Source organism: Ancylobacter oerskovii, from assembly GCF_018390555.1.
Lineage (GTDB): Bacteria > Pseudomonadota > Alphaproteobacteria > Rhizobiales > Xanthobacteraceae > Ancylobacter > Ancylobacter oerskovii.
Map to the genome: position 1 here is coordinate 226,310 of NZ_JAHBGB010000019.1, position 112,367 is coordinate 338,676.

Genomic DNA, 112,367 nt, shown 5'->3' on the forward strand with positions numbered 1-112,367 from the left:
CGGCCTCGGCACTCTCGCCGCGCATGCGCGCCATAACTCTGCCTGCATCTGGGGGCGTGGGTGGGCGGTAACAGGCGGAATTAACCATTCTGCCGTGATATTGCCCTAAGTTTCAGGCCTCTGTATCACGCTTGGTAAGCGACGTCCCTTCAGCGGAAGACGGAATGACACGTCAGTTTTTGCACGGCCATCGGGCCAGCTCCCGCGCGACGCGCGGCACCCACGCCGCCTTCGTCGGTCTCGCGGCCATGGCCGGCGTGGCGCTGGCGGCGGTCCCGGCGGGCGCCCAATGGATCGGCACGCCCGGCGGCAGCGGCGACAGCACGCCCCCGGCGATGAGCACGACGCCCGCCCCGGCCGCCACTGCGCCGGCGGCCACCGCGCCGGCTCCCTCGCTGTCGCCCGACGGCATGGCGTCGGATCTGGGCAGCGCCGGCCTGGCGGCTCCCTCGCTGTCGTCCCCTTCCGCGATGCCCGGCGGCGGCGCCCAGCCTTCGGGCGACATGGCCGATTGCCAGACCAATGTGAACAAGCTGCGCGGCGATCTCGAATCCCGCGGCAACGCCCTGCAGGCGGCCACCAAGAAGAAGCGGCCTCCGTCGGAGCTGTGCCCGCTGTTCCGCAATTTCGCCTCGTCGCAGCAGAAGTTCCTCAGCTATCTGCGCACCAACAAGACCAAGTGCGGCGTGCCGGACGAGGTGCTCTCCAAGCTGCGCGAGAATACCAACGGTGTGGTCGGGGTGCGCGACAAGGTGTGCAAGGTCGCCGCCGACATGCAGTCCGGCGGCGGTGCTGCCGGCGGCGGTGCGCCGCCGCAGAGCTCGGTGGCCTCCGGCCTCGGCCTGTCGAGCGGCCTGCCCGGCGTGTCCGCCAACAAGCCCGGCGGCGTGTTCGACACGCTCGGCGGCAGCGCGCTGCGCTGATCCCGCCGGCCGCGCCTCCGATGACCGTGACCGCTCCCGCCGCCGCTCCCGCCGATGCCGCGGGCAATTGGGTGGAGCGGCACGCGCCGTCCTTCGCGCATCCCTATCTGCGGCTGGCGCGCCTCGACCGGCCGATCGGCTCCTGGCTGCTGCTGATCCCGTGCTGGTGGTCGGTGGCGCTGGCGGCCCGGCATCTGCGCGCCGACGGCCTCGCTGCCGATTTCGCGGCGGCGCTCGGCTATCTCCTGCTGTTCGCGCTCGGCGCGGTGGCGATGCGCGGCGCCGGCTGCACCTGGAACGACATTCTCGACCGCGACATCGACGGCAAGGTCGAGCGCACCCGCTCGCGGCCGCTGCCCTCGGGGCAGGTGAGCCTCGCCGCCGCCTTCGCCTTCCTGGTCGCGCAGGCGCTGGTCGGTCTTGCCGTCCTGCTCTGCCTGCCGCGCTTCGCGCAGGTCACCGCGCTGGCCTCGCTCGGCATCGTCGCCGTCTATCCGTTGATGAAGCGGGTGATCTGGATACCGCAGGCGGTGCTCGGCCTGTGCTTCTCCTGGGGCGCGCTGATGGGGTTCGCGGCGCTGATGCAGGCGCTGCCGCCGGCGGCGCTGCTGCTCTATGCCGGCTCGATCCTGTGGGTGATCGGCTACGACACCATCTACGCGCATATGGACCGCGCCGACGACGCGGTGGTCGGGGTCAAGTCCTCCGCCCGGCTGTTCGAGCGCGCGACGCGGCCCTGGCTGGTCGGCTTCTATGCCGGGGCGGCGCTGCTGATCGCGGCGGCGGCGGCCGCGGCGGGCGGCGGCCTGTTCGCCTATGCCGGCGTGGCGCTGTTCGCCCTGCATCTCGCCTGGCAGATCGCGCGGCTCGACATCGACGACCCGGCGTTGTGCCTGAAGCTGTTCCGTTCCAACCGCGACGCCGGGCTCGTGCTGTTCGCCGGCTTCGTCCTCCAGGCGCTGGCCGGCTGAGCGGCGAGGTTGTCCACGCGGGTGGCGGGTGATAATCAGCCGCCATCGCATAAAGGGCCGAGCCTCATGACCATCCGCCTGCATCGCGGCGACCTCGTCGACCTGTCGCGCTATTCGCCGGAAAAGTCGCCTTTCGTGGCGATCGACACCGAGACGCTCGGCCTCAACCCGCACCGCGACCGGCTGTGCGTGGTGCAGCTGTCGCCGGGCGACGGCTCGGCCGACGTGGTGCAGATCCCGGCCGGCGCCGGCCCCGGCAGCGCGCCGAACCTCGAGGCGCTGCTCGCCGACCCCGGCATCGTCAAGCTGTTCCACTTCGCCCGTTTCGACGTCGCGGTGCTCGGCAAGGCGTTCGGCGTGCCGGTCGAGCCGATCTGGTGCACCAAGATCGCCTCCAAGCTCACCCGCACCTATACCGATCGCCACGGGCTGAAGGAGCTGGCGCGCGAGCTTATCGGCGTCGACCTGTCGAAGCAGCAGCAGAGCTCCGACTGGGCGGCCGAGGACCTCACCGAGGCGCAGCTGCAATATGCCGCCTCCGACGTGCTCTATCTGCACGCCATCCGCGAGAAGCTGGTCGCCATGCTGGCGCGCGAGGGCCGCACCGCCCTCGCCGAATCCTGCTTCCGCTTCCTGCCGACCCGCGCCGCGCTCGACCTCGCCGGCTGGCCGGAAGAGGACATCTTCGCGCATAGCTGAGCTCTATCAAGGGTTTGCGGCGTTTTACCCTGCGGCGGGCCGGCGTGGCTTGCGCGCGGGGGGTGGAGTCGCCATTTTAAGTGCCGCTGGAGGGGCCGGCGACCGGGGACGTGCCTCAACTCATGAATCGACAGATCACATCCGCCGAGCAGAGCGCGTCGGGGCCGGGGAGCGCGGCGTCGGCACGCCGCGTGGCCGCTGCGAGCCAGCGCTTCCGCGATGCCGCGCGCCATAGCCGCTGGGTCCGCCTGTTCAAGCGCGGCACGCCGGTGGCGGTGGTGCTCGGCCTCGCGACCATTGGCGGCTTCGTCTGGCTGGATCCGTTCCGCATTCCCGTCGACCTGCCGGTGGAGCTCGGCCGCGCCTCGCTGTCCGGCAGCCGCATCAAGATGGAGCTGCCCAAGCTCAGCGGCTTCACCGAGGACAATCGCGGCTACAACCTCACCGCCGAAGCGGCGTCGCAGGACCTGACCCAGCCCAACCGCATCGATCTCGAAGTGATCCATGCGCGCATCGAGCTGGCCGAGCAGGGCTGGGCCAAGCTGACCGCCAAGGTCGGCAGCTACGACACCAAGACGCAGGACATCACGCTGGGGGAGGGCGTCGAGTTCTCCACCAATGCGGGCTATGCCGGCAAGCTGCAGGAGGCGTCGGTCAGCATGCGCGACGGGCGGCTGGTCAGCGAGCACCCGGTCGAGCTCACCTATACCGATGCGCGGCTGACCGCCGACCGCATGGAGGTGACGCAGAAGGACGCGCGGGCCCTGTTCACCGGCAATGTCTCGCTGGTGTTCAAGCTGCCGCCGGAGAACAAGGCGGAGCTGAAGACCGGCACCACCGCGGTGGCGCTGGACCCGGCTTCCGCCGCGCCGTCGACCCGGGCTATACCGTGATGCCGGGAGGGGCGGGCGTCCCGGCGGCGGGGGCCTCGCGGGCCGGGATCTTCCGGCTTCCCATTGAATGCCTGCGCGCAGCCGGATAGACATAGATCATGTACGCATTGTCCCGTTCCGCCGCTCTCCTGCTCGCCCTTGCCCCCGCCTTGGCGGTCGCGCTCGTCGCGCGTCCCGCGGCGGCCCAGGGGCAGAACGTGCCCAACGCCCTGCAGGGCTTCGCGGCCAATCGCGACCAGCCGATCAAGATCGACGCCAACACCCTCGAGGTGCGCGACCAGGAGAAGAAGGCCATCTTCTCCGGCAATGTCGTGGTGCAGCAGGGCGACACCAACATGCGCTCGCGCGAGCTGGTGGTGTTCTACGACGGCAAGAGCATCACCGACACCAAGCCCGCGGGCGACGCCAAATCTGACGCCAAACCCGCCGGGGAGGCGAAGCCGGCCGGCGATGCCAAGCCGGCGGCGGATGCCGCGACGGCCGCGGCGGCGGGCAACCCGATCAACTCGTCCTCCATCCGACGGCTGGAGATCAATGGCGGGGTGATCGTCACCACCAAGGAACAGCAGGCGACCGGCGACCAGGGCGTGTTCGAGGCCAAGAGCAACACCATCACCCTCACCGGCAATCCGGTGGTGCTCACCTCCGGCCAGAACGTGGTGCGCGGCAAGCGGCTGGTGGTGGACCTCACGACCGGCACCTCGCGCATCGAGGGCGGCCGCGTCGAGAGCCTGATCGTGCCGGGCAGCGTCAAGCAGCAGCCCGGCGCGCCGGCCAAGCCCAAGCCGTGACGACGTCGTGACGATGCCGTGACGATGCCTTGGCGCCGCCCCTCGATGGCGGCGCCGTGCGGACGTCGCCCTGACGCGGCGGTTCCCGGTTCGGCCTGAGGGTCGTCCGGCGCTTCCTCCCGGCACGGAGGCCCGAAGGCGGCACGCGGGCCCCGGCCTCGCCCCGTCGGGTGCCGGATTCCGGTCTCCCCGGCTCCTCGCCGTCTCCTGCGTCTCCCCACATGATTTCGGCCCGATTTTTGCTTGGCGTATTTGCCAGCGGGTCCGGGATTGGCTATCACCCTTATCGTGGTGCTTTTCGCCACGGAGGGTGCGCGTGAGATTGTTTCCGGTCGGGAGCCGCGAACGCCAGATGGTTCCGCCGTCCGCGGCGGACTTCGGTTCCGGGAATGGTGGTCATCCGCAGAACGGCACCGGCGCCCGGCGCCGCGCCGGCGAGGCGGCGCAGAATGTCGGGCTGCTGCGCGCCACGGGGCTCGTCAAGCAGTATGGCGGCCGCAAGGTGGTGCGCGAGGCCAGCCTCGGCGTGCGGCGCGGCGAGGCGGTCGGGCTGCTCGGCCCCAACGGCGCCGGCAAGACCACCATCTTCTACATGATCACCGGCCTCGTTAAGGCCGATGCCGGCCGCATCGAGCTCGACGGCCACGACGTCACCCATCTGCCGATGTACCGCCGCGCCCGTCTCGGGGTCGGCTACCTGCCGCAGGAGGCCTCGATCTTCCGCGGCCTGTCGGTGGAGGACAATCTGCGCGCCGTGCTGGAGATGGTGGAGCCGGACCGCAAGCGCCGCGAGATGGAGCTCGACGCGCTGCTGGAGGAGTTCCGCGTCACCCATGTGCGCAAGTCGCCCTCCATCGCCCTGTCGGGCGGCGAGCGGCGGCGCGTCGAGATCGCCCGCGCGCTGGCGACGCGGCCGACCTTCATGCTGCTCGACGAGCCCTTCGCCGGCATCGATCCCATCGCGGTGGGCGACATCCAGGCGCTGGTGCGCCATCTCACCCATCGCGGCATCGGCGTGCTGATCACCGACCACAATGTGCGCGAGACGCTCGGCCTCATCGACCGGGCCTACATCATCCATTCCGGCACCGTGCTGATGGAAGGCTCGCCCGAGGAGATCGTGGCCAGCCCCGAGGTACGCCGGCTGTATCTCGGCGAGGAGTTCCGGCTGTAAGATGGCGCACCTGTCGCGCTCACGCCGTTCCCGCACCCGGCATGGAGGTTTGCTCCCATGTCGCTAGGCCCGCGCCTCGAATTCCGCCAGACGCAGTCGCTGGTGATGACGCCGCAGCTGATGCAGGCCATCAAGCTGCTGCAGCTCTCCAATCTCGATCTCGTCGCCTATGTCGAGGCGGAGCTCGAGCGCAACCCGCTGCTGGAGCGCCAGTCGGAGCCGGAAGGCGAGGGCGCGGCGGGCGAGCGGGCCGGCGAGGGCGTGCTGGAGGTGGCGGTCCACGAGGCGCATGACGCGTCGCCCGAACCGCACGGCGCCGAGCACGACGCCCGCGCCGCCGACTGGCTGGAAGACCGGCTCGATTCCTCGCGCAGCGCCATCGAGGACCGGCTCGATACCGGCCTCGAGAACGTGTTCCCGGACGATGTCGGCCGCGAGCCCACGGGCGCGGCGGCGGGGATGGAGACGCCCGGCTATTCCGAATGGGCCGGCGTCGGCGGCGGCGGGCGCGACGAGGAAGGCTACAACCTCGAATCCTTCGTCCCGGCCGAGACCTCGCTCGCCGATCACCTCGGCGGCCAGCTTTCCCTGGCGCTCACCGATCCGGTGGACCGGCTGATCGGCCACCATCTCATCGACCTCATCGACGAGGCGGGCTACCTCACCGCCGATCTCGCCGGCGTCGCCGAGAAGCTCGGCGCCCCGCTCGCCCGGGTGGAGAGCGTGCTCGCCACCATCCACGGCTTCGATCCCGCCGGCATCGGTGCCCGCTCGCTGTCCGAGTGCCTCGCCTTGCAGCTCAAGGAGCGCAACCGCTTCGATCCGGCGATGGCGGCGCTGCTGTCGCATCTCGACCAGCTGGCGCGGCGCGAGTTCAACGCGCTGCGCCGCCTGTGCGGGGTGGACGAGGAGGACCTCGCCGAGATGGTCGCCGAGGTGCGCCGGCTCAATCCCAAGCCAGGCCTCGCCTTCGGCTCCGGCGTCATCCAGCCGGTGGTGCCGGACGTGTTCGTGCGCCCCGCCACCGACGGCTCGTGGCATGTCGAGCTCAATTCCGACACGCTGCCGCGCGTGCTGGTGAACCAGGCCTATTATTCCAAGGTGTCGAAGACCACCCGCAACGACCGCGAGAAGGCCTTCCTCACCGACTGCATGCAGACGGCGACCTGGCTCACCCGCTCGCTCGACCAGCGCGCCCGCACCATATTGAAGGTCGCCATCGAGATCGTGCGCCAGCAGGACGCCTTCCTCACCCTCGGCGTGCAGCATCTGCGCCCGCTGAACCTGCGTATGGTGGCGGACGCCATCGGCATGCACGAATCCACGGTTTCTCGCGTGACCTCGAACAAATACATGGCGACGCCGCGCGGAATCTTCGAGATGAAGTATTTCTTCTCGTCCTCCATTTCGTCGTCGGATGGCGGGGAAGCACATTCGGCCGAATCGGTGCGTTTCCGCATCAAGCAGATGATCGATGCCGAGAGCCCGGACGACGTGCTCTCCGACGACACGCTGGTGCAACGCCTGCGCGAATCCGGCATCGACATCGCCCGTCGCACGGTGGCTAAATACCGCGAAGCGATGCGCATTCCCTCCTCGGTGCAGCGGCGCCGGGAGAAGCAGGCGGCCGCCGCCGGCAGTTGACGCGGCACCGGCCGCGGCGCTGTCCACAGGGGCGGAAAACCGCGAAATTGTGCGCCACGCGGCGGTACCGCTCGGTTTACGTTGACACTTTCCTTCACGGCTCCTACCTCTTAAAGGCACCGGCCGGGCAAGTAAGGGGTTCGGGCAATCGGCGGGAGGAGCGTGTGCACGTAGTTCTCCCCGCTCATGCCCCAGCAGAGGGACGAGTCACGATGCCGCTGCGGGTTTCTGGCAAAAATCTCGACGTTGGAGAGGCACTGCGCCAGCGGGTTGCCGACCGGCTGTCCGACGTCATGGACAAGTATTTCGACGGCGGCTGGTCCGGCCACGTCACCGTCGCGCGGGAGGGGTCCGGCTATCGCTCGGACTGTGCGCTGCATCTCGACAGCGGCGCCATCCTGCAGGCGCATGGCGGCGCCCAGGACCCCTATTCCAGCGCCGACGCGGCGGTGGAGCGCATCGAGACGCGGCTGCGCCGCTACAAGAGCCGGGTGAAGCGCCGCGCCGGCAACGGCGAGGCGGAGACCGGTCTTCCCGAGACCGTGCCGCTCACCGTGTTCGAGACCCCCGACCATGAGGACGGCGAGGCGCTCGACGGCTGGAGCCCGACCGTGGTGGCCGAGGCGACCGCCAACATGCCGCGCCTCGCCGTGAGCGACGCGGTGCTGGAGCTTGATTTCACCGGCGCGGCGGTGCTGGTGTTCCGCCATGCCAGCCATGGCCGGGTCAACGTGGTCTATCGGCGGGCGGACGGCCATGTCGGCTGGATCGACCCGCCGCTCGCCGCCGTGGAAGACGTGCATTGATCTTTCCGTTTCACTCCCGGAGCGCGGGCCGGCCCGTCCGGTCCCGCGACTCCCGCCAGCCCATGCCCTCCACCCGGATCGCGCTATGGCCCTGAACGATATCCTTTCGCCGTCTGCCGTGTTCCCCGCGCTGCGGGTCGGCAGCAAGAAGCAGGCGTTGCAGGAACTTTCGGCCAAGGCCGCGGCCCTCTTGAACCGCGACGAGCGCGAGATCTTCGACACGCTCAATTCGCGCGAGCGGCTCGGCTCCACCGGCGTCGGCAACGGCATCGCCATCCCGCACGGCAAGCTCGCCAGGATGGACAAGCTGTTCGGCCTATTCGCGCGGCTCGACAAGCCGATCGACTTCGAGGCGCTGGACGGCGAGCCGGTGGATCTCGTCTTCCTGCTGCTGGCGCCGGAGGCGGCGGGGGCGGATCACCTGAAGGCGCTCGCCCGGGTGGCGCGGCTGCTGCGCGATCCCGAGGCGGCCAAGAAGCTGCGCGCCTCGCACGACGCCGCCACCATCTACGCCATCCTCAACGGCACGGCGGCCTCCAACGCCGCCTGAGCGGCGCCGGAGGGCGCCGGCCGGCCATCCTCACAGGTCCTCGTCCGTCCTTCGCGTCAGGAGTGCTCCATGGCCGATCCGCTCGATTCCGGGGTTCCCGCGCTCGGTGCCGAACAGTGCCGCGCCGCCCGCGCCATGCTCGGCTGGTCGGTCGGGGAGCTGGCCGGCCATGCCGGGGTGACGGGCGCCTATGTCGAGGCCTTCGAGCAGGGCCGCGAGCCGGGCGACGGCGAGGATCCCAATGAGAGCGTGCGCATGCGCCGGGCGCTGGAGCATGCGGGCGTCGAGTTCATCGATGCCGGCCTGCCGAGCGCCGGCGGCGGGCCGGGCCTCCGGCTGCGCTCGACGCCGTCCTATATCCAGCCGGAGAACCTCTCCTCCGCCAACGATGTCTAGGCACGCCGGCTAGCTCACCCGGCCGCGCTCGGCGAGGAAATCGATCAGCGCCCGTACCCGCGCCGGCAGCGGACCGCCGCTGCCGGGATGCACGGCGTGGAAGCTTTCGCGGTCGCCGGGATTGAGCGCCTCCAGCACCGGCACCAGCCGCCCGGCGGCAATGTCCTCGCGCACGGTGAAGGCGGCGAGCCGCGCGAGACCCACCCCGGCAAGCGCCAGCCGGCGGAGCGCCTCGCCGTCGCTCGCCTGCACGCGGCCGGCGGCCGGCAGCAGGATCTCGCGCCCGTCCTCCCGCAGCGGCCAGCCTTCCACCGCCCGTTCATAGGAAAAGCCGAGCCGCAGATGCGCCTCCAGCTCGGCGGCGCGCTGCGGCGTGCCGGCGCGGGCCAGATAGGCCGGCGCCGCGACGATGAGCTTCGCGGTGTCGCCGAGCCGGCGGGCGAGCAGGCTGGAGCTCTTCAGCTCGCCGGCGCGGATGGCGACGTCGGTGCGCTCGGCAAGCAGGTCGACCACGGTGTCGGTCTGGACGATATCGAGGCTGACGCCGGGATGCTCCGACAGGAAATCCGGCAGGATCGGCGCCAGCACATGCACGCCGTAGGAGGCGCTGGTGCTGATCCGCACCCGGCCGACCGGCCGCTCCCCGGCGCCGGCGCTGCGTTCGGCCTCCTCCATGTCGGCGAGGATGCGGGCGGCGCGCTCATAGAAGGCACAGCCCTCCGGCGTCAGCTCCAGCCGCCGCGTCGAGCGGGTGACCAGCCGCGAGCCGAGCCGCGCTTCCAGCCGGGCCACCAGCTTGCTCACCGCCGAGGGCGTCATCCGGCTCGCCCGGGCGGCGGCGGAGAAGCCGCCGTGCTCGACCACCCGCACGAACACTTCCATCTCGCCGGAGCGATTGATCTCGTGGCGCGCCATTCGGTCTTTCATCTCACAGATGCTGTGCGGTTCGGCACTCTATCTCACAGATGCCGGCGGTTCCATCTTCACCGGCAGCGATGAATCCGCATGGAGAGCCTGCCATGGACTACCGCCCGCTCGGCCGCTCGGGGCTGAAAGTGCCCGCCCTTTCCTTCGGCGCCGGCACGTTCGGCGGCACCGGCCCGCTGTTCGGCCATTGGGGCACCGCCGATGCGGCCGAGGCGCGCCGTCTGGTCGATATCTGCCTCGATGCCGGGGTGAACCTGTTCGACACCGCCGACGTCTATTCCGACGGCGCCTCGGAACGGGTGCTCGGCGAGGCGATCCGCGGCCGGCGCGACAAGGTGCTGATCTCCACCAAGACCGGCCTGCCGATGGGCGAGGGGCCGAACGAGGCCGGCACGTCGCGCCCGCGCCTGCTGGGCGCGGTGGACGCGGCGCTCGCCCGGCTCGGCACCGACTATATCGACCTGCTTCAGCTGCACGCCTTCGATGCGGCGACGCCGGTGGAGGAGGTTCTGACGGCGCTCGATACGCTGATCCGGGCCGGCAAGCTGCGCTATGTCGGGGTGTCGAATTTCGCCGGCTGGCAGATCATGAAGTCGCTGGCGGCCGCCGAGCGGCACGGCTGGCCGCGCTATGTCGCCAACCAGGTCTATTACTCGCTGGTCGGCCGCGATTATGAATGGGAGCTGATGCCGCTCGGCGCCGATCAGGGGCTGGGGGCGCTGGTGTGGAGCCCGCTCGGCTGGGGACGGCTCACCGGCAAGCTGCGCCGTGGCGCGCCGCTGCCGGCCGGCAGCCGCCTGCACGAGACCGCCGCCTTCGGGCCGCCGGTGGAGGAGGAGCGGCTCTACCGCATCGTCGACGTGCTGGACGAGGTGGCGCAGGAGGTCGGCAAGACGGTGCCACAGGTGGCGATCAACTGGCTCTTGCGGCGCCCGACGGTGTCCTCGGTCATCCTCGGCGCCCGCAACGAAGCGCAGCTTCTCGACAATCTCGGCGCGGTGGGCTGGGCGCTGGAGGCCGGGCAGATCGCCCGGCTCGACGCGGCGAGCGCGGTGACGGCGCCCTATCCCTATTTCCCCTATCGCCGGCAGGCCGGCTTCGCCCGCCTCGATCCGCCGATGGCGGGGTAGGGTGGCCGGTCAGCCGAAGCCGCGCTCGCGCATCAGCGTCACCACCGCGGCGCGCAGCTCCGGCATGCCGGTGCCCTCGCGGCTCGATGTCGGGAACACCACCGGGAAGGCCGCCGGCCGGCGGGTGAGCGCCGCCTGCGTCTCCTCGATCCGCTTGGCGAGCTCCGCCTTCTTCAGCTGGTCGGCCTTGGTCAGCACGATGGCGTAGGACACCGCCGCCTTGTCCAGCCCGTCGAGCACGCCGAGGTCGATCGGCTTCAGCCCGTGGCGGGAATCGATCAGCACGAAGACGCGGGCGAGATTGGCGCGCCCGCGCAGATAGGCGTGGATGGTCGCCGTCCAGGCGTCGACCTTCTCCTTCGGCGCCTGGGCGAAGCCGTAGCCGGGCATGTCGACCAAAGTGAGCTCTGGGCCGAGCCCGAAGAAGATCAGTTCCTGGGTGCGGCCGGGCGTCACCGAGGTGCGCGCCAGCGCCTTGCGGCCGGTCAGCGCGTTGACCAGGCTCGACTTGCCGACGTTTGAGCGCCCGGCGAAGGCGATCTCGATGCCGCGCATCGCCGGCAGGGTCTCGATGGTCGGGGCGGCGGTGAGGAAGTTCCACTCGCCGGCGAACAGCTTGCGGCCGGCCTCGATCAGCGCGGCATGCTCGGCCGCGCGGGCGGCGGCCTCGGGCGAGGTGTCGGCGTTGGTATTGTCGGCGTTGGTGTTGCCGGTGCTGGCGTTGTCGGTGCTCATGTCCCGCTTATCCGCCGCCCGGCGCCGTTGCGCAAGCCATGCCGGTGCCGGCGCCGTCGATCAGAGCGTGATCCGCCGCAGGATGCCGTCGCGGTCGAGGAACTGGTGCTTCAGCGTCGCCAGCACATGCAGGACCAGCAGCGCCAGCAGGGCATAGGCGAGCACCTCGTGGAGGAATTGCAGCCGCTCGAACAGCGCCTCGTCGGGGCCGACCGGCGCCGGCAGGGTGAACAGCTCGAAAGGCCGGGTCGGCAGGGCGAGCGGCGAGGCGGCCGCCATCAGCCAGCCGGAGAGCGGCACCGCCAGCATCAGCGCATAGAAACCGAGATGCGCCGCCCGCGCGGCCCGGCGTTCGAGGCGGGAATGCTCGAGCGGGGCGGGCGTCGGGGCGAGCCGCGCGGCGAGCCGCAGCGCCAGCAGCGGCAGCACCAGCAGGCCGTAGGATTTGTGCCATTGATAGAGCGCGAAGGTGGTGCCGAGGTCGCGCTGGACATGCGTCATCGTCCAGCCCACCGCCAGCAGCGCCAGCAGCAGCGCCGCCATCAGCCAGTGGAGAAGGCGAAGCGGGCGGCTCCAATGCGCGGGCGCGGGCGTCATGTGCCGTCCGCATGCGCGGCGACGATGATGCGCACATCGTCGGACACCAGCGGCAGGCCGGCGGTCATGCCGTAGAGCGAGCGCCGCACGCCGAATGTGGCGTGGAAGCTGAAGCCATGGGCGCCGTTGTGCCGGACCTCGACGACGACGCTCTCGGGCCGGGTGGTGCCCAGCAGCGTCATGTTGCCGGTGACGCGGACCGAGCGGTCGTCGAGCTTCTCCACCGAGGTGGAGGTGAAGCGTATGTCGGGATGCCGGTCGGAATCGAGGAAGGCCGGGCCGCGCACATAGGTGTCGAGCGCGGGCGAGCGGGTATCGAGCGAGGCGGCGGCGACGGAGAACCGCACCGAGGAGCGCTGCGGCCGGTCGAGGTCGATGGTCAGCTGCGAGTTGAAGCGATGGAACACGCCGTGGGTCAGCGGATAGCCCTTGGCGCCGATCTCGAAGGCGATCTCGGTCTGTGCCGGGTCGATCCGGTAGGAATCGGCGCGCAGGGGAAGACCCGCCAGAAGAAGCAGGGCGGCGACGGCGAAGCCTCTCGGAGCGACCTGCCGCATGGATCACCTCATGGGATCACCTTCTGGCCGATGCCGGCACTCTATACCCGGACGAGGGTGGCGGCGGCGCACATCTGCGTGTAGCGGCCGCCCGCGGCGCGGCAGGGCACAGGCGGCCCCGCGCAAATGAAAACAGCGGGAACCGCCGCCTGGCCGTTCCCGCTGTCCTGTCGTTCGCCTTGCCGGCGGGGAGCGCTATCCGGCTCCCGCCTTCTTCTTCTTGCCGAGGCCGAAGGTGCTCTTGAGGTTGTCCCAGAGCTCCACCTTCACGCCGTTCTTGCGCATGATCACCGATTGCTGCAGCACCGAGAGGGTGTTGTTCCAGGCCCAGTAGATGACGAGGCCGGAGGCGAAGCTCGCCAGCATGAAGGTGAAGATCAGCGGCATCCAGTCGAAGATCATCTTCTGGGTCGGATCCGGCGGCGCCGGGTTGAGCTTCATCTGCGCCCACATGGTGCAGCCCATGATGATCGGCCAGATGCCGAGCATCAGGAAGTGGCCGATCACCGGCACCTGCGAGGGATCCCAGGGGATCAGGCCGAACAGGTTGAACAGGGTGGTCGGGTCGGGCGCCGACAGGTCCTTGATCCAGCCGAAGAACGGCGCGTGCCGCATTTCGATGGTGACGAACAGCACCTTGTAGAGGGCGAAGAAGACGGGGATCTGGATCAGGATCGGAAGACACCCGGCGATCGGGTTGATCTTCTCCTTCTTGTAGATCTCCATCATCTCCTGCTGGAGCTTCACCCGATCGTCGCCATAGCGCTCGCGCAGCGACTGGATCTCCGGCTGCACCGCCTTCATCTTCGCCATCGAGGCGTAGCTCTTGTTGGCGAGCGGGAAGAAGATGCCCTTGATCAGCACCGTGACCGCCAGGATGGCGATGCCGAAATTGCCGACCAGGTGGTAGATCCAGTCGATGACGACGAACAGCGGCTTGGTGATGAAGTAGAACCAGCCCCAGTCGATCAGCCGGTCGAAGCGGTCGATATTGTACTGCGCCTGGTAGCCGTCGACGAGGCGCACCACCTTGGCGCCGGCGAACAGCCGGCCGTCGCGGGTGGCCTTGGCGCCCGGCTCGACGGTGACGGCGTCGCCGAGGAAGTCGGTCTGGAAGGTGAGATCGTTGCCGGACGGCACGGCGGAGAAGCGCGCCTGCACCTTCTCGGCGGAATCCGGGATGACGGTCGCCGCCCAGTACTTGTCGGTGATGCCGAGCCAGCCGCCGGTGGAGGTGAAGCTCTCGGTCTTCCGCTCGGCGATGTCCTTGTACTTGATCTCGTGCAGGCCGCCCTCGGAGGTCACGCCGATCAGGCCTTCATGCAGGATGTAGTAGCCCAGCGTGTGCGGGGTGCCGTGGCGCGAGACCAGGGCGAAGGGGTGCAGCGCGACCGCGGCGGCGCCATTGTTCTCCACCTCGTCGACCACATGGAACATGTAGTTGGCGTCGACGGAGAGGGTGCGGCGGAACACCTGACCCTCGCCATTGTCGTAGGTGAGGGTGAGCGGCGTCTCGGTGGTGAGCTTGGCGCCGTCGGGGGCGGTCCACAGCGCGTCCGGGGCCGGCAGCTTCACATTGGAGCCGGAGGCGGCGACCCAGCCGAATTCGGCATAGAACGGGTTCGGCCCGCCGGAGGGCGAGAGCAGGGTGATGATCGGCGAGCTGGGCTGGACGGTCTCGCGGTAGTTCTTCAGCGACAGGTCGTCGATGCGGCCGCCGCGCAGCGACACCGAGCCGGTGACGCTGGGCGTGTCGATGGCGACGCGCGGGGTGCGGGCGAGGGCTTCCTCGCGGGTCAGCGCCTTGGGCGCCGCCGCGGCGGGGGCCGGGGCCGAGGCGTCGGAGGACGCGCCCGGCGCCGTCGGCGCGGTCGACTGGCCCTGCTGCGTCGTCTGCTGCGCCTGGCGCTGGGCCTCCATCTGCGGGATGCCGGAGAAATATTGCCAGGCCAGCAGCACCACCATCGACAACACGATGGCGACGATCATGTTGCGGTTTTCACTCGTCATGCGCAGTCTCTCCGTCGGCGTGCGCGGTCGCCTGCGCGGCAGCGTGGGCTGCGGCAGGTTGGGGCCGCGCGGGCGGGTGCCGGCGCCGGTTCCCAGAATGGAGGCGGGTTATCCCCCGCTCGATATCGTTTACGAGGTCGGTGAAGCGCGTGGTGAGGGCGGCGCGCCGGGCGACGATCACATAGTCGAAGCCGGGCCGGGCCACGCGGGGCAGGGCGTCGCGCACGGCTTCACGCAGGCGGCGCCGGATCCGGTTCCGCTCAACGGCATTGCCGTGCTTCTTGGTGACGGTGAGGCCGATGCGCACGGCGCCGTCATCGGCGCGGTCGCGAGCCTGCAGCAGCAGCGGCCCGGAATTGGCCCGGAGCCCGCCGGCGGCGGCGAGGAAGTCCTTGCGCTTGACGAGCCGGTCCATAGGGGCGCCGTTCCTCAGGCGAGGGCGAGGCTGGCCCCAGCCCGTTCGACCCCAGCCCTCTCGACCAGAGACAGGATGACCGCGGCGTGATGCGTCGCGGTCATGTCAGGGATCGGATCAGGCCGACAGGCGCTTGCGACCATGCGCGCGACGGGCGGCAATGATCTTGCGGCCGTTACGGGTCGCCATGCGCGCACGAAAGCCGTGCCGGCGGGCGCGCACGAGCTTGCTCGGTTGATAGGTGCGCTTCACGGGTGTCTCTCCGCATTCAGGTTGGGCCGCCCGGACCGGATTGCCGCCCTTGACCGCCGGCCGCCACCGAAGGGGCGGCACTCATGCGTCAATATGGGAGGCAGCCCGGCCGCCAGGGCAGCCGAGGTTCGGAGGCGGCTTATAGGGGGATGGGGCAGACAAGTCAACGCGGGAACGCGGCCTTTGGAAAGAGCGGCGCGGGCATTTGTTTCGCCGGCGGCATCGGCAGCGGCCGCCGCGAACATGGGCGGGAACCCTGGCGCGCGATCCCCGCCGGGTCGTGCCCCGATCTCGTGCCGAAGGGCGCGTCCCGGCCCGGCCCCGGCACGATCCGGCGGCGGGACGGTCTCGTCACGGCCGCATTCGCACCTATATGTGTTTCACGATTCCGTGCGACGCGCGATTCCGTAACGGCGCGTTCCGGCCGAGCGATCGGCCGCCACTGGACAAGGCTGCGATGACGACGCCCCTCGATGCCGCCTCGCCTCAGGCTGCGCTCGCCGAGCGCACGCCGCCGCTCGCCGCGGCGGCGCCGGGAGCGGCCGCGCAGGGGCGGGCCGCGTCGGGCTGGGCGCGCCATCTCGGCCTGTCCGGCAAGCTGCTGGCCTTCACCGTCGCCTTCGTGGTGCTGGCGGAACTGCTGATCATCGTGCCGTCGATCGCCGCCTACCGCGTCAATTGGCTGTCCGACCGGCTCGCCGCCGCCCGCACCGCGGCGCTGGTGCTGGATGTGGCGCCGCAGGAGATGGTGGCGCCCGAGCTCACCCGCGAGCTGCTGGGCAGCGTCGGCGCCATCACCGTGGCCCTGAAGCGCAACGATACCCGCCGGCTGCTGGCCTCCACCGACATGCCGCCCGAGGTGGACCTGCATGTCGACCTGCGCGACGTCACGCCGTGGCAGGCGGTGAGCGAGGCGGTGGACACGCTGTTCGCGCCCGATGGGCGCATCATCCGCGTGGTCGGCACCCCGCCGCGGCTCGGCGGCTTCGTCGAGATCGTCATCGACGAGACGCCGCTGCGCAAGGCGATGCTGCGCTTCACCCGCAATCTGGTGCTGGTGTCGCTGATCATCGCCGCGCTGACCGGGGGGCTCATCTATCTCGGCCTCGCCTGGATGTTCGTGCGGCCGATGCGCCGCCTCACCCAGCGCATGGTCGCCTTCCGCGAGGCGCCCGGCGCGGTGCCGGCCGCGCTCGATCCCACCGCCCGCATGGACGAGATCGGCCAGGCCGAGCGCGAATTCATGGAGATGCAGCGCCAGATCCGCGAGACGCTGCAGCAGAAGAGCCGGCTGGCGGCGCTGGGCCTCGCGGTCTCCAAGATCAATCACGACCTGCGCAACCTGCTCGCCTCGGTGCAGCTGCTCTCCGACCGCCTCGCCATGATCCGCGACCCGGCGGTGCAGCGCTTCGCGCCCAAGCTCGAGGCCGCCCTCGACCGCGCCATCGCCTATTGCGAGCACACGCTCGCCTATGGCAAGGCGCAGGAGCCGCCGCCGGAGCGGCGCATGGTGGCGCTGGCGCCGCTGATCGGCGACGTGCACGGCACGCTGGGGCTCGATGCCGGGGATGGCCCGGCCATCGGCTGGGTGGAGGCGGTGGAGCGCGGCCTGAAGGTCGATGCCGATCCCGACCAGCTGTTCCGGGTGCTGCTCAATCTCTGCCGCAACGCCCTGGAGGCGCTGGCCGCCCGCGCGCCCAACGATCCCGAGCGCGACCAGATCCGCGTCACCGGGCGCCGCGAGGGATCGAGCGTGGTGATCGAGGTGGCCGATACCGGGCCGGGCGTGCCGGAGGCGGCGCGGGCGCATCTCTTCGAGGCCTTCCAGGGCTCGGCGCGGCGCGGCGGCACCGGCCTCGGCCTCGCCATCGCCGCCGAGCTGATGCAGGCGCATGGCGGCGAAATCCGGCTGGTGCCGGGTACCATCGGCGCCACCTTCCAGCTGCGAATCCCCGACCGGCCGGTCGACCTCGACGCCCATCGGGCCCTGCGGTCGCATGGCTGATCCCGGGCGCCGCCCGGCGCGCATCCGCTTCCTGCGCCCGATCGCCGGCCTCATCGGCCAGATCGGCCTGATCGTACACCTCACTTTACTGGCCGGAGCCGCCATGGCCGCCACCGTCAGCGTGTCGGGAACCGGTCTCCTCGTCGACGGCAAGGCCTTCCATGTCCGCGGCGCGGCCGGCGAGGACAGGCTGTCCGAGCTGGCGGGGCTGGGCGCCACCACCGTGCGCACCTATGGCGGTGATCCCGGCGCGGTTCTCGACGCGGCGGAGAAGGCGGGGCTGAAGGTGATCGTGGGGCTCTGGCTCGAGCACCCGCGCCGCGGCGTCGATTATGCCGACCGCGCCTTCGCGGAGAAGCAGCTTGCCGAATTCCGCCAAACGGTTGAGAAATATAAGGAACATCCGGCCCTGCTGATGTGGGGCATCGGCAACGAGGTCGAATCCGAGCTCGCCGACGACCGCGCCGTCTGGCCGGCCATCGAGGAGGTGGCGGCGATGGTGAAGGCCGTCGACCCGTCGCATCCGCGCATCGCCGTGCTGGCCGAGACCGGCACCGACAAGGTCCGCAAGCTGCGCGACGCGGCGCCGAGCATCGATGTGCTCGGCGTAAACGCGTATGGCGACGCGCTTTATTCCGTCGTCGCCCGTGCCCGCGACCAGGGCTGGACCGGGCCGGTCGTCATCACCGAGCTCGGCGCCCGCGGCCAGTGGCAGGCCGCGACCGCTCCGTGGGGAGCCCCCTTCGAGCTCACCTCGACCCAGAAGGCGATCGAGCTGAGGCGCTACATCGCGGCGCTGGAGAAGCAAGACGTTGGGATTATTCTGTTTTTGTGGGGCTGGAAGCAGGAGGTCACGCCGAGCTGGCACAGCCTGCACCTGCCCTCCGGCGAATGGACCGAAGCCTCCGAATCGATGGCGGACGCCTGGGGCGGGCATACGCCCGGCGGCAACCGCGCGCCGCGGATCGCCCAGCTGCGTCTCGTCGGCGATCCCTCCCAGCCCTATGCCAGTGTCGGGGCTTCCGAGAGCTGGGAGGTCGAGCTGGAGGCGGTGGATCCCGATGGCGATGCGCTGGACGTTCGCTGGATCGTGCGGGAGGAATCGCGCATCCGCACCGTCGCCGGCGATTTCGAGCCGGATGCCAATGTGGTGGCGGACGCCGCCGTCACGACCGCGAAGGGCGCGCGCGTGCGGGCTCTACCTGTTGGAAAATATAGACTTTTCGTCGAGCTACGCGACGGGCGCGGCGCGGCGGCGACGGCGAATCTCCCGTTCGAAGTGCGCTAGGCGGCGGGATCGCGCCACGGCCGGCCGGGGTGGCTGTCCACAAGATCGACGGCTTTCGGTAGCGGTGGGTGTGACAGGGATGTTGCATTGTCCATCGAAACAGGGTAGCTGACGGGCCTCTCGCGAGGGGCACCGCCTCCGCGACCAAGGCCGACGGGTTTCACGACCCAGGCCGGGCGCCCGTAGCTCAGCTGGATAGAGCACCAGACTACGAATCTGGGGGTCAGAGGTTCGAATCCTTTCGGGCGCGCCATTCCATCCTTCCGAAAACGCATGGCGTCTCCCGGGCTAATTCCGCCGGTTCGCGGCCCTCTGCGGCTGCATCACGCCGGTGAATGGGCGAGGTCGAGGCGCCGCGTCATGCCGATGTTCTCGAGAAACCTCTCATCGTGGCTGACGACGAGCAGGGCGCCGTCATAGGCACGAAGTGCCGCCTCGATCGCCTCGATGGAGTCGAGGTCGAGATGGTTCGTCGGCTCGTCGAGGATCAGCAGCGAGGGTGGCCGGGTCCCGCCGAAGACGCAGGCCAGTCCGGCCCGCAGAATCTCGCCGCCGCTGAGCCCGCCAACCGGCTGCAGCGCCGCCTCGGCGCGGAACAGGAAGCCGGCAAGCGCGGCCCGGCAGGCATTGTGGCTCGATGCCGGATTGAGGCGCATGAAATTGTCGAGGATGGTGGCGCCCGGGTCGAGCAGGCCGACATGCTGGTCCAGCATCGCATGGTCGGGCACGGTGGAGACGCGGCCGGCAAAGGGGCGCAGCGTGCCGGCGACAAGCTGTAGCAGCGTCGTCTTGCCCGAGCCGTTCGGTCCGACGAGCGCCACGCGCTCGGGTCCGATCATCTCGAAGGACAGGTCGCGAATGACCGGATCGTCCCGATCATGGCCCGCGGTGACATTCTCGCATCCCAGCACTCTTCGCCCGGCCGCCAGGCCGGTCGAGGGCAGCGTGATGGAAAGAGGCTGCAATATCTCGATATTCGCCCGCGCTTCGGCGGCGGCGTCCTGCGCCTCGCTCCGACGACGTTCGGCGAGGCGGATGCCGTCGCCACGGCTGTTCTCGGCACTGCTCTTTCGTCCGCCGACAAGGATTTTCGGAAGGTCCCCGCGCGCGCCCTTGCGGGCTCCCGCCGCGGCGCGCCGGTCCTGGCGTTCGGCGGTGGCTTGCGCCTTGCGGCCGATCTCGGCCACCGTCCTCTCGGCATGGGCAAGCTCGTGCCTCGCCGCCGCCAGTTCGACCGCCTTGCGCGCGCGATAGGCCGTCCAGTTGCCGCCATAGCGTGTAGCGCCCAGCGAGGTCAGCTCCACGATGGCGTCGACCTGCTTGAGCAGTTCGCGGTCGTGGCTGACCACGACGAGGCCCGAGCGCCAGCCGGCGACGAGGTCGATTACCGCCCGTCGGCCGGCGCGATCGAGATTGTTCGTCGGCTCATCCAGCAGCAGGAAGTCGGGCTCGCGGAAAATCGCGGCCGCAAGGCCGGCGCGGGTCGCCTGGCCACCGGAAAGCTGTGAGAGCGGTGTCCCGGCATCGGCCTGAAGCGCGAGCCGGGCAAGGGCCGCGCCGATGCGCTCCTCGAGCGACCAGTCCACATCGACCAGCTCCTCGGCGTCGGCCCGTCCCGCCGCCGCGCGGCGCAGGACGGCAAGTTGGTGCGCCACGCCGAACAGATCGGCGATCGTCTCGCCCGGCGGAAAGCGCACCGATTGCTTCTGCAGGGCGAGGCTTCCCTCCCGCTGGATGCTTCCGGCCAATGGCGCCAGCTCCCCGGCGATGGCGCGGAGCAGGCTCGACTTGCCGATGCCGTTGCGCCCCACGAGCCCGGTGCGTTCCTTGCCGAAATTCAGATCGAGGCCGTCGAGAAGCGTTCGCCCGTCGGATGTGGCGAGGACAAGCCCGGCGATGCGGATCGAGGCCATGCAACCTTACCTCTGGAAAACGGCACTATATCGTGCTTTTATTGATTGGCATCGGGAAACGCAACGGGTGCGTGCCGTTGCGGGTTGGGGCGAGAGCGCATGGCGAAGTCATCTGGCCGTCCCAGCAAGGCCGAGGCTGCCCTGCTGGGCGAGCGCATCCTCGATGGCGCCCGCGCCGTGTTCTGCGAGAGGGGTGTCACGAACGGATCGCTGGACGAGATCGCCGCCCGGCTGGGCATTTCGAAGCACACCCTCTATCGGCGCCACGCGAACAAGGAGGCGTTGCTGCAAGCGGTTGTCGAGCGCGACATCGGCCGGTTCCGGCAGGCTCTATGCGCTGCGTCCGAGGCAGCGGCCCCGGCGGGACCCGTCGAGGTGATCCGGCAGGTTGCCCTGCATTATGTGGAGATCGGTGCGTCCCGGGCCTATGCCGGCTTCTATCTCTCGCTCTGTGCCGAGGCGGTGCGCTCGTCCCCGCTGCGCGCCCGGCTCGCGCAATGGTCCCTCGCCACTCTGGAGCCGCTGGTCGCGGCCGTGGAGGCGGCGATGGCGGCCGGACGGTTGCGGCCGGGCGACCCGAAACGCACGGCGGGGATTCTGGTGGACCTGCTCGAAGGGGTGAACAACCGGATCCGCTTGGGAGACGATGCGGCAGCGGCCGAACTGCCGGCATTGTTCGAGGAGCGATGGGCGGCGTTCGTCTCGGCGATGCGGGCGCCGCCGTGAGGGGGCACGCGCGTTAGCCCCGCGGGGCCTGTGCGGCGGGCTATCTCGATCCGCGCTTCCCCGGTTACGATGATGTGCCCGGGCAGGCCGGTGCGAGCGGGCGAGGATCACCCCTCATCCGGGCTGCCCAGCCACCCGCGCGCGGCCACCGTTTGTGGTGTGAAGCACAGGACGAGGCGATGAGCGAGCATTCCCACGACCATCCGCATGACCACGATCACGCGGAGGACCACTGGAAACATAATGGCGTGCGCGTCATCAAGGGCGACCGGCTCGACGCCAACACCGCGCAGACGCCGGGCATGTTCCGCCAGGCGGCGATCAACCATGCCCGTGTCGGCGCCCAGAAGATCTGGGCCGGCACCGTCACCATCCAGCCCGATGCCAAGACCGGCGTGCACCATCACGGCGAGCTGGAAAGCGTGATCTATGTGGTGCGTGGGCGTGCCCGCATGCGCTGGGGCGAGCGGCTGGAATATGTCGCCGAGGCCGAGCCGGGCGACTTCATCTTCGTGCCGCCCTTCGTGCCGCACCAGGAGATCAACGCCGATCCGAACCAGCCGCTGGAATGCGTGCTGGTGCGTTCCGACAATGAGGCGGTGGTGGTGAACATCACCGATGTCGACCCGGTGGAGAAGCCGGAAGCGGTCTATTGGGTCGATCCGATCCACAAGGCGCCGGAGTGAGCGCGGCGATCAACACCGATCGGCGGCACGCCTGCCGTCGCTGCGGCGCTGCCCCGCCGGCCGGTCGCCGGCGAGGCTTTTCCGCTCATGCTCAGATCATCTTGGCGCGCGCCTTGGCGGGCAGCGCCTTCTTGGCCCGATTTTTCTGAATGATCATCTGGGGCCCCTTGTAGCGAACCCTGTACTCGCCCTTGTGCAGGGCGAGGAAGGCATCGATGCCGTCATGCGGGCGTCGCTCGGGCGGAGCCGCCGTTCCCCAGTGATAATCGTCCCAGATCAAGACGCCGTTGGGCCCCAGCATCGGCCAGGCCAGCAGGCTGGCGCCGAGCGTGTGGTCGCGGTTCTTGCCGCCGTCGAGATAGATCAGCTGGAATTTCCGTCGCTGTTCCTTCAGCCGGTCGAGCGCCGTCACGCCGCTTCCCTTGATCTTCTCCACGCGGTCGCCGAACTCCGCGATGTTCTGATCGAACAGGCGTTCGTAGGGTCCCCAGAAGGTATCGATGCAGGTGACTTTGGCGGAAGGAAAAAAGCGGGCGAAGAAAACCGCCGAGCTTCCCTCATACGATCCCAATTCCAGTACATTGATCGGCAGTTCAGCCCATCGTCCGAGAATTGGTGTCCAGATATCCACTCTCTTCGACGCGAAGTTACTCGTGAACTCTTTGCCGGCGAACCAATCTACCGTCATCTGTCGTCTCCCCGTTCGACGCGGTCGATATTGTTCGAAGGGAGCAAGATAGTTTATCGCGGACAGATTGAAAACTATGGATTCCCTTAGGGCGTGTGGCGCCGTGTGCTTGCGCCCGCCGATGGCATGTCGCGCGGCGGGGGGCGGATGACGCACGACCGGCCCGCCCATGCCGCAGGCTCCCGGCGCCCGCCAGGAGGCGCCCGGTCCGTGGCGCGGGCCTTGCCGGCCCGGGTGCCGCCTCCTACCGGTCGCCGCGAACGACCGGCGGGGTTCCATGGGTATGGAAGCTCTCGATGGTCTTGAGGCCCCAGGCCTGCCCCTTCTTCCGTTCGGTCTCGGTCCAGGTGACGGTCTGCCAGTCGGGATCGAGGATCAGGCGGGCGCCGGCATTGGCGACCTCCACCCGGTTGCCGGCCGGCTCGTAGACATAGAGGAAGAAGGTCTGCTGCACCGCGTGCTTGTGCGGCCCGGTCTCGATGAACACGCCGTTCTCGAGGAAGAAGTCGGCGGCCTCCAGCACATGCTCGCGCTGGTCGACCGCATAGGTGACGTGGTGAAACCGTCCCTCGCTGCCGGTGAAGTCGCGCGTATAGGCGATGTCGTAGCTCTTGTTGTTGATGGTGAACCAGCAGCCGGCTACCTCGCCGGAATCCAGCACGATCTGCTCGGTCACCCGGCTGCCGAGCGCCGCCGGCAGGAAGTCGCGGATCACCCCGACATCGCGCGCGAGCAGGTTCAGGTGATCGATGCGCCGCACCGCGCATCCGCGGCCGTGATTGCGCTGCGCCTGGTTCTTCAGGGCCGGGCGCTCGTCCGGCGGCGGGGCATATTTGCGGGTATCGAAATAGATCTCGAACACATGCTTGTCGGGGTCGTGGAAGCGATAGGCGCGCCCGTGGCCGAGATCGCCGTCCACCCAGCCTATGCCGGCGCCGAGCTTCTCGATCGCCGCCACGCGGCGCAGCAGAGCCTGCTCGCTGGTCGCCCGGTAGGCGATATGGCCGACCCCGGTGCGGGAGGCGGCCGTAAGTTTCAGCGTGTGGAACTCATAGTCGTCCCAGGCCCGCAGATAGACGCTGTCGCCCTCGCGCCCGCTCTCGGTGAGGCCGAGGATGTTGACGAAGAAGTCGAGGCTTTCGGCGGGCTTGTCGGTCAGGAGCTCGACATGCGCGAGATGGGCGATGTCGTGGATGGGTTCGGGCGTCATTTCCTGCCTGCTTTCTTTCCGTTCTCAGTGCGCCGCGCCTGGCGGCCGGGCGCTGCCGGCGCGCTCCGCCGCCGGCGCGGGGGAGCGTGCCACGCCGAGGAAGCCCTGCAGCGTCGCGGCGTCGTCGCGCAGGGCCGCGCTGGTCGCTTGGTGCACGATGCGGCCGCGTTCCAGTATCATGGCGTCGTCGGTGATCTTGAGGATCTTGTGGGCGTGCTGCTCGACGATGATGGCGGCGAGGCCCTCGGCGCGGAAGATGTCGCGCAACGCCTTCAGAAGCTCCTCGACGATGATGGGGGCGAGGCCTTCGGTCGGCTCGTCGAGCAGCAGCAGCTTCGGGTTGAGCACCAGGGCGCGGCCGATGGCAAGCATCTGCTGCTCGCCGCCGGAGAGCTGGTCGCCCATATTGGCCCGCCGCTCGCCGAGCCGCGGGAACATGCCGAACACCCGTTCGGGCGTCCATGGGCCGGGACGCGCGACGGCGGTGAGGTTCTCCATCACGGTGAGCGAACGGAAGATGTTGCGCTCCTGCGGCACCCAGCCGATGCCGGCGCGCGCCCGCCTCTCCGGCGCGAAGGCGGTGACGTCGGCGTCGCCCAGCCGGATGGCGCCGGCCGTGCGGCGCGTCACCCCGATGAGGCTGTTGAGGAGCGTCGTCTTGCCCACGCCGTTGCGCCCGAGCAGGGCGAGGCTGCGCCCCTCGCCGAGGCGGAAGCCGATATCGTGCAGCACCGCGGCCTGGCCGTAGCCGGCGAACAGTCCTTCGACGGTCAACAGGTCACGCATCGCCGCTCTCTCCGCCCAGATAGGCCGCCCGCACCGTCGGATCGGCGGCGATGGCGGCGGGCTCGCCTTCGGCGATCACCGTGCCGTTCACCAGCACGGTGATGCGGGTGGCGAAGCGGAAGACCAGATCCATGTCGTGCTCGATCAGCAGCACGCTGACCTCCGCCGGCAGCTCGGACACGATGTTGAGCAGGTCCTGCCGCTCGGCTTCCGGCACGCCGGCGGCGGGCTCGTCGAGCAGCAGCACCTTGGGACGGGCGGCGAAGGCGGCGGCGATCTCCAATTGGCGCTGCTTGCCGTAGGACAGCGTGGCGATCGTTTCCCCGATCACGTCGTCGAGCCGGAAGCGCTCGGCGATCGCCGCCGCCTCCCGCACCAGATCCGCGCGCGCGTCGAGCCGGCTCCACAGGTGCAGCCCGCGTCCCTCGCGCTCGCCGAGCACGAGCAGCAGCATCTCCAGCGGCGTCATGGTGCGGAAAAGCTGGTTGATCTGGAAGGTGCGGCTCATGCCGAGCCTTACCCTCGCTTCCGGCCGGCTATGGGTGACGTCCCGCCCTTCGAGACGGATCGCGCCCCCGGAAGGCTTCAGCACGCCGGTCAACTGGTTGACGAAGGTGGTCTTGCCGGCGCCGTTCGGGCCGATCAGCGCGTGGCGCGCCCCGCGCTCCAGCGTAAAGGAGACGCTGTTGGTGGCGAGAAGGCCGCCGAAGCGCTTGACGAGGTCGAGGGTCTCGAGAACCGGGGCGCTCATGGGCGGCGGCCTCCGAACAGGCCGGCAATCTTCAGGCCGGCAATCTTGCGGCGCAGCGCCGCGCCGGCCTTGTGTACCGCCTCGCGGCCGCCGGAGACGAAGACCACCAGCAGCAGCCCGACCCAGAACTGCCAGTATTGCGGCGTGGCGGCGGCGACGGCGTCCTGGAACAGCTCGAACAGCACCGCGCCGATCAGCCCGCCATAGAGCCAGCCGGTGCCGCCGATGATCAGCACCAGCATCAGGTCGGCCGAGCGGTGGAACTCCAGCACGTCGAGCGAGACGAACTGGGTGGTCTGGGCGAGCAGCGCCCCGGCGGCGCCGGCATAGGCGGCGGCGAGCGTGTAGACGACGACAAGCCGGCCATTGACCCCGACCCCCGAGGCGGAGGCGCGCAGCCGGTTGTCGCGTATGGCGCGCAGCGACAGGCCGAAGGGCGAGCCCATCATCCGCCGGGCCGCCAGGAACAACAGGAACAGCACGGCGAGCGAATAGAGATAGGCGGTGCGTCCCTTGAGGTCGAAATCGAACAGGCCGAGCACCGGATCCATGGCGATGCCCTGCAGCCCGTCGGCGCCGCCGGTGAGCGAGCGCCAGCTATTGGCCGCCTCGAACACCAGCAGCGCCACCCCGAGCGTCACCATCAGCCGGGTGAGATCGGTGCCGCGCAGCACCAGGAAGCTGGAAAGAAAGCCCAACGCCGACGCCGTGAGCATCGCCACCAGCAGGCCGGCCAGCGGGTCGGCGTTCACGTTCAGCGCGAACAGGCCGGCGGCATAGGCGCCGACGCCGAGAAAGGCGGCATGGCCGAGGGAGACGATGCCGGCATAGCCGAGGATGAGGTCGAGCGACAGCGCGAACAGCGCGAGGATCGCGATCTCGTTCATCAGCAGCATGGAGCGCGGCAGCACCAGCGGCGCGACGAGCGCGACGGTCCAGAACAGGAATTCGGCGGGCTTCCAGCGCCGTGCGCGCCGTACCGCCTGCTCGGCCGGCGCGACATCCCGGGCAAGCGGTGCCGGCGGGGGCGCGGCGGGCACGATCTCGGGCGGCAGGGGGGAGGCGGGCAGGGGAGCGGAGGGAGTGCCGGCCGTCATCGCGCCACCGCGAACAGGCCCTGCGGGCGAAACAGCAGCACCACGATCATCAGGGCGTAGATGAGGAAGGCGCCGGCTTCGGGGACGTAATATTTTCCGGCGACGTCGACGATGCCGATGAGCAGGGCCGCGATGAAGGGGCCGATGAGCCCGGCGCGGCCGCCGACGGTCACCACGATGAGGAAGTAGATCATGAATTTCAGCGGAAAGGTGGGATCGAGCCCGAGCATCTCGGCGCCGAGCGCGCCGCCGAGGCCGGCCAGCCCGGAACCGACGGCGAAGGTGAGGGTGAACAGCAGGCCGACCTCGATGCCGAGGCCGCGGGCGACGCGCTGGTCGTCCACCGCCGCGCGCAGCTGGCTGCCGAAGCGGGTGCGCGCCAGCACGAACTGCAGCAGCACCGCGACGACGATGCAGACGCCGATGACGAAGCTGCGGTAGCGGCCGATGCCGGTGCCGGCGATGTCGAAGCGGCCCTGCAGCCAGGACGGCACATGCACCAGCTGCTGCTGCGAGCCCATGAAGTAGTCGACCGCCGCCACCGACATGAACACCAGCCCGATGGAGAACAGCACCTGGTCGAGATGCGACTTGTCGTAGAGCGGCCGGTAGAGCGTGCGCTCCAGCACGGCGCCGATCAGCGCCGGCATCAGGAAGGCGACCGGCAGCGTCGCCAGGAAGCCCATGCCGTAGCGCTGCATCAGCACCACGGTGACGTATCCTCCCGCCATGGCGAAGGACCCGTGAGCGAGGTTCACGAAGTTCATCAGGCCCAGCGTGACGGCGAGGCCGGACGCCAGGATGAAGAGCAGCATCCCGTAGGCCACGCCGTCGAAGAGGATGGTCAGCATCGCGCTCAGCCTTCCGGGTCGTCGATATAGACGAGGCCGGCCTTGGCGAGCGGCTCGCGCATCGCATACATGTCGAGGCCGAGCACGCCGGAGGCGAGGCGCCGGCGCTTCTCCTCCTCATTGGCCTCGCGCTGGCGGGCGGCGGCGGCCACCGCCGCGGCTTCGAGGCGCGGTACCACCACGACGCCGTCATCGTCGGCCACCACCACGTCGCCGGGATTGACCAGCACGCCGCCGCACACCACCGGCACGTTGACGCTGCCGGGCGTCGCCTTCACCGTGCCCTTGGCGGAGATCGCCTTGGCCCAGACGGGGAAGCCCATCTCCTTCAGCACCTTGACGTCGCGCACCCCGGCATCGGTGACGAGGCCGATGCCGCCGCGCGCCTTCAGCGAGGTGGCGAGCAGGTCGCCGAACATGCCGTCGGTATTGTCGGCGGTGCAGCCGACCACCACGATGTCGCCCGGCTTCACCTGCTCGATGGCGACATGCAGCATCCAGTTGTCGCCGGGCTGGGCGAGCACCGTCACCGCCGTGCCGGCGATCTGCGCACCGGGATAGATCGGCCGCATATAGGGCTTCATCAGCCCGAGCCGGCCGAACGCCTCATGGGTGGTGGAGACGCCGAGCTCGCCGAGGGTGGCGATGTCGGCGGCGTCGGCCCGCTTGCTGGTACGAATGACGACGGGCTTCATGCCAGGATCTCCACGGCTTCGGGGAACAGTCGCTGATAGGCCTCGCCATAGGTCATGGAGCGGCCGGAATTGCGCCCGCCCTGCATGCCGCGATTGAGCGCGACGCGGGTGTAGTATTCCCAGAGGTGCTGCTGGGCGGCGAGCACCTCGAAGGCGCGGCGCTTCACCTCCCACACCTCGTCGATGTTGAGGATCAGCGTCGGCTTGTAATTGCACTGCTCCGGCTGGTGCGGCTCGAACAGGAACACCGGCGGCGCCGAATAGGGGCGGTTCGGATCCGGCTTGTGGCCGGCGGCCTGGGCGATGATGCGCGCCTCCTGGGCGAAGCGGGTCGCCTCGGGATGATCGACGTTGTAGGGGTCCTGCAGCGAATGGGTGAGCACGAAGCTCGGGTTCAGGTCGTGGAAGATGTCGACGGCGCGGTCGAGCATCGCCTCGGTGGTGCGCAGCGGGTAGTCGCCGGCATCCATGAACTCGATCTCGGCGCCGAGGATGGCGGCGGCGCGCTCGGCCTCGTCGCGGCGCTGCGCCTTGACGTCCTCCATCTTCACCCCGGCCTTCTTCCAGGCGAACTGGCTCTCGCCGCGTTCGCCATAGGAGAGGCACAGGATCTTCACCCGGTAGCCGCGCTTGACGTGCAGCGCGACCGCGCCGCCCGTCCGCCACACGAAGTCGCCGGGATGCGCGGTGACGACCAGACCTGTCTTCTGCAGGCTCGACATGCGAACTGGATCCTCTCGGTTTTGATCATTCGGCGGCACGGAGCGCCCCGGCCGGTGCCGAGGCGGCGCGCGCCGGTACATAGGCGTAGCCGTCCATCAGGAGGCGAGCGGTGCGCAGCAGGCCGCCGCGCTCGATCACCGGGCGATCCGGCGTGCCGCCGACCGTCAGGTGCACGGTGAACTCGCCGGTGGGATGCTCCACCGACACCGATTTCTCGCGCCCCGGCGGCAGCCGGGCCACCGAGGCCGCCGGCGAGCCGGGCAGGGCGGCGGCGGTGGCGACGGTGAGCGCCGCGAACACGCCGATCGAGGCGTGGCATTCGTGCGGGATGAAGCTGCGCGTCGCGATGGCGCCGCCGGCCTGTGGCGCCGCCACCAGCGTGATCTTCGGCACCACCTTGCCGGCGACGTCGCCGAGATGCATCAGCGGCCCGGCGGCGAGGCGGATGCGCTCGATGCGCGCCTTCAGCTCGGTGTCCTTGTCGAGCGCCTCGCGGCTTTCATAGCCGGTGCGCCCGACATCGGCGGCGCGCAGCACGATCACCGGCATGCCGTTGTCGATCAGCGTCACCTCGACGCCGTCGACCACGTCCACGGCGTTGCCGGTCGGCAGCAGGGCGCCGCAGACCGAGCCCTCGGTGTCCCGGAAGCCAATATTGATCGGCGCCGACGTGCCGGGCACGCCGTCGATCCGGGCCTCGCCCTCGCTGCGCGCCTCGCCGCCCTCGATCTCGATCCGCAGGTCGGCGATGGTGCCGGTGTTGAGCGTGCGCACGCGCACCGTCGTCACCGGCTCCTCGGTCCTCACCAGCCCGCGGGCGATGGCGAAGGGACCGACGCCGGCGAGGATGTTGCCGCAATTGGGCGTGGTGTCGACGCTCGCCGTCTCGACGCCTACCTGCGCGAACAGGAAGTCGACGTCGCAGGCGGGATCGGCGGAGGGCGAGACGATCGCCACCTTGCTGGTGAGGGGGTGTGCCCCGCCCAGCCCGTCGATCTGGCGCTTGTCCGGCGATCCCATCACTGCGAGCAGCAGGGCGTCGCGGGCCGGGCGCTCCTGCGGCAGCTCGCTCGCCAGGAAATAGGCCCCCTTGGACGTGCCGCCCCTGACGAGCATGCACCTGACCCGCTGTTGCATCGCTTAGCCTCCGCCGGTGATCTGCGCCTGGGTGATGACCTCGCGCCAGACCGGGAGTTCCGCGGCGATCAGCTCGCCGAAGCCTTCGGGCGTGCGGGGCATCGCGACCGCGCCGTCCCTCTCCAGCACCGCCGCGAATTCGGGGGTGGAGAGCTGGGCGTTGATCTCTCGGTTGAGCCGGTCGACGATCTCGCGCGGCGTGCCGGCCGGCGCGACGATGCCGTACCACTGCACCGCTTCGAAGCCCGGCAGCCCGCTCTCGGCGAGGGTCGGCAGCTGCGGCGCGAAGGAGGCGCGCGCGGCGCTGGCGATGCCGAGCGCCTTCAGCTGCCCCTTGGCGGCGAAGGGCAGCACGGCCGGCCCGCCGGTCAGCGTGAACTGCACGACGCCGGCGACGAGGTCGACCACCGATGGCGCCGTACCCTTGTAGGGAATGTGGACGGCCTGGAAGCCGGCCTTGTAGGCGAGGTAGGCGCCGGCGATGTGCGCCGCGCTGCCCTGGCCGCCGGAGCTGTAGTTCAGCTTGCCGGGATTGGCCTTGGCGTAGGCGACGAATTCCTGGAAGTCCTTCACCGGGAGTTCCGGATTGACGACCAGGATGTTCGGCACCGACGCCACCAGCGCCACCGGCTGGAAGTCGCGGATCGGGTCGTAGGGCAGGTTGGGATAGAGGGCGGGATTGAAGGCGAGCGTGCCGATATGGCCCATCATCAGCGTGTGGCCGTCGGGCGCGGCCTTGGCCACCGCCGAAGCGGCGATGGTGCCGCCGGCGCCGGGCTTGTTGTCGACGATGAAGCCGGGGCCGCCGAGCGCCGGGGCGATCTTGGCGGCGATCAGCCGGGCCAGCACGTCGGTGCTGCCGCCGGGCGTGAAGGGCACGACGATCTTGACCACCTGCGAGGGCCAGGCCTGTGCCGGTCCGCCCGCCTGGGCGCGCAGCAGGGTGGGGGCGCACGCGCCGGCGAGGCCGAGCCCCGCGATGAGGGAGCGTCGATTGAGCATGGTTCGTTCCTCCGCGGTTCGGGTCAGAGCCCGGCCTTCGACGGGTCCTTGACGTTGGGCACGGTGGCGAACTCGACATTGTAGAGTTCGCCGTCCACGCGCTCGACGCGGCGGATGTAGATGTTCTGGATCGGCTCGCGGGTATTGGGGTCGATGGTGACCGGCCCGCGCGGGCTCTCCCAGGACAGGCCCTTCATCGCCGCCACCAGCGCCGCGCCGTCGGTCGCGCCGCCGGTCTTCTTCAGCGCCTCGTAGATCAGGTGCATGCCGTCATAGGCTTGCACGGCGATGTGGTTGGGCCGGTGGCCATAGGCCTTGCGGAAGGCCGCGACGAAGGCGGCGTTCTCCGCGCTCCTGTGGGCCGCGGAATAGTGGTGCGCGGTGATCATGCCGAGGACGGAATCGTCCATCTGGGTGAGGATGTCGTCCTCGGTGACGCTGCCTTCGCCGAGCACCTTGATGCCGGACTTGTCGAGGCCGCGCTCGACGAACTGCTTCATCAGCGCCGCGCCGAGGCCGGTCGGCACGAACACGAACAGCGCCTCCGGCTTGGCGTCGACCGCCCGCTGGAGGAAGGGCGCGAAGTCGCGGGTGCTGAGCGGGACGCGGATGGCTTCGAGGACCTCGCCGCCCTTGGCCTTGAAGCGGGTGTTGAAGCCGGCTTCGGAATCGAGGCCCGGTGCGTAGTCGGCGACGATGCTCACCACCTTGCGGATGCCGTTGTCATAGGCCCAGTCGGCGAGCGGCACGGTGGTCTGCGCCTGGGTGAAGGCGGGGCGGACGATGAAGGGCGAGCGTTCCGTGACCACCGAGGTCGCCGCCATCATCACGATCTCCGGCACCTTGGCCTGGGTGGCGAGCGGCGCCACCGCCAGCGCCAGCGGCGTCAGGCCGAAGCCGGTGAGGATCTTCACCCCGTCATTGGCCACCATTTCCTGCGCGATGCGCTTGGTGACGTCGGCGACGCCGGTGTCGTCGCGCAGGACGAGCTCGATCTTCTTGCCGGCGACGGTGTCGCCGGCCTGCTTGATGTAGAGCCGGGCGCCTTCCTCCAGCATGCGGCCGGTGGAGGTGAACGGGCCCGTCATCGGAGCGATGAGGCCGATCTTGACGACATTGTCGTCCGCCCTGGCCGGGAGGGCCATGGCGGAGCCTGCGAGCGCCAGGCCGGTGCTCGCCAGAAAGCTGCGGCGATTGAGGGACATGAGGCGTTTCCCCGAATGTTCTGTGGCGTTTTGTTGTTGGCGCGGCCTTCAGGCCGCGCTCCGCCGGGCGCCTGCATGCAGCCCCGCCGGTCGTCAGCGCCGGCGGTGTCGTCAGCGTGCGTGCAGGCATGCCCCGGTTGCGTCGTCACCAAGGTTGCGGGCAAAGCATTGCTGAATCAAATGAGAGTTTTGCAGCGATTGATGCAGGTCTTGCATCTATCAGTCGGCGGCGATGCTCGCATGCAGCGAGGCCACCACCAGGTCCAGCAGGTCCTGCGCCGCCGGGCTCAGCGGCAGGCCCTTGCGGGTGATGATGCCAAGCGTGCGGGTCACCGTCGGCGCGCGCAGCGGGATGGCGACGATGTCGTCCCTCGACACCACGTCGAGGGCCAGCTTCGGGACCACGGCATAGCCGATGCGCGCCCGCACGAGGCTCACGGCGGTGACCACGCGCTGCACCTCGTAGTTCCAGAGCAGGCTCTCGCTGCGCGAGCCGAGCGCATCGTCGATGAGGATGCGGTTGCCGGTTTCCGAGCTGATGCGGACCAGCGGCACGCCGTCGAGCTCGGCCCAGGCCAGCGACCCGGCGCCGGCCAGCGGCATGCTGCGATGGCAGACGAGGACGAACGGTTCCTTCACGATCGGCTGGAGCTCAAGGTCCCAGCGATTGGCCGAGACGATGGTCACCCCGAACTCGGCCCGCCCGGATTGCACCTTGTCGGCGATCTCCGAGGCGGAATTGTCGTGGACGATCACCTGTATGTCGCCATAGCGGGCGATGAAGGCGGCGATGACGTCCGGCATGCAGCGCATCGCCACGGTGGGCAGGCAGCCCATGACCACGCGCTCCTGCGCCTCGCGGGCGGTGCTGCGCAGGTCCTCCAGCGTGGTGCCCAGCTCCTCGAACACCTTGCGGGCGCGCGGCAGCAAGGCGAGGCCGGCCGGGGTCAGCGTGACCTGCCGGGTGGTGCGGACCAGCAGCTGCAGCGAGAGCGATTCCTCCAGCTTGCGGATGCGGTGGCTGAGCGCGGTCTGCGACAGGTTGAGGTGCGAGGCGGCGGCGCGGAAGCTGCCGCGCTCGGCGATGCTGACGAAGGCCTGCAGTCCCAGCACGTCGATACGCATGGCGGCCTCCGGTTGCGGGCGCGTGGCTGCGACTGGCTTAGCCGATGCCGGCCCCGGCGAACAGCGCCGGCCGCCGGCAAGGCTGGACAAGCCGGGGCGGATATCGACAAGCTTGGCGGCGGGCACGCATCGCCCGTCGCGATCACCGGCGGCAGGGCAGGACGGACACCGCATCATGCGTCAGAAGCTGAGCAGCCGGCTGAGGCTGCGGCAGGTGGAAATCGTCATCGCCGTCGCCGAGCAGGGCAGCTTCCTCGCCGCTTCGCACCAGCTGGGGCTGAGCCAGCCGGCGGTATCGAAGGCGGTGCGGGAGATCGAGGCGGTGCTCGGCCAGCCGGTCTTCGACCGGATGCCCCGCGGCGTGATGATCAATCCCTTCGGCCGGGCGGTCGTCGAGCGCGGGCGCGCCATGCTGTCGCTGGTCGACCGGCTGGGCGACGATATCGGCCTCATCGAGCAGGGCCTCGCCGGCACGCTGGTGATCGGCGCCCTGCCAACCGCGGCGTCGAGCGTGCTCCCCGCGACGCTCGGCCGCCTGCGCGTGTCCAATCCCGATCTCGACATCCGCCTGGTGCAGGGACGCACGGTGGAACTCATGCCGCAGCTGGAAAGCGGCAAGCTGGACCTCATCGTCGGCCGCCTCTACGAGGCCGATACCTCGAAGGACGTGCAGCGCGAGACCATCTATCACGAGCCGATCTCGATGCTGGCGCGGGCCGGCCATCCGCTGTTCGAGGAGGGGGAGCCCGATGTCGCCGCGCTGCGCCGCTATGGGCTGGTGCTGCCGTCGCTGGAGCAGCGGCTCGGGCAGGAGGTGGATTCGGTGCTGGCCTTTTCCAACCTGCTGCCGGACCGGCCGACTTTGCGCTCGACCTCGATCTCGTTCATCCGCGAGCTCATCCTCGCCAGCGATGTCGTGACCGTGCTTCCCCGCCTGATGCTGGCGGGCGATCTCATCCGCGGCGCGGTGCGGATGGTGCCGGTCCCGCTGATGTCGGTCAGCCGGCCGGCCGGCATCGTGTCCCTGCGCCACCGCCGGCGGGCGGCCAGCGTGCTGGCGCTGATCGCGGCGCTGCGCGAGCATTTGCACGAGCTTCGCCAGACGGGGCTGCTCGACTGACCCCCGTCTTGGCGGGGGCCGTCGGGTGTGGTCCGTCCATGCGGCGCTGTCCGTCGCCGGATCAGGCGCGCGAGCTTCCGCTCCCGGCCGCCCCGGCCGGTTCATGGCGCCCCGAACCGCGCGCGAGGTCGATCAGCTTGCCGATCAGCGGCCAGAACAGCATGACCAGCGCCAGGGTGGTGATGGTGCCGACCAGCTTGTTCGACCAGAAGATGCCGAGCCCGCCATCGAGGCCGATCATCGATTGGCGGAAGGCATCCTCCGCCTTGTCGCCGAGCACGAGCGCCAGCGTCATCGGCGCCAGCGGGATGCCGGTCTTCTTGAACAGGTAGCCGACCACGCCGAAGCCGAGCATCAGCCAGATGTCGAACATAGCGTTCTGCACCGCGAAGGCACCGATGGCGCAGGACACGATGATCATCGGCGCGATGGTGGCGAAGGGCACGCGCAGCACCGAGGCGAACAGCGGCACGGTGGCGAGCACGATGATCAGCCCGGCGATGTTGCCGAGATACATCGAGGCGATCAGGCCCCAGACGAAGTCCTTCTGCTCGACGAACAGCAGCGGGCCGGGCTGCAGGCCCCACACCATCAGGCCGCCGAGCAGCACCGCCGCGGTGCCGGAGCCGGGAATGCCCAGCGCCAGCATCGGCAACAGCGCCGAGGTGCCGGCGGCATGGGCGGCGGTCTCCGGTGCCAGCACGCCCTCGATCTTGCCCTTGCCGAAATTGGCCCCGTCACGCGAGAAGCGCTTGGCGAGGTTGTAGCCCATGAAGGAGGCGGCGATGGCGCCGCCCGGCGTCACCCCCAGCCAGCAGCCGATGGCGGAGGAGCGCAGCAGGGTCACCCAGTAGCGCGGCAGCGTCAGCCAGGTGCGCCACACCACCGACAGGCGGATCTTCGCCTCCTGCCCCTTGAAGGCGAGATGCTCCTCCATGGCGAGCAGGATCTCGGAGATGCCGAACAGGCCGATCACCGCGACCAGGAAGTCGAAGCCGCGCAGCATTTCGACCGAGCCGAAGGTCATGCGCAGTTCGCCCGACACCGTGTCCATGCCGACCGCCGCCAGCAGGAAGCCGAGCGCCAGCGAGATGACGATCTTGTGGCGGGCTTCCTTGCCGAGGCCGACAAAGGAACAGAAGGTCAGGAGGTAGACGGCAAAGAATTCCGGCGGCCCGAAGCGCAGCGCGAAGGTGGCGATCCACGGCGCCAGGAAGGTGATCAGCATCACCGCGGCGATGGAGCCGAAGAAGGAGGCGGTGAAGGCGGCGGTGAGCGCTTCGGCCGCCTGGCCCTTCTGCGCCATCGGGTAGCCGTCGAAGGTGGTGGCCACCGACCACGCCTCGCCGGGAATGTTGAACAGGATCGAGGTGATCGCCCCGCCGAACAGCGCCCCCCAATAGATGCAGGACAGCAGCACGATGGCCGAGGTGGGGTCCATGGTGAAGGTGAGCGGCAGCAGGATGGCGACGCCGTTCGGTCCGCCGAGGCCGGGCAGCACGCCCACCAGGATGCCGAGGCAGATGCCGACCAGCATCAGCAGCATGTTGTGGAAGGTCAGCAGGACGCCGAAGCCGTGGAGAAGGGAATCGAGAGCTTCCATCACGTCCTCCCGTCAGAAGCCGAAGGCCGCTTCGAGCGGACCCTTGGGCATGAGCACGTTGAACTGGACGTCGAAGACGTAGAACATCAGCGCCGAGAACACGAAGCCGGTGAGCAGCGATTTCCAGACCGCCAGCCTGCCGACGAACACCATGAAGGCGGCGATGAAGACGAAGCTCGCCACATAGAGCCCGATAAGCTGCACCAGCAGCACGAAGCCGATCGTGGGCAGGAACACCCGCAGCACCCGTCCGAAGGCGGAGCGGCCGACGAAGATCTCCTCGCGCAGTTCCTCGCTGCGCAGCGCCGCCGCGATGCCCCACAGGCTGGCGCCGCCGAGCAGCACCGCCAGATAGAAGGGGAAGTAGCCGGGCTGCGGCCCGTCCGGCGCCCAGCCGGCGCCGAGGCGCCAATTGTCCCAGCCGAGGAAGATCGCCAGGCACAGGAGCAGCGCCATCACCGCCAGCTCGACGCTGCGCGTCGATACCAGGGCGGGATCGAGGTCCGCGTGCGGTCCATCCGACATCGGTAGTCTCCAGAAGAGGTCGTGAGCGGACGTGCCGGCGCCGAGCGCGCCGGCACGCGGAGGATCGCGTCAGTTGGTGGCGACGAAGCCCGACTGGGTCATCAGGTCCTTGTAGAGGGCCTCGTCCTTCTCCAGGAACTTTACCATCTCCGCTCCCTTGAGATCGGAGGGCTTCAGCGCCTGCTTCTCGAGATAGTCCTTGAACTCCGTCGTCTGCACGAGCTTGCCCAGCAGGTCCTGGTAGAAGGCGACCTGATCGGGCGTCACGCCCGAGGGCAGGAACACGCCGCGCAGCATGATCCACTGGAAGTCGATGCCCTGCGACTTGCAGGTGGGGATGTCCTTCCAGGACTGGTCGGCGGTCACCTTGGCCGGGTAGTTCATCGGCTCGGTGTCGAACACGCACAGTGCCCGCACCTGCCCGGCGCGCCACACCGCGACGTTCTCCGAGGGGTTGTTGACGTTGACCTTGATGTGGTCGCCGACCAGCTGGGTCGCCGCCTCGCCGCCGGACTTGTAGGGGATGTAGCTGAACTTCACCCCGGCGATGCGCTCCACCGCGGCGGCGAGGATATGGTCCTCGCGCTTGGAGCCGGTGCCGCCGAGCTTGAAGGCGCCGGCCGGCTCCTTCTTCACCGCCTCGACGAAATCCTGCGTGGTCTTGTAGGGCGAGCCGGCATTCACCCACAGCACGAAATTGTCGAAGGCGAGGATGCTGACCGGGGTGAGCTTGCGCCAGTCGAAGGGCAGCTTGTTGGCCAGCGGCAGCGTGTAGATGGCCGAGTTGGAGATGACCATCTTGTAGGGGTCGCCGGCGCTGGCCAGCATGTCCATCAGCCCCTCGCCGCCATTGGCGCCGCCCTTCAGCGTCACCACGATCGGGGTGGGCGAGAGTTTGTTGTTCTGGATGGCGGCCTGCATCATGCGCGCCATCTGGTCGGAGGCGCCGCCGGCGCCGGCCGGCACGATGATCTCGATCGGCTTGGTCGGCTGCCAGGCCGCCATGGCCGGGGCGCCGATGCCGAGGCAGGCGGTGACGCAGGCGGTCAGCAGGGCGGCGCGTTTGGCAACGAAGCTCTTGAGCATGCGACGTTTCCTCTCTTGTTCGGGGGCCCGATGGCGTCGGGGCGGCCCAGGCGTTTCCTCAGTTTTTTTGAGTTTTGCATTCATAATGCAAATGCATGACAGGAGGCGCAAGCACGTTTTGACCGGTTCGAAACTTTCCTATTCCGCGGCCTCCAGTCGCTGTTCCCGCCGGGCCCGGGCTGCCGTCACGCTCGCCGCCAGCACCCGGACGACGTGGACGGCCTCGCGTGCGGCGCCGTCATGGATCTGGTGGCGACAGGAGGTGCCGTCAGCGACGACGAGCGCGTCGGCGGGCGCCTTGCGCACCGCCGGCAGCAGCGACAGCTCGGCCATGGCGAGCGAGGTGTCGATGGTTTCAGTGTGATAGCCGAAGGCGCCGGCCATGCCGCAGCAACTCGATTCCACCACCTCGACGGCGAGACCCGGCACCAGCCGCAGCGCCTTCTCCACCGCGCCCATGGCGCCGAAGGACTTCTGGTGGCAGTGGCCGTGCAGCAGCGCGGTGTCGGCCACCGACGCCAGAGGCAGCTGGAAGCGGCCGGCATCGATCTCGCGGGCGATGAATTCCTCGATCAGCAGCGCATGGGCGGCGAGGCGCTGCGCCGGCTCGCCCGGCAGCATCGCCGGCAATTCGTCGCGGAAGGCCAGCAGGCAGCTCGGCTCCAACCCGATGACAGGGACGCCGCGTTCCACGAAGGGCGCGTAGGTGTCGATCACCCGCGCCGCCTCGGCCCGCGCCTCGTCGACGAGGCCGGCGGAGAGGAAGGTCCGCCCACAGCAGAGCGGTTGCGACCGGCCGTCCACCGGCCGCGGCAGATGCACGCGATAGCCGGCGGCGGTGAGCACGGTGAGCGCGGCGTCGAGGTTCTCGCTTTCGAACCAGCGGTTGAAGGTGTCGGCGAACAGCACCACCTCGCGTCCATCCACCGGACCGACGGCGAGCGCGTCCTCGCGGAAGCCGTCCGAGCGCCAGCGCGGCAGGCTGCGCCGGGCGCTGAACTGCGCCAGCTTTTCCGACAGTTTCGCGGCGCCCGGCAGCCGGTCGCGCAGGTTCATCAGCCACGGCACGCGGGCGGCGAGCCCGGCATAGCGCGGCAGATAGGCGACGAGGCGCTGATGCAGGTCGATGCCCCTGGACTTCGCCCGCGCGGCCAGCGCCTCGATCTTCATCCTGGCCATGTCGACGCCGGTCGGGCATTCGCGCCGGCAGCCCTTGCAGGAGACGCACAGCTTCAGCGTCTCCATCATCTCGTCGGAGGCGAGCGCATCGGGGCCGAGCCGGCCGGAAATGGCGAGGCGCAGCGTGTTGGCGCGTCCGCGCGTCACGTCCCGCTCGTTGCGGGTGACGCGGTAGCTCGGGCACATCACGCCGCCCGCCGCCTTGCGGCAGGCGCCGTTGTTGTTGCACATCTCGATGGCGCCCTGCAGGCCGCCGCCCTCGCCGGAATAGCCGGTCCAGTCGAGCACGGCGCGGATCGGCTCCACCTTGTAGTCGGGCGCGTAGCGGAACAGCGAGCGGTCGTCGAATTTCGGCGCCCGGACGATCTTGCCGGGATTGTAGAAGCCGGCCGGATCGAAGCGGTCCTTCACCGCCTCGAAGGCCCGCACCAGCCGCGAGCCGAACATCGCCTCGTGGAACTCCGAGCGGACGATGCCGTCGCCATGCTCGCCGGAATGCGAGCCTTTGTAGTCGCGCACCATGGCGAAGGCGTCCTCGGCGATGGCCCGCATCGCCTTCACGTCCTTCTCCTGCCGCAGGTTCAGCACCGGGCGGACATGCAGGCAGCCCTCGGAGGCGTGGGCGTACCAGGTGCCGCGGGTGCCGTGCTTCTCGAACACCTGCGTCAGCCGCGCCGTGTAGTCGGCGAGATGCTCCAGCGGCACCGCGCAGTCCTCGACGAAGGAGACCGGCTTTCCCGCCTGCTTCATCGACATCATGATGTTGAGGCCGGAGGTGCGCACATCGGCGATGGCGGCCTGCAGCCCGGCCTCGCGCACCGGCACCACGCCGCCCCAGCGGGCGCCGTCGCGGTCCCAGCCGAAGCCGAGATCGCCCATGGTGTCGGCGAGCAGCTTCAGCCGCCGCTCGTTCTCCGCCTCGTCCTCGGCGAATTCGACCAGCAGGATCGCTTCCGGCCGGCCCTGAACGAACTGCTTCAACGTTGCCTGGAACATCGGGATCTCGCTGGCCAGCGCCAGCAGGGTGGAATCCACCAGCTCCACCGCGATGGGCTTGAGCTTGACGAGATGCTGCGCCGCGTCCATCGCCGCGTAGAAGCTGCCGAAATGGCAGGCGCCGATCACCTTCTTGCCGATCAGCGGCCAGAGCTTGAGCTCGACCCGGGTGGAATAGGCGAGCGTGCCCTCCGAGCCGACGAGGATATGGGCGAGGTTGGTGCCGCGCTCGTCCGGCACCAGCGCGTCGAGATTGTAGCCGCCGACCCGGCGCTGCACCTGCGGGAAGCGGGCCGCCACCTCGCCGGCCTCGCGCCGGCCGATGTCGAGGAGGTCGCGCGCCAGCGGTGCCAGCGGCGAATCCACCGGCAGGCCGGCAAGGTTGTGGTCCACCGGCCCGAAATGCCCCGGCGTGCCGTCCGCCAGGACCGCGTCGATGGACAGCACATTGTCGCGCATGGTGCCGTAGCGCAGCGAGCGGCCGCCGCAGCTGTTGTTGCCGGCCATGCCGCCAATGGTGGCGCGCGAGGCGGTCGACACGTCCACCGGGAACCACAGGCCGTGCGGCTTCAGCGCCCGGTTGAGATCGTCGAGCACGACGCCCGGCTCGACGACGCAGCGCCGGCCCTCGACATCGAGCTCGACGATGCGGTTGAGATGCTTCGAGCCGTCGACGATCAGCGATTGGTTGATGGTCTGGCCGCATTGCGAGGTGCCGCCGCCGCGCGCGGTGACGGGGATGCCCTCGGCGCGGGCCAGCGCGATGGCGCGCTCGGCCTCTTCCACCGTGCGCGGCACCACCACGCCCACGGGCATGATCTGGTAGAAGGAGGCATCCGTGGCGTAGCGCCCGCGATTGAAGCGGTCGAACCACACATCTCCCGATAGTTCCGCCTTCAGGCGCCGTTCCAGTCCCGGCGCCAGCCGTGCCGTCATGGTGCTCGCTCCCAGCTACCGCGCTCTTCATGTCGCGAACGACATCGGCGGGCTTGACTGCATTCTGCATTCATAATTCATTTGCGCAAGAGGTCACGGATCGGGAAGCTCGGTTCCCGCCGGTTGGGAAGGACGGCCGAAGGCGCGGGGACCGCCGCGCGGCCAAGGGAGAACACGCCGATGTCCAGCAATGCCGCCCGTGTCGCGGGTCGCCATTTCCTGCAGATTCCCGGCCCGACGCCGGTGCCGGACCGCATCCTGCGGGCCATGGACATGCCGACCATCGATCACCGCGGGCCGGAGTTCCAGAAGCTCGGCAAGCGGGTGCTGGAGGGCATGAAGACGGTCTTCAAGACCGAGAATCCGGTGATCATCTACCCCGCCTCGGGCACCGGGGCGTGGGAGGCGGCGCTCGCCAACGTGCTGTCGCCGGGCGACAAGGTGCTGATGTTCGAGACCGGCCACTTCGCCACGCTGTGGAAGAACATGGCGCTGAAGCTCGGGCTCAAGCCGGAGTTCATCGCCTCCGACTGGCGCATCGGCGCCGATGCCGACGCCATCGAGGCGCGGCTGCGCGAGGACAGGAACCACGAGTTCAAGGCGGTCTGCGTCGTCCATAACGAGACCTCGACCGGCTGCATCTCGCGCATCGACGAGGTGCGCCGGGCCATCGACGCCGCCGGCCACCCGGCGCTGCTGATGGTGGACACCATCTCCTCGCTGGCCTCGATCGACTTCCGCCACGACGAATGGGGCGTCGACGTCACCGTCTCCGGCTCGCAGAAGGGGCTGATGCTGCCGCCGGGCCTCTCCTTCAACGCGGTTTCCGACAAGGCGCTCAAGGCGGCCAAGGCCTCGACCGCGCCGAAGCTGTTCTGGTCGTGGGAGGAGATGCTGCCGCACAACGCCAAGGGCTTCTTCCCCTACACGCCCGGCACCAACCTGCTCTACGGCCTCGCCGAAGCCATCGACATGCTGCACGAGGAGGGGCTCGGCAACGTCTTCGCCCGCCACGATCGCCATGCCGAGGCGACGCGCCGCGCCGTGCGCGCCTGGGGCCTCGAGGTGCTGTGCCGCGACCCGAAATACTATTCCTCCTCGCTCACCGCGGTGCTGATGCCGGAGGGCCACGACGCCGACGCCTTCCGCGAGAAGACGCTCGACCATTTCGACATGTCGCTGGGCACCGGCCTCACCAAGCTCGCCGGGCGGGTGTTCCGCATCGGCCATCTCGGCGATACCAACGATCTCACCATCCTCGGTGCGCTGTCGGGGGTGGAGATGGGGCTGTCGGTGGCCGGGGTGCCGCACAAGAAGGGCGGCGTCCAGGCCGCCATGGACTATCTCACCGAATGTGCGGTAAAGCCGCTGCAGGCGGCCGCGTAGGCCGCAGGGGCCCGGCCGGCATCCTTTCGCGCAACTTGCGAAATTCGCCGGCCGGGGCAATTTAGAAGCGAACCGCCTCATCCGCTTTGCGGGACATCGAGAGTAGATCGTCGCATGGCGCTGTCCGAAACCGCCATCATTCCGCGCCGCAGCCTGCATCACGAGCTGGCCTCCCAGTTGCGCGACATGATGGTGCGCGGCGATCTCAAGGCCGGCGACAAGATCAACGAGCAGGCGCTGTGCCAGCGCTTCGGCGTGTCGCGCACGCCCTTGCGCGAGGCGCTCAAGGTGCTGGCCAATGACGGGCTGGTGATCCTTCTGCCCAATCGCGGCGCCAGCGTCGCCCGCATCAATCCCGGCGAGATCGACGAGCTCTTCCCGATCATGGGCGCGATGGAAGCGCTCGCCGGCGAGGCCGCCTGCGCCCGCGTCACCGATGCCGAGATCGCCGGCGTGCAGGCGCTGCATGACGAGATGCTGGCCTTCTACCGGGCGGGCGACCCGGCCGGCTATCTCCGGCTCAACCGCCGGATCCACGAAAGCTTCTTCGAGATCGCCGGCAACACCTCGCTCACCCAGCTCTATCAGACGCTGATGGTGCGCATCCACGCCGTCCGCTTCACCGCCCAGAAGTCCATGGAGCGCTGGCGCGAGGCGGTCGAGGACCACGAGGCGATGATGGCCGCCCTCAAGGCCCGCGACGGCGTGCGCCTCGGCACCATCCTGAAGGAGCACCTGCGCCACAAGGCGGCGATGGTGCACGAGGCCCTCGACCAGCTGGATTCCCGGGCCGCCGAATAGCGATCCGGCCCGCCATCCGGCACTCACAGCGGCATCGTCATCCCGAATGGAAAAAGGCTCCCGGCGAGGTCCGCCGGGAGCCTTTGTTCATGAGGGATGGGCCCGTGGACCGGCGCGTTCCCGCCGGCACCGGGGCTCAGTCGCCGGAGGTCGCCATCTCGATGCGCTTGTTGAAGCGCAGGGCGAGCAGCGTGCACACCGCGCCGGAAAGCAGGTAGGCGCCAGCGGCCAGCAGGCCGAAATTCGAGGCCAGCAGCAGCGCCGCCAGCGGCGCGAAGCCGGCACCGAACAGCCAGGCGAAGTCGTTGGTCAGCGCCGAGGCGGTGTAGCGGTATTTCGGCGCGAAGTTCGAGGCGACGACGCCCGAGGACTGGCCGAAGGAGATGCCGAGCAGGATGAAGGCGAGGATCATGAAGATCGATTCGCCGACGAAGCCGCCGCTCAGCAATTGCGGGGCGAAGCCGGAGAACACGGCGATCGCCGCCGCCGAGCCGCCGAGCAGGTTACGCCGGCCGATCCGGTCGGCGATCACGCCCGAGACGAACACCGATACCAGGCCGCAAAGAGCGGCGATGGCCTCGATGATCAGGAAGTGGGTCGGCCCCTCGGTGGTGAACAGGAACACCCAGGACAGCGGGAACACCGTCACCATGTGGAACAGCGCGAAGGTGGCGAGCGGCGCGAAGGCGCCGACAAGGATGCCCTTGCCCTCAGCGCGCAGCGTGTCGGAGACGCGGGCCGGCTGCAGGTCGCCGCGCTTGAACAGCTCGACATAGTCGGGCGTCACCGCCATGCGCAGGCGGGCGAACAGCGCCACCACGTTGATGGCGAAGGCGACGAAGAACGGGTAGCGCCAGCCCCAGCTGAAGAAGTCCTCGGCCGAGAGGTTGCCGAGGAAATAGGCGAACAGCGCGCTCGCCACGATGAGGCCGATGGGCGCGCCGAGCTGCGGCAGCGCGGCATAGAAGCCGCGGCGCTGCGCCGGCGCGTTGATGGCGAGCAGCGGAGCGAGGCCGTCCCAGGTGCCGCCCCAGGCGAGGCCCTGGCCGACACGGAAGGCGGCGAGCAGCCAGATCACCAGCGTGCCGAGCGTGTCGTAGCCGGGCAGGAAGGCGATGGCGACGGTGGAGGTACCGAGCAGGAACAGCGCCACGGTCAGCTTGGCGCTGCGCCCGTAGCGGCGGTCGATCGCCATGAACAGCGCGGTGCCGAAGGGGCGGGCGATGAAGGCGAGCGCGAAGATGGCGAAGGAGTAGAGCGTGCCGGTCAGCGGATCGACGAAGGGGAAGATCAGCTTGGGGAACACCACCACCGAGGCGATGGCGTAGACGAAGAAGTCGAAGAATTCCGAGGCGCGGCCGATCACCACGCCGACCGCGATTTCGCCCGGGTCGACCTCGCCGTCCCGGTGGCCGTCGGCATGGATTTGCCGCGCGTCGCGTTCAAGGGTCGACGTGGGAAGCGCCATCGTTCTCACTCAGATTCAGAACTGGACAAGGACTATAGTATCATAGGTTGGTGGCGACGGGCCGCGAGGCTTGCCGGACCACACGGTGTCGTTATTGCGTGCGATGCAGCAAGTCGGCATTGGACAAATTGTCCAATAGCCCCTTTGCTGCACCGCAGCTACCCGTTCGCCGTTTGGCAACGCCATTTTGGCAAGAACCATAGCAGGTTTCCCATTGCGCCGCCTCCGTCTCCTCGCCCTGCTCCCGCTGCTGGCCGCCCTTGGCGGCTGCAAATTCGAGGTGCTGGCCCCCACCGGTGATATCGCAGCGCAGCAGCGCGATCTCCTGGTGATCTCGGTCCTCCTGATGCTCATCATCATCATCCCGGTGATGGCGCTGACCGCCTTCTTCGCCTGGAAGTACCGGCAGTCGAACAGCGAGGCGCGCTACGAGCCCGACTGGCACCATTCCACCCAGCTGGAGCTGGTGATCTGGGCGGCGCCGCTGCTCATCATCATCTGCTTGGGCGCCATGACCTGGATGGGCACGCATCTGCTCGATCCCTACCGGCCGCTGGACCGCATCGGCTCGCGCACCGTGGTCGCCGCCGCCGACAAGCCGCTGGTGGTGAACGTCGTCGCGCTCGACTGGAAGTGGCTGTTCATCTATCCCGAGCAGGGGGTGGCGACGGTCAACGAGCTGGCGGTGCCGGTCGACCGGCCGATCCACTTCCAGATCACCGCCTCTTCGGTGATGAACGCCTTCTACGTGCCGACGCTGGCGGGGATGATCTACGCCATGCCGGCGATGAAGACCCAGCTGCACGCGGTGGCCAACCAGCGCGTCGAATCGCGCGGCTTCTCGGCCAATTACAGCGGCGCCGGCTTCTCCAAGATGTTCTTCGCCTTCCGGGCGATGTCGGATTCGGAATTCGATTCCTGGGTCCGCGAGGCCAAGGGCAGCACGGAATCGCTGACCCGCCAGGCCTATCTCGAACTCGAGAAGCCCAGCGAGGCGGTGCCGGCGACCTTCTTCAACGATGTCGATCCGACCCTGTTCGACGCCATCCTCAACCTGTGCGTCGAGCCCGGCAAGATGTGCATGAAGGAGATGATGGCGATCGACGCCAAGGGCGGCGCCGGCCTCGAGAGCGCCTCCGCCAACCTGCTGCCGCTGATGCACGACAAGCACGCCCGACGCGGCACCGTTTTCGGCGGCGCCCCGTCCTATGTGGTCGGCATCTGCACGCCGGAGGAGCTCGCCACCGCGCTCACCCTCTCGGCGGCGGACACCTCCGCGGCGGCGTCCCATCGCGCCGACAGCGCGCCGGTCTCCGGCGCTGGCCTGCCGATCCCCGGCTTCTCCCCGGCGCTGCTGCCCGCCTTCACGTCGCCCCTTCTGCCGACGAGCGAGGCCGATATCGGTCCGCGCCGGCCTTCCAACAGCTGACGGCCCGCCATGACAGAATCTCCCATCGTCCAATCGACCTTCCTGCTGGGCCGCTTCAACCTGCAGGCCATCCCCTATCACGAGCCGATCCTGGTCTTCACCTTCATCGGCGTCGCCATCGGCGGCGCCGCGGTGCTGGGCGCGCTCACCTATTTCCGCCTCTGGGGCTATCTGTGGCGCGAGTGGTTCACCTCGGTGGACCACAAGAAGATCGGCATCATGTACATGGTGCTCGGCCTCATCATGTTCATCCGCGGCTTCGCCGACGCCATCATGATGCGCCTGCAGCAGGCCTGGGCCTTCGGCGGCTCCGAGGGCTACCTGCCCGCCCATCACTATGATCAGGTCTTCTCCGCCCACGGCGTGATCATGATCTTCTTCGCGGCCATGCCGTTCGTGACCGGGCTGATGAACTATGTCGTGCCGCTGCAGATCGGCGCCCGCGACGTGTCCTTCCCCTTCCTGAACAATTTCTCGTTCTGGATGACGGTGTCGGGCGCGGCGCTGGTCATGACCTCGCTGTTCGTCGGCGAGTTCGCGCAGACCGGCTGGCTCGCCTATCCGCCGCTGTCGGGCATCGCCTACAGCCCCTATGTCGGCGTCGACTATTACATATGGGCATTGCAGATCGCCGGCGTGGGAACCACGCTGTCGGGCATCAACCTCATCTGTACCATCGTGAAGATGCGGGCCCCCGGCATGGACATGATGAAGATGCCGGTCTTCACCTGGACCTCGCTCTGCACCAACGTGCTGATCGTCGCCTCCTTCCCGATCCTCACCGCCACGCTGGCGCTGCTGACCGCCGACCGCTACCTCGGCACCAACTTCTTCACGAACGATCTCGGCGGCAACCCGATGATGTACGTGAACCTGATCTGGATCTGGGGCCACCCGGAGGTCTACATCCTCATCCTGCCGGCCTTCGGCATCTTCTCCGAGGTCACCTCGACCTTCTCCGGCAAGAAGCTGTTCGGCTACACCTCGATGGTCTACGCCACGGTGGTCATCACCATCCTGTCGTATCTCGTCTGGCTGCACCACTTCTTCACCATGGGCTCCGGCGCCAGCGTGAACTCGTTCTTCGGGATCACGACCATGATCATCTCGATCCCGACGGGCGCGAAGATGTTCAACTGGCTGTTCACCATGTATCGCGGCCGCATCCGCTTCGAGCTGCCGATGATGTACACGGTGGCGTTCATGCTGATCTTCGTGATCGGCGGCATGACCGGCGTCATGCTCGCGGTGCCGCCCGCCGACTTCGTGCTGCACAACTCGCTGTTCCTGATCGCCCACTTCCACAACGTGATCATCGGCGGCGTGGTGTTCGGCGTGTTCGCCGGCATCGCCTTCTGGTGGCCCAAGGCGTTCGGCTTTAAGCTGGATCCGTTCTGGGGCAAGATGTCGTTCTGGTTCTGGGTGGTCGGCTTCTTCTTCGCCTTCATGCCGCTCTACGTGCTCGGGCTGATGGGCGTCACCCGCCGCCTGCGCGTGTTCGACGATCCCTCGCTGCACATCTGGTTCATCATCGCGGCCTTCGGCGCGGCGCTCATCGCCTGCGGCATCGCCTCCTTCATGATCCAGATCGGCGTGAGCATCCTGAAGCGCGACAAGCTGCGCGACACCACCGGCGATCCGTGGAACGCCCGCACGCTGGAATGGGCGACCTCCTCGCCGCCGCCGGACTACAACTTCGCCTTCACCCCCGTCGTGCACGACTCCGATGCCTGGTGGGACATGAAGCAGCGCGGCTATGTCCGTCCGCTGTCGGGCTTCAAGCCGATCCACATGCCCAGGAACTCCGGTACCGGCCCGGTTCTCGCGGGGATCAGCTTCGTGCTCGGTTTCGCGCTGATCTGGTACATCTGGTGGCTGGCGGCGGTGAGCTTCGTGGCGCTGCTGGCGGTCGCGATCCACCACACCTTCAACTACGACCGCGACTTCGACATTCCCGCCGAGGACGTCGTCCGTACCGAGGAGGAGCGCACCCGCCTCCTCGCCGCGCAGGTGAACGCATGAGCACGACCGTGACCGCCACGAGCGAGGCGCCCGTCTTCTACGAGGTCGACGAGCACCCGCATCCCGAAGGCCACAGCACCGCGCTGGGCTTCTGGATCTACCTGATGAGCGACTGCCTCATCTTCGCGATCCTGTTCGCCACCTTCGGCGTGCTCGGCGGCAACTACGCCGCCGGGCCGGGGCCGCGCGACCTGTTCGACCTGAATCTGGTGGCGCTCAACACCACCATGCTGCTCCTGTCCTCCATCACCTATGGCTTCGCCATGCTGGCGATGGACAAGGAGCGGGTGAAGGCGACGCAGGTCTGGCTGGTGATCACCGGCCTGTTCGGCCTCGCCTTCCTGTCGATCGAGCTCTACGAGTTCCACCACATGATCGCCGAGGGGGCGGGGCCGCAGCGCAGCGCTTTCCTCTCCGCCTTCTTCACGCTCGTGGGCACCCACGGCCTGCACGTCACCTTCGGCATCATCTGGCTGGTGACGCTGTTGGTGCAGGTGCAGAAGCGCGGCCTGATCCTCGCCAACAAGCGTCGGCTGATGTGCCTCTCCATGTTCTGGCACTTCCTCGACGTGGTGTGGATCGGCGTGTTCACCTTCGTCTATCTTCTGGGGATGCTGCGATGAGCGCGAACGCCCACAACGACGCCCACGGGCACGACGTCCATCACGAGCTCGGCGTCGCCCACGGCTCCATGCGCAGCTACATGACCGGCTTCATCCTGTCGGTCATCCTCACCGCCGTGCCGTTCTGGCTGGTGATGAGCGGCAAGATCGGCAACCCGACCTGGACCGCCGCCATCGTCATGGCCTTCGCGGTGGTGCAGATCGTGGTGCACATGATCTACTTCCTGCACATGAACTTTAAGTCGGAAGGCGGCTGGAACATGCTGGCGCTGGTGTTCACCCTCATCGTGGTGGGCATCGCCATGGCCGGCTCGCTCTGGGTCATGTACCACCTCAACACCAACATGATGCCCGGCGCCCACGACATGAGGCAGATGCTATGAGCCTTCCGCCCCTGCGGGCGGACGAGCATGCGAGGCCGCAGGCGGGAAAGAGGGTCGCCCTCCTTCTCGCCTGCTGCGTTATGGCCACCCTGTTCGCCGGCCTCGGCGCCTGGCAGGTGCAGCGCCTCTTCTGGAAGCTCGACCTCATCGAGCGGGTGGAGGCGCGCATCCACGCCGATCCGGCGGAGGCGCCGGCCACCGCTTCCGCCGCCGACGAATACCGGCGGGTGCGGCTCGCCGGGCATTTCCTCAACGACCGCGAGACGCTGGTGCAGGCCGTCACCGAGCTCGGCGGCGGCTTCTGGGTGCTCACGCCGCTGGTGAGGGATGACGGCACCACCGTGCTGGTCAATCGCGGCTTCGTACCGCCGGACCGGCGCGATCCGGCGAGCCGCGCCGCCGGCCAGGTCGAGGCGCCGGTGGCGGTGGTCGGCCTGCTCCGCCTCACCGAGCCGGGCGGCGGCTTCCTGCGCCACAACGATCCGGCCGGGGAGCGCTGGTATTCCCGCGATGTCGCGGCCATCGCCGCCGCCCGCGGGCTCGCCGGGCCGGTGGCGCCCTATTTCGTCGATGCCGACGCGACCCCGGTGCCCGGCGGGATGCCGGTCGGCGGGCTCACCGTGGTGCGGTTCGCCAACAACCACTTCGTCTATGCGCTCACCTGGTTCGCGCTCGCCGGCATGTGCGTGGCGGCGGCGGTGTTCCTCCGGCGTCGCCCGGCCGGGGCGGGCGGGGTGCCGGCACCGTGAGCACGCCCGAGCGCGACACCGCCAACCGCGAGAACCTGTTCCTGCTGACGCAGCTGCGCTGGCTGGCGGTGGCGGGGCAGGTCGTCACCATCCTCATCGTCGACTTCGTCCTCGGCATCGACCTGCCGCTGCAGGAAATGGGGATGGTGCTGGCCTGCCTGGTGGCGCTCAATCTGGCGACGCTGGTCTATCACGAGCGGCGGATGGCGATCTCCGACACCGAGCTGCTGCTGGAGCTGCTGCTGGACGCGGCGGCGCTCACCATCCAGCTCTATCTCAGCGGCGGTGCCTCCAACCCCTTCGTCTCGCTCTATCTGCTGCAGGTGGCGCTCGGCGCCGTGCTGCTGCCGAGCTGGTCGGCCTGGGTGCTGGCGGGGGTGGTGTCCAGCGGCTTCGTCCTGCTGATGCGGACGTTCCGGCCGCTGCCGCTGTCGGAGGAGCTGCATGGCGACCTGTTCACCCTGCATATCGGCGGCACCTTCATCTGCTTCGTGCTGGCGGCGCTGCTGCTGGTGGCGTTCATCACCCGCATCGGCCGCAACCTGCGCGAGAGCGACGCCCGCCTCGCCAGCCTGCACCGCCAGCAGGCGGAGGAGGACCACATCGTGCGGATGGGCCTGCTGGCCTCCGGCGCGGCGCACGAGTTGGGCACGCCGCTCGCCACCGTCTCGGTGATCCTCAGCGACTGGCGGCGCATGCAGCTGCTGCGCGACCGGCCGGACCTCGCCGAGGACATCGCGGAGATGCAGCGCCAGCTCGACCGCTGCAAGGCGATCGTCTCCGGCATCCTGATGTCGTCGGGCGCGGCGCGCGGCGAGGGCACGCTGCGCACCACTGCGGCGGCCTATTTCGACGGCATGATGAGCGAGTGGCGGGCGCGGCGCTCGCCGTCCGCCTTCGACTACCGGCGCGAGCTCGCCGACGAGGAGGAGATCATCTCCGACGTCGCGCTCGAGCAGATCGTCTTCAACCTGCTCGACAATGCGGTGGAGGCGTCGCCGGAATGGGTCGGCGTGTCGGTGCGGCGACACGCCGATGTGATCGTGCTGGAGGTGCGGGACCGCGGTCCGGGCTTTACCAAGGACATGCTGGCCGCCTTCGGAACGCCCTACAATTCCACCAAGGGGAGGCCGGGCGGCGGCCTCGGCCTGTTCCTGGTGGTGAATGTCGTGCGCAAGCTGGGTGGACATGTGGAGGCGGTGAACGAGGCGGACGGCGCCCGCGTCACGCTGACCCTGCCGCTCGAAGCCCTCTCGGCGGAGGCCTGACAGATGACCGACCTTTCCCCGCAGCCGGACATGCCGGATACCGATGCGCCCCATCCCGACAAGCGCCTGCTGATCGTCGAGGACGACGCCTCCTTCGCCCGCGCGCTCACCCGCTCCTTCGAGCGGCGGGGCTACGAGGTGCGCGTCAGCCACAGCCTCGACGGCGTGGAGGCGGCGCTCGACGGCGCGTCCCCCGGCTATGCCGTGGTGGACCTGAAGCTCGCCGGCGGCTCCGGCCTCGAATGCGTGAAGATGCTGCATGCCCGCGATCCGGCGATGAAGATCGTGGTGCTCACCGGCTTCGCCAGCATCGCCACCGCGGTGGAGGCGATCAAGCTCGGCGCCTGCCACTATCTCGCCAAGCCGGCCAATACCGATGATATCGAGGGGGCCTTCGCGCGCGCCGACGGCGACACGTCCATCGCGGTGGCGGCGCGGCCCACCTCGCTGAAGACGCTGGAATGGGAAACCATCCACGAGACGCTGGTCGATACCGACTTCAACATCTCCGAGACGGCGCGGCGGCTCGGCCTGCACCGGCGCACGCTGGCCCGCAAGCTGGAAAAGAAGCAGCTGCCGTGACCTTGCGTCGCGAGGGAGCGGGCGACGGTTTCAACCCCGTGGAAACAAATCGTCGCTAGGATACCCCGATGCCCGGCCGCCGCGATGCGCGAGGCCGCCGGGACAGGGGGAACCGGACGATGAAGAACCTGACCATCCGCCAACGGGTTCTCGCGAGCTTTCTCGCCATTCTCGTGGTGCTTTCCGCCGTGGCCGGAGCATCCTTCTACTGGTTCACCCTGGCCGAGCGCGAGGCGGTGAAGGTGGAAACCAGCACCGTGCCCGCGCTGTCCTCCAGCCTCCGGCTGATGACCGCCTGGACGCGGGCGCAGAGCCTGCTGCGCGCGCTGGCGCTGGAAGACACCCCGGCCGGCCGCACCCAGGTGCTGGAGCGCATCAAGACCAATCGCGATACCGCGAACAAGCTGATGTCGGACTACGAGCAGACGCTCGACACCGAGCAGGACCGCCGCAATTTCGCGGCGTTCCGCGAGGCGATCGCCCGCTATGACCGGCTGCAGGAAGCGGCGCTCGGCCAGTCCGAGAGCGAGCTGCGCGCCACCATCGTCCACGACCTCGCGCCGGCGCTCTCCCAGGTCCAGCAGGCGCTCGAGGAGACGGTGGCGTTCAACCAGCAGGAAGCCAACGATTCCACCGCCACCATCGTCAGTGTCGTGCGTCGCGCCGAGCTCGGGCTGGCCATCGGCTTCGTGGTCGCGCTGGGCCTGTCGGTGCTGTGCGGCTACCTGCTCTATCGCGCCGTGGTCGGGCCGCTCGGCCGGCTGCTGGCGATGGTCGGGCTGATGCGCACCGGCGACTTCTCCGAGCGGCTCCAGCTCGAGAACCGCGACGAATTTGCCACCCTGTCCGACGGCTTCAACGCCATGGCCGACGAACTCACGACGCTGATCGGGCAGGTGCAGCGCTCGGGCATCCAGGTCAACACCTCGATCACCGAGATCGCCGCCACCTCGCGGGAGCAGCAGGCGACGGCCGGCGAGATCGCCGCCACCACCACCGAGATCGGCGCCACCGCCAAGGAAATCTCCGCCACCTCGCGCGAGCTCGTCCACACCATGGGCGAGGTGTCCGGCGTCGCCGAGCAGACCGCGACGCTGGCGGGCGGCGGCCAAGCCGGCCTCGCCCGCATGGAGGCGACCATGCGCCACGTCATGGAGGCGGCCGGCGCCATCAACGCCAAGCTGGCGGTGCTGTCCGAGAAGGCCGGCAACATCAACCAGATGGTCACCACCATCACCAAGGTGGCGGATCAGACCAACCTCCTGTCGCTGAACGCCGCCATCGAGGCGGAGAAGGCCGGCCAGTACGGGCGCGGCTTCGCGGTGGTCGCCACCGAGATCCGCCGCCTCGCCGACCAGACCGCCACCTCCACCTACGACATCGAGCAGATGGTCAAGGACATCCAGTCGGCGGTCGCCGCCGGCGTGATGGGCATGGACAAGTTTTCCGAGGAGGTCCGCCGCGGCATGACCGAGGTGCAGGAGGTCGGCGGCCAGCTGTCGCAGATCATCGCCCAGGTGCAGGGGCTGGTGCCGCGCTTCGAGGACGTCAACGAGGGCATGCAGGCGCAGGCCACCGGCGCCGAGCAGATCAGCGAGGCGCTGGCCCAGCTCAGCGAGGCGGCGCAGCAGACGGTGGAATCGCTGCAGCAGTCGACGCTGGCGATCGACGAGCTCAACCAGGTTTCCTCGGGATTGCGCAACTCGATCTCGCGGTTCAAGCTCCGGGCATGACGGCGAGGAAGGCTCGATGCTGTTCCTGATGTTCCGCATCGGCAGGGATCGCTACGTCCTCGACGTCGAGCAGGTCGAGCAGGTGCTGCCGCTCATGGCGGCCAAGTCGCTGCCCGGCGCGCCGCCCGGCATGGCCGGGCTGATCAATTATCGCGGCGAGCCCGTGCCGCTGATCGACCTCAGCCAGCTCGCGACCGGCCGCCCCGCCGCGCCGGTGATGAGCACGCGCATCATTCTGGTGCGCTATCCCGCGCCCGGGGAGGGCGCCCATCGCCTCGCGCTCTGCGCCGAGCAGGTGATCGACACCGTCCAGCGCGATCCCGACGCCTTCGTTGCCACCGGCGTCGAGGCCGGCATGCCGGACTGGCTCGGCCCCGTCGCCGCCGATGCCGGCGGCTTCGTCCAGTGGGTGCGGGCGCCGGCGCTGCTGACCGACGAGATCCGCGCCATCCTGTTCCACCCGGCGGGGGTGGAGGCATGATCCTCGACGATGTCGAGCAATTGCTGCACGAGCGCATCGGCCTCGATGCCGGCACCGTCGGCGCCTCGGGGCTCAACTATGCGCTGAAGCAGCGCATGGCGGCCTGCGGCGTCGCCGATCCGTCGGCCTATTGGCAGCGGCTCCTCGCGGCGCCGCCGGAGCTGCAGGAGCTCATCAACGCCGTCATCGTCCCGGAAACCTGGTTCTTCCGCGATCCCGGCGCCTTCGCGGCGATGACGCGGCAGGCGCTGGCGATGCGCGGTCCGGCCGGCGCGGCGCGGGGGCGCCCGCTGCGCCTCGTCAGCCTGCCCTGCTCGACCGGCGAAGAGCCCTATTCCATCGCCATGGCGCTGTTCGATGCCGGCCTCGCCGCGCCGGACTTCGTCATCGATGCCGTCGACGTCTCCACCCGCAACCTCGCCGCCGCCGCGCACGCCGTCTATGGCCGCAATTCGTTCCGCGGCCGCGATCTCGATTTTCGCGACCGGCATTTCAAGCCGGTCGAGGGCGGCTACCGCCCGCAGGCGGAAATCCGCCGCCAGGTGCGGTTCCGTTACGGCAATCTGCTGGATCCGGTGCCGGCCGACGCCGAGCCCTATGACGTGGTGTTCTGCCGCAACCTGTTGATCTATTTCGACCGCGAGACCCAGCAGCGCGCGCTCGCCACGCTGCACCGGATGCTGGCGCCGCACGGCGTGCTGCTGGTGGGGGCCGGCGAGGCGGGGTTGCCGCTGGCGCGGGGCTTCGCCTCGCTGCGGCTGCCGATGGCCTTCGCCTTCGTGAAGCAGGCCGCCGGCGAGCGCCACAACGAGCCGGCCCGGCTTCCTGCCGGCGTGCCGGCCCTGCACCTGCCGCCGTCCCGTCCCGCGCCCGCCCCGCCGCTGCGCACGCGCATGCCGGCCCGCCCGGCACCCGCACGCCCGACAGTGACCTCCCCGGCGGCGGCACCGCTACGCGCGGTCCCGCCGCGCGAGGCGGCGGGCGACAGTCTCGGCGCCATCGAGCGGGCGGCGAATGAAGGGCGCCTCGGGGAAGCGCGGCAGGCGGTGCGCCGGCATCTCGATGCCTTCGGCCCCTCGGCGGCGGCGTTCTATCTGCTCGGCCTCGCCTGCGATGCCGAAGGCGCGGGCGAGGAGGCCGTCGAGGCCTATCGCAAGGCGCTCTATCTGGCGCCGGACCACCGCGAGGCGATGGCGCATCTGGCGCTGCTGCTGCGCCAGCGCGGCGACGCCGCCGGGGCGAAGGCGCTCGGCGAGCGGCTGCGGCGGCTCGAAAAGAGGAGTGAGCACCGATGAGCGCCGGAGCCGGAGACGGATCGTCCGATCGTCCGGGACCTGCCGCGGCGCCGCGGCAGGAGGCGGTCGGCCGCCTGCTCGACCGTGCCTTGCCGCCGGGCTACCGGGAGGAGTGGGCCCGCTATTTCGCGCAGGCCGCCGATGCGTTGGGCGGGGAAGCCGCCGCCCGCGAAGGGAGCGGGGAGCGCCGGCTTCTCGTCTTCCGCCTCGCCGACGAGTGGCTGGCGCTTCCCGCCACCCTGGTGCAGGAGATCACCGAGCCGCGTCCCCGCCGCAGCCTGCCGCACCGGCGCGGCGAACTGGTGCTGGGGATCGTCAACATCCGCGGGGAATTGCTGGTCGAGGTCTCGCTCGCCGCGCTCATCGGCGTCGGCGAGCCGGCGGGCGCCGCGACGCAGGCCCGCCTCGCCGCCTTCGCGCGGCTGGTGGTGATCGGCCGCGACGGCCGCCGGGTGGCCTTCCGCGTCGACGAGGTGCATGGCCTCCACCAGCACGCGGCGCGCGATCTGGTCGAGCTGCCGGCGACGATCGGCAAGTCGGCGTCGAGCTTCGCGACCTCGATGGTCGCCTGGCAGGGCCGCATGCTCGGACGCCTCGACGGCGGGCTCCTTCTCGACGCCATCGACCGGGGCATCGCATGAGCACGCCGGATTATGGCAGCTTCTCCATGCTCGACCTGTTCCGGGCCGAGCTCGACATGCAGTCGCAGGCGCTGACCGCCAGCCTGCTGGCGCTGGAGCGCAACCCGGTCGCCGCCGGCGAGCTCGAGGCGGCGATGCGGGCGGCGCATTCGCTGAAGGGCGCGGCGCGGATCGTCGAGCTGATGCCGGCGGTGCAGGTGGCCCACGCCATGGAGGAATGCCTCGTCGCGGCGCAGAACGGGCGGCTGCGGTTGCGGCAGGAACATATCGACGCCTTGCTCCGGGGCGTGGACCTGCTCGGCGCCGTCGCCACGGACGAGGCGGCGGCGGGGGCCGCCGGACCGCAGGTCGCCGCTTTCCTGGAAGGTTTGGAGGCGGCCTCCCGCGCCGCGCCGCCCGAGGCGGAGCCGGCCGCGGCGGTGGAGCCGGCCGCCGATGTATCCGTTGCGGCCGAGCCGCCTGCCGCAGCGGCGGCGGGGCTGCCGGCGGCTACGGGTGCGGGGGAAGCGCCGGCCGCCGGCGCCGAGCGCATGATCCGCATCACCGCCCAGAGCATGACGCGGCTATTGGGCCTCGCCGGCGAATCCCTGATCGAGGCCCGGCGCCTGCGGCCCTTCGCCGACAGCCTGCAGCGGCTGCGGCGTCACCATGCCGAGCTCGCCCGCGCGCTCGACGGTGCCCGCGCCGGCCTGCCGCCGGAGGCGGAGGACGGGCCCGCCGCCCAGGCGCTCGCCACCGCCCGGGCGGTGCTGGGCGAGAGCCGCGACTTTCTCGCCGCGCGGCTCGCCGAACTCGATTCCATCGACCGGCGCGGCACCGATCTCGCCAATCGCCTCTATGCCGAGACGCTGGAGAGCCGCATGCGTCCCTTCGAGGACGGCGTGCGTGGCTATTCGCGCACCGTGCGCGACCTCAGCCGCGCGCTGGGCAAGCAGGCGCGCCTCGCCATCGTCGGCGGTTCCAGCGGCATCGACCGCGACATTCTCGACCAGCTCGACGCCCCGCTCGGCCATCTGCTGCGCAACGCCATCGATCACGGGCTGGAGACGCCGGAGGAGCGCCGCGCCGCCGGCAAGCCGGAGGAAGGGCTGGTCCGCCTCGAAGCCCGCCATGCCGCCGGTCTGCTGCAGATCATCGTCGCCGATGACGGGCGCGGCATCGATCTCGACGGGCTGCGCCGCGCGGTGGTGGCGCGCCAGCTGATCGCCGCCGAGGCCGCCGACCGCCTCAGCGAGGAGGAATTGCTGGAATTCCTGTTCCTGCCGGGCTTCTCGATGAAGGCGGCGGTGAGCGACGTCTCCGGGCGCGGCGTCGGGCTCGACGCGGTGCAGAACACGGTCAAGGAGGTGCGCGGGCGGGTCAGCGTCGCCACGCGGCCGGGCGAGGGCACCCGCTTCCTGCTCGAGCTGCCCTTGACGCTCTCGGTGATCCGCACCCTGCTGGTCGAGGTGGATGGCGAGCCTTACGCCCTGCCGCTGGCCGGCATCGCCCGCACGCTCAAGCTGCCGCGCGAGGCGGTCGAGACGCTGGAAGGGCGGCCGCATTTCCGCTTCGGCGACCGCTCGGTCGGGTTGATCACCGCCCATGAGATCCTGGAGCGCGGCACGGCGCAGCCGGATGCGCCCGAGCTGTCCGTGGTGGTCATCGGCCAGGGGGAGGGCACCTACGGGCTGGTCGTCGACCGTTTCCTCGGCGGGCGCGAGCTGGTGGTGCGCCCGCTCGATCCGCGGCTCGGCAAAATCCGGGACATCAGTGCCGCGGCGCTGATGGAGGACGGCTCGCCGGTGCTGATCGTCGACATGGACGACCTGCTGCAGTCGGCCGACAAGCTCGCCATGGCCGGCGCCTTCCGCAGCCTGAAGCGCCATGCCGCCGCCGCGGTGCAGAGCCGGCGCAAGCGGGTGCTGGTGGTCGACGATTCGCTCACCGTGCGCGAACTGGAGCGCAAGCTGCTCGACCAGCACGGCTATGCCGTGGAGATCGCCGTCGACGGCATGGATGGCTGGAACGCCGTGCGCTCCGAGGCGTTCGACCTCGTCGTCACCGATGTCGACATGCCGCGCATGGACGGCATCGAGCTGGTGACGCTGATCCGGCGCGACCCGCGTCTCAACCGGCTGCCGGTGATGATCGTGTCCTACAAGGACCGCGAGGAGGATCGGCGCCGCGGCCTCGATGCCGGCGCGGATTATTATCTGACCAAGAGCAGCTTCCACGACGAGACCCTCATCCATGCCGTCGGGGATCTGATCGGCGCGGCGGTGGAGTGAGGCGGATGGCGGGCATCGGGCGGGCGGGGACATGAGGATCGGCATCGTCAACGACCTGCCGCTGGCGGCCGAGGTGCTGCGGCGGGCGGTCGCCTCGGCCCCGGAGCACGAGGTGGCGTGGATCGCGTCCAACGGGCGCGAGGCGGTGGAAGCCTGCCGGCGCGACCTGCCCGATCTGGTGCTGATGGATCTCGTCATGCCGGAGATGGACGGCGTCGAGGCCACGCGCCGCATCATGGGCGAGACGCCGTGCCCGATCCTTCTGGTCATCGCCAGCGTCGACGGCAACATTCCCGGCGTCTACGAGGCGATGGGCCATGGCGCGCTCGACGCCGTCGACATTCCCTCGGTGAACATCGCCGACGACATGTCGATCCAGGCCGATGTGCTTTTGAGCAAGATCGCCACCATCGGCAAGCTGGTCGGCGACGGCCGCCCGTCCCGCCCGCCCGGCGCATCGAGCCCGTCCGCGATGCCGCCGCTGGTGGCCATCGGCGCCTCGGCCGGCGGGCCGGCGGCGGTGGCGGCGCTGCTCGGCGGGCTGCCGGGCGATTTCCCGGCCGCGCTGGTCCTCGTCCAGCATGTGGACGCCAAGTTCGTCCCGGGCCTGGCCTCCTGGCTCGGCCAGCACACGACGCTGACGGTGCGCCCGGCGCTGGAGGGCGACCGGCCGGAAGTCGGCACGGTGCTGATCGCCGCCTCCGCCGACCACCTCGCCCTCACCGCCTCCGGCACCCTCGCCTATACGCCGGAGCCGCTCGCCTATCCCTATCGCCCCTCGGTGGACGTCTTCTTCAAGAGCGTCGCGCGGTTCTGGCGGGGGGAGGTGGCCGGTGTGCTGCTCACCGGCATGGGACGCGACGGGGCCGTCGGGCTGAAGATGCTGCGCGACGCGCATCACCTGACGATTGCCCAGGACAAGGCGAGCAGCGCGGTCTACGGCATGCCCAAGGCCGCCGCGGCGATCGGGGCGGCCGCCGAGATTCTCCCCCTCGACCAGATCCCCGGCCGCCTGATAGGTACGTTCGGGCGTTCAATGACGGGCATGCCATCATGAGCAACACCGACACCTTCCCGGCCAGCGTGCCGCCGCTGGCGGAGACCTATCGCTCGCTGGTGCTGCTGGTCGACGACCAGGTGCTCATCTGCGAGGCGGTCCGGCGCGCGCTGCTGGGGGAAGGCGACATCGACCTCCATTACTGCACCAACGCCCATGAGGCGATCCGGGTGGCCGAGGAACTGAAGCCGACGGTCATCCTGCAGGACCTCGTCATGCCCGGCATCGACGGCCTCGCCCTGGTGCGCCACTATCGCGAGAATCCGGGCACCCACGCGGTGCCGGTCATCGTGCTGTCGGCCAAGGACGAGGCGGCGATCAAGAGCGCGGCGTTCCAGGCCGGCGCCAACGACTATCTCGTCAAGCTGCCGGACCGCGTCGAGCTGATCGCCCGCATCCGCTACCACACCCGCGCCTATCTCGATCATCTCCAGCGCGACGCCGCCTATGCGGCGCTGCGCGAGAGCCAGCGCCAGCTGATGCAGGCCAATCTCGAGCTGGAGCGGCTCACCCGCATCGACGGGCTGACCGGTCTCGGCAACCGGCGCTATTTCGACGAATACATGCTGGCGGAATGGCGGCGCGCCGTGCGCGGCGAGCTGTCGCTGTCGGTGCTGATGATCGATGTCGACCGCTTCAAGGACTACAACGACACCTATGGCCATCTGGCGGGCGACGAGGTGCTGCGGCGGGTCGCCCATGCCATTCGCGGCGGCGCCAGCCGGCCCGGCGACCTTGCGGCGCGCTTCGGCGGCGAGGAGTTCGTCGTCGTCCTGCTGAACAGCGGCGCCGAGGAGGCGCGGGTCGCGGCCGAGCGGCTGGTGCAGAGCGTGCGCGACCTCGGCATCCCGCATGGCGAGGGGCGGGTCACGGTCAGCGTCGGCGCCGCCTCGATGCGGCCGCGGGGCGACACGCCGGATGCGATCATCACCGAGGCCGATCTTGCGCTGTTCCGCGCCAAGGCGACCGGCAAGGACCGCTACGAGCTGAGCGGACCGTCCGGCGGCTAGCTGTCCTTCCGGCTTCTCACCGGCAGACGTCGACCCAGGAGGCGCCAGTGATCTCGGCCATGCGGGCGGGCGCGATCCTCAGCGCCGTATAGGGCGAGCCGGCGGCCGGCACCACTTCCTCGAAAGCGTTGAGCGACACGTCGCAATAGACCGGCAGCGGCGTCGCGAGCCCGAACGGGCAGACGCCGCCGACCGGATGGCCGGTGAGCGCCGCCACCTCCTCGGCGCCGAGCAGGCTCGCCTTGCCGCCGAAGACCGCCTTGGCCTTGGCATTGTCGAGCCGCGCCTCGCCGCCCGCCACCAGCAGGAAGGCGCGCGCGCCCACCCGCAGCGACAGCGTCTTGGCGATCTGCGCCGGCGCGACGCCGTGCCCGGCCACCGCCTCGGCCACCGTGGCGGTGCGCGCCGCCAATTCGACAATGGCGATGTCGGGCGCCCGCTCCGACAGGAAGGCCCGCACGGACTCCACGCTCATCTTCCGCCTCGCTCTCCCGGGGATTGGGAGCGCCCGACCATGCCCGATTCGGTCGTTGCGGCGCAGCATCGAATGGCCCTTGCGTTGTTGAGCGAATTGGACATAACTAAACACAAAACTAAACGCGGCCGGCAGCCACCGGCACGCGAACGCCAATCGAGGGGGCAGAAGACCCGCCTCGTTCCCTGGGAGGAGAACATGCTGAAGACGTGGAGGCCCCTTCTGGGGGCGGCGGTTGCGTTTGGAGCGTTCGCCGGCACGCTCGCCGTGCCGCAGGCCGCCAAGGCCGAGCAGCTGACGCTGTGCTGGGCGGCCTGGGACCCGGCCAATGCGCTGGTCGAGCTGTCCAAGGATTTCACCGCCAAGACCAAGATCGACATGAAGTTCGAGTTCGTCCCGTGGACGAGCTATGCCGACCGCTTCCTCAACGAGCTCAACTCGCACGGCAAGCTCTGCGACCTGATCATCGGCGACAGCCAGTGGGTCGGCGGCGCGGCGGAGAACGGCCACTATGTGAAGCTGAACGACTTCTTCGCCAAGGAAGGCATCAAGATGGATGACTTCGTGCCGGCGACGGTCGTGGGCTATTCGGAATGGCCGAAGAACACGCCGAACTACTGGGCGCTGCCGGCGATGGGCGACGTGGTGGGCTGGACCTACCGCAAGGACTGGTTCCAGAAGCCGGAGTTGCAGAAGGAGTTCAAGGCCAAGTATGGCTGGGACCTTGCCGCACCCAAGACCTACGACCAGCTGAAGCAGATCGCCGAGTTCTTCCAGGGCCGGGAGATCGACGGCAAGAAGATCTACGGTGCCTCGATCTATACCGAGCGCGGCTCGGAAGGCATCACCATGGGCGTGACCAACGTCCTCTATGACTGGGGCTTCATGTATGACAACCCCAAGAAGCCCTACGACATGCAGGGCTACGTCAATTCGCCGGACGCGGTGAAGGGGCTCGAATTCTACAAGTCGCTCTATGATTGCTGCACCCCGCCGGGCGCGTCCAACGTCTACATGGTGGAATCCGCCGACGCCTTCAAATCCGGGCAGGTGGCGATGCAGATGAACTTCGCCTTCACCTGGCCCGGCCTCTACAAGGACGAGAAGGTCGGCGGCGACCGCATCGGCTTCTTCCCCAACCCGGCGGAGAAATACCATTTCGCCCAGCTCGGCGGGCAGGGCATCTCGGTGGTGTCCTATTCCGACAAGAAGGACGCGGCGCTGCAATACATCAAGTGGTTCGCCCAGCCGGACGTGCAGCAGAAATGGTGGCAGCTCGGCGGCTATTCCTGCCTGAAGGCGGTGGTCGACGCGCCCGGCTTCAAGTCGAGCCAGCCCTATGCCCCGGCCTTCCTGGAATCCATGGCCATCGTCAAGGATTTCTGGGCTGAGCCGAGCTATGCCGAGCTTCTCCAGGCCATGCAGAAGCGGGTGCATGACTATGTCATCGCCGGCAAGGGCACGGCGAAGGAAGCGCTCGACAGCCTCGTCAAGGACTGGACCGAGATCTTCAAGGACGACGGCAAGATCTGAGGCGACGGGAGGGCGGAGGGGCCGCCAAACCCTCTTCCCCCGGTTCGTGGTCCCTGAGGTATCCACTGGGCCTGCTTGGATCGCCCCCTTGATCTTCCCTCTCCCCGTTGGGGAGAGGTGGCCCGCGAAGCGGGTCGGTGAGGGGCTCTAGCGATCGGGAAGCCAGGAAGACCCCTCACCCCATCCCTCTCCCCCACGGGGAGAGGGAGCTGCCGGAGCTTCCTGCGTCTGTTTTTCCGAAAGGATCGGGCCATGTAGCCCGCCTCGGATCGCCCCGACCCGGCCCATCCGCTCATCCATCAGGTGAGAGACCGTGACCGCTTCACACGACACCTTCTCCGACAAGATGGCCGACGCGGCGGTGCGCGCGACGCCGGAGCCGCTCGCCACCCGGGTGCGCGGCCTGTCCGACCGTGCCATCGCCTGGCTGTTCATCGCCCCGACCATCGCGCTCCTGCTGGCGATCAACATCTTCCCGCTGTTCTGGGCGATCTGGCTGTCCTTCACCAATTTCCGCGCCAACCGGCCCAATGCGGCGGTGCGCAATGTCGGGCTCGACAATTACTCGCGCATCCTCAACGACCCCGACATCTGGGCGTCGATGCAGACCACGGCGCATTTCGTGTTCTGGACCATCCTCCTGCAGACGGTGATCGGCTTTGCGCTGGCCTGGCTCATCGACCGCAAGTTCCGCGGCCACGCCTTCTGGACCACGCTGATCCTCATCCCGATGATGCTGTCGCCGGCGGTGGTGGGCAATTTCTGGCGCTTCCTCTACGAGCCGCAGATCGGCCTGTTCGCCTATGCCGTCTCCTTCGTGTCGGGCATCCCCACCTCCGACATCCAGATGCTCGGCAACGTCCATCTGGCGCCCTGGGCGATCATCATCGTCGATACCTGGATGTGGACGCCCTATGTGATGCTGATCTGCCTCGCCGGGCTGCGCTCCATTCCCGACTACATCTACGAGGCGGCCGAGGTCGACCGCGCCTCGCCCTGGCGGCAGTTCTGGTCGATCACCGTGCCGATGGCGCTGCCCTTCATCATGCTGGCGGTGCTGTTCCGCGGCATCGAGAACTTCAAGATGTTCGACATGGTGAACCTGCTCACCGGCGGCGGGCCCGGCTCCACCACCGAAGTGGCCTCCATCGCGCTCAAGCGCGACGCCTTCGAGGCGTGGGCGACCGGGCGCTCCTCCGCCTTCGCCATCGTGCTGTTCGTCGCGGTGTTCGGCCTCGCCAACATCTATGTGAAGGCGCTCAACAAGGTGAAGCAGAGATGAGCTCCGCCAAGACATCTTCCGTCACCGCCGCCCACTCGGTCGTCGAGCCGAGCCCGGCCTCGCGGCGCATCGCCGGCGCCCTCGTCATCCTCTACGCGCTGGTCACGCTGGTGCCGCTGGCGTGGATCTTCCTCACCTCCATCAAGTCGCCGCCGGATTCGATCTCCTACCCGCCGAAGATCCTGTTCACGCCGTCGCTGGAGGGCTACTGCAACCTCTTCACCACCCGCACGCGGCAGACGCCGGATTATATCGCCGCGCTGCCGCCGCCCTCGGGCGTGTGCGACGCGGTCACCCGCGAGCGCAACATGGTGATCGCCGGCCCGTCCAACTTCCTGCCGCGCTTCACCAATTCGCTGATCATCGCCTTCGGTTCGACCTTCCTCGCGGTATCGCTCGGCACGCTGGCCGCCTATGGCTTCTCGCGCTTCAAGGTGCCGCTGGCCGACGACCTTTTGTTCTTCATCCTGTCGACGCGGATGATGCCGCCCATCGCCGTCGCCATCCCGATCTACCTCATGTACCGGCAGCTCGGCCTGTCCGACACCGCGCTCGGCATGATGCTGCTCTACACGGCGGTGAACGTCTCGCTGGCGGTCTGGCTGCTCAAGGGCTTCATCGACGAGATCCCGCGCGAATATGAGGAGGCGGCGATGATCGACGGCTACACGCGGCTGCAGGCCTTCTTCAAGGTGGTGCTGCCGCAGGCCACCACCGGCATCGCCGCCACCGCCATCTTCTGCCTGATCTTCGCCTGGAACGAATACGCCTTCGCCTCGCTGCTCACCTCCGGCAGCGCCCAGACGGCGCCGCCCTTCATCCCCACCATCATCGGCGAGGGCGGGCAGGACTGGCCGGCGGTGGCGGCGGGCACCACCATCTTCCTGGTGCCGATCCTGGTCTTCACCATCCTGCTGCGCAAACAGCTCCTGCGCGGCATCACCTTCGGGGCGGTGCGCAAATGACCGACCATACCCTCGCCCCGAAGAAACCCCGCCGCCCGTTCTTCCTGCGCCGCGGCCCGATGGAGGCGCTCGCCGTCGCGCTCATCGCGCTGGGCTTCCTCATGCTGTTCCAGCCCTTCGCGCTGGTGCTTTACACCTATTCCTTCATCACCCTCCTCGCCGGCACGCTGATGTTCACCATCGTGTCGAAATTCCCGGAGTAGGCCGATGGCCGAGATCAGGGTCGACCATTTGCGCAAGGCCTTCGGCGAGTTCGTCGCGGTGCAGGATTCCTCCTTCACCGTCGAGGACGGCGAATTCCTGGCGCTGCTGGGCCCGTCGGGCTGCGGCAAGACCACCACGCTGCGGATGATCGCCGGGCTGGAGCTTCCCACCGGCGGCGCCATTCGGCTTGGCGGCGAGGACGTGACCTACAAGCGCGCCAGCGAGCGCGACATCGCCTTCGTGTTCCAGCTCTTCGCGCTCTACCCGCACATGAATGTGCGGCGGAACATCGGCTTCCCGATGCTGTCGCAGGGCGTGCCGAAGGCGGAGATCAGAAAGCGGGTGGAGGAAACCGCCCGCCTTCTGCAGATCGACCATATCCTCGATCGCCCGGTCTCCGGCCTCGCCGGCGGCGACCGCCAGCGCGTGGCGCTCGGCCGCGCCATCGTGCGGCGGCCGAAATGCTTCCTGATGGACGAGCCGCTCGGCACGCTCGACGCCGAGTTCCGCGATGTGATGGTCCGCGAGCTGCGCGAACTGCACAACCGCATCCACGCCACCACCGTCTATGTCACCCACGACCAGATCGAGGCGATGGCGATGGCCGACAAGATCGCGGTGATGAATCACGGCGTCATCGAGCAGTTCGCCACCCCGCGCGAGATCTATAACCGCCCGGCCTCGATGTATGTCGCCGACTTCATCGGCTCGCCGCCGATGAACTTCCTGCGCTTCACCGCCGGCCTTCAGAAGGGCGCCCGCATCGCCCGCATCGACGGCGCGGACGTGCAGATGCCGGAGCTGCGTGCCGACGTCGCCGAGGGCGAGCTCGCTTTGGGCGTACGCCCCGAGCACATCCGCTTCTCGGATGCCTCGCCGTTGCGCGGGGCGATCTATGGCGCGGAATATCTCGGCACCAACCAGATCGTCACGGTGGAGACGGCCGGCGGCCTCGTCCGCGCCCGGCTGCCGGCCGAGCGCAGCTATCGCATCGGCGACCGGGTCGGGCTCACCTTCCTCGCCGACCGGCTGTCGCTGTTCGACGTCCGCACCGGCCGCGCCGTTCCCTCCGTGCTGCACGAGGGCGTGCTGGCGCGCGACACCCGCCACCGCGAGGTAGGCGATCTCGAAACCTCGACGCGGGAGGCGCGCCATGGCTGAGGTCACGCTGAAGGGCGTCACGAGGAGCTTCGGCGACAAGCGCGCCGTCGACAGCCTCGACCTCCACATCGCCGATGGCGAGTTCGTGGTGCTGCTCGGCCCCACCGGCGCCGGCAAGACCACCACGCTGCGCCTCATCGCCGGGCTGGAGAAGCCGGATGCCGGCACGGTGGAGATCGGCGGGCGGCCGATGAACGGCGCCTCGCCCGCCGGGCGCGACGTCGCCTTCGTGTTCCAGCAATATTCGCTCTATCCGCATCTCACCGTCTACGAGAACCTCGCCTTCCCGCTGCGTTCCCCCGCGCGGCGCATGGACAAGGCGACCCTCGACGCCCGGGTGCGGCAGGTGGCGAAGATGGTACGCATCGACCACAAGCTGGAAAACCGCTCGACCCGGCTTTCGGGCGGCGAGATGCAGCGCGTCGCCATCGGCCGGGCGCTGGTGCGCCGGCCCTCGATCTATCTCATGGACGAGCCGCTCTCCTCGCTGGACGCCAAGCTACGCGGCGAGCTCAGGCTGGAGCTGAAGCGCATCCAGAAGGAGCTCGGCGCCACGCTGCTCTACGTCACCCACGACCAGATCGAGGCGATGACCATGGCCGACCGCATCGGCATCCTCGCCGAGGGCAAGCTGGTGCAGATCGGCACCCCGCGCGAGATCTACGCCAACCCGGCCAATCTGCACGTCGCCGCCCGGCTCGGCCAGCCGCACATCAATCTGGTGCCGCCGGGGCTGCTGCCCGACGCCGCCACGCCGGCGGGCACCCGCACCGTCGGCGCGCGTACCGAGCATCTGGAGATCGCCCGCACCGAGGGCGGCGTCGCCGGCAATGCCGAGGTCGACTGGATCGAGCATCTCGGCGACCAGAACCACCTGCACATCAAGGTCGGCGGCCACAAGCTGGTGACGCTCGCCGACCCGGATCTGCCGGTGGAGGCGGGCGACCGGATCAGCGTGCGATTGCGGCAGCCGCTCTATTTCGGTAGCGACGGCCAGCGCCTCGCGTGACATGAAGGGGAGGCGGCGCGGCTCGCCGCGTCGCATCCGGCGTCGGCTAAGGATAGGAAGTCCATGACGAAACATTTCTTCAACCGCCGCGAGAGCATCGTCACCGAGGCGCTGGACGGCCTGCTGCGCACCACCCCGCCGGGCCGGCTGGCGCGGCTCGATACCTATCCCGACATCAAGGTCGTGCTGCGCGCCGATTGGGACAAGTCGAAGGTCGCGGTGGTCTCCGGCGGCGGCGCCGGGCATGAGCCCTCGCATGCCGGCTTCGTCGGCCGCGGCATGCTCACCGCCGCGGTGTCGGGCGAAATCTTCGCCTCGCCGAGCGTGGAAGCGGTGCTCACCGCCATCCGCGCGGTCACCGGCGCGCCGGGCTGCCTTCTGGTGGTGAAGAACTACACCGGCGACCGGCTGAATTTCGGCCTCGCCGCCGAGCGCGCCCGCGCCGAGGGCTTCAAGGTCGAGGTGGTGATCGTCGCCGACGACATCGCGCTGCCCGACCTGCCGCAGCCGCGCGGCATCGCCGGCACGCTGTTCGTGCACAAGATCGCCGGCCACCATGCCGAGGCGGGGGACGACCTCGCGGGCGTGGCGGCGGCGGCGAAGGCGGCGGCGCACGACATCGCCTCGCTGGGCGTGTCCTTCTCTTCCTGCTCCATCCCCGGCCAGCCCTTCGCCGAGCGCCTCGGCGAGGCGGAGGGCGAACTCGGCCTCGGCATACATGGCGAGCCGGGCGTCGAGCGCATCGCGGTCGAGCCGGTGGACGCCCTGGTCGCGCGCATGGCCGGGCATCTGGCGCCCAAGCTCGACACCGGCGCCGCCTATGCCCTGCTGGTCAACAATCTCGGCGCGGTGCCGCCGCTGGAAATGTCGCTGATCGCCGACAGCGTGCTGCGCGCCCCGCTCGGCGCCGGGGTGAAGCTGGTGATCGGCCCGCAGGCGCTGATGACGGCGTTGAACATGAACGGCTTCTCGCTGTCCTTCCTCAAGCTCGACGCCGCGCGCGAGGCCGCGCTGGCCTCGCCGGTCGAGCCGCTCGCCTGGCGGCCGGTGGTGGCGTCCGGTCCGGTCGCCGTGGTGCCGGCGCCCGCCGCCGCGCATGAACAGGCGCCGCCCGCCAGCGGCAATGCCGCCGCCGAGGCGGCGATCCGCACCGTCTGCGCCACCCTGATCGGGCTGGAGGCGGAGCTGAACCGCCTCGATGCGAAGGCCGGCGACGGCGATACCGGCTCCACCGTTGCCACCGGCGCCCGCGCGGTGGAGGGCAAGCTCGCCTCCCTGCCGCTCGCCGACACCGCCGCGACGCTTTCCGCCATCGGCGAGACGCTGGCCACCGCCATGGGCGGGTCGAGCGGCGTGCTTCTGTCGATCTTCTTCACCGCGAGCGCCAAGGCGGTCGCCGAGGGCCGGGACATCCCCGCCGCCCTGCTCGCCGGCCTCGATCGCATGACCTTCTATGGCGGCGCCACCCCCGGGGCCCGCACCATGGTCGATGCGCTCGATCCCGGCCTGAAGGCGCTGGCGGCGGAAGGCCTGGCAAAGGCCGCCGAGGCGGCCGGCGCCGGCGCCGAGGCCACCAAGGCGATGACCCATGCCCGCGCCGGCCGCGCCGCCTATGTCGCCGCCCGCGATCTCGAAGGCTCGCCGGATCCCGGCGCGGTGGCGGTCGCCGCCGTGTTCGCGGCGCTCGCGCGGGGATAGTGGGAACCAGCACAGGGGAGGAGCCGATGCATCTCGCCGCCGCCGACCTCGCCGCGCTGATCGCCCTGTGCCGGGCGGAGATCGACCGGCATGGCGCGCATCTGAGCGCGCTGGACAGCGCCATCGGCGACGGCGACCACGGCGCCAATATGCGGCGGGGCCTCGAGGCGGTGTTCGCCGAGCGCGACTCCATCGCCAGGCTGCCGCTGCCGGCGGCGCTGGAGAAGATCGGCCTGGTGCTGGTGATGAATATCGGCGGCGCCGCCGGCCCGCTCTACGGCACGCTGCTGATGGAGCTCGGCCGCGGCCTCGCCGCCCAGGGCTGCGGCGAGGATTTCGCCGCCGCGCTGGAACGAGCGGTCGCCGCCGTTGCCCGGCGCGGCCGCTCCGGCCCGGGTGACAAGACGCTGCTCGATGTGCTCTATCCGGTGCAGGCGGAGATCGTGCGGCGCTCGGCGCCCGGGCATATCGCCGCCTGCGCCCGTTCGGCGGCGCAGTCCACGCAGGCCATGCAGGCGCGCCGCGGCCGGGCTTCCTTCCTCGGCGCCCGTTCCATCGGCCATGAGGATCCCGGCGCCTCCAGCTGCGCCCTGCTCACCGCCGCCATCTGCGGCTATCTCGCGGAGCATCGCCCCCTATGAATGCGCGTGCCGCCCAGCCCTCCGCGCCCGCTGCCGCCAATGTCGGCATCGTCATCGTCTCGCATTCGCCGCTGGTGGCGAAGGGCGCGGCCGACATGGTGCGCCAGATGGTGGGCGATTGCGTGCCGCTGGCCTTCACCGGCGGCAATGCCGAGGGCGGGCTCGGCACCCATGTCGCCGGTATCGCCGCTGCCATCGAGGCGGCGTGGTCGGAGGCGGGGGTGGCGGTGTTCGTCGATCTCGGCGGCGCCGAGACCAATAGCGAGATGGCGGTGGAGCGGCTGGATCCCGCCCGCGCGGCCCGCGTCGCCATCTGCAACGCGCCGTTGGTCGAGGGAGCGGTGATCGCCGCCGCCGAGGCCTCGGGCGGCTCCAGCCTCGCCAAGGTGGTGGCGACCGCCGAGGAGCTGTCCCCGCGATGAGCGAGCCCAGCCCCGCCTTCCCGCGCGAGCGCAGCGGCACTCGCTGGCAGACCGAGGTGGAAGTCACCCACGGCATCGGCCTGCATGCCCGCCCCTCCGTCGCCTTCACCCGCCTCGCCAAGAGCTTCCCCTGCGCCATCGAGGTGGCGGTGGACGGCTCGCCGGACTGGCTGAACGGCAAGAGCATCGTCAAGATTATGGGCGCCCGCATCCGCCGCGGCACCCGCCTGCGCATCCGCGCCGAGGGCTTCCGCGCCGAGGAGGCGATCGTGGCGCTCGGCGAGCTGGTGCGGCGCAATTTCGACGAGGAGCGCAAGAATGCCCGCCCCGATGGCCGCTCCGATGGTCGCCCGGATGGCCGGCCCGCGTGAGCTGACCGGCAAGGCGGCCTCGCCCGGCCGGGCGCTCGGGCCGGCCTTTCGCGCGCCCGCGCCGGCCGCGCTGCCGGCCCCGGCCGGGGAGGACGCGCGCGCGGCCCTCGCCGCCGCGCTCGCCCGCGCGGTCGAGGAACTGCGCGGGCTGGCCGCCGGCGCCGATCCGCAGAGCGCCGCCGTGCTCGATTTCCAGATCGAGATGCTGCTCGACCCGGAGATGGTTGAGCCGGCGCTGCGGCGCCTCGCCGCCGGCGACGGCGCGGCTCTCGCCTGGGCCGGCGCCATGGACGCGCATATCCGCACGCTGGCGGCCGATGCCGTGCCCGCCGCCACAAACCCTGCCGGCGAGGACGCCTTCGCCGCCCGTGCCGCCGATCTCGCCGATCTCAAGCAGCGCGTGCTCGACGGGCTCGCCGGCCGGTCGCGCGCCGATTTCCCGGAAGCCGCCATCTATGTCGGCGAGGACATGCCGCCGAGCGTGTTCCTCGCGCATGACTGGTCGAAGGGCGGCGGCATCGCCCTCGCCGCCGGCAGCACGGTCAGCCACGTCGCCATGCTGGCGCGGGCGCGGGGGGTGCCGATGGTGATCGGCCTCGGCACGCTGGCGGTGGAGGAGGGGGAATGGCTGCGCGTCGATGGCGAGGCCGGGCTGGTGCTCCGCGGGCAGATCGCCGGGGATGAAGGGGCCATCCGACCCGATCCGCCTGCCGCCGATGCGCCGAACGCTTCCCCTCCTGCCGGGAGCGGCCCCCTGCTTTCCCTCTCCCCGGCGGGGAGAGGGAGCAAGGGGTCGGTCCCGCCTGACGCGCCGTCCCCCGGGCCGTCCGCTGATCGACCGGCCGGTCCCTCCATCCCCTTCCGCCTCGAGGCCAACATCAACAGCCTCGCCGACCTCGATGCCGTCGACCCGGCCAGCATCGACGGCATTGGTCTCGTGCGCACCGAGTTCCTGTTCCTCTCGGCGGCGGAGGCGCTGAGCGAGGAGCGGCATGTCGAGAGCTACCGGCGCATCCTCGCGCGCGTCCCCGGCCGCCCGGTGCGGCTGCGCCTGCTCGATCTCGGCGGCGACAAGGCGCTGCCCGGCCTCGTCGAGGGCGGGCCGGGCTCGCTGCTGGGCGAGCGCGGCATCCGCTTCCTGCTGGCGCATCCCGATCTCGCCCGCCTGCAGGCGCGGGCGATCCTGCGCGTCGCCGCCGAGGGCGAGGTCGGCGTGCTGCTGCCGATGGTGACGCTGCCGCAGGAAGTGGCGGCGGTGGCGCGTCTGTTCGAGGAGGAAGCGGTGGCGCTCGCCCGCCTCGGCGTGCCGGTGCGCTGCCCACCGCTCGGCATCATGGTGGAGGTGCCGGCGACCGCGCTCACCCTCGACCTGTTCGCGGATGCGGCATTCTTTTCGGTGGGGACCAACGACCTGATGCAGTATCTGTCGGCGGCGGCGCGGGACAATCCCGCCGTCGCCCCGCTCAATGCCGGCTCGGAGACCGCCTTGTTCCGTCTGTTGGCCCAGATCAGTGCCGCGGCCCGGTCGCTCGGCAAGCCGGTGGCGATCTGCGGCGATCTCGCCGGCGATCCCGAGGCGGTGGCGCGGCTGGTGGCGCTGGGCTTCGGCGATTTCTCGGTGGCGCCCTCGCGCCTGTCGGCGCTGCGCGCGCTGGCGTGTCCGCCGGTCCCGGTGGAGGGCTGAGCGGTGGCGCGGGACATCGACGAGGCGGTGATCGCCTATAAGACGCTGCTGGCCGGCATTCTCGACAACCGGCCCTCCGGCACCCGCCAGCGGCTCGCCTCGGCGCTGGGCAAGCATCGCAGCTTCGTCACCCAGGTGACGAGCCCGGCCTATGACACGCCGCTGCCGGCGCGGCATCTGCCGACCATCTTCCGCGTCTGCCATTTCAGCCCGGCCGAGCAGGAGCGCTTCCTCGCCGCCTATGAGGCGGCGCATCCCGGCCGGCTGCCGGATGCCGGCGGCAGCGAGCGGCTGCGTCCGCTGACGCTGATGGCGCCCGATTTCGGCGACGAGAAGAAGAACCGCCAGTTCGACGACGCCATTGCCGAGCTGGTGCAGAAGATGGCGGCCCTGGCCGGCGGCGGCGAGTAGGCGGCGGTGAGCGCGCGTCCTGCCCATAGCGGCCGCCGCCGGCCCGCCTCCCGGAGCGCCGGGCGATGAAGAAGATCATGAACGCGCCGGAGCGTTTCGTCGCCGAGAGCCTGGAGGGCCTCGTGCTGGCGCATGAGGGGCTGCTGGCCTTTGGCGGGGGGCGGAAATTCGTGCGGCGGCGCGTGCTCGCGCCCGGCAAGGTGGCGGTCATTTCCGGCGGCGGCGCCGGCCATGAGCCGCTGCATTCCGGCTTCGTGGGGCGGGGCATGCTGGATGCGGCCTGCACCGGCCATGTCTTCACCTCGCCGACGCCGGACCAGATCGTGGCGGCGATGGACGAGGTGGATACCGGCGCCGGCTGCCTGCTGATCGTGAAGAATTACGACGGCGACGTGATGAATTTCGAGATGGCGGCGGAGATGGCCGCCCCGCGCCATGCCGTCGAGACGGTGATCGTCGAGGACGATGCCGCCACCGGTCCCGCGGTGCGCAGCCGCGGCCGCCGCGGGGTCGCCGGCACGGTGGTGGTGGAGAAGCTGATCGGCGCCGCCGCCGAGCAGGGGGCGGACCTCGCCGCGTTGAAGGCGCTGGGCGAGGACCTCAACGGGCGCATCCGCTCCATGGGCGTTGCCCTGCGCGGCGTCGCGGTGCCCGACAATGCCCGCGAGACCTTCGTCCTCGGGCCGGAGGAGATGGAGTTCGGCGTCGGCATACATGGCGAGCCGGGCCTCGCCCGCACCCGCTTCGCCGATGCCGATGCCATCATCCGCCAGCTCGGCGAGGCGATCCTCGCCGAATTTCCCCCGGGGCTTCTTGCGGCGGAGGGGCTGCGGCCGCTGCTCGTGGTCAACGGCTTCGGCGGCACGCCGCCGATCGAGCTCTATCTCGCCCATGGCCTCGCCCGCCGCTTCTTCGAGGCGCGCGCCATCATGCCGGCGCGGGCGCTCACCGGCACCTTCGTCACCTCGCTGGACATGGCCGGCCTGTCGCTGACGCTCGCCTTGCTCACGCCGGATCAGTTCGCGCTGTGGAACGCCCCGGTGGCGACGCCGGCGCTCGGCTGGTGAGGCGCAGGCCTTCAGGCCGCGAGGTCGGCCAGCTTCGGCTCCACCTCGATCGTCACATGCGACAGGTCGTGGATATGGGCCAGCTTGGCGCGGTAATGCGCCGGCGGCTGCGGGTCGGCGCTGCGCAGCGCCACGATGGCGCCGTGATGGCCGGGGCCGAGCTGCCAGACATGCAGGTCGGTGATCTCGTCGCCATCGGCCTCCACCGCCTCGCGGATCTCCTCCGGCAAATCCTCGCCCGGCTCGACATAGTCGATCAGCACCGCGCCGGCGCTGCGGACCAGCCCGAAGGACCAGCGGGCGATCACCAGCCCGCCGACGATGCCCATCATCGGGTCGAGCCACAGCCAGCCATAGAGGCTGCCGAGCGTCAGCGCCGCGATGGCGAGCACCGAGGTCAGCGCGTCCGCCAGCACATGCAGATAGGCGGCGCGCAGGTTGAGGTCGTGCGCCGGCCCCTCGCCATGGCCGTGATGGTCATGATGATCGTGCCCGTGGTGATGCCCGTGGCCATGATGGTGGCCGTGGTCCTCGCGCAGCAGCCAGGCGCTGGCGAGGTTCACCGCCAGGCCGAGCACCGCCACCGCGATGGCCTGCGGGAAATCGATGGCGGTCGGGCTGTAGAGCCGCACCAGGCTTTCCCAGCCGATCAGCAGCGCGATCAGCGCCAGCACCACGGCGCTGGCGAAGGCGGCGAGGTCGCCCAGCTTGCCGGTGCCGAAGCTGAAGCGCGGATTATGGGCGTTGCGGCGGGCATAGAGATAGGCGAGCGCGGTGATCAGCATCGCCGCCGCGTGGGTCGCCATGTGCCAGCCATCGGCGACCAGCGCCATCGAGCCGAACACGCTGCCGGCGACGATCTCGCCGACCATCATCGTCGCGGTGAGCGCGATCACCAGCCAGGTGCGGCGCTCGTTGCGGGCGTGGTTGTCGCCGAGGAACACATGGCTGTGCGGCGTGGCGAGGCGGGCGGCGTCGCTCATTTCATATAGGTCCTGATGACGTCGATCAGCTCCTCGGCGCCCGCCTCGCGGGCGGCCGGGTCCTCGACGCCGAGCACATGCTCGTGGATGTGGTCTTCGATCAGCTCGGCGGTGAGGCCGTTGATGGCGCCGCGCACCGAGGCGACCTGGTTCAGCACGTCGGCGCAGGGCGCCTCCGCCTCCAGCGACCGCTCGATCGCCTCCATCTGCCCCTTCAGCCGGCGGATGCGGGCGAGCAGCTTGGTCTTGTTCTTCGCAATATGGCTCATGGAATATAGGGGTATACCCTATATCGGCACCACGCAAGGCCATGACATCGGTGGGATCGCCATTGTCCGGACTTTCCCGTCGCCACGCGACGGGTCCGGGTTCGGTCATCGGCTCATATAGGGGGTGGGTCTATACGAAAACGCCGCGCCCGGCTGGCCGGGCGCGGCGTCATGTTCGGGAGGCCGCGGCCTCCATGTTCAGGCCGTGTCAGCGCGCGGCGGCGAGGCGGGTCTCGCCGGCCCTTCCGGCCAGCGAGAGCAGGGCGCCGAGCCCCGCCAGCCCGCCGGTGAGGGCGACGATCGACGTCCACCCGCCGTGCTCCCAGAACCAGCCGCCCATCGAGCCGGTGACGCTGGAGCCGATATAGTAGAACAGCAGGTACAGCGAGGCGGCGTGTCCCTTGGACAGGCCGGCCAGCGGGCCGACCGAGCTCGAGGCCACGGAATGGCCGATGAAGAAGCCGGTCGCCACCAGCGCCACCCCGCCGGCGATCGCCACCAGCGAGGCCGACAGCGTCAGCAGCACGCCGGCCAGCATGATCAGGAAGCCGGCGACCAGCAGCGGCCGGCGCCCGAAGCGGTCGGCGAGGCTGCCCGCCAGCGAGGAGGAGACGATGCCGAAGCCGAAGGCGAGGAACAGCATGCTCACCGCCGAGGGGGAGAGCCCGTAAGGGGCGCCGGAGAGCCGGAAGGTGGCGTAGTTGAACAGCGTCACGAAGATGCTGGTCAGCACGAAGCCGATGGCATAGACGCGCAGCAGCGCCCGGTTGCGCAGGTGCCCGCCCCAGGCGGCAAGGTGGAAGCCGAGGCCGAGCCCGCGCTGCGGCTCGAAGTTGCGCGAGCGGGGCAGCAGCAGCAGGAAGCCGATCGCCGAGGCGACGCACAGCGCCCCGAGCACGCCGAGCGCCACCCGCCAGGAGGCGAATTCGGTGGTCAGCCCCATGCCGACCCGGCCCATCATCGCCCCGAAGGCGGTGCCGCCGATATAGAGCCCCATCGCCTTGCCGAGATGCCGGGGATGGATCTCCTCCGCCAGATAGGCCATCGCCACCGCCGGCACGCCGCCGAGCACGAAGCCTTCCAGCGCGCGGGCCAGCAGCAGCGTGTGCCAGCTGGGCGAGAAGGCGGCGGCAAGGTTGAACACCGCCGCCAGCGCCATGGAGCCGAAGATCAGCCCGCGCCGGCCGAGCACCTGCGAGAAGGCGCCGGCCAGCACGATGGACACCGCGAGCAGCCCGGTGGTGAGCGACAGGGCGAGCGAGCTCTGCGCCGGGCTCAGCGCGAAGCTGCGCGCAAAATCCGGCAGCAGCGGCTGCACGCAATAGATCAGCGAGAAGCTGGCGAAGCCGGCAAGAAACAGCGCCAGGCCGGCGCGGCGATAATCGGCGGTGCCGCGCTCGATGAAGGCGGGCGCCGCGCCGATCTCGGGCACCACCAGATCGGGGGCGGCCCGCAGCGCCGGGGAGGCGGCGGCGTCGGAGGCGGAAGGTGCCCGGTCGAGCAGGACCGGGGCGGCGGCGGCGGCAGGCGGGGACATGATCGGCAATCCGTAGGGAGGATCCCTGTTTCGCCCGTTGAGATAATTCCGCCGCCATCATCTGTCTAATATATGGAACTGTCGTTCTTCATATGTAACATGTATGGCGATGGAGCTGCGCCACATCCGCTATTTCATCGCCGTCGCCGAGGAGCGGAACTTCACCCGCGCCGCTGCCCGGCTCGGCATCGGCCAACCGCCCTTGAGCGCCCAGATCAAGGATCTGGAGGCCGAGATCGGCACCCAGCTCTTCCACCGGGTGGCGCACGGCGCCGAGTTGACGGAGGCCGGCACGGCCTTCCTCACGGCGGTGAAGAGCCTGCCCGACGAGGCCGCGGCCGCCATCCATGCGGCGCGGCGCGCGGCGCGGGGCGAGACCGGCCAGCTCAGCGTCGGGCTCACCGGTACCGCGGCGCTCAACCCGCTGTTCCCCGCCGCCATCCGCTCCTTCCGCCGCTCCTATCCCGATGTGGAGCTCAGGATCGTCGAGGCCAATTCCGTGGTGCTGCTGTCCAGCCTCGTCGAGGGGCGGCTCGACGTCGCCATCTTGCGCCCGGCCGAATCCGATCCCGAGGATCTGCGCGAGGAACGGCTGATCGACGAGCCGCTGGTGGCGGCGCTGCCGGCGGCGCACCCCGCCGCGTCCCGCCGTACGGGGCTGGATCTCGCGACCTTGAGCGACGAGCCGTTCATCCTCACCCCGCGCTCGGTCGGCACCAGCCTCCACGATGCCGCGCTCGCCGCCTGCCGGGCCGTCGGCTTCGAGCCCCGGCTCGGCCAGCCGGCGCCGCAGATCGCCTCGATCCTGTCGCTGGTGGCGGCGGAGTTCGGTGTCTCGCTGGTGCCCGCCTCGCTTGCCGAGCTCAACGTGCCCGGCGTGGTGTTCCGACGGCTGCGGGCGCCGGAACCGCGGGTCGGGCTGGTGGTCGCCTATCGCAAGCACCGCCCGCCGCCGCTGGCCTTGAACTTCGCGAAGGTCGCGCGGGCCGCGCGGGCGATGGCGGAGATATAGGGCGCGGGCTGCTTCGGGCACCGGCGGCGATCCGACAGGGCGGGGACGTCGGCACTGAGGGGGGCTTTCGACCGCCCGTCGCCGACAGGCGACAGGCTGTCCCCGGCATCTTCCCGCCGGAAGCGGCAGCTTCGGGCGCCGTCGGGCGAAGCTGCGGGCGAGGTGGCGGCAGCGTTTCACCGGATTTCCGGCCGGCATGGCGTGCAGCGTCGGGCGCGAAAGGCGCTTATGCTGGCGGCGGCGACGCGCCCGCGCCGTCATCCCGCCCCGCGAGCCCGTCACGGCCTTCCCATGACCTCAGCCTCTCCCGAAGGTGCGCCGATCCCGGCCCGCCGCCCCAACATCCTGCTGATCACCGCCGACCAGTGGCGCGGCGACCTCATGGGACCTCATCGGCCGTTCGGCAGCCTGACGCCGCATCTCGATGCGCTCGCCGCCGCCGGCACCCGCTTCGCCAGCCATTATTGCCAGGCCTATCCCTGCGGGCCCTCGCGCGCCTCGCTCTATACCGGGCTCTATGCCCACAAGCACCGCTCGGTGGCGAACGGCATGCCGCTCGATGCCCGCCATCCGACGCTGTTCACCGAGCTGCGCCGCGCCGGCTACCTGCCGACGCTGTTCGGCTACACCGATACGACCCTCGACCCGCGCGGGCGGGCGGCGCGCGATCCCGATTGCGGCACCTATGAAAATCTCTGCCCGGGCATCGCCGCCGGGCTGGTGCTCACCGAGCGCGCGACGCCGTGGCTGGCGCATCTGAAGGCGCAGGGCTACCGGGTCGATGACCCGGATGCCGGCCGCGAGGCGATCTTCGCCCAGCGCGGCTTCGGCGAGCCGGCGATATTCTCCGCCGAGCATTCGGAGACCGCCTTCCTCACCGACCGCTTCCTCGACTGGCTCGGCGTCGTCGGCGCGGCACCCTTCTGCGCCCATCTCTCCTACATCGCCCCGCATCCGCCCTTCGGGGCGGCCGATCCCTGGCACCGTCTCGTCGACCCCGCCGACATGCCCGAGCCGGTGCGCGGGGCCGATCCCGCGGTCGAGGCGGCGCAGAGCCCGCTGGTCGCTGCACTGATCGGCCAGATCGGCCTCACCGGACACCTCATCGGCCTCGCCGGACGTGCCGCCGACATGGACCGGAGCCTCATCCGCCGCATGCGCGCCATCTATGCCGGCCTCGCCCATGAGGTGGACCACCATCTCGGCCGCATCTTCCGGGCGCTCAGGGAAAATGGCTTGTGGGACAATACCTTGATCGTCTTCACCGGCGATCATGGCGAGCAGCTCGGCGACCATTGGCTGCTCGGCAAGACCGGCTATTACGACCAGTCCGCCCATATCCCGCTGATCATCCGCGATCCCCGCCCCTCTGCCGACAAGGGGCGAGGCAAGCTGCTGGAATCGTTCACGGAATCCGTCGATGTGCTGCCCACCCTGCTGGAGGCGGCCGGCGTGCCGACCCCGCGAAACTGCGACGGCAGGAGCCTGCTCCCCCTCTGCGCTGGCGAGGAAATCCCTGCCGACTGGCGCGACGAGGTGCATTGGAGCTTCCATTTCGGCGACATCGTCGGGCGGCGCATGGAGCAGGCGCTCGGCCTGCCGACCCCACGGAGCCACCTGCAGGTAGTGCGTGCCAAACATTTGAAATATATAGGTTTTGCTGGATTGCCGCCGGTGGTTTTCGATCTCTCGGCCGACCCGGACGAGCTCGCGAATCGTGCCTCGGACCCCGGATCCGCCTCGTTGCGGCTGGAAGGGGCGGAGCGCCTGCTCGGCTTCCGGCAGCGCCATGAAGAGGAAACCCTCACCGGCTTTCTGGCAAAGGACGGGCAGTTGCATCAGGAAGGAAGATGAGGACGCGGGCGGCCGAATGCAGCCCGGCTGCCGCCGGTTGACGTCGCGCGCATCAGGGCTTGCCACCGGTTTTGTTCATGAAATGAAGTTTGGAATTATTCAAATATTTTTTCGGAAGACTTGAGGCGGGTGTTTTTCTGGAATCATTTGAAGGTAAGCATTAAGAATTGTTTAGTTGACATGAACATATCCCGGGCGGATAGGCAGCGCAGTTCTCGCTTTGTCGGTGACGCCGATCCATGCTCGCCCTCGGTCCTTCGCCTCTCCTGCCTCGCCGTCGCGATGTACTCGGCCTGATGGCGCTGGCCGCCTTCGGCTGCGGCCTCGCGCCCGCGGCGGGGGCAGCGATCGCGCTGCGCGACGTGACCGGCCGCGACGTGACGCTGGCCGCACCGGCCTCCCGCCTCGTCATCGGCGACGGCCGCTTCCTCCTGGCGCTGGCGCTGATCCATCCCGATCCCGTCTCGCTTCTCGCCGGCTGGCCGCGCGACATCAACCGCATCGGCCGTGCCGCCTATGCGGCCTGGCAGAAAAAATTCCCTGCGATCAACGACATACCCCAGACGTCGTCCGCGAATGCGGCGATCTCGGTGGAGCGGATCATCGCGGCCCGACCGGACCTTGCGGTGTTCTCGCTGGGCGCCCAGCCTTCCGGCGAGGAGGTCGCGCGGCTGGAGGCGGCCGGCATCCCGGTGGCGGTGGTCGATTTCTTCGTCAAGCCGCTCGACAATATGGACGCGAGCCTGAGGCTTCTCGGCCGGGCCATCGGGCGGGAGGCGCAGGCGGAGGAATTCATCGCTTTCCGCCGGACGCATTTCGATGCCGTGCGGGCCCGCGTCGCCGACCTGCCGGCCGAGAAGAAGCCGCGGCTGTTCTTCGAGGCGCATGCGGCCATGACCGCCGATTGCTGCAACTCGCCCGGGCGCGGCAATATCGGCGAGGTGATCGAGGCCGTCGGCGCCACCAATATCGGTTCGGCGGTGATCTCCGGCGCCTTCGGCAAGCTGAACCTCGAATATGTCATCGCGCAGGACCCGCAAGTCTATGTCGCGACCGGCGGTAGCCATATGGAAGGCACGGCCGGCCTGTTGATCGGCCCCGAATACAGCCCCGAACGGGCGCGCGAGACGCTGGCCGGCCTCATTCGCCGGCCCGGTTTCGAGGGAATGAGCGCGGTCCGCAATCGCCGCGTCTACGGCCTTGCCCATCAGATGCTCAACTCGCCGCTCGACGTGCTCACGCTCGAAGTGCTGGCGCGATGGGCGCATCCCGAGCTGTTCGCCGATCTCGATCCCGACGCGACGCTCGCCGAGATCAACACGCGCTTCCTCGCCGTGCCCGTCGCCGGGCCGAACTGGATTGCCCTCGACTGACCGCTTTTCGTCATTCGCAACGGAGACCTGCCATGCGCCGCGCCGCCCGGATCCATCGACTCTTCGCCGCTCCCTCGCTTGCGGCGCTCGCGACGGGCGCGCTGCTGCTCGCCGCTGCCGGCGGGGCGCAGGCCGAGCCGGAATTCGTGCGCTCGGTGAAACCCGGCCCCGGTGTCTATGAGCTGGTGTTCAGCGCGCCGATGAACCGCGTCTATGTCGCCGCGGCGGGCACGCGCGGCTCGACCGAGGCCAAGGTGCTGGCGCTGGATCCGGCGACGCTGGAAACCAAGGAAACCATCGATTTCGGGTCGGAGGCCGCCTTCGGCCTGGGCATCAACAACACCACCAGGAAGCTCTACGCCACCCAGACCCGCATCGGCGCCGTCGCCATCGTCGATCTCGCCACCGGCAAGGTGGTGGCGACGGTGAAGAAGGACGAGAAGGCGCATGTGCGCGAGGCCGTGGTCGACGAGGCCGGCAACCGCATCTACGTCACAGCGATGGGCCGGGACGATGACAGCTCGGTGTGGATCATCGACGGCGCCACCGACAAGCTCGTCGGCAGCATCGACAATCTGCCGGGCAGCGTGACCGGCGTCGCCATCGATTCGAAGGGGGGGCGCCTCTTCGCCTCCGCGATGAAGAGCAACCAGGTCCATGTCGTCGATCTCGCGACCGGCAAGCTCGTCAAGAGCTTCGCTTCCGGCGGCGAGAACGCCATCAACCTGGCCTATGACGCCAGCGGCGACCAGCTCTTCGTCGTGCATCAGGGGTCGGGCGATGTCGTCGTGCTCGATCCCAAGGATGGCTCCGTCATCAAGAAGATTCCGACCGGCCCCGGCGCGCTCGGCATCACCCTCGATCCGGCGCGCAGCCTGGCCTATGTCGCCAATCGCGTCGGCGGCTTCGTCACGCTGATCGACACCAAGACGCTGGAGCCGGTGGCGAATGTGGTGACGGGCTCGATGCCGAACACCGTCGCGGTCGACCCGACGACCGGCAATGCCTATGTCACCAACAAGTCGAAGATGGTGCCGCGTCCGCGCCCGGCCCAGCCGCCGGCCGCTGCGGCCTCGCCGGCCGGCGCTCCGGTTGCGGCGACCCCGGCGGCTCCGGCCGGTGCCGCTCCTGGCGGCGCGGCGCCGGGGGGGCGTCCGGTGCCGATGATCGATCCCTTCGGCGACACCGTCGCGTTGATCAAGCCCTGATGCGCCGGCCGTGAACAAAGCGTCGGTGGTGAAAACCTCGGAGAGGACGGGCCAGCAGGTCGATCCGACCGACATGCCCGTCACGACGTCCGCGTGTTTCGCGCTGGTCGGGACCGGCGAGACGGTGGTCGCGAGCGGCTGCCGGCAGGTTCCGATCCGGGCGGGAGAGCCGCTTGCCCCGCAGCTCGCCGCCGCGCTGGCGGATGCCGGAACGGCCGATGCGGTCCTGGTGGGCGCGCTCCCTTACGATCGCACGCAACCCGCGCATCTGATGCGTCCGTCGGAGTGGTCGCGCGTCCCCGGGCGGTCCGGGGCCGGCGTCTTCGGCCAGCCGTCCCTGGTGCGTGTCGGGGGCGAGGCGTCGCAGTGGCGCGTGAGACCGGAGCCGTCTCTGGAGGTCTATCGGGCCGCCGTGACCGAGGCGCTGGCGCATATGGAGCGCAGGCCGGATCTGCGCAAGGTCGTGCTGTCCCGTGCCCTGCGGGTCTCGGGGGACCGGCCGATCGATGTCCGCGCGTTGCTCGGCCGGCTTGCCGAGGACCCCGCCGCCACGGCCTTCTGCGTTCCGTTGCCGCCGCAGGGCGGGACGGGGCGGCTGCTGGTGGGGGCGACCCCGGAGCTCCTGGTCTCGCGGCGAGGCGAGGTCGTGACCTCGCATCCGCTGGCCGGCTCGGCGCGCCGTTCCGCCGATCCGCTCCTTGATCGCGAAGCCGCGGACGCGCTCGCCATCTCGGACAAGGACAATCGCGAACATCGGGAGGTGGTGACGGCCATTCTCGACCAACTAGCCCCCTATTGCCGCGAACTCGGCACGCCGGAGGGCACCCGGCTCGTCGCTACCGCCAGCATGTGGCACCTCGGCACGCGGATCGTCGGGCGGCTGCGCGACACGGCGGTGTCGAGCCTCGAACTCGCCGCCCTGTTGCATCCGACGCCGGCCGTCTGCGGAACGCCGCGCGATGCGGCGGCCGAACTCATTTCCGAGCTCGAAGTCCATGACCGCGGCTTCTATGCCGGCGCGGTGGGCTGGTGCGAGGCGACGGGAGATGGCGACTGGCATGTCGCGCTGCGCTGCGCGGAGATTGCCGGCCGCGAGGCGCGGCTTCATGCCGGCGCCGGCATCGTGCGGGGATCCGATCCGGTCGCCGAAGGCGAGGAGACGGCGGCGAAGTTTGCCGCCATGCTGCGGGCGCTCGGCCTCGACGAGGCCATCGCCTTTGAGGGGACGGCGGCATGATCGAGCTGGTGCAACCCTTTCCGCCGGAATTCGCCGAGCGTTACCGCCAGGCTGGCTATTGGCGCGGCGAGACGTTTCCCGGCATGCTGCGGCAGCTGGCGGCCCGCTATCCCGAGCGGACGGCCGTGGTCGGCGGCGACCGGCGCTGGAATTATGCCGAACTCGCCGCCAGGGCCGAGCGGGCGGCCGCCGGATTCCTTGCGTGCGGGCTGAAGCCCGGCGATCGCGTGGTGGTGCAGCTTCCCAACATCCCCGAGTTCCTCTCGGTGGTGTTCGGCCTGTTCCGCGCCGGGCTCATCCCGGTCTATGCGCTGCCGGCCCACCGGGTGGTGGAGATCGTGCATTTCGCCCGTACCGCCGAGGCACGCGGCTATATCGTCGCGGACCGGCACGAGGGCTTCGACTACCGCGGCCTCGCCGAAGAGGTCCGGCGGCAGGTGCCGGCGATCGACAGCGTGATCGTGGTCGGAGAGGCGGGATCGTTCACGTCCTTCGACGGGCTGGAGGGCGATGTTGCGGCGTTGCCGGGCGACCCGGATCCCTCCTCGGTTGCCTTCCTGCAGATCTCCGGCGGCAGCACGGGTCTTTCCAAGCTGATCCCGCGCACGCATGACGACTACATCTACAGCTTTCGCGCCAGCGCCGAGATTTGCGGCCTGACGCCCGACAGCATCTATCTCGCGGCGCTGCCGGTGGCGCATAACTTCCCGATGAGCTCGCCCGGCGTGTTCGGCGTGCTCCATGCCGGCGGCACGGTGGTGATGTCGCCCTCGCCGAGCCCGGAGGTCGCCTTTCCGCTGATCGAGCGCGAAAGGGTGACGATCACCGGCCTCGTGCCGCCGCTGGCTTTGCTCTGGATGCAGGCGGCGCCGAAGGCGGCACAGGACCTGTCCAGTCTCGAGGTTCTGCAGGTGGGGGGCGCCAAGTTCATGCCGGAAGCGGCGCGGCGCGTGCGCCCGACGCTCGGCTGCACCCTGCAGCAGGTGTTCGGCATGGCGGAGGGGCTGGTGAACTACACGCGCCTCGACGACCCGGAGGAGATCATCGTCACCACTCAGGGGCGCCCGATCAGCGAGGATGACGAGGTGCTGATCCTCGACGATGCCGGACGGGCGGTGCCGGAAGGCGAGGTCGGCAACCTGCTGGCGCGTGGGCCCTACACCATCCGCGCCTATCACAATAATGACGGTGCCAATGCCCGCTCCTTCACCCCGGACGGCTTCTATCGCACCGGCGACATGGTGAAACGCACGCCCGAGGGCTATCTCGTCGTGCAGGGCCGTGCCAGCGACCACATCAACCGCGCCGGCGAGAAGATTTCCGCCGAGGAGATCGAGGACCACCTGCTGGGGCATCCGAATGTGTTCGACGCCGCCGTCGTCTCCCTGCCGGACGAGTTCCTCGGGGAACGCAGTTGCGCCTTCATCATTCCGCAGGGAGAAAAGCCGAAGGCGGCGGCCTTGAAGGCGTTCATGCGCACGCGGGGCCTCGCCGACTTCAAGGTGCCGGACCAGATCGTTTTCGTGCCGGCATTCGAGACAACGGCGGTGGGCAAGGTCAGCCGCAAGGAGTTGCGGGCGGCGTTGCGCCGGCAGTTCCTCGCCGAGCAGGCGGCCCCGCCGACGGGAGAATGACGATGTCGCAGAAGCCCGGATTGCCCCGGATCGCCTCCTATGCCTTGCCGACGCCGGCTGAACTGCCGGCGTCACGGGCGCCGTGGAGGCTCGCGCGTGAACGGGCGGCGCTGCTCATCCACGACATGCAGGGCTATTTCGTCGCTCCTTTCGCCGCCGGCGAGACGCCGGTCGCACCGGCCATCGCCAATATCGCCGTGCTGGCCGCCGCTGCGCGGACGGCCGGCGTGCCGGTGTTCTATACGGCGCAGGAGGGCAACCAGGATCGGCGCGACCGCGGCCTGCAGGCGGATCTGTGGGGACCGGGCATGAGCGACGCGCCGGAACACCAGAAGATCATCTCCGAACTGGCGCCGAAGACCGGCGATTTCGTACTGGTGAAGCACCGGTACAGCGCCTTCCAGCGCTCCAATCTGGAGACGCTGATGCGGGTGCGTGGCCGCGACCAGCTGATCGTCACCGGCATTTACGCCCATATCGGGTGCCAGCTCACCACCGCCGAGGCGTTCATGCGCGATATCGAGCCGTTCTTCGTCGCCGATGCGCTTGCCGATTTCTCGCGAGCCAAGCATGACGCCGCGCTCGCCTATGTCGCCTCGACCTGCGGGGTGGTCACAGACACCGCCGCACTGATGGAGGCGCTCCGATGATCGATCCCACCCAGATCCGCCGCCTTGCCGAGCCGCGCGAGCCGCTGACGCTGGAGCGGATGCGCCGCGACATCGCCGCCATGCTGCATGAGGACCCCTCCGAGATCGGCGAGGGCGACAGTCTGCTCGATCTCGGCCTCGATTCCATGCGGGCGATGAACCTGGTGCTGGGCTGGAGCGAGGGTGGGCTCGACCTCGAATTCTCCGAATTCGCCGAGGATCCGACGCTTGCCGGCTGGTGGGCGATCGTCGCCCGGCAGCAGGCGCGGCTCGGCTGAACGCCATGTCGGGCTCGTCCGATAGCCGGGGCTGGCCGCTGACCGAGGCGCAGAGCGGCCTCTGGTATGCGCAGCAACTCGATCCGGCCAACCCGCTGTTCAATACCGGCCAGTATATCGAGCTTGTCGGGGCGCTGGATCCCGACGCCTTCCGCTCCGCCCTGTCGACGGCGGTGGAGGAGGCCGAGGCGCTTTCCCTGCGCATGATCGATGCCGCCGATGGCCCGCGCCAGTTTCTGGATGCCGCGCAGAGACCGTCGCTCGACGTCATCGATGTCTCGGGAGCTGAAGATCCGCTCGCCGCCGCCGAGGCCGATATCGCCCGCGACATGGCGACGCCGATCGATCCGACGCGCGACCCGCTGGCCGCCGAGCGGCTGTTTCGCCTCGGGCCGGAGCGCTTCATCTGGCAGCAGCGGATCCATCACCTTGCCATAGACGGCTATGGCATGATCCTGCTCACCCAGCGGGTGGCCGATCTCTACAACGCCCGGCGGCGTGGCACGGCTCCGGGACCGGCGCTGCCGGGGCTCGATGTGGTGCTGGCCGAGGACGCCGCCTATCGCGTGGCGGACAAGCGCGCGGCCGACGCCGCCTATTGGCGCGAGGCGTTCGCCGATCAGCCGGAGGTCGCGAGCCTAGCGGCCGGTGCCCCGGTGAGCGCCTTCGGCTTCCATCGGCGGGCGGTGGAGGTCGACGCCGCGACCGTCGCTCGCCTGCACGCTCTGGCGAAGGCGACCTCCATTCCCTGGCCGGACCTGCTCACCGCTCTCTGCGCCGCCTATGTCCAGCGCCATACCGGCACCGCGGAAGTGGTGCTCGGCGTGCCGCATATGGGCCGCCTCGGCAGCAAGGCGGCGCGGGTGCCGGCGATGCTGATGAACGTTCTGCCGGTCAGGGTGGCGCCGGAGCCCGGTGCGACGTTGGCGGATTTCCTCGGTACCGTCGCGCGTGGCCTGGTGAAGGCCCGCCGCCATGGTCGCTATCGCAGCGAGCAGCTCCGCCGCGACCTGAAGCTGATCGGCCGACAGCGGCGCCTGCATGGACCGCTCGTCAATGTGCTCCCCTTCGACGAGACCCCGCATTTCGAGGGACTGGACGCCCGGCTGCAGGTGTTGAGCGCCGGCCCGGTGGACGAGATCACCTTTACCTTCCGGGCGCATGGGGACGCCGGCCTGCGGCTGGAGATCGACGCCAATCCCGATCTGTATTCGGCCGACGAGGCGCTCGCCCATGCCCGCCGGCTCAACGCCTTCCTCGCGGCGGCTCTGGCTGCCGAACGGCTCGACGAGGTGTCGACCGCCACGCCCGAGGAGGCGCAGCGCCATCTCGGGGAGATGAACGCCACGGCGCATGCGGTGGCGGACGTCACTCTCACGGCGCTGATCGAGACGACCATGCGCCACTGCCCGACGGCGCCGGCGATACGTTTCGACGGCGCCGAGATGAGCTATGGCGAGCTCGACTGCCGCAGCGCGGCGCTCGCCTCCCGTCTCGCGGCCGCCGGCGCCGGACCGGGCGGCATCGTCGCGGTAGCCCTGCCGCGCTCGCTCGAGCTGATCGTCGCGCTGGTGGCGGTGCTGCGGGCAGGTGCCGCCTATCTCCCGCTGGATCTCGGGCATCCCGATGAGCGTCTCGCCCGCATTCTCGGCTCGGCCAGGCCGGTGGTCGCGCTGGCCTTGGAGGCCGATGCCGGTCGGTTCGCTCCGCACGTCCCGGTGCTGGCGCCGGAGGCGTGGCCCAGCGAGCCCGGAGGGGTAGTCCCCCCCGCCGCGAAACCGTGTGACGCCGCCTATGTGATCTACACCTCCGGCTCGACCGGCGAGCCGAAGGGGGTGGTGATCGAGCATCGGGCCATCGTCAATCGCCTCGAATGGATGCGCGAGCATTACCGCATCGGGCCGGACGAGCGCATCGTGCAGAAGACGCCGGCCACCTTCGACGTTTCGGTGTGGGAGTTCTTCCTGCCGCTGATCGCCGGCGCCGTGCTGGTGGTGGCGCCGCCGGAGGCGCATCGCGATCCCGTTGCCCTGGCACGGCTGTTCCGCGCCGAGAAGGTAACGACTGCGCATTTCGTCCCTTCCATGCTGGCGGCTTTCCTTGCCGAGCCGGCGGCGCAGGGGCTCGCGCTGCGCTATGTGTTCTGTTCGGGCGAGGAATTGCCGGCGGAACTGCGGGACCGTTTCCACCGCACGCTGGCGGCCGAGCTGCACAATCTCTACGGGCCCACAGAGGCGGCGGTCGATGTCAGCTTCTGGCCGGCCGGGCCGCAGGATCGCGCGCGGCCGGTGCCGATCGGCTTCCCGGTATGGAACACCCGGCTCTATGTGCTCGACGAGGCCATGCGCCCGCAGCCGCCGGGAGTGCCGGGCCATCTCTTCCTTGCCGGCGTGCAGCTGGCGCGTGGCTATCTCGGCCGGCCGGACCTCACGGCCGAGCGGTTCCTGCCGGACCCCTTCGTGCCGGGGGAGCGCATGTATCGTTCCGGCGATCTCGCCTATTACCGGACGGACGGGGCGGTGATCTTCCTCGGCCGCTCCGACCATCAGATCAAGATCCGCGGGCTGCGCGTCGAGCTGGGCGAGATCGAGACGGCGGTGATGCAGAGCGGCCTCGTCCGCCAATGCGCCGTCATCGCCAGCCGCGACGCGGCCGGCGCCCAGCGCATCGTCGCCTATGTCGTGGGCGTCACGGAGGCCGGCGCGCTGCGCGAGAAACTTGCGTCGCGGCTGCCGGACTACATGGTGCCTTCCGCCATCGTCACGCTGGATGCGCTGCCGGTGACGGCGAACGGCAAGCTCGACCGGGCGGCGCTGCCGGCACCGGAGTTTTCCGGTGTCGGGGGACGGGCGCCGCAGACGCCGAGCGAGCGTCTGGTCGCGCGGCTGTTCCGCGAGGTGTTGCGGCTGGAGGCGGAGCCTGCGGCGGAGGATGACTTTTTCGCCCTCGGCGGAGATTCCCTGCAGGCCGTGTCCATGCTGCTGCGCCTGCGCGAGGCGGTGGGCCGGGATCCCGGCCTTGGTGCATTGTTTGCCGCGCCCAGCGTCGCCAGCCTCGCCGCGGCGCTCGACGATCAGGCCGCGCCCGCCGAATTCGGCCTCGATCCGGTCATTCGGCTGGCCGATGGCGATCCGGCCTTGCCGCCACTCTTCGCCATCCATCCGGCCGGCGGCCTCGCCTGGTGCTATGGCGGCCTCGCGCGGACGCTGGCGCCGCGCCGTGCGGTCTATGGCCTGCAGGCTCCAGCGCTGTCGCCGGAGGAACCGCTGCCGCCGAGTCTCGCGGCGCTTGCCGCGGACTATGCCCGGCGCATCCGCACGGTGCGGCCGAACGGGCCTTATCATCTCGTCGGCTGGTCGGTCGGCGGCATCCTCGCCCAGGCGGTCGCGGTGGAGCTGCGGCAGGAGGGGGCGGAGGTCGGCGTCGTCGCGCTGCTCGACGCCTATCCGAGCGATTGCTGGCGCGCCGAAGCCGAGCCGGCGCCCGATGCGGCGCTGAAGGCGCTGCTGGCCATTGCCGGCCACGATCCCGACCGCTTGCCCGGGCTGGCGCTCAGCCGCGCCTCGGTGATCGCCTTCCTGCGTGCTTCCGACAGTCCATTGGGTACCTTGTCCAATGCCGCGCTCGACGGCGTGGTGCGGGTGGTGACGGGCAACAACCGGCTGGTGCGGGGGCATCATCACGCCCGCTATGACGGGACGCTGACCTTCTTCCGCGCCGCGCTCGATCATGAAGGGCGCGATCTCACCCCGGCGAAATGGGCGCCCTATGCCGCCGGCATCGAGGTGATCGACATAGCAAGCCTGCACGCGCATCTCACCGGTCGGGCGGCGACCGCCGCTATCGCGCCGGTGCTGGGCGAGGCGCTGGCGGCCAACGAGCAATCGAAGGAAAATCCATGCGTGACAACGGTCTCAAGGGACGTATCGCCCTCGTCACCGGAGCGGGCGGAGGCATAGGCCGGGCGGTCGTCCGCCTGTTGCTGGAGGAGGGCGTCCGCGTCGTCGCGACCGATCACGACGCGGCGCTGCTCGCCCCGCTCGCCGAGGAGCATGGCGGGGCCCTGCGCACCGAGATCCTCGACATCCGCTCCACCGAAGCGGTGGAGGCCGTGGTAGAGCGGATCGAAGCGGAGGAGGGGCCGATCGATCTCGGCGCCAGCGTGGCCGGCGTGCTGTCCTGGCAGACGGTGGTGGAGACCGACGATGCCGAGTGGGACCGGGTGCTCGACATCAACGCCAAGGGCGTGTTCCGTTTCGGCCGGGCGCTGGCGCGCCGCATGCAGTCGCGCCGACGGGGCGCGCTGGTGACGGTGGCCTCCAATGCTGCCGGGGTCCCCCGCCATGCCATGGCCGCCTATGCCGCCTCCAAGGCGGCGGCGGCGATGTTCACCCGCTGCCTCGGCCTGGAACTGGCGCCGCACGGCATTCGCTGCAACATCGTGGCGCCCGGCTCGACGCTGACCCCGATGCAGACCGGCATGTGGGCGGATGAAGATGGTGCCAGGCAAGTCATTGCCGGAGCTGGAGAAATCTTCAAGGCCGGCATCCCGCTCGGCAAGCTGGCGACGCCGGAGGACGTGGCGGAGGCAGTGGTGTTCCTGTTGTCGGACCGCGCCGGCCACATCACCATGGCCGACCTCTATGTCGATGGCGGCGCCACGCTGCGGGCCTAGGGTTCAGTCGGCCAGCGCCCGGTCCACCATCACCTGCACGAAGCCGCGCGAGCAGCGTTCCACTCGCGCCTCGACGCCGTAGACCTCGGCCAGCATCCCCGGGGTGATGGCTTGGGCCGGCGCACCGTCGGTTACGATATGTCCTTGAGACAGAACGACAATCCTGTCGCACCAGCGGGCGGCGAGGGCGATGTCGTGCAGCACCACGATGACGATGATGCCGCGCTCGCGCGCCACCTCGCCGGCGAGCTTCATCACCGTGAGCTGGTGGTGGATGTCGAGCGCGCTGGTGGGCTCGTCGAGCAGCAGCACCCGCGGCTCCCGTACCAGGCACTGGGCGAGGGCGGCAAGCTGGCGCTGGCCGCCGGACAGCTCGTCGAGGCCGCGCATGGCGAGGCCGGCAATGCCGAGACGCTGCAGGACGTCCAGGGATTTCTGTTTCGGATCAACGTCTTGCGCGGTGGGTGACGATTGCAGCGCGCTCAGCGTCGCCTCGAAGACCGAGAGGGCGACGCGGGGCGGCAGGGTCTGCGGCATATAGGCCACCTCGCGCGCATAGCTGACCGCGTCGAGGCCGGCGAGCTCGCGGCCGTCGAGCCGGATCGAGCCGCGCGAGGGGATCAGCCCGGCGAGAGCGCGCAAAAGGGTGGTCTTGCCGGCGGCGTTCGGGCCGACCAGTGCGGTGACCGATGAGGCCGAAATGCCGCCCAAGTCCAGCTTGTCGATGATCCGGCGGGTGCCATAGCCCACCGACAGGCCGGCGATGTCCAGTCCCGAGGCCGCGTTCATCCCAGGCTCCCCCGGCGGGAGAGGATGAGCGCCACGAAGAAAGGTATTCCGATAAGCGAGGTGATGATGCCGACCGGCAGCAGCGTGCCGGGCACGATGAGCTTGCTGCCCACCGAGGCGAGCGACATCAGCCCGGCGCCGGTCAGCACGCTGGCCGGCAGGTAGAAGCGGTGATCCTCGCCGACCAGCAGCCGGGCGATGTGCGGGGCCACCAGCCCGATGAAGCCGATGGTGCCGACGAAGGCGACGCTGGTGCCGGTGAGCACGCTGACTCGCAGCAGCGAGGCGAAACGCAGCCGGCCGAGCGCGATGCCGAAGCTGCGCGCGCGATCCTCGCCGAGCCGCAGGGCGGTCATCTGCCAGCTGTCCCGCAGCGCGAGCGGCACCATCACCACCAGCACGGCGGCGAGCACGCCCAGCTTGGCCCAGGTGGCGCGGGCGAGCGAGCCCATCGACCAGAACACCAGTTGTTGCAGCGCCTCCTGGCTGGCGACGAACTGGATGAGCGCCACCAGCGCGTTGAAGGTGAACACCATGGCGATGCCGAACAGCACCAGCGTCTCCACCCCGGTGCCGCGCAGGCGGGCGAGGCCCTGCAGCAGCAGCACCGAGCCGAAGGCGAGCAGGAAGGCGAACAGCGGCAGGTTCCAGTTGGCGGGCAGGCCGGGAATGGCGAGGCCGAGCACGATGGAGAGCGCGGCGCCGAAGGCGGAGGCGGAGGAGACGCCGAGGGTGAAGGGGCTGGCCATCGGGTTGTTGAGGATGGTCTGCATCTCCGCCCCGGCCAGCGCCAGCGCCGCCCCGACCAGCACTGCCATCAGCGCCGCCGGCAGCCGCACCTCCCAGACGATGACCCGGATGCCGGCATCGGCGGCGGCCGGATCCATGAGGGTGTGCAGGACGGCGCCGATGGACAGCCCCGAGGGGCCGGTGGCGATGTCCACCAGCATGCCGGCGAGCATGATGGCGAGGAGACCGGCGAGCAGCGCGAGACGCCGGCGCTGCCGGCGGGCATAGGCCTCGATGGGGGGCATCCCGGCGCTGGCCGCTCCGGGGCGGAGGCTTTGCCCCGGCGGGGCCTGCGACGACAATCCGGTCATATCCGTCCCACTCGGCCGCGCTCCGCGCGCTCCCGCGACCCGCATGGCCCGGGCGGGCCGGTTCATGACGGCAAGCCGGGTTCATGCCCGAGCCGCCCCGGCCGGTCAAGTTTCTGATCCCGTTCATTAATCTAGAATCGTTTCAGTCTGGGGCGGCCATCGGCGCCGCGCTTGCATTGTCGCGCGGGTGGTTTAGATGCCGGAGCGGATCGGCGGAGGCGCAGGCGGCGGATGGAGCCGGGAATCGTCATCGAGGGGAGCAGCTGGTTCGACCTCGCGCCGCGCGGGGGCGGAGCGCCCTATCGCGTCCTGCTGGCGCTGCCCAGGCAGCCGGCGCCGCCGGCGGGGTTTCCGGTGCTGTATCTGCTCGATGCCAATGCCAGCTTCGCGACGCTGGTGGAGGCGCAGCGGCGCGGCGCCGAGCGCCCGGCCGGCACCGGCATCGGCCCGATGGTGCTGGTGGGCATCGGCCATGCGGCCGAGGGGCTCTATGACCGCGGGCGCCGGACCTTCGACTACACGGCCGGGCCGAGCCGGGAGGCGGGCGCCGGTACCCGCTCCGCCGAGGCCCGCGCCACCGGCGGGCGCGACGGCTTCCTCACCTTTCTGCGTGACGAGGTGCAGCCGGCGATCGCCGCGCGCGCGCCGGTCGATGCCGGGCGGCAGGTTCTGGTGGGCCATTCGCTGGCGGGGGGCTTCGTGCTCGACGTGTTCGGCCGCGACAGCGCAGCATTCGCCGCCTATGTGGCGATCAGCCCGTCGATCTGGTGGGACGAGGCGCGGCTCACCGACGGGCTGGCGCGACTCGACGGGACGCCTCGGCTCTCCGTCGTCGTCGGCGAATGGGAGCAGGAGCTGGCGCCCTGGCTGCGGGGGCAGCCGGGCGCGGCGGAGATCGCCGAGCGGCGGGGGCGCCGGGCGATGGTGAGCCGGGCGGAGGCCTTCGTGGCGCAGGCGCGGGCGGCGCTGGGCGAAGCGGGCCGGGTGGATTTCGAGTGCCTCGCCGGCGAGGACCATGCCTCGGTGGTGGCGCCGGCGCTGACGCGGGCGCTGCGCTTCGCGACGGCCGGCTGATCCATCCGCATGGGGCGCCGCGACGCGCCGGCGGCAGGGACGGGCCGGCGTTGCCGGATCTAACGCAGCGTCATGTCTCGAAAATTTGCGCGGGCCGATCGCGGGGCCTGCAATTGCCGGCACGCCGAAATGGCTTAAAACCGCATCGCAACCGCGGAGCCTTCGCCATGACCGGTCTCGAATCGACGCTTTCCCCTCGCCGCCCGCTGGTGCTCGCCCCGCTGATCGTCGCCGCCGGCGCGGCGGCGACGCTGGCCGGCGCCTGGTTCTTCCAGCTGGTGATCGGGCTGGCGCCGTGCCCGCTCTGCCTGGAGCAGCGGCTGCCCTATTACGCCGCGGTGCCGCTCGGATTGGCGGTGGCGCTGGTGGCGCGGCAGGGGCATGCCGGGCTGGCGCGCCTCGGGCTGGTCCTGCTCGGCCTGCTGATGCTCGTCGGCTTCGGGCTGGCGCTCTACCATGCCGGCGTCGAATGGCACTGGTGGCAGGGGCCGACCGCCTGCTCCGGCGGGGCGCCGGCGACCTCGGGAAACCTGCTGCAGGAATTGCAGCAGGCACGGGTCGTCCGCTGCGACGAGGCGCCGTGGCGCTTTCTCGGGTTGTCGCTGGCCGGCTGGAACGTGCTGATCGCCGCGACGCTGGCGCTGGTGGCAGCCTGGGGGCTGCGGCGGCGCTGAGGGGCGTCCTGGGAGGCTTCGCCGGGGAGCGTCGAAGGCCCCTCACCCCACCCCTCTCCCCAACGGGGAGAGGGAGCAGGAGGCGCTCATAGGGCGGGCAGGGCAGGGGAGAAGGAGCGGGGCCGCACCCGGAGAGGGAGCAGGGGGTGCTCATGGGGACAGGGCAGGGGGTGAAGGGGTGTCCCCTGGGGTCCTACGGGTCGAGCTCGGTATCCCAGTAGAGATAGTCGACCCAGCTTTCATGCAGGTAGTTGGGCGGGAAATGCCGGCCGTTCTGGTGCAGGTCGAACACGGTGGGCTGGAAGGGGCGCTGGCGTGGCAGCATCTTCGCTTCCGCCGGCATCAGGCTGCCCTTGCGCAGATTGCAGGGCGAGCAGGCGGCGACCACGTTCTCCCAGGTGGTCTGGCCGCCGCGCGAGCGCGGAATGACGTGGTCGAAGGTGAGGTCGTCGCGCGATTCGCAGTACTGGCAGCTGAAGCGGTCGCGCAGGAACACGTTGAAGCGGGTGAAGGCGGGCTGGCGCGCCGGACGGATGAAGCTCTTCAGCGACACCACGCTCGGCAGCCGCATCTGGAATTGCGCGCTGGATACCTGCCGCTCGTAATATTCGACGATATTCACCCGGTCGAGGAACACCGCCTTGATGGCGTCCTGCCACGACCAGACCGAGAGCGGGTAATAGCTCAACGGGCGGTAATCCGCATTGAGCACCAAGGCCGGCCACGCACCTGGAGACAAAGTCGCCGTCAAGCACCTGCTCCTTCCCGGAGCGACTCACGGCTTGGCGCCGTGGGACGCACGGCGATACTCTATAGGTAGCGTGTCAGTCTTGTGAAGCACCGCCATGCGGGTGCGCCATCACGAATGCCGCCTCAGCGCAGCGGCGGCAGGCACTCGGCCAGGAAGGCGCCGCCGAGCAGCAGGCCCTCGCTGTCGATGCCGTGGCCGAGCCCGCGCGAGAGATGGCCGCGCACCGGCACGCCGGCGGCCTCCAGGCTCGCCAGCGAGCGCGGCAGCGCCTGCGGCGGGATCACCTCGTCGGCATCGCCATGGATCAGCAGCACCGGCGGGCGGCTGGAGACCACCGGGCCGGCGATGTCGCCGCCGCGCCCCTCCGGCGTCACATGCAGCCCGGAATAGCCGAGGATGCCGGCCAGCGGCTGCGGCCGGGCGAGGCCGGTATGCAGCGCCATCATCGTGCCCTGGCTGAAGCCGACCAGCGCCAGGCGGGAGGGCGGCAGGCCGTGGCGGGCGAGCTCGGCATCGAGGAAGGCGTCGAGCGCCGCATGGGCGGACTGCACGCCGGCCCAGCGCTCGCGGTCGTTGCGCTCGACATAGGCGAACCATTGCCGGCCGACCGGGGCGATGCCCAGCGGCTCCGGCGCATGCGGCGAGACGAAGGCGGTGCGCGGCAGCTTCTCGCCCCAGAGCTCGCCGAGGTCGATCAGGTCGCGGCCGTCGGCGCCGTAGCCGTGCAGCAGCAGCACCACCGAATCCGGGGTGCCGCCGGAGCGGGGGGCGAGGCGCGGGCCATCGAGAAGCGGGGCGGCCATGGGACGGTCTCAGTTGGTGTCGTCGTCGCCGCTGCGGGCATTGCCGGCGACCTTGGGGCTGGGGCCGTGGTTCAGCAGCGTGTCGATGCGGGTGCGCTCCGCGGTGAAATCGGCGAGGATCCGGCCGTCGAGCGCGCGGCCGCGCGGCAGGCGCACGCGCATCGGATCGACGAAGCGGCCGTTCACCAGCACCTCGTAATGCAGATGCGGCCCGGTGGAGAGGCCGGAGGAGCCGAGATAGCCGATCAGCTGGCCCTGGCGCACGCGCACCCCCTCGCGAATGCCCTTGGCGAAGCCGGACTGGTGCGAATAGGTGGTCACATAGCCGTTGGCGTGCTGGATCTCGGTGTGGCGGCCATAGCCCGAGCTCCAGCCGGCCTTCTTGATGACGCCGTTGCCGGCGGCATAGATCGGCGTGCCGACGCGATCGGCCCAGTCGACGCCGGAATGCATGCGCGAGAAGCCGAGGATCGGGTGGCGGCGCATGCCGAAGCCCGAGCGCAGCGTGCCGCCGGCGATGGGCTTGCGGACCAGGAACTTCTTCGCGCTCTTGCCGGTCTCGTCATAGAAGTCGAGCACGTTGTCGTCCGCCGTCTGGTAGCGGTAATAGCGCCGCTCCTCGCCGCCGACGGTGAGCCCGGCATAGAGCACGCCGGCGGTGCCGCCGCCTTCCTCCGGGTCGAACAGCACCTCGAAGCTGTCGCCCGAGCGCACCCGGCGCTGGAAGTCGACGTCGAAGGAATAGATGCGGATCAGGTTCTCGATCACCGGGCGCGGCACGTCGTGGCGCAGCGCCGTCTCCCAGATGCTCTCATAGAGGGTGATGCCGCCGCGGCCGCCGGCATCGTCGTCGCCGTCGTCGGAGGGCAGGTCGGCGACCTCGACGTCGTTCGGCTCTTCCACCGGCAGGAAGGTGCCCATGTCGGACAGGGCGATGGTGCCCTCATGGCCCTGGTCGCTGAACACGCCGACGCGCAGCGGCACGGCGGTGCCGCCGGTGGGATCGAGCAGCACCCGCAGCCGCAGGCCGGGGGTGAGCTGGCCGCGCAGTTCCGGGGTGGCGAAGGCGGCGGCGGCGGCCTTCGCCGAGACCTCGGCGACGCCGAGATCCTTGAGGATGGAGGCGATGCTGTCACCCTTCTTGGTGACGACGGCGCGCTCGGTCCATTCATTGCCGCCGGAGGCCTCGCCGGCGGACTTGCCGATGGCGCTCATATTGTCCGGCGCGTTGGCGGCGGCGGTCGGGTCCGCCGGGGCGTTGGCGGGCGCATAGCCGAGGGCGCCGCCGCCGAAGCTCGCCAGCGCCGGCACCGCGGCCTCGGCGAGCGGCATGCTGAACTCGGCGGTCTCGCGGACCTTCATCAGCACGTCTTCCATCGACAGGTCGGCCGCGAACCGGGTGGAAGGCGGCAGGCTGGCGAGGTCGCGCACCATGAGGGTGAGCTCGCCGGTGGGCTCGGCCTGCGGGGCGCCGTCGTCCTGGTCGTCGGAGGAGGTGTCGGCGATCAGCTTGGCCGGGTTGAAGCGCGGCACGTCGGCCGAGGCGGAAGTGACCGACTGGGCGAGATTGGTGTTCACCCGCGTCACCGCGCGCACCTTGATCACCTCGCGGTCGCCGTCGCGGGTGGTGGTGGACAGGCGCAGCGTCTGGCGGGCGTTGAAGCTCTCGCTGATGATCGACATGCGGTCGCCCTTGCGGGCGACGTTGGAGGGCCGCTCGCCGGCGGCGAGCGCGCCGCGCAGCGCCGAGCGCACCGTCTCCGGCGACTGGGCGAAGCGGTAGACCTCGTTGTCGAGCGCGGCATAGACGGCGCCGCCCATCAGCGCGGCCCCGCAGACGCCGGTGAGCAGGGTGGCCATCAGCCAGCGAATGGAGATGCGGCGGCGGTTGATCGGCTCCTCGGTGTCGCCGTCGACGCCCAGCGGCGGCTCGTCGCCGAGATCGAGCGCCGCGCCGCGCCAGCGTCGCAGGCCGTGTGCTCCGAGCCGCGTCTCCAACAGATCCTATCCCCGTGTCTCGCGGCGCTCCCTCGGCCGCTGCCCAAACCGCGTCCGTTGTCCCGGACGTCCTCTCTCGCCTGATCGTCACCTGTCGCGGCGGCCGGGACGATGCCGTTCCGGCAGGGCGGCGTCAACCCGCCGCGAATCCCGCCGGCGCCTCAGCGACCGGACGGATGTAAATCGCCGCCTCGCGGCGAAACCATGGCGAGCCCGCGCTTTCGTGCCCTCACTCGGCGCTCGCCGACTTGCGGCGCAGCGGCGAGGCGGTCGGCAGCGGCACGCTGGCAAGCGCCGCCGCGGCGCGCGGCGTGCCGGGACGCAGCGACATCGGCTCCGTGGCGGCCGGCACGCCGGCGACCCGCAGGTCTTCGGCGGCGGGCGCCGGGCCGGCCGGGGTGCCGTAGCGCTTGAAGAACGACCAGATCTCGTTCGGCGCATCGAGGCCGCTGCGGCGCGGCCCGAGCAGCAGGGCGGCGAAGGCGTCGCCGGCATCGACCGACTGGGCGGGCGGCTGGTGCCCGCCGGCGATCTCGTAATAGGCGACCGCCGCGCCGCCGGCGCAGCTATCGAAGCGGAACAGGCGGGCGCTCGGCATCTGGCTGACCTGCGAGGAAGCGCAGCCGTCGAGCCGGGCGAACAGCTCGGCGCTCTCGCGCGCCGACATCAGCCGGGCGCCGGGCGTCGGGCGGCCGAACATCGGCACGATGGGATCATAGGTGCCGTTCATCATCAGGATCGGCACCGGCCGCGAGGGCCGGCAGGTTTCCGCATAGCCGACCGGCACCGTCATCATCATGGTGGCGAAGGCGGCGAAGGCATCGGCGTGGCGGCAGGCGACGAAGGCGGTGAGGAAGCCGCCATTGGAGAAGCCCATCAGATAGGCGCGGCCGGGATCGGCCAGCCCCTCCTCGATGAGCCGGTCGCGCACCGCCATCACGAAGCCGGCATCGTCGCGGGCGTCGAGAATCGGCAGGAAGCCGGCGACCGAGGCGCGGCCGTCGTTCCAGATCAGGTTGATGCCCTTGGGATAGGCGACGACGAAGCCCTCGCGGTCGGCGACCGCGTCGAGATCGAGATAGCGCTGCATGATGGACGCCGGCTGCAGCGCGCCATGCAGGGCGATGACCAGCGGCTTCGGGCCGGCGGGCGCATTCTTCGGCACATGCAGGATGTAGTCGCGCCGGGCGCCGTCAAAAGTGATGGAGCGCTGCTGCGCCTGCGCGCCGCCAAGCGGGCCCAGCAGGGCCGGAGCCAGCAGCAGCGCCATCACCACGACACAGAAACGGCTTATTCCCGACAGTCGGGCAAAACACGCAAGCCGCATGCCGGTCCTCGCTCACGCCACCAATCGGCGCTCATTGACGCCGCCATTCCGTCAATTAAATGGCAAAGATGGTTAATCGTCCATGACCAGGGCGATTGGCGCCTGACAAGAGCGGCCGGGGGCGATAGGTTCCGCTTGCTGCGACGCACCCAAAAACCTATAGACGTCGCCTTTGGAATGATTGCGAACTACAATCGATTCCGCTACGCACACCGCATAGACTGTAAGGACCTCCCCATGTCCGATATGCACGGCGCTGCCCGACGGCCGCTTTCGCCGCATCTCCAGATCTACCGGCCGATGCTCACGATGATGATGTCCATCGTGCACCGCATCACCGGCGTGGCGCTCTATTTCGGCACCTTCCTGCTGGTGGTGTGGCTGGTGGCCGCGGCAAGCTCCGACAGCGCCTTCGCCACCGTGAACGCCGTCTATGGCAGCTGGATCGGCCTCATCGTGCTGTTCGGCTTCAGCTGGGCGATGCTCCACCACATGCTGGGCGGGCTGCGCCATTTCATCTGGGACATGGGCCACGGCTTCGGGCCGGAGGCGCGCGAGCGGCTCGCCAAACTGACCATTGGCGGCTCGGTGGTGCTGACGGTGCTGCTGTGGGTCGTCATCTTCGCGGTAAAGGGGTGAGGCGATGAGCGGATCTTCCGATTTTCCGGGTTCCTCGCTGCGCACGCCGCGCCGCCGCGTCGCCGGCCTCGGCGCCGCCCATTCCGGCACCGAGCATTTCTGGCTGCAGCGCGTGACCGCGCTCGCCAACGTGCCGCTGACGCTCGCCTTCCTCGCCGTGCTGATCTGCGTCGCCGGCGAGAGCCCCGAGCGGGTGCTGGCGACCATCGGCCACCCGGTGGTGGCGATCATCCTCCTCCTCGCCATCGTCTCGATCACCTGGCACATGAAGATCGGCATGCAGGTGGTGATCGAGGACTATGTGCACGCCGAGGGCGCCAAGGTGCTCGCCCTCCTCGCCAACACCTTCTTCTGCGCCGCCATGGGCTGCGCCGGGGTGTTCGCGATCCTCAAGATCAGCTTCGGAGGCTGAGTTCCATGGCCGAGACCCATTCCGCGAACGGTTCCGCCAACGGCGCCGCTTCGGCTTCCGCCTATCTGAACGGTGCCTACCCCATCACCGACCACACCTATGACGTGGTGGTGGTCGGCGCCGGCGGCGCCGGGCTGCGCGCCGTGGTCGGCTGCTCGGAGGCCGGGCTGCGCACCGCCTGCGTGACCAAGGTGTTCCCCACCCGCTCGCACACCGTGGCGGCGCAGGGCGGCATCGCCGCCTCGCTCGGCAATATGGGCCCCGACGACTGGCGCTACCACATGTACGACACCGTGAAGGGGTCGGACTGGCTGGGCGACCAGGACGCCATCGAATATCTCGTGCGCCACGCGCCGGCCGCCGTCTACGAGCTCGAGCACTGGGGCGTGCCGTTCTCGCGCACCGAGGCCGGCAAGATCTACCAGCGCCCGTTCGGCGGCATGACCATCGACTACGGCAAGAGCCCGGCGCAGCGCACCTGCGCCGCCGCCGACCGCACCGGCCACGCCATCCTGCACACGCTCTACGGCGCGGCGCTGAAGCACAATGCCGAGTTCTTCATCGAGTATTTCGCCCTCGACCTGATCATGGACGAGGATGGGCGCTGCCGCGGCCTCGTGGCGCTGAAGATGGACGACGGCACCATCCACCGCTTCCGGGCGCAGACGGTGATCCTCGCCACCGGCGGCTACGGACGCGCCTATTTCTCGGCGACCTCCGCCCATACCTGTACGGGGGATGGGAATGCGATGGTTCTCCGCGCGGGCCTGCCGCTGCAGGACATGGAGTTCGTGCAGTTCCACCCGACCGGCATCTACGGTTCGGGCTGCCTGATCACCGAGGGCGCGCGCGGCGAGGGCGGGTACCTCACCAATGCCGAGGGCGAGCGCTTCATGGAGCGCTACGCGCCCTCCGCCAAGGACCTCGCCTCGCGCGACGTGGTCTCGCGCTCCATGACCATGGAGATCCGCGAAGGCCGGGGCGTCGGCAAGAACAAGGACCACATCTTCCTGCACCTCGACCATCTCGACCCGGCGATCCTGCATGAGCGCCTGCCGGGCATCTCCGAGAGCGCCAAGATCTTCGCCGGCGTCGACGTGACCAAGGAGCCGATCCCGGTGCTGCCGACCGTGCACTACAACATGGGCGGCATCCCCACCAACTTCCACGGCGAGGTCGTCACAAAGAAGGACGGCAACCCCGACCATGTGGTGCCCGGCCTGATGGCGGTGGGCGAATGCGCCTGCGTGTCGATCCACGGCGCCAACCGCCTCGGCTCCAACTCGCTGACCGACCTGGTGGTGTTCGGCCGCGCCGCCGCGCTGCGCTGCGCCGACATCCTCACCCCCGGCGACAAGCAGCGGGAACTGCCGGCCAATTCCGCCGAGCTCGCGCTGTCGCGGCTCGACCATTTCCGCAACGCCTCGGGCTCGACCCCGACGGCGGAGCTGCGCCTTTCCATGCAGAAGGTGATGCAGAACAACTGCGCGGTCTACCGCACCGGCGAGGTGCTGCAGGAAGGCCGCAAGCTGATCGCCGACGTGTTCGCCGGCACCGACGACATCGAGGTCACCGACCGCTCGCTGGTGTGGAACTCCGATCTCATCGAGACGCTGGAGTACGACAACCTCATCTGCCTCGCCTCGGTGACGATGGAGAGCGCGGCGGCGCGGACGGAAAGCCGCGGCGCCCATGCCCGCGAGGATTTCCCGGAGCGCGACGACGCGCATTGGATGAAGCACACGCTGGCCTTCGTCGATTTCGATACGCGCTCGGTGTCGCTCGACGACCGGCCGGTGCACACCTACACGCTGTCCAACGACATCCAGTACATCGAGCCGCGCAAGCGGGTTTACTGAGCCAGCCCGCGGCCGCGGCCGCGCGGGATTACCGACAGGCCTGCGGCATCGGCCGCAGGAAGGGGATGAAGGCCGAACATGGTCCAGCTCACGCTTCCGAAGAACTCGCAGCTCGTCGACGGCAAGGTGTGGCCGAAGCCGGAAGGCTCCAACCGGCTGACCGAATACCGAATCTATCGCTGGAACCCGGATGACGGGAAGAACCCGCATGTCGACACCTATTATGTCGACCGCGACGATTGCGGGCCGATGGTTCTCGACGGCCTGATCTACATCAAGAACAAGATCGACCCGACGCTGACCTTCCGCCGCTCCTGCCGCGAGGGCATCTGCGGCTCCTGCGCGATGAACATCGACGGCACCAACACGCTGGCCTGCCTGAAGAGCATGGACGACGTGACGGCGAAGTCGGTGAACATCTACCCGCTGCCGCACATGCCGGTGGTGAAGGACCTGGTGCCGGACCTCACCCAGTTCTACGCCCAGCACGCCTCAGTGGAGCCGTGGCTGCACACCAAGACCCCGGCGCCGGAAAAGGAATGGCCGCAGGGTCGGCAGGACCGCGAGAAGCTCGACGGGCTCTATGAGTGCATCCTGTGCGCCTGCTGCTCGACCTCCTGCCCGAGCTACTGGTGGAATGGCGACCGCTATCTCGGCCCGGCGGCGCTGCTGCAGGCCTATCGCTGGCTGATCGACTCACGCGACGAGGCGACCGGCGAGCGGCTCGACGACCTTGAGGACCCGTTCCGGCTCTATCGCTGCCACACCATCATGAACTGCGCCAAGGCCTGCCCGAAGGGGCTGAACCCGGCCAAGGCGATCGCCGAGATCAAGAAGATGATGGTGGCCCGCCAGTTCTGACGGCGGCTCTTCTTCTTCCGACGCGTCGACATGGCCGGGACGAACCCGGCCATGTTTTTTGGTTCAGCATGGCCGGGCTCGTCCCGGCCATGTGCGTTTCCGGGGACCTTTGTGCGCGGGGGACGTCGTGGATGCCTGGCCCAAGGCCGGTCATGACGATGCTTTCGTTGTCGAGGTCGACGGGACGGCAGCTCCGTTTTCCGGGGGAAGGGCTTCGTTTCGGGGAGCGTCCTCGCCCCTCACCCGGCGCTGCGCGCCGACCTCTCCCCAACGGGGAGAGGTTTGGAAAGGGGTCGTGGCGTCTGCCGAGTGTCGTTCCCTCTTCCCGTCGGGAAGAGGGATGGGGTGAGGGGCCTTTGCCGGCCCTCTCGCCTCGCGCGGGGCTCCTGGCGTAGACATGGTCAATGTCCCGCCCCGATCCCCGCCCCGTCTTCCGCTTCGCGCCGAGCCCGAACGGGCTGCTGCATCTCGGCCATGCGCGTTCGGCGCTGCTCAATGCCGAGATGGCGCGGGCGGCCGGCGGGCGGTTTCTCCTGCGCATCGAGGACATCGACGCCACGCGCTGCCGGCCGGACTACGAGGCGGCGATCCACGAGGATCTCCGCTGGCTCGGGCTCGACTGGGAGCGGCCGGTGCGCCGGCAGTCCGAGCACATGGACGCCTATCGCGCTGCGCTGGAGCGGCTGGAGGCGATGGGGCTCGTCTATGCGAGCTTCGAGAGCCGCGCCGAGATCCGCCGGGACGTGGCGGCGCGGCCGGGCTGGCCCGTCGATCCCGACGGGGCGCCGCTGTTCCCGTTCAACCGCGCGGCCATGAGTGACGAGGAGCGCCGCACCCGGCAGGCGGCGGGCGAACCCTATGCGCTCCGGCTCGACATGGCGCGGGCGGTGGCCGTGGCCGGAGAGGGGCTGAGCTGGCGGGAACTGGCGCCTCGCCCCGCGACGCCGCCATCGGGGGGGCGGGATGAAGACGGGGCGGCGCCGGTGACGGCCGATCCGGCGGCCTGGGGCGATGTCGTCATCGCCCGCAAGGAGACGCCGACCAGCTATCATCTCTCGGTGGTGGTCGACGATGCCGCGCAGGGCGTGACCCATGTGGTGCGCGGCGCCGACCTCAAGGCGGCGACCTCGGTGCATAGGCTGCTGCAGCGGCTGCTCGGCCTGCCCGAGCCGCTTTATCACCATCACCCGCTGGTGCTGGACGGCGAGGGGCGCAAGCTCTCCAAGTCGATCGGCTCGGAAAGCCTGCGGGACCTGCGGGCGCGAGGGGTGAGCGCGGAAGCGGTGCGGGGCCTGGCGCTCGGCTGAGCCATGCGGGATTCGCGACGAGGGCAAGGGCTCGTCCGGGGGCGACGCGTCGGGCGTCGCGCTGCGTCAAGCCGGTGTCATGAGCGCCGATTATCCCTTCGCCGTTGCTTGCCGGAGGGAAGGGAACCCCTGATGCTGCGCCTCATGTCGATCCGCCTGCCGCTTGCCGCGCTGGCGCTCTCGCTCTCCCTCGCGCCGGTGGCGGCGCAGGAGGTTAGCCGGCTCGCGGATGTCGGTCCGCGTCCGTTCCATCTCGTTGACACGATGAAGGACGGTCCGCTGAAGGATCAGCTGGCGCAGTGCAAGGGCCCCTTCACCACCAGGAATTTCTCGATCTCGCATCGCGGCGCGCCGCTGCAGTTCCCCGAGCACACCCGCGAGGGCTATCTCGCCGCCGCCCAGATGGGCGCCGGCGTCATCGAATGCGACGTCGCCTTCACCAAGGACCGCCAGCTGGTGTGTCGCCACGCCCAGTGCGACCTGCACACCACCACCGATATCCTCACCCGGCCCGAGCTCGCCTCGAAGTGCTCGCAGGGCTTCGAGCCGGCCGATCCGGCCACCGGCCGCAAGGCCAGCGCCAAGTGCTGCACCAGCGACCTGACGCTCGCCGAGTTCAAGACGCTGAAGCCGAAGATGGACGCCGGCAACCCCGCTGCCACGACCGTCGCCGACTACATGAACTCCACGCCGCGCTGGCGCACCGATCTCTATGTCGACCGCGCGACGCTGATGTCGCACAAGGAATATATCGAGCTGGTGAAGTCGCTCGGCCTGAAGTTCACCCCGGAACTGAAGGCGCCCGAGGTGAAGATGCCGTTCGACGGCGACTACACCCAGCAGGCCTACGCCCAGCAGCTGATCGACGAATACAAGGCGGCCGGCATCGACCCCAAGGATGTCTATGCCCAGTCCTTCCAGCTCGAGGACGTGCTCTACTGGCTGAAGAACGCCCCGGACTTCGGCGCGCAGGCTGTTTATCTCGACGGCCGCGACGAGACCGACACCGGCTTCGACAACATGAAGGCGGAGACGTGGAAGCCCTCCATGAAGGAGCTGGCCGACAAGGGGGTGAAGATCCTCGCCCCGCCGCTGTGGATGCTGGTGACCGCCAAGGACGGCAAGATCGTGCCCTCGCTCTATGCCGAGGAGGCCAAGAAGGCCGGGCTGGGGCTGATCTCCTGGTCGCTGGAGCGCTCCGGTCCGCTGAAGGATGGCGGCGGCTATTACTACCAGTCGGTGAAGCCGGTGATCGACCGCGACGGCGACACGCTGGCGCTGCTCGACGTGCTGGCCCGCGACATCGGCGTGATCGGCGTGTTCTCCGACTGGCCGGCGACCACCACCTTCTATGCCAACTGCATGAAGCTGAACTGAGCGGACCCGCTGCCGGTCGTTGCTCTCCCGGCTGGGGGGAGATGGCCGGCAAAGCGGGAGGTGAGGGCGCTCGCGACTGGGAAGCGGGGAGGCCCCTCACCCCACCCCTCTCCCCAACGGGGAGAGGGAGCCGCCCGGATTGCGGGCGTTCGACGGCGTGATGGCGGTTCGGGGGCTCTCTCCCGACGGGAGCGGGGCTGACCGGCCCGCACCGGGAGCGGCCTCTCCGGGGACATCGGCCGGTGTCCCGGCTCAGTTCACGCCGAGGATCAGGAACCACGCCGAGACGGTGAACAGGCTGAGCGCGGTGGACAGCGACACCGCGCTCGCCGAGGCGGTGACGCCGACGCGGTAGCGCTGGGCCAGCAGATAGGCGTTGATGCCCGAGGGCATCGCCGCGAACACCACCGCGACATCGGCCCACACCTTCGGCATCGGCAGCACCTGCACCAGCCCGAACACCAGCGCCGGATGCACCACCAGCTTCAGCGCGGTGATCATCGCCGCCGGGGCGAGGTCGCCGCGGATCGGGTAGCGATGCAGGGCGAGGCCGAGCGAGACCAGCGCGCAGGGCGAGGCGGAGGCGGCCAGCATGTCGAGGGTCTGCTTCAGGAGGCCGTCCGGCGCGTAGCCGATCACCTTGGCGATGCCGCCGGCATAGATGCCGAGCAGGATCGGGTTGTAGGCGAGCTGGCGGCCGAGCTTCTTCAGCCCGGCGAGCGACAGGCCGGAGGCGGCGCCCTCGGTGAGCACCGTGGCCACCACCATCATCACCGGCAGATGGATGGCGATGAGCAGGAACAGCGGCACCGCTCCCTCCGGCCCGAAGGCGGTGAGGATGAGCGGCACGCCGACGAACACCGTATTGGCCTGGCCGGAGGTGAAGCCCTGGATCACCGCCTCGGTATGGTCGCGGCCGAACAGTTTTCGCGCCGCGAGCATGCCGAGCGCGAACACCGTGAAGGCGCCGGTGAAATAGGCGATCCAGTAGCCCCAGGGCTGGCCCTCGGCCGGCAGTTCCGCCTCGGCCAGCGTCTTGAAGATCAGCACCGGCACGGCCAGCCCGAATACATATTCGGACAGGCCCTCCGCCGCCTTCTCGCGCAGCAGGCCGCCGCGGCTCGCCACATAGCCGAGGCCGATCAGCCCGAAGACCGGGGCCACGAGGAAGGCGATGCCCGCGAGCTGGGCGCCGAGCTGCGCGAGCATGAAAGCCTCAGGCTGCCGCTTCCGATGCGGCGGGGGAGACGGCGGTGGAGACCAGATGCGAGGCGCGCACCGGCACCATCACATCGATGCGCGACCACAGCCGCTCGGCGACCTCGACCGGGGCGGTGAAGGCGATCTCGGCCCGCAGCAGGCCGAGATCGGCCATGTCGACGGCACCGTCGGCCGGACCGTCCATGCGCACGCGGGTGGGCTGGACGTCATGCACGGCGAAGGGCTCGAGCAGGCGGAGCATGAGATTGGGGTGGGCATCGGCCTCGACCACGAGGCGATGGCGCAGGAGACCGTGACTGAGGGTATGGGCGGTCATCGGAAGGAATCCACGAATGACGAGGGAAGGGCAGGCGCGTCAGCTCTCCCGGCCGATGAAATCGGCAAGCGAGCTCAGAGGTCCCGGCCGATGAAATCGGCCGGGCGACGAATTCGCCGTCCCGCGCGGATGCGCTTGCTCGTCACCATAGTCGTCATGGCCGGCAAGCTAGGCGGCCGGCGCGCGCTCGTCAATATGACGTAGGTATGTGCTGCGGCATGCCGTGGCGGCCGGCGGGGCTCACAGGAAGCTCTGCGGGTCGATGTCGATCTCCACCTTCACATTGCCGCGCGGGCGCGGGGCCTTCGCCATCCAGTCGCGCACATAGGCGGAGAGGTCGAAGCCGCGGGGAGCGCGCGCCAGCAGCCGCAGGCGGTGGCGCCCGCGCAGCAGCGCGATCGGCGCCTCCGCCGGGCCGAGGATTCGCACGCCCTCGACGATGGGCGCGGAGGCGGCCAGCGCCTGGGCGTGGCGCTGCGCCTCGTGCGCCTCGTTCGCCGAGACCACGAGGCCGCAGAAGCGGGCGAAGGGCGGCAGATGCGCTTCCTCGCGCACACCGATCTCGCGGTCGTAGAAGGCGGCGCGGTCGCCGGCGATCAGCGCCTGCATCACCGGATGCTCGGGCATGAAGGTCTGCAGGAAGGCGCGGCCCTCCAGCTTGTGGCGTCCGGCGCGTCCGGCCACCTGGTGCAGCAGCTGGAAGGTGCGCTCCGCCGCGCGGGGGTCTCCGTGCCCCAACCCGACATCGGCGTCGACGACGCCGACCAGCGCGAGGCCGGGGAAATTGTGGCCCTTGGCCACCAGCTGGGTGCCGACCACGACGTCCACCTCGCCATCCTCGATGGCCTTCAGTTCGGCGCGCAGCCGCTCGACGCCGCCGGCGAGATCGGAGGACAGCACCTGGATGCGGGCCGCCGGCATGAGCGCCTGGATCTCCTCATGCAGCCGCTCGACCCCCGGGCCGCAGGGGATGAGGCTGTTGGGCTCGTGGCAGGAGGGGCAGGCCTCCGGCACCGGGGTGGCGTAGCCGCATTGGTGGCATTCGAGCCGGCGGCGGAAGCGGTGCTCGACCAGCCAGGAGGAGCAGGAGGGGCAGCGGATGCGGTGGCCGCAGGTGCGGCACAGAGTGAGCGGCGCGTAGCCGCGGCGATTGAGGAACAGCAGCGCCTGCCCGCCTTCCTCGACGGTGCGGGTGATGTCCTCGACCAGCGAGGGGGCGATCCAGCGGCCCTTGGGCGGCCCCTGCCGGCGCATGTCGATGGGCTCGAGGCGCGGCACCTTGGTGCCGGCGAAGCGCTCGGGCAGCGCGAGGCGGAGATAGCGGCCCCGGCGGGCATTCACCTCGGTCTCGATGGAGGGCGTCGCCGAGGCGAGCACCACCGGCGCCCCGGCAAGGCGGGCCCGCACCACCGCCATGTCGCGGGCATGGTAGCGCACGCCGTCCTCCTGCTTGTAGGCGGCGTCGTGCTCCTCGTCGACGATGACGAGGCCGAGGTCGGCAAACGGCAGGAACAGCGCCGAGCGGGCGCCGGCCACCACGCTCACCTCACCGGAGGCGACGCCGGCGAAGACGCGGCCCCGGCGCTTGGTGCCGACCGCCGAATGCCATTGCGCCGGGGCGACGCCGAAGCGCTTGGCGAAGCGATCGAGGAAGGCCTGGGTGAGGGCGATTTCCGGCATCAGGATCAGCACCTGCCGGCGATCGCGGATCGCCTGCGCCACCGCCTCGAAATAGGTCTCGGTCTTGCCGGAGCCGGTGACGCCGTCGAGCAGGTGCACGCGGAATTCGTGCGCCGCCACCGCCTCGCGCAGCACGTCCGCCGCCGCCTTCTGGCCCGGCAGCAGTTCCGGCACCGCATGGTCCGGGTCCGGGGGCTCGGCGGCGGGCTCGGGTGGCAGGGTGACGGTCTCCAGCACGCCGTCGTCGATGAGGCCGTCGACCACCGAGGGCGAGACCCCGGCCTCGCGGGCGGCATCGCCCTTGGGGCGCAGGAAGCCGTCCGCCAGCGCCTCGATGACCTTTTCGCGCGCGCTGGTGCGGCGTTCCGGGCGCTTGTCGGTGAGCCGCACGCCGACGCGCTCGCGCTGCGGGCCGGCCGCCTCGTCATGGCGGAGCGCGAGGCGCAGCACCATGCCGGGCGGGGTGACGGTGTATTCCGCCATCCACTCGATGAAGGCGATCATCTGGGCCGACAGCGGCGGGGCGGCATATTTGCGGATGACCGGCTTCAGCTTGCCCGGATCGACCGGCTTTTGCGGCGCGGCGGGATCGCGCGGCCAGACGCAGCCGAGGATGTTGCGGGTGCCGAGCGGCACCACCACCACGTCGCCGGGGGCGAGCTCCATGCCCTCCGGCACGCGATAGGAATAGGCGGCGCCGAGGGCGACGGGCAGCAGCACGTCGACGGTCAACGGCGCCTCGGCGGGCAGGAGGGCGGGAATCGGAGCTTTCATTAAGCCACATATGGCATGTTTGCCGCCTCAGGCGAGGAGGAACCGCGCTTCATGGCGATGAGCGACGCACAGCGGGCGGAGCGGGCGGAGACGGCGCTACTGGCGGGGGCGGCGCCGGACGTGGCGACGGCGCTGAAGGACTGGCTGGCGCGGCTCGGCCATGAGCGGCGGCTGTCGCCCAAGACCCGCGAGGCCTATGCCCGCGACATGCTCGGCTTTCTCGGCCATCTTGCCCGGCATCTCGGCGAGCGGCCGGACCTTGCGGCGTTCTCGGCGCTCGCCCCCCGCGACGTGCGGGCGGTGATCGCCGCCAAGCGGGCGGAGGGGATCGAGCCGCGCACGCAGATGCGCTTCCTCGCCGCCGCCCGCTCCTTCGGCCGGCATCTGGAGCGCGAGGGGCTGGGCAAGGTGGGGGCGCTCACCGCGGTGCGGGCGCCGCGCATCGCCCGCACGCTGCCGCGGCCGGTCTCGGTGGCGGATGCGAAGAAGCTCGCCGATCCCGACAGCCGTGCCGGCGAGGCGCGGGACGGCTGGGTATTGCAGCGCGACGCGGCGGTGCTGGCGCTGCTCTACGGCTCGGGCCTGCGCATTTCCGAGGCGCTGGGGCTCATGCGCCGCGACATGCCGGCGCCGGGGGAGGGCGACCACATCACCGTCACCGGCAAGGGCGGCAAGACCCGCATGGTGCCGGTGCTGCCCGGCGTGCTGGACGCCATTGCCGGCTATGCCGCGGCCTGCCCCTTCCAGCTGGAGCCCGGCGGGCCGCTGTTCCGCGGCGAGAAGGGCGGGCCGCTCTCGCCGCGCATCGTGCAGCGGGTGGTGGAGCAGTTGCGCGGAGGGCTGGGGCTGCCGGACACCGCCACGCCGCATGCGCTGCGCCATTCCTTCGCGACGCACCTCTTGGCGCGCGGCGGCGATCTGCGCTCGATCCAGGAACTTCTCGGCCACGCCTCGCTTTCCACCACGCAGATCTACGCCGCCGTGGATGCCTCGGCGCTGATGGCGAGCTGGCGGGCGGCGCATCCCCGTGCCCGCCTCGGCGACGGCAAGGGAGGATAGCCATGGAGCCGAAAGTCGGGCCGATCCTGCCGATGATCGACCACATGTCGGTCGGGGTGAGCGATCTCGCGCGCTCGGTGGCCTTCTACGACGCGGTGCTGACGCCGCTCGGCTATCGGCGGGCGCGTCTCCACGAGGCGTCGCAGGACCCCAATGGCGCCGCCGCCTGCTGGGGACGGCCGGGCGAGCAGCCCTCGCCGGACGGGCCGCCGGGCGCCGCGGCGTTCTGGATCCAGCGCCGGGCCGATGCGGTGACGCCGCAGCCGGGCTGCCATTTCTGCTTCCTGGCACCGGATCGGGAGGCGGTGCGGCTGTTCCACGCCGCCGGACTGACGCATGGCGGCACCGATTTCGGCGCGCCCGGCCTGCGCCCGCCTTATGGCGAGGGGTATCATGCCGCCTTCCTCACCGACCCCGACGGCTGGAGGATCGAGGCGCTGACCTACACGGCTGCGTGAGACCGGGCGGAATTGCCCGATTTCCGGTCACAGGACACCGGCGGCGCGCTTTCCATCACCTGACGTATGGGTAGACTGCCGGGGTGTCCACACCGGAGGAGACCTGACATGAAGAAGATCGTGACGGCCCTGTGTGCGCTTTCCCTGACCGTGGCGGTTTCGGGGGCCGCCTTTGCCGATTGCCCCGGCCATGCCTCGGTGAAGCAGCCGGCGACGACGTCGCAGGGCACCTGATCCGCCCGACGGAGCAAACGGAACGGCCCGGAGAGGGGATCTCCGGGCCGTTCTCGTTCTGGCATCCGTCGACCGGAACGGGGAGATGATCTCCCCATCGCGGCGGTTCACATGTGGATGGCGCGCTTCTCCACCGCCATCGCTGCCTCCTTCACCGCCTCCGAGCGGGTGGGGTGGGCGTGGCAGGTGCGGGCGAGGTCCTCGGACGAGCCGCCGAACTCCATCAGCACCGCGCATTCGTGGATCATCTCGCCGGCCTCGACGCCGATGATGTGGGCGCCCAGCACCTTGTCGGTGGCGGCGTCGGCGAGGATCTTCACGAAGCCCTCGGTCTGGTCGTTGGCCTTGGCGCGGCCATTGGCGAGGAAGGGGAACTTGCCGACCTTGTACTCGATGCCGGCGGCCTTCAGCTCCTCCTCGGTCTTGCCGACCGAGGCGACCTCCGGCGAGGTGTAGACCACGCCGGGAATGACGTCGTAATTCACATGCCCGGCCTGGCCGGCCAGCAGCTCGGCCAGCGCCACGCCCTCGTCCTCGGCCTTGTGGGCCAGCATCGGGCCGGCAATGGCATCGCCGATGGCGAAGATGCCGGGGACGTTGGTGCGGAAATAATGGTCGGTGACCACGCGGCCGCGCTTGTCCTTCTCGACGCCCAGCGCCTCCAGGCCGAGGCCTTCGGTGTAGGCGACACGGCCGATGGCGACCAGCACGACATCGGCTTCCAGCGTCTCGGCGGCGCCGCCGGCGGCGGGCTCGATGGAGGCCTTCAGCGTGGCGCCGGAGGTGTCGACGCCGGTGACCTTGGCGCCGAGCCTGAAGGCGATGCCCTGCTTTTCCAGGATGCGCTGGAACGACTTGGCGACCTCGCCGTCCATGCCCGGCAGGATGCGGTCGAGGAACTCGACCACCGTGACCTCGGCGCCGAGGCGGCGCCACACCGAGCCGAGCTCCAGCCCGATGACGCCGGCGCCGACCACGATCAGCTTGCCCGGCACCTTGGGAAGCGCGATGGCGCCGGTGGAGGAGACGATGCGCTGCTCGTCGATCTCGATGCCCGGCAGCTTCGCCACGTCCGAGCCGGTGGCGATGACGATGGCCTTCGATTCCAGCGACTGCTTGCCGCCGTCGGCGAGCGCGACCTCGACCTTGCCCGGCGCGGCGATGGTGGCGGTGCCGTGGAAGGTGTCGATCTTGTTCTTCTTCATCAGGAAGGCGACACCCTTGGTGTTGCCGTCCACCGCCTTGTCCTTGAAGCCGAGCAGCGCCGGCAGGTCGAGCTTCGGCTTGTCGACCACGATGCCCATATTGGCGAAGGAGTGGCCGGCTTCCTCGAACAGCTCGGAGGCGTGCAGCAGCGCCTTGGAGGGGATGCAGCCGACATTGAGGCAGGTGCCGCCGAAGGTGGCGCGCTTCTCCACCACCGCGACCTTGAGGCCGAGCTGCGAGGCGCGGATGGCGCAGACATAGCCGCCCGGGCCGGTGCCGATGACGATCAGGTCGTAGGACATTGATTTCCACCCGTTGAGGGGAACGGCCGGATCGGCCGGCCGCGCGTTCTAGCAGATGCGAGAAGCGGCCGGTCGGACCGGCCGCTCAGGGGATGCCTCGGAGGCGATCACAGGTCCAGCACGAGGCGGGTCGGATCTTCCAGCGCTTCCTTGACGCGGACGAGGAAGGTCACCGCGCCCTTGCCGTCGACGATGCGGTGGTCGTAGCTGAGCGCGAGGTACATCATCGGGCGGATGACCACCTGGCCCTTGATCGCCACCGGGCGCTCCTCGATGCGGTGCATGCCGAGAATGCCCGACTGCGGCGCGTTGAGGATCGGGGTGGACATCAGCGAGCCGTAGATGCCGCCATTGGTGATGGTGAAGGTGCCGCCCTGCATGTCCTCGATGCCGAGCTTGCCGTCGCGCGCCTTGCGGCCATAGCCGGCAATGGCCTTCTCGATGCCGGCGATGGAGAGCTGGTCGGCGTCGCGCACCACCGGCACGACGAGGCCCTTGTCGGTGCCGACGGC

Annotated in this window: 107 protein-coding genes and 1 tRNA gene (2 of these 108 running past the window's edge); 67 read left to right on the top strand and 41 right to left on the bottom strand. The window is 69.7% G+C overall.

The features are described 5' to 3' along the window. Positions 1–34 carry the 5' end (the start) of a 16S rRNA (uracil(1498)-N(3))-methyltransferase gene (locus KHC19_RS09895; protein WP_213352181.1) on the bottom strand. It extends 731 nt beyond the left edge of the window, so 34 of the gene's 765 nt are visible here — the first part of the coding sequence; it begins with the start codon at positions 32–34; its stop codon lies off the left edge, out of view. A gap of 130 nt (positions 35–164) precedes the next feature. On the opposite strand from KHC19_RS09895, the gene KHC19_RS09900 reads away from it, so the two are divergent. The 10 genes from KHC19_RS09900 to KHC19_RS09945 all read left to right on the top strand — a co-directional run bounded on the left by KHC19_RS09900 (position 165) and on the right by KHC19_RS09945 (position 8,847). Continuing rightward, positions 165–923, top strand: a complete 759-nt coding sequence (locus KHC19_RS09900; protein WP_213352182.1) for a hypothetical protein — start codon at positions 165–167, stop codon at positions 921–923. A gap of 26 nt (positions 924–949) precedes the next feature. Further along, positions 950–1,894 carry a 4-hydroxybenzoate octaprenyltransferase gene (ubiA, locus tag KHC19_RS09905; RefSeq protein ID WP_378297061.1) on the top strand — a complete coding sequence of 315 codons (945 nt, stop codon included), beginning with the start codon at positions 950–952 and terminating at the stop codon, positions 1,892–1,894. A 66-nt stretch (positions 1,895–1,960) separates the two neighbouring features. Further along, complete coding sequence (locus KHC19_RS09910; protein ID WP_213352184.1) at positions 1,961–2,593, top strand: ribonuclease D; 633 nt, start codon at positions 1,961–1,963, stop codon at positions 2,591–2,593. Between the two features lie 122 nt (positions 2,594–2,715). After that, a complete protein-coding gene (gene lptC / locus KHC19_RS09915; RefSeq protein ID WP_213352185.1) occupies positions 2,716–3,486 on the top strand; it encodes an LPS export ABC transporter periplasmic protein LptC in 771 nt (256 codons plus the stop codon). 98 nt (positions 3,487–3,584) lie between these two features. After that, positions 3,585–4,277, top strand: coding sequence for an LptA/OstA family protein (locus KHC19_RS09920; RefSeq protein WP_213352186.1), 693 nt, complete (start codon positions 3,585–3,587; stop codon positions 4,275–4,277). 352 nt (positions 4,278–4,629) lie between these two features. After that, complete coding sequence (gene lptB, locus KHC19_RS09925) at positions 4,630–5,451, top strand: LPS export ABC transporter ATP-binding protein (RefSeq protein WP_246548599.1); 822 nt, start codon at positions 4,630–4,632, stop codon at positions 5,449–5,451. 57 nt (positions 5,452–5,508) lie between these two features. Further along, a complete protein-coding gene (rpoN, locus tag KHC19_RS09930; protein WP_213352187.1) occupies positions 5,509–7,095 on the top strand; it encodes an RNA polymerase factor sigma-54 in 1,587 nt (528 codons plus the stop codon). Positions 7,096–7,307: 212 nt separating this feature from the next. Continuing rightward, complete coding sequence (gene hpf / locus KHC19_RS09935) at positions 7,308–7,901, top strand: ribosome hibernation-promoting factor, HPF/YfiA family (RefSeq protein WP_213352188.1); 594 nt, start codon at positions 7,308–7,310, stop codon at positions 7,899–7,901. Positions 7,902–7,986: 85 nt separating this feature from the next. After that, positions 7,987–8,451, top strand: a complete 465-nt coding sequence (ptsN, locus tag KHC19_RS09940; protein ID WP_213352189.1) for a PTS IIA-like nitrogen regulatory protein PtsN — start codon at positions 7,987–7,989, stop codon at positions 8,449–8,451. A 69-nt stretch (positions 8,452–8,520) separates the two neighbouring features. Beyond that, entirely contained in the window at positions 8,521–8,847 is a 327-nt protein-coding gene (locus KHC19_RS09945) for a helix-turn-helix domain-containing protein (protein WP_213352190.1), read from the top strand. A 9-nt stretch (positions 8,848–8,856) separates the two neighbouring features. On the opposite strand, the gene KHC19_RS09950 is transcribed toward KHC19_RS09945, so the two are convergent. Next, positions 8,857–9,762, bottom strand: coding sequence for a LysR family transcriptional regulator (locus KHC19_RS09950; protein ID WP_213352191.1), 906 nt, complete (start codon positions 9,760–9,762; stop codon positions 8,857–8,859). A gap of 104 nt (positions 9,763–9,866) precedes the next feature. Between KHC19_RS09950 and KHC19_RS09955 the strand changes: the two genes are divergently transcribed. Next, complete coding sequence (locus KHC19_RS09955) at positions 9,867–10,904, top strand: aldo/keto reductase (protein ID WP_213352192.1); 1,038 nt, start codon at positions 9,867–9,869, stop codon at positions 10,902–10,904. Positions 10,905–10,913: 9 nt separating this feature from the next. Here KHC19_RS09955 and yihA read toward each other — a convergent pair whose 3' ends face one another. From yihA to rpmH, 6 genes are all read right to left on the bottom strand, one after another. Next, positions 10,914–11,639 carry a ribosome biogenesis GTP-binding protein YihA/YsxC gene (gene yihA / locus KHC19_RS09960; protein WP_246548612.1) on the bottom strand — a complete coding sequence of 242 codons (726 nt, stop codon included), beginning with the start codon at positions 11,637–11,639 and terminating at the stop codon, positions 10,914–10,916. Positions 11,640–11,699: 60 nt separating this feature from the next. Then, positions 11,700–12,236 (bottom strand): cytochrome b, encoded by a 537-nt coding sequence (locus tag KHC19_RS09965; protein WP_213352193.1) that lies wholly within the window; start codon positions 12,234–12,236, stop codon positions 11,700–11,702. Next, positions 12,233–12,793, bottom strand: a complete 561-nt coding sequence (locus tag KHC19_RS09970) for a YceI family protein (protein WP_213352194.1) — start codon at positions 12,791–12,793, stop codon at positions 12,233–12,235. The genes KHC19_RS09965 and KHC19_RS09970 overlap by 4 nt, the downstream gene beginning before the upstream one ends. Positions 12,794–12,988: 195 nt before the next feature. Next, complete coding sequence (gene yidC, locus KHC19_RS09975; RefSeq protein WP_213352195.1) at positions 12,989–14,803, bottom strand: membrane protein insertase YidC; 1,815 nt, start codon at positions 14,801–14,803, stop codon at positions 12,989–12,991. Next, positions 14,793–15,218: a ribonuclease P protein component gene (gene rnpA, locus KHC19_RS09980; protein ID WP_213352196.1), complete on the bottom strand. Its 426-nt coding sequence runs from the start codon at positions 15,216–15,218 to the stop codon at positions 14,793–14,795. The genes yidC and rnpA overlap by 11 nt, the downstream gene beginning before the upstream one ends. A gap of 117 nt (positions 15,219–15,335) precedes the next feature. Further along, positions 15,336–15,470, bottom strand: coding sequence for a 50S ribosomal protein L34 (gene rpmH / locus KHC19_RS09985; protein ID WP_213340341.1), 135 nt, complete (start codon positions 15,468–15,470; stop codon positions 15,336–15,338). Between the two features lie 457 nt (positions 15,471–15,927). Between rpmH and KHC19_RS09990 the strand changes: the two genes are divergently transcribed. The 3 genes from KHC19_RS09990 to KHC19_RS10000 all read left to right on the top strand — a co-directional run bounded on the left by KHC19_RS09990 (position 15,928) and on the right by KHC19_RS10000 (position 19,016). Then, the gene (locus KHC19_RS09990; RefSeq protein ID WP_213352197.1) at positions 15,928–17,475 is read left to right on the top strand and encodes a sensor histidine kinase; all 1,548 of its coding nucleotides are present in this window, start codon (positions 15,928–15,930) and stop codon (positions 17,473–17,475) included. Next, positions 17,468–18,763 carry a glycoside hydrolase family 2 TIM barrel-domain containing protein gene (locus tag KHC19_RS09995; protein WP_246548615.1) on the top strand — a complete coding sequence of 432 codons (1,296 nt, stop codon included), beginning with the start codon at positions 17,468–17,470 and terminating at the stop codon, positions 18,761–18,763. Before KHC19_RS09990 ends, KHC19_RS09995 begins: the two co-directional genes overlap by 8 nt. Positions 18,764–18,939: 176 nt before the next feature. Beyond that, positions 18,940–19,016 (top strand) — tRNA-Arg (locus KHC19_RS10000). Between the two features lie 70 nt (positions 19,017–19,086). Here the strand turns inward: KHC19_RS10000 and KHC19_RS10005 are convergent. Next, complete coding sequence (locus tag KHC19_RS10005) at positions 19,087–20,676, bottom strand: ABC-F family ATP-binding cassette domain-containing protein (RefSeq protein WP_213352198.1); 1,590 nt, start codon at positions 20,674–20,676, stop codon at positions 19,087–19,089. A gap of 99 nt (positions 20,677–20,775) precedes the next feature. On the opposite strand from KHC19_RS10005, the gene KHC19_RS10010 reads away from it, so the two are divergent. Both KHC19_RS10010 and KHC19_RS10015 read left to right on the top strand, forming a co-directional pair. After that, positions 20,776–21,402 carry a TetR/AcrR family transcriptional regulator gene (locus tag KHC19_RS10010; protein ID WP_213352199.1) on the top strand — a complete coding sequence of 209 codons (627 nt, stop codon included), beginning with the start codon at positions 20,776–20,778 and terminating at the stop codon, positions 21,400–21,402. Positions 21,403–21,581: 179 nt separating this feature from the next. Then, positions 21,582–22,088 (top strand): cupin domain-containing protein, encoded by a 507-nt coding sequence (locus KHC19_RS10015; RefSeq protein WP_213352200.1) that lies wholly within the window; start codon positions 21,582–21,584, stop codon positions 22,086–22,088. 91 nt (positions 22,089–22,179) lie between these two features. Here the strand turns inward: KHC19_RS10015 and KHC19_RS10020 are convergent, their stop codons facing one another. From KHC19_RS10020 to KHC19_RS10075, 12 genes are all read right to left on the bottom strand, one after another. Next, entirely contained in the window at positions 22,180–22,776 is a 597-nt protein-coding gene (locus KHC19_RS10020; RefSeq protein ID WP_213352201.1) for a class I SAM-dependent methyltransferase, read from the bottom strand. A gap of 244 nt (positions 22,777–23,020) precedes the next feature. Then, complete coding sequence (locus KHC19_RS10025) at positions 23,021–23,986, bottom strand: VOC family protein (protein WP_213352202.1); 966 nt, start codon at positions 23,984–23,986, stop codon at positions 23,021–23,023. A 24-nt stretch (positions 23,987–24,010) separates the two neighbouring features. Next, on the bottom strand, positions 24,011–24,772 hold the full coding sequence (locus KHC19_RS10030) for an ABC transporter ATP-binding protein (RefSeq protein ID WP_213352203.1): 762 nt from the start codon (positions 24,770–24,772) through the stop codon (positions 24,011–24,013). Next, complete coding sequence (locus KHC19_RS10035; RefSeq protein WP_213352204.1) at positions 24,765–25,523, bottom strand: ABC transporter ATP-binding protein; 759 nt, start codon at positions 25,521–25,523, stop codon at positions 24,765–24,767. The genes KHC19_RS10030 and KHC19_RS10035 overlap by 8 nt, the downstream gene beginning before the upstream one ends. Beyond that, positions 25,520–26,620: a branched-chain amino acid ABC transporter permease gene (locus KHC19_RS10040; protein ID WP_213352205.1), complete on the bottom strand. Its 1,101-nt coding sequence runs from the start codon at positions 26,618–26,620 to the stop codon at positions 25,520–25,522. Before KHC19_RS10040 ends, KHC19_RS10035 begins: the two co-directional genes overlap by 4 nt. Beyond that, entirely contained in the window at positions 26,617–27,471 is an 855-nt protein-coding gene (locus tag KHC19_RS10045) for a branched-chain amino acid ABC transporter permease (RefSeq protein WP_213352206.1), read from the bottom strand. The genes KHC19_RS10040 and KHC19_RS10045 overlap by 4 nt, the downstream gene beginning before the upstream one ends. A gap of 5 nt (positions 27,472–27,476) precedes the next feature. Continuing rightward, positions 27,477–28,166 (bottom strand): 4-carboxy-4-hydroxy-2-oxoadipate aldolase/oxaloacetate decarboxylase, encoded by a 690-nt coding sequence (locus KHC19_RS10050; protein ID WP_213352207.1) that lies wholly within the window; start codon positions 28,164–28,166, stop codon positions 27,477–27,479. Beyond that, positions 28,163–28,888: a PIG-L deacetylase family protein gene (locus KHC19_RS10055; protein ID WP_213352208.1), complete on the bottom strand. Its 726-nt coding sequence runs from the start codon at positions 28,886–28,888 to the stop codon at positions 28,163–28,165. Before KHC19_RS10055 ends, KHC19_RS10050 begins: the two co-directional genes overlap by 4 nt. Positions 28,889–28,913: 25 nt before the next feature. Then, positions 28,914–30,026, bottom strand: coding sequence for a 4-oxalomesaconate tautomerase (locus KHC19_RS10060; RefSeq protein WP_213352209.1), 1,113 nt, complete (start codon positions 30,024–30,026; stop codon positions 28,914–28,916). A 3-nt stretch (positions 30,027–30,029) separates the two neighbouring features. Next, positions 30,030–31,028 carry a Bug family tripartite tricarboxylate transporter substrate binding protein gene (locus tag KHC19_RS10065; RefSeq protein WP_213352210.1) on the bottom strand — a complete coding sequence of 333 codons (999 nt, stop codon included), beginning with the start codon at positions 31,026–31,028 and terminating at the stop codon, positions 30,030–30,032. Between the two features lie 23 nt (positions 31,029–31,051). After that, positions 31,052–32,233, bottom strand: coding sequence for an ABC transporter substrate-binding protein (locus tag KHC19_RS10070; protein WP_213352211.1), 1,182 nt, complete (start codon positions 32,231–32,233; stop codon positions 31,052–31,054). 219 nt (positions 32,234–32,452) lie between these two features. After that, complete coding sequence (locus tag KHC19_RS10075; protein WP_213352212.1) at positions 32,453–33,358, bottom strand: LysR family transcriptional regulator; 906 nt, start codon at positions 33,356–33,358, stop codon at positions 32,453–32,455. A gap of 175 nt (positions 33,359–33,533) precedes the next feature. Between KHC19_RS10075 and KHC19_RS10080 the strand changes: the two genes are divergently transcribed. Then, positions 33,534–34,478: a LysR substrate-binding domain-containing protein gene (locus KHC19_RS10080; RefSeq protein WP_213352213.1), complete on the top strand. Its 945-nt coding sequence runs from the start codon at positions 33,534–33,536 to the stop codon at positions 34,476–34,478. Between the two features lie 61 nt (positions 34,479–34,539). Here KHC19_RS10080 and KHC19_RS10085 read toward each other — a convergent pair whose 3' ends face one another. The 4 genes from KHC19_RS10085 to KHC19_RS10100 form a co-directional block, all read right to left on the bottom strand. After that, positions 34,540–36,081, bottom strand: a complete 1,542-nt coding sequence (locus KHC19_RS10085) for a tripartite tricarboxylate transporter permease (protein ID WP_213352214.1) — start codon at positions 36,079–36,081, stop codon at positions 34,540–34,542. 12 nt (positions 36,082–36,093) lie between these two features. Then, entirely contained in the window at positions 36,094–36,606 is a 513-nt protein-coding gene (locus tag KHC19_RS10090) for a tripartite tricarboxylate transporter TctB family protein (protein ID WP_213352215.1), read from the bottom strand. 69 nt (positions 36,607–36,675) lie between these two features. Next, positions 36,676–37,611, bottom strand: coding sequence for a Bug family tripartite tricarboxylate transporter substrate binding protein (locus KHC19_RS10095; protein WP_246548674.1), 936 nt, complete (start codon positions 37,609–37,611; stop codon positions 36,676–36,678). A gap of 219 nt (positions 37,612–37,830) precedes the next feature. Then, positions 37,831–40,803 carry an FAD-binding and (Fe-S)-binding domain-containing protein gene (locus KHC19_RS10100; RefSeq protein WP_213352217.1) on the bottom strand — a complete coding sequence of 991 codons (2,973 nt, stop codon included), beginning with the start codon at positions 40,801–40,803 and terminating at the stop codon, positions 37,831–37,833. Between the two features lie 180 nt (positions 40,804–40,983). Here KHC19_RS10100 and KHC19_RS10105 point away from each other — a divergent pair, with 180 nt between their 5' ends. Both KHC19_RS10105 and KHC19_RS10110 read left to right on the top strand, forming a co-directional pair. Further along, positions 40,984–42,189: a pyridoxal-phosphate-dependent aminotransferase family protein gene (locus KHC19_RS10105; protein WP_213352218.1), complete on the top strand. Its 1,206-nt coding sequence runs from the start codon at positions 40,984–40,986 to the stop codon at positions 42,187–42,189. Between the two features lie 114 nt (positions 42,190–42,303). Next, on the top strand, positions 42,304–42,990 hold the full coding sequence (locus KHC19_RS10110) for a GntR family transcriptional regulator (protein ID WP_213352219.1): 687 nt from the start codon (positions 42,304–42,306) through the stop codon (positions 42,988–42,990). 136 nt (positions 42,991–43,126) lie between these two features. Here KHC19_RS10110 and KHC19_RS10115 read toward each other — a convergent pair whose 3' ends face one another. Beyond that, entirely contained in the window at positions 43,127–44,458 is a 1,332-nt protein-coding gene (locus KHC19_RS10115; protein WP_213352220.1) for an MFS transporter, read from the bottom strand. A 214-nt stretch (positions 44,459–44,672) separates the two neighbouring features. Here KHC19_RS10115 and cyoA point away from each other — a divergent pair, with 214 nt between their 5' ends. From cyoA to KHC19_RS10185, 14 genes are all read left to right on the top strand, one after another. Continuing rightward, positions 44,673–45,887 carry a ubiquinol oxidase subunit II gene (gene cyoA, locus KHC19_RS10120; RefSeq protein ID WP_213352221.1) on the top strand — a complete coding sequence of 405 codons (1,215 nt, stop codon included), beginning with the start codon at positions 44,673–44,675 and terminating at the stop codon, positions 45,885–45,887. A 9-nt stretch (positions 45,888–45,896) separates the two neighbouring features. Next, positions 45,897–47,909, top strand: coding sequence for a cytochrome o ubiquinol oxidase subunit I (gene cyoB / locus KHC19_RS10125; protein WP_213352222.1), 2,013 nt, complete (start codon positions 45,897–45,899; stop codon positions 47,907–47,909). After that, positions 47,906–48,532 (top strand): cytochrome o ubiquinol oxidase subunit III, encoded by a 627-nt coding sequence (gene cyoC, locus KHC19_RS10130; protein ID WP_213352223.1) that lies wholly within the window; start codon positions 47,906–47,908, stop codon positions 48,530–48,532. The genes cyoB and cyoC overlap by 4 nt, the downstream gene beginning before the upstream one ends. Then, complete coding sequence (gene cyoD, locus KHC19_RS10135) at positions 48,529–48,915, top strand: cytochrome o ubiquinol oxidase subunit IV (RefSeq protein WP_213352224.1); 387 nt, start codon at positions 48,529–48,531, stop codon at positions 48,913–48,915. The genes cyoC and cyoD overlap by 4 nt, the downstream gene beginning before the upstream one ends. Then, a complete protein-coding gene (locus tag KHC19_RS10140; RefSeq protein ID WP_213352225.1) occupies positions 48,912–49,664 on the top strand; it encodes an SURF1 family protein in 753 nt (250 codons plus the stop codon). The genes cyoD and KHC19_RS10140 overlap by 4 nt, the downstream gene beginning before the upstream one ends. Then, positions 49,661–50,932, top strand: a complete 1,272-nt coding sequence (locus KHC19_RS10145; RefSeq protein WP_213352226.1) for an ATP-binding protein — start codon at positions 49,661–49,663, stop codon at positions 50,930–50,932. The genes KHC19_RS10140 and KHC19_RS10145 overlap by 4 nt, the downstream gene beginning before the upstream one ends. Before the next feature lie 3 nt (positions 50,933–50,935). Further along, positions 50,936–51,514, top strand: coding sequence for a response regulator transcription factor (locus KHC19_RS10150; RefSeq protein ID WP_378295624.1), 579 nt, complete (start codon positions 50,936–50,938; stop codon positions 51,512–51,514). 119 nt (positions 51,515–51,633) lie between these two features. After that, positions 51,634–53,247, top strand: coding sequence for a methyl-accepting chemotaxis protein (locus KHC19_RS10155; protein WP_213352227.1), 1,614 nt, complete (start codon positions 51,634–51,636; stop codon positions 53,245–53,247). A 16-nt stretch (positions 53,248–53,263) separates the two neighbouring features. Beyond that, positions 53,264–53,728, top strand: a complete 465-nt coding sequence (locus KHC19_RS10160; RefSeq protein ID WP_213352228.1) for a chemotaxis protein CheW — start codon at positions 53,264–53,266, stop codon at positions 53,726–53,728. Next, the gene (locus KHC19_RS10165) at positions 53,725–55,023 is read left to right on the top strand and encodes a CheR family methyltransferase (RefSeq protein ID WP_246548621.1); all 1,299 of its coding nucleotides are present in this window, start codon (positions 53,725–53,727) and stop codon (positions 55,021–55,023) included. The genes KHC19_RS10160 and KHC19_RS10165 overlap by 4 nt, the downstream gene beginning before the upstream one ends. Then, a complete protein-coding gene (locus tag KHC19_RS10170) occupies positions 55,020–55,664 on the top strand; it encodes a chemotaxis protein CheW (RefSeq protein ID WP_213352229.1) in 645 nt (214 codons plus the stop codon). Before KHC19_RS10165 ends, KHC19_RS10170 begins: the two co-directional genes overlap by 4 nt. Further along, positions 55,661–57,934, top strand: coding sequence for a hybrid sensor histidine kinase/response regulator (locus KHC19_RS10175; RefSeq protein ID WP_213352230.1), 2,274 nt, complete (start codon positions 55,661–55,663; stop codon positions 57,932–57,934). Before KHC19_RS10170 ends, KHC19_RS10175 begins: the two co-directional genes overlap by 4 nt. Before the next feature lie 31 nt (positions 57,935–57,965). Continuing rightward, positions 57,966–58,991 carry a chemotaxis response regulator protein-glutamate methylesterase gene (gene cheB, locus KHC19_RS10180; protein WP_213352231.1) on the top strand — a complete coding sequence of 342 codons (1,026 nt, stop codon included), beginning with the start codon at positions 57,966–57,968 and terminating at the stop codon, positions 58,989–58,991. Continuing rightward, positions 58,988–60,001 (top strand): diguanylate cyclase, encoded by a 1,014-nt coding sequence (locus tag KHC19_RS10185; RefSeq protein ID WP_213352232.1) that lies wholly within the window; start codon positions 58,988–58,990, stop codon positions 59,999–60,001. The genes cheB and KHC19_RS10185 overlap by 4 nt, the downstream gene beginning before the upstream one ends. 16 nt (positions 60,002–60,017) lie before the next feature. Here KHC19_RS10185 and KHC19_RS10190 read toward each other — a convergent pair whose 3' ends face one another. Further along, on the bottom strand, positions 60,018–60,476 hold the full coding sequence (locus tag KHC19_RS10190; protein WP_213352233.1) for a YbaK/EbsC family protein: 459 nt from the start codon (positions 60,474–60,476) through the stop codon (positions 60,018–60,020). Between the two features lie 198 nt (positions 60,477–60,674). Between KHC19_RS10190 and KHC19_RS10195 the strand changes: the two genes are divergently transcribed. The 13 genes from KHC19_RS10195 (at position 60,675) to KHC19_RS10255 (ending at position 72,924) form a co-directional block, all read left to right on the top strand. Beyond that, positions 60,675–62,009, top strand: a complete 1,335-nt coding sequence (locus KHC19_RS10195; RefSeq protein WP_213352234.1) for an ABC transporter substrate-binding protein — start codon at positions 60,675–60,677, stop codon at positions 62,007–62,009. A gap of 346 nt (positions 62,010–62,355) precedes the next feature. Next, a complete protein-coding gene (locus KHC19_RS10200; RefSeq protein WP_246548677.1) occupies positions 62,356–63,291 on the top strand; it encodes a carbohydrate ABC transporter permease in 936 nt (311 codons plus the stop codon). Next, complete coding sequence (locus KHC19_RS10205; protein WP_213352236.1) at positions 63,288–64,256, top strand: carbohydrate ABC transporter permease; 969 nt, start codon at positions 63,288–63,290, stop codon at positions 64,254–64,256. The genes KHC19_RS10200 and KHC19_RS10205 overlap by 4 nt, the downstream gene beginning before the upstream one ends. Continuing rightward, on the top strand, positions 64,253–64,459 hold the full coding sequence (locus KHC19_RS10210) for a hypothetical protein (RefSeq protein ID WP_213352237.1): 207 nt from the start codon (positions 64,253–64,255) through the stop codon (positions 64,457–64,459). The genes KHC19_RS10205 and KHC19_RS10210 overlap by 4 nt, the downstream gene beginning before the upstream one ends. 4 nt (positions 64,460–64,463) lie before the next feature. Next, complete coding sequence (locus KHC19_RS10215) at positions 64,464–65,621, top strand: ABC transporter ATP-binding protein (protein ID WP_213352238.1); 1,158 nt, start codon at positions 64,464–64,466, stop codon at positions 65,619–65,621. Further along, positions 65,614–66,630: an ABC transporter ATP-binding protein gene (locus KHC19_RS10220; protein ID WP_213352239.1), complete on the top strand. Its 1,017-nt coding sequence runs from the start codon at positions 65,614–65,616 to the stop codon at positions 66,628–66,630. The genes KHC19_RS10215 and KHC19_RS10220 overlap by 8 nt, the downstream gene beginning before the upstream one ends. Positions 66,631–66,693: 63 nt before the next feature. Beyond that, a complete protein-coding gene (locus KHC19_RS10225; protein WP_213352240.1) occupies positions 66,694–68,328 on the top strand; it encodes a dihydroxyacetone kinase subunit DhaK in 1,635 nt (544 codons plus the stop codon). 26 nt (positions 68,329–68,354) lie between these two features. Then, positions 68,355–68,969, top strand: a complete 615-nt coding sequence (gene dhaL / locus KHC19_RS10230; protein ID WP_213352241.1) for a dihydroxyacetone kinase subunit DhaL — start codon at positions 68,355–68,357, stop codon at positions 68,967–68,969. Next, on the top strand, positions 68,966–69,391 hold the full coding sequence (gene dhaM, locus KHC19_RS10235) for a dihydroxyacetone kinase phosphoryl donor subunit DhaM (protein WP_213352242.1): 426 nt from the start codon (positions 68,966–68,968) through the stop codon (positions 69,389–69,391). The genes dhaL and dhaM overlap by 4 nt, the downstream gene beginning before the upstream one ends. After that, entirely contained in the window at positions 69,388–69,762 is a 375-nt protein-coding gene (locus KHC19_RS10240; RefSeq protein WP_213352243.1) for an HPr family phosphocarrier protein, read from the top strand. The genes dhaM and KHC19_RS10240 overlap by 4 nt, the downstream gene beginning before the upstream one ends. Continuing rightward, positions 69,710–71,446 carry a putative PEP-binding protein gene (locus KHC19_RS10245; protein WP_343207686.1) on the top strand — a complete coding sequence of 579 codons (1,737 nt, stop codon included), beginning with the start codon at positions 69,710–69,712 and terminating at the stop codon, positions 71,444–71,446. The genes KHC19_RS10240 and KHC19_RS10245 overlap by 53 nt, the downstream gene beginning before the upstream one ends. A 3-nt stretch (positions 71,447–71,449) precedes the next feature. Continuing rightward, a complete protein-coding gene (locus KHC19_RS10250; RefSeq protein WP_213352244.1) occupies positions 71,450–71,857 on the top strand; it encodes a hypothetical protein in 408 nt (135 codons plus the stop codon). 65 nt (positions 71,858–71,922) lie between these two features. Beyond that, complete coding sequence (locus KHC19_RS10255; protein WP_213352245.1) at positions 71,923–72,924, top strand: dihydroxyacetone kinase subunit DhaK; 1,002 nt, start codon at positions 71,923–71,925, stop codon at positions 72,922–72,924. Between the two features lie 11 nt (positions 72,925–72,935). On the opposite strand, the gene dmeF is transcribed toward KHC19_RS10255, so the two are convergent. The 3 genes from dmeF to KHC19_RS10270 form a co-directional block, all read right to left on the bottom strand. Further along, positions 72,936–73,907 (bottom strand): CDF family Co(II)/Ni(II) efflux transporter DmeF, encoded by a 972-nt coding sequence (gene dmeF, locus KHC19_RS10260; protein WP_213352246.1) that lies wholly within the window; start codon positions 73,905–73,907, stop codon positions 72,936–72,938. Then, a complete protein-coding gene (locus tag KHC19_RS10265; RefSeq protein ID WP_213352247.1) occupies positions 73,904–74,176 on the bottom strand; it encodes a metal/formaldehyde-sensitive transcriptional repressor in 273 nt (90 codons plus the stop codon). The genes dmeF and KHC19_RS10265 overlap by 4 nt, the downstream gene beginning before the upstream one ends. Before the next feature lie 208 nt (positions 74,177–74,384). Further along, positions 74,385–75,713: an MFS transporter gene (locus KHC19_RS10270; RefSeq protein WP_213352248.1), complete on the bottom strand. Its 1,329-nt coding sequence runs from the start codon at positions 75,711–75,713 to the stop codon at positions 74,385–74,387. A gap of 109 nt (positions 75,714–75,822) precedes the next feature. Between KHC19_RS10270 and KHC19_RS10275 the strand changes: the two genes are divergently transcribed. The 10 genes from KHC19_RS10275 to KHC19_RS10320 all read left to right on the top strand — a co-directional run bounded on the left by KHC19_RS10275 (position 75,823) and on the right by KHC19_RS10320 (position 89,634). After that, entirely contained in the window at positions 75,823–76,725 is a 903-nt protein-coding gene (locus KHC19_RS10275; RefSeq protein WP_213352320.1) for a LysR family transcriptional regulator, read from the top strand. 291 nt (positions 76,726–77,016) lie between these two features. Beyond that, positions 77,017–78,579 (top strand): alkaline phosphatase family protein, encoded by a 1,563-nt coding sequence (locus KHC19_RS10280; protein WP_213352249.1) that lies wholly within the window; start codon positions 77,017–77,019, stop codon positions 78,577–78,579. 239 nt (positions 78,580–78,818) lie between these two features. Next, positions 78,819–79,952 (top strand): ABC transporter substrate-binding protein, encoded by a 1,134-nt coding sequence (locus tag KHC19_RS10285; RefSeq protein ID WP_213352250.1) that lies wholly within the window; start codon positions 78,819–78,821, stop codon positions 79,950–79,952. Positions 79,953–79,984: 32 nt separating this feature from the next. After that, positions 79,985–81,160: a YncE family protein gene (locus KHC19_RS10290; protein ID WP_213352251.1), complete on the top strand. Its 1,176-nt coding sequence runs from the start codon at positions 79,985–79,987 to the stop codon at positions 81,158–81,160. A 73-nt stretch (positions 81,161–81,233) separates the two neighbouring features. Continuing rightward, positions 81,234–82,397 carry an isochorismate synthase gene (locus KHC19_RS10295; protein WP_213352252.1) on the top strand — a complete coding sequence of 388 codons (1,164 nt, stop codon included), beginning with the start codon at positions 81,234–81,236 and terminating at the stop codon, positions 82,395–82,397. Then, a complete protein-coding gene (locus tag KHC19_RS10300) occupies positions 82,394–84,031 on the top strand; it encodes a (2,3-dihydroxybenzoyl)adenylate synthase (RefSeq protein ID WP_213352253.1) in 1,638 nt (545 codons plus the stop codon). Before KHC19_RS10295 ends, KHC19_RS10300 begins: the two co-directional genes overlap by 4 nt. Positions 84,032–84,033: 2 nt before the next feature. Then, positions 84,034–84,681, top strand: a complete 648-nt coding sequence (locus KHC19_RS10305) for an isochorismatase family protein (RefSeq protein ID WP_213352254.1) — start codon at positions 84,034–84,036, stop codon at positions 84,679–84,681. Then, positions 84,678–84,959 carry a phosphopantetheine-binding protein gene (locus tag KHC19_RS10310; protein WP_213352255.1) on the top strand — a complete coding sequence of 94 codons (282 nt, stop codon included), beginning with the start codon at positions 84,678–84,680 and terminating at the stop codon, positions 84,957–84,959. The genes KHC19_RS10305 and KHC19_RS10310 overlap by 4 nt, the downstream gene beginning before the upstream one ends. 5 nt (positions 84,960–84,964) lie before the next feature. After that, positions 84,965–88,918: a non-ribosomal peptide synthetase gene (locus KHC19_RS10315; RefSeq protein ID WP_213352256.1), complete on the top strand. Its 3,954-nt coding sequence runs from the start codon at positions 84,965–84,967 to the stop codon at positions 88,916–88,918. Continuing rightward, on the top strand, positions 88,858–89,634 hold the full coding sequence (locus KHC19_RS10320; protein WP_213352257.1) for a 2,3-dihydro-2,3-dihydroxybenzoate dehydrogenase: 777 nt from the start codon (positions 88,858–88,860) through the stop codon (positions 89,632–89,634). Before KHC19_RS10315 ends, KHC19_RS10320 begins: the two co-directional genes overlap by 61 nt. A gap of 3 nt (positions 89,635–89,637) precedes the next feature. On the opposite strand, the gene KHC19_RS10325 is transcribed toward KHC19_RS10320, so the two are convergent. Continuing rightward, a complete protein-coding gene (locus KHC19_RS10325; RefSeq protein ID WP_213352258.1) occupies positions 89,638–90,423 on the bottom strand; it encodes an ABC transporter ATP-binding protein in 786 nt (261 codons plus the stop codon). Continuing rightward, positions 90,420–91,457 (bottom strand): FecCD family ABC transporter permease, encoded by a 1,038-nt coding sequence (locus tag KHC19_RS10330; protein ID WP_213352259.1) that lies wholly within the window; start codon positions 91,455–91,457, stop codon positions 90,420–90,422. The genes KHC19_RS10325 and KHC19_RS10330 overlap by 4 nt, the downstream gene beginning before the upstream one ends. 297 nt (positions 91,458–91,754) lie before the next feature. On the opposite strand from KHC19_RS10330, the gene KHC19_RS10335 reads away from it, so the two are divergent. Next, positions 91,755–92,597, top strand: a complete 843-nt coding sequence (locus KHC19_RS10335; RefSeq protein WP_213352260.1) for an alpha/beta hydrolase — start codon at positions 91,755–91,757, stop codon at positions 92,595–92,597. Between the two features lie 167 nt (positions 92,598–92,764). Beyond that, positions 92,765–93,271, top strand: coding sequence for a disulfide bond formation protein B (locus KHC19_RS10340; RefSeq protein ID WP_213352261.1), 507 nt, complete (start codon positions 92,765–92,767; stop codon positions 93,269–93,271). 193 nt (positions 93,272–93,464) lie between these two features. On the opposite strand, the gene KHC19_RS10345 is transcribed toward KHC19_RS10340, so the two are convergent. From KHC19_RS10345 to KHC19_RS10360, 4 genes are all read right to left on the bottom strand, one after another. After that, complete coding sequence (locus KHC19_RS10345) at positions 93,465–94,022, bottom strand: HNH endonuclease (RefSeq protein WP_213352262.1); 558 nt, start codon at positions 94,020–94,022, stop codon at positions 93,465–93,467. A gap of 122 nt (positions 94,023–94,144) precedes the next feature. Then, positions 94,145–94,825, bottom strand: a complete 681-nt coding sequence (locus KHC19_RS10350) for an alpha/beta hydrolase (RefSeq protein WP_213352263.1) — start codon at positions 94,823–94,825, stop codon at positions 94,145–94,147. A 9-nt stretch (positions 94,826–94,834) separates the two neighbouring features. After that, positions 94,835–96,823, bottom strand: a complete 1,989-nt coding sequence (locus KHC19_RS10355; protein ID WP_246548626.1) for a M23 family metallopeptidase — start codon at positions 96,821–96,823, stop codon at positions 94,835–94,837. Positions 96,824–97,052: 229 nt separating this feature from the next. Beyond that, a complete protein-coding gene (locus KHC19_RS10360) occupies positions 97,053–98,150 on the bottom strand; it encodes a CE1 family esterase (protein WP_246548629.1) in 1,098 nt (365 codons plus the stop codon). Between the two features lie 237 nt (positions 98,151–98,387). On the opposite strand from KHC19_RS10360, the gene sdhC reads away from it, so the two are divergent. The 6 genes from sdhC to KHC19_RS10390 all read left to right on the top strand — a co-directional run bounded on the left by sdhC (position 98,388) and on the right by KHC19_RS10390 (position 104,605). Beyond that, positions 98,388–98,789 carry a succinate dehydrogenase, cytochrome b556 subunit gene (sdhC, locus tag KHC19_RS10365; RefSeq protein ID WP_378295606.1) on the top strand — a complete coding sequence of 134 codons (402 nt, stop codon included), beginning with the start codon at positions 98,388–98,390 and terminating at the stop codon, positions 98,787–98,789. Between the two features lie 4 nt (positions 98,790–98,793). Further along, positions 98,794–99,201, top strand: coding sequence for a succinate dehydrogenase, hydrophobic membrane anchor protein (sdhD, locus tag KHC19_RS10370; protein WP_213352264.1), 408 nt, complete (start codon positions 98,794–98,796; stop codon positions 99,199–99,201). A 5-nt stretch (positions 99,202–99,206) separates the two neighbouring features. Then, the gene (gene sdhA, locus KHC19_RS10375) at positions 99,207–101,060 is read left to right on the top strand and encodes a succinate dehydrogenase flavoprotein subunit (RefSeq protein WP_213352265.1); all 1,854 of its coding nucleotides are present in this window, start codon (positions 99,207–99,209) and stop codon (positions 101,058–101,060) included. A gap of 78 nt (positions 101,061–101,138) precedes the next feature. Continuing rightward, a complete protein-coding gene (locus KHC19_RS10380) occupies positions 101,139–101,921 on the top strand; it encodes a succinate dehydrogenase iron-sulfur subunit (RefSeq protein ID WP_213352266.1) in 783 nt (260 codons plus the stop codon). Positions 101,922–102,325: 404 nt separating this feature from the next. After that, entirely contained in the window at positions 102,326–103,228 is a 903-nt protein-coding gene (gene gluQRS / locus KHC19_RS10385) for a tRNA glutamyl-Q(34) synthetase GluQRS (RefSeq protein WP_213352267.1), read from the top strand. Between the two features lie 132 nt (positions 103,229–103,360). Further along, positions 103,361–104,605, top strand: a complete 1,245-nt coding sequence (locus tag KHC19_RS10390; protein WP_213352268.1) for a glycerophosphodiester phosphodiesterase family protein — start codon at positions 103,361–103,363, stop codon at positions 104,603–104,605. A 252-nt stretch (positions 104,606–104,857) separates the two neighbouring features. Here KHC19_RS10390 and KHC19_RS10395 read toward each other — a convergent pair whose 3' ends face one another. The 3 genes from KHC19_RS10395 to KHC19_RS10405 form a co-directional block, all read right to left on the bottom strand. Then, positions 104,858–105,814 (bottom strand): AEC family transporter, encoded by a 957-nt coding sequence (locus KHC19_RS10395; RefSeq protein WP_213352269.1) that lies wholly within the window; start codon positions 105,812–105,814, stop codon positions 104,858–104,860. 7 nt (positions 105,815–105,821) lie between these two features. Next, entirely contained in the window at positions 105,822–106,142 is a 321-nt protein-coding gene (locus KHC19_RS10400; protein ID WP_213352270.1) for a hypothetical protein, read from the bottom strand. Positions 106,143–106,382: 240 nt separating this feature from the next. Then, positions 106,383–108,596, bottom strand: coding sequence for a primosomal protein N' (locus KHC19_RS10405; RefSeq protein WP_213352271.1), 2,214 nt, complete (start codon positions 108,594–108,596; stop codon positions 106,383–106,385). A gap of 51 nt (positions 108,597–108,647) precedes the next feature. Here KHC19_RS10405 and KHC19_RS10410 point away from each other — a divergent pair, with 51 nt between their 5' ends. From KHC19_RS10410 to KHC19_RS26200, 3 genes are all read left to right on the top strand, one after another. Next, positions 108,648–109,655 carry a tyrosine recombinase XerC gene (locus tag KHC19_RS10410; RefSeq protein ID WP_213352272.1) on the top strand — a complete coding sequence of 336 codons (1,008 nt, stop codon included), beginning with the start codon at positions 108,648–108,650 and terminating at the stop codon, positions 109,653–109,655. A gap of 2 nt (positions 109,656–109,657) precedes the next feature. Next, positions 109,658–110,113, top strand: coding sequence for a VOC family protein (locus tag KHC19_RS10415; RefSeq protein WP_246548633.1), 456 nt, complete (start codon positions 109,658–109,660; stop codon positions 110,111–110,113). Positions 110,114–110,221: 108 nt separating this feature from the next. After that, on the top strand, positions 110,222–110,347 hold the full coding sequence (locus tag KHC19_RS26200) for a hypothetical protein (protein WP_281418559.1): 126 nt from the start codon (positions 110,222–110,224) through the stop codon (positions 110,345–110,347). Positions 110,348–110,454: 107 nt separating this feature from the next. Here the strand turns inward: KHC19_RS26200 and lpdA are convergent, their stop codons facing one another. Further along, positions 110,455–111,855, bottom strand: coding sequence for a dihydrolipoyl dehydrogenase (lpdA, locus tag KHC19_RS10420; RefSeq protein ID WP_213352273.1), 1,401 nt, complete (start codon positions 111,853–111,855; stop codon positions 110,455–110,457). 107 nt (positions 111,856–111,962) lie between these two features. Beyond that, a protein-coding gene (gene odhB, locus KHC19_RS10425; RefSeq protein ID WP_213352274.1) for a 2-oxoglutarate dehydrogenase complex dihydrolipoyllysine-residue succinyltransferase crosses the window boundary here: on the bottom strand, positions 111,963–112,367 show its final stretch. 831 nt of this gene lie beyond the right edge of the window; 405 of the gene's 1,236 nt are visible here — the last part of the coding sequence; the start codon falls outside the window, past its right edge; it ends in the stop codon at positions 111,963–111,965.

Coding starts and splice junctions, on each gene's coding strand:
- KHC19_RS09995 (WP_246548615.1), top strand. CDS start 17,468: ATGGCTGATCCCGGGCGCCGCCCGGCGCGCATCCGCTTCCTGCGCCCG.
- KHC19_RS09910 (WP_213352184.1), top strand. CDS start 1,961: ATGACCATCCGCCTGCATCGCGGCGACCTCGTCGACCTGTCGCGCTAT.
- KHC19_RS10165 (WP_246548621.1), top strand. CDS start 53,725: ATGATCCTCGACGATGTCGAGCAATTGCTGCACGAGCGCATCGGCCTC.
- KHC19_RS26200 (WP_281418559.1), top strand. CDS start 110,222: ATGAAGAAGATCGTGACGGCCCTGTGTGCGCTTTCCCTGACCGTGGCG.
- KHC19_RS10245 (WP_343207686.1), top strand. CDS start 69,710: ATGCCCGCCCCGATGGCCGCTCCGATGGTCGCCCGGATGGCCGGCCCG.
- KHC19_RS10090 (WP_213352215.1), bottom strand. CDS start 36,606: ATGTCGGATGGACCGCACGCGGACCTCGATCCCGCCCTGGTATCGACG.
- ptsN (WP_213352189.1), top strand. CDS start 7,987: ATGGCCCTGAACGATATCCTTTCGCCGTCTGCCGTGTTCCCCGCGCTG.
- rpoN (WP_213352187.1), top strand. CDS start 5,509: ATGTCGCTAGGCCCGCGCCTCGAATTCCGCCAGACGCAGTCGCTGGTG.
- KHC19_RS10190 (WP_213352233.1), bottom strand. CDS start 60,476: ATGAGCGTGGAGTCCGTGCGGGCCTTCCTGTCGGAGCGGGCGCCCGAC.
- KHC19_RS10410 (WP_213352272.1), top strand. CDS start 108,648: ATGGCGATGAGCGACGCACAGCGGGCGGAGCGGGCGGAGACGGCGCTA.
- KHC19_RS10320 (WP_213352257.1), top strand. CDS start 88,858: ATGCGTGACAACGGTCTCAAGGGACGTATCGCCCTCGTCACCGGAGCG.
- KHC19_RS10330 (WP_213352259.1), bottom strand. CDS start 91,457: ATGCCCCCCATCGAGGCCTATGCCCGCCGGCAGCGCCGGCGTCTCGCG.
- sdhC (WP_378295606.1), top strand. CDS start 98,388: ATGTCCGATATGCACGGCGCTGCCCGACGGCCGCTTTCGCCGCATCTC.
- KHC19_RS10205 (WP_213352236.1), top strand. CDS start 63,288: ATGAGCTCCGCCAAGACATCTTCCGTCACCGCCGCCCACTCGGTCGTC.
- KHC19_RS10220 (WP_213352239.1), top strand. CDS start 65,614: ATGGCTGAGGTCACGCTGAAGGGCGTCACGAGGAGCTTCGGCGACAAG.
- KHC19_RS10170 (WP_213352229.1), top strand. CDS start 55,020: ATGAGCGCCGGAGCCGGAGACGGATCGTCCGATCGTCCGGGACCTGCC.
- KHC19_RS10045 (WP_213352206.1), bottom strand. CDS start 27,471: ATGCTGACCATCCTCTTCGACGGCGTGGCCTACGGGATGCTGCTCTTC.
- cheB (WP_213352231.1), top strand. CDS start 57,966: ATGAGGATCGGCATCGTCAACGACCTGCCGCTGGCGGCCGAGGTGCTG.
- KHC19_RS10315 (WP_213352256.1), top strand. CDS start 84,965: ATGTCGGGCTCGTCCGATAGCCGGGGCTGGCCGCTGACCGAGGCGCAG.
- KHC19_RS10350 (WP_213352263.1), bottom strand. CDS start 94,825: ATGGCCGCCCCGCTTCTCGATGGCCCGCGCCTCGCCCCCCGCTCCGGC.
- lptB (WP_246548599.1), top strand. CDS start 4,630: ATGGTTCCGCCGTCCGCGGCGGACTTCGGTTCCGGGAATGGTGGTCAT.
- KHC19_RS10310 (WP_213352255.1), top strand. CDS start 84,678: ATGATCGATCCCACCCAGATCCGCCGCCTTGCCGAGCCGCGCGAGCCG.
- KHC19_RS10300 (WP_213352253.1), top strand. CDS start 82,394: ATGATCGAGCTGGTGCAACCCTTTCCGCCGGAATTCGCCGAGCGTTAC.
- KHC19_RS10265 (WP_213352247.1), bottom strand. CDS start 74,176: ATGAGCCATATTGCGAAGAACAAGACCAAGCTGCTCGCCCGCATCCGC.
- KHC19_RS10155 (WP_213352227.1), top strand. CDS start 51,634: ATGAAGAACCTGACCATCCGCCAACGGGTTCTCGCGAGCTTTCTCGCC.
- sdhA (WP_213352265.1), top strand. CDS start 99,207: ATGGCCGAGACCCATTCCGCGAACGGTTCCGCCAACGGCGCCGCTTCG.
- KHC19_RS10055 (WP_213352208.1), bottom strand. CDS start 28,888: ATGTCGAGCCTGCAGAAGACAGGTCTGGTCGTCACCGCGCATCCCGGC.
- dmeF (WP_213352246.1), bottom strand. CDS start 73,907: ATGAGCGACGCCGCCCGCCTCGCCACGCCGCACAGCCATGTGTTCCTC.
- KHC19_RS10150 (WP_378295624.1), top strand. CDS start 50,936: ATGACCGACCTTTCCCCGCAGCCGGACATGCCGGATACCGATGCGCCC.
- KHC19_RS10060 (WP_213352209.1), bottom strand. CDS start 30,026: ATGCAACAGCGGGTCAGGTGCATGCTCGTCAGGGGCGGCACGTCCAAG.
- KHC19_RS10305 (WP_213352254.1), top strand. CDS start 84,034: ATGTCGCAGAAGCCCGGATTGCCCCGGATCGCCTCCTATGCCTTGCCG.
- KHC19_RS10360 (WP_246548629.1), bottom strand. CDS start 98,150: ATGCGGCTTGCGTGTTTTGCCCGACTGTCGGGAATAAGCCGTTTCTGT.
- KHC19_RS10185 (WP_213352232.1), top strand. CDS start 58,988: ATGAGCAACACCGACACCTTCCCGGCCAGCGTGCCGCCGCTGGCGGAG.
- KHC19_RS10140 (WP_213352225.1), top strand. CDS start 48,912: ATGAGCCTTCCGCCCCTGCGGGCGGACGAGCATGCGAGGCCGCAGGCG.
- KHC19_RS10275 (WP_213352320.1), top strand. CDS start 75,823: ATGGAGCTGCGCCACATCCGCTATTTCATCGCCGTCGCCGAGGAGCGG.
- KHC19_RS09950 (WP_213352191.1), bottom strand. CDS start 9,762: ATGGCGCGCCACGAGATCAATCGCTCCGGCGAGATGGAAGTGTTCGTG.
- cyoC (WP_213352223.1), top strand. CDS start 47,906: ATGAGCACGACCGTGACCGCCACGAGCGAGGCGCCCGTCTTCTACGAG.
- KHC19_RS10415 (WP_246548633.1), top strand. CDS start 109,658: ATGGAGCCGAAAGTCGGGCCGATCCTGCCGATGATCGACCACATGTCG.
- KHC19_RS10035 (WP_213352204.1), bottom strand. CDS start 25,523: ATGAGCGCCCCGGTTCTCGAGACCCTCGACCTCGTCAAGCGCTTCGGC.
- KHC19_RS10240 (WP_213352243.1), top strand. CDS start 69,388: ATGAGCGAGCCCAGCCCCGCCTTCCCGCGCGAGCGCAGCGGCACTCGC.
- KHC19_RS10280 (WP_213352249.1), top strand. CDS start 77,017: ATGACCTCAGCCTCTCCCGAAGGTGCGCCGATCCCGGCCCGCCGCCCC.
- KHC19_RS10400 (WP_213352270.1), bottom strand. CDS start 106,142: ATGACCGCCCATACCCTCAGTCACGGTCTCCTGCGCCATCGCCTCGTG.
- KHC19_RS10050 (WP_213352207.1), bottom strand. CDS start 28,166: ATGAAGCCCGTCGTCATTCGTACCAGCAAGCGGGCCGACGCCGCCGAC.
- cyoB (WP_213352222.1), top strand. CDS start 45,897: ATGACAGAATCTCCCATCGTCCAATCGACCTTCCTGCTGGGCCGCTTC.
- KHC19_RS10255 (WP_213352245.1), top strand. CDS start 71,923: ATGAAGAAGATCATGAACGCGCCGGAGCGTTTCGTCGCCGAGAGCCTG.
- KHC19_RS10380 (WP_213352266.1), top strand. CDS start 101,139: ATGGTCCAGCTCACGCTTCCGAAGAACTCGCAGCTCGTCGACGGCAAG.
- KHC19_RS10285 (WP_213352250.1), top strand. CDS start 78,819: ATGCTCGCCCTCGGTCCTTCGCCTCTCCTGCCTCGCCGTCGCGATGTA.
- KHC19_RS09965 (WP_213352193.1), bottom strand. CDS start 12,236: ATGACGCCCGCGCCCGCGCATTGGAGCCGCCCGCTTCGCCTTCTCCAC.
- KHC19_RS10395 (WP_213352269.1), bottom strand. CDS start 105,814: ATGCTCGCGCAGCTCGGCGCCCAGCTCGCGGGCATCGCCTTCCTCGTG.
- KHC19_RS10335 (WP_213352260.1), top strand. CDS start 91,755: ATGGAGCCGGGAATCGTCATCGAGGGGAGCAGCTGGTTCGACCTCGCG.
- KHC19_RS10390 (WP_213352268.1), top strand. CDS start 103,361: ATGCTGCGCCTCATGTCGATCCGCCTGCCGCTTGCCGCGCTGGCGCTC.
- lpdA (WP_213352273.1), bottom strand. CDS start 111,855: ATGTCCTACGACCTGATCGTCATCGGCACCGGCCCGGGCGGCTATGTC.
- KHC19_RS10325 (WP_213352258.1), bottom strand. CDS start 90,423: ATGAACGCGGCCTCGGGACTGGACATCGCCGGCCTGTCGGTGGGCTAT.
- KHC19_RS10015 (WP_213352200.1), top strand. CDS start 21,582: ATGAGCGAGCATTCCCACGACCATCCGCATGACCACGATCACGCGGAG.
- KHC19_RS10010 (WP_213352199.1), top strand. CDS start 20,776: ATGGCGAAGTCATCTGGCCGTCCCAGCAAGGCCGAGGCTGCCCTGCTG.
- KHC19_RS10160 (WP_213352228.1), top strand. CDS start 53,264: ATGCTGTTCCTGATGTTCCGCATCGGCAGGGATCGCTACGTCCTCGAC.
- KHC19_RS10295 (WP_213352252.1), top strand. CDS start 81,234: ATGCCCGTCACGACGTCCGCGTGTTTCGCGCTGGTCGGGACCGGCGAG.
- KHC19_RS10195 (WP_213352234.1), top strand. CDS start 60,675: ATGCTGAAGACGTGGAGGCCCCTTCTGGGGGCGGCGGTTGCGTTTGGA.
- KHC19_RS10215 (WP_213352238.1), top strand. CDS start 64,464: ATGGCCGAGATCAGGGTCGACCATTTGCGCAAGGCCTTCGGCGAGTTC.
- KHC19_RS10070 (WP_213352211.1), bottom strand. CDS start 32,233: ATGTCCCTCAATCGCCGCAGCTTTCTGGCGAGCACCGGCCTGGCGCTC.
- dhaL (WP_213352241.1), top strand. CDS start 68,355: ATGCATCTCGCCGCCGCCGACCTCGCCGCGCTGATCGCCCTGTGCCGG.
- dhaM (WP_213352242.1), top strand. CDS start 68,966: ATGAATGCGCGTGCCGCCCAGCCCTCCGCGCCCGCTGCCGCCAATGTC.
- KHC19_RS10085 (WP_213352214.1), bottom strand. CDS start 36,081: ATGGAAGCTCTCGATTCCCTTCTCCACGGCTTCGGCGTCCTGCTGACC.
- yidC (WP_213352195.1), bottom strand. CDS start 14,803: ATGACGAGTGAAAACCGCAACATGATCGTCGCCATCGTGTTGTCGATG.
- KHC19_RS09945 (WP_213352190.1), top strand. CDS start 8,521: ATGGCCGATCCGCTCGATTCCGGGGTTCCCGCGCTCGGTGCCGAACAG.
- yihA (WP_246548612.1), bottom strand. CDS start 11,639: ATGAGCACCGACAACGCCAGCACCGGCAACACCAACGCCGACAATACC.
- KHC19_RS10025 (WP_213352202.1), bottom strand. CDS start 23,986: ATGACGCCCGAACCCATCCACGACATCGCCCATCTCGCGCATGTCGAG.
- KHC19_RS10115 (WP_213352220.1), bottom strand. CDS start 44,458: ATGGCGCTTCCCACGTCGACCCTTGAACGCGACGCGCGGCAAATCCAT.
- sdhD (WP_213352264.1), top strand. CDS start 98,794: ATGAGCGGATCTTCCGATTTTCCGGGTTCCTCGCTGCGCACGCCGCGC.
- KHC19_RS10200 (WP_246548677.1), top strand. CDS start 62,356: ATGGCCGACGCGGCGGTGCGCGCGACGCCGGAGCCGCTCGCCACCCGG.
- KHC19_RS10290 (WP_213352251.1), top strand. CDS start 79,985: ATGCGCCGCGCCGCCCGGATCCATCGACTCTTCGCCGCTCCCTCGCTT.
- KHC19_RS10110 (WP_213352219.1), top strand. CDS start 42,304: ATGGCGCTGTCCGAAACCGCCATCATTCCGCGCCGCAGCCTGCATCAC.
- KHC19_RS10030 (WP_213352203.1), bottom strand. CDS start 24,772: ATGCGTGACCTGTTGACCGTCGAAGGACTGTTCGCCGGCTACGGCCAG.
- KHC19_RS10225 (WP_213352240.1), top strand. CDS start 66,694: ATGACGAAACATTTCTTCAACCGCCGCGAGAGCATCGTCACCGAGGCG.
- KHC19_RS10210 (WP_213352237.1), top strand. CDS start 64,253: ATGACCGACCATACCCTCGCCCCGAAGAAACCCCGCCGCCCGTTCTTC.
- KHC19_RS09990 (WP_213352197.1), top strand. CDS start 15,928: ATGACGACGCCCCTCGATGCCGCCTCGCCTCAGGCTGCGCTCGCCGAG.
- KHC19_RS09970 (WP_213352194.1), bottom strand. CDS start 12,793: ATGCGGCAGGTCGCTCCGAGAGGCTTCGCCGTCGCCGCCCTGCTTCTT.
- KHC19_RS10080 (WP_213352213.1), top strand. CDS start 33,534: ATGCGTCAGAAGCTGAGCAGCCGGCTGAGGCTGCGGCAGGTGGAAATC.
- KHC19_RS09920 (WP_213352186.1), top strand. CDS start 3,585: ATGTACGCATTGTCCCGTTCCGCCGCTCTCCTGCTCGCCCTTGCCCCC.
- KHC19_RS10040 (WP_213352205.1), bottom strand. CDS start 26,620: ATGACGGCCGGCACTCCCTCCGCTCCCCTGCCCGCCTCCCCCCTGCCG.
- KHC19_RS10270 (WP_213352248.1), bottom strand. CDS start 75,713: ATGTCCCCGCCTGCCGCCGCCGCCGCCCCGGTCCTGCTCGACCGGGCA.
- KHC19_RS10075 (WP_213352212.1), bottom strand. CDS start 33,358: ATGCGTATCGACGTGCTGGGACTGCAGGCCTTCGTCAGCATCGCCGAG.
- KHC19_RS09900 (WP_213352182.1), top strand. CDS start 165: ATGACACGTCAGTTTTTGCACGGCCATCGGGCCAGCTCCCGCGCGACG.
- KHC19_RS10100 (WP_213352217.1), bottom strand. CDS start 40,803: ATGACGGCACGGCTGGCGCCGGGACTGGAACGGCGCCTGAAGGCGGAA.
- rnpA (WP_213352196.1), bottom strand. CDS start 15,218: ATGGACCGGCTCGTCAAGCGCAAGGACTTCCTCGCCGCCGCCGGCGGG.
- cyoD (WP_213352224.1), top strand. CDS start 48,529: ATGAGCGCGAACGCCCACAACGACGCCCACGGGCACGACGTCCATCAC.
- lptC (WP_213352185.1), top strand. CDS start 2,716: ATGAATCGACAGATCACATCCGCCGAGCAGAGCGCGTCGGGGCCGGGG.
- hpf (WP_213352188.1), top strand. CDS start 7,308: ATGCCGCTGCGGGTTTCTGGCAAAAATCTCGACGTTGGAGAGGCACTG.
- KHC19_RS10405 (WP_213352271.1), bottom strand. CDS start 108,596: ATGAAAGCTCCGATTCCCGCCCTCCTGCCCGCCGAGGCGCCGTTGACC.
- KHC19_RS10340 (WP_213352261.1), top strand. CDS start 92,765: ATGACCGGTCTCGAATCGACGCTTTCCCCTCGCCGCCCGCTGGTGCTC.
- KHC19_RS10095 (WP_246548674.1), bottom strand. CDS start 37,611: ATGGCGGCCTGGCAGCCGACCAAGCCGATCGAGATCATCGTGCCGGCC.
- KHC19_RS10005 (WP_213352198.1), bottom strand. CDS start 20,676: ATGGCCTCGATCCGCATCGCCGGGCTTGTCCTCGCCACATCCGACGGG.
- KHC19_RS10105 (WP_213352218.1), top strand. CDS start 40,984: ATGTCCAGCAATGCCGCCCGTGTCGCGGGTCGCCATTTCCTGCAGATT.
- KHC19_RS10175 (WP_213352230.1), top strand. CDS start 55,661: ATGAGCACGCCGGATTATGGCAGCTTCTCCATGCTCGACCTGTTCCGG.
- KHC19_RS09955 (WP_213352192.1), top strand. CDS start 9,867: ATGGACTACCGCCCGCTCGGCCGCTCGGGGCTGAAAGTGCCCGCCCTT.
- KHC19_RS10065 (WP_213352210.1), bottom strand. CDS start 31,028: ATGCTCAATCGACGCTCCCTCATCGCGGGGCTCGGCCTCGCCGGCGCG.
- gluQRS (WP_213352267.1), top strand. CDS start 102,326: ATGTCCCGCCCCGATCCCCGCCCCGTCTTCCGCTTCGCGCCGAGCCCG.
- KHC19_RS10020 (WP_213352201.1), bottom strand. CDS start 22,776: ATGACGGTAGATTGGTTCGCCGGCAAAGAGTTCACGAGTAACTTCGCG.